Below are 109,807 nucleotides of genomic sequence, written 5' to 3'. Positions count from 1 at the left end.
GCCGTGAACGCGGAGCACGCGCTGCTGCACGCGGTGCCCCGGCTCACCGCGGCCCTGGTGCACGCGGACCCGGCACCGGTGCCGGGCGAGGAGGATCCGCACCTGGCCCTCGCCCACCACACCGCCGCCTGATGCCGCCGTCAGATCCCCAGCCCCTCCAGCACCACCGCGCCCGGCAGCTCGGCGAACGCCTTGCCGGGGACGAGCAGCTTGCCGCGTCGGCGTCCACTGCCCACCAGGACGTAGGGCAGGTCGACGACCCGGGAGTCCACCAGCACCGGCCAGGCCGCGGGGAGTCCGATCGGGGTGATGCCGCCGTACTCCATGCCGGTCTCTCCGACCGCCGTTTCCATCGCGGCGAACGAGGCCTTGCGGGCGCCCAGTTGACGGCGGACGACGCCGTTGACGTCGACCCGGGTGGTGGAGAGGACGACACACGCGGCGAGGCTGGTCTCCCCGCCCCGCTTGCCGGCCACCACGACACAGTTCGCGGACCGCTCCAGCAGCTCGCGCCCGTAGTGCTCGACGAAGACCGCGGTGTCGGCCCACCGCGGGTCGGTGTCGACGTGGATGATCTGCTCCGCGGGCACACTGCCGCTCCAGCCGCGTACGGCGTCGGCGACCGGACGGGTCAGCTCGTCGAGGCAGTCGGGAGCGGGGGTGGCGGTGTCGAAGTCTCCGATGGGTGCGCGCATGCTCCGCACGCTAACAGCAGCCCGGCTGCCCTAGGCCGGCCGCCTCAGGGCACGGGCGGCACCGACACGGTCAGCACCAGCTCCGTCGGGACCTCGCCCCGATTGCCGTAGGTGTGGGCCGCGTTGGCCTCGAAGGTGACGCTCGCGCCGGCCGGGACACGGTACTCCGTGCCCTCCACGGTGAGAGTCAGCTCACCGGCCGTGACATGGGCGATCTCGACCGTGCCGGCCGGGTGCGGGTCGGAGTCGCTGCTTTCGCCCGGCATCAGCCGCCAGTCCCACATCTCCAGCGGACCGGGCGCCTCCGCGCCCGCGAGGAGGCGGCTGTAGCTGCCCGCGTCGGTGTGCCACAGCCTGACCGCCTGGTCGGCCGGGACGATCCGGACCTTCGGGCCCTGTTCGTAGTCGAGCAGGGTGGTGATGCTGATGCCGAGCGCGTCGCCGATCTTGACCACCGTGCCGAGGCTGGGATTGGTGCGGGCCTGCTCGATCTGGATCAGCATGCCGCGGCTGACGCCGGCGCGGGCGGCGAGCGTGTCGAGGGTGAAGCCGCGTTCGGTGCGCCAGCGCCTGACGTTGCGCGCCAGGGACTGGGTCAGCAGGTCGAGGTCCGACACATTCCGTCCAATTTCCGCCCGGACCCGTCCGGGCCCGGAGTCCAACATCATGGATTCCAGGGTTCACTGTCCTGCACTACGGTGGGGTGCACCCGATCGTGCAACGAACTGTACTGCGAGGCACCCCGTGACAGCACTCTTCGCCCTGGCCACCAGTCTGTTGTGGGGCCTGGCCGACTTCGGCGGCGGGCTGCTGACGCGGCGCGCCCCGGCGCTCACGGTGGTCGTGGTGTCGCAGTCGATCGCGGCGGTCGTCCTCGGCGCGATGGCACCCTCAAGCGATCAACGCACCATCCACGGATGATCATGTGATCGTGGAGGCACACAGCGTCAGCTCGCCGCGGGTCCTCGCCGCCCTCGCACGGGGCGTCTGCCTGGGCTTTGCTATGTCATTTCACCGGCGTCCGTGACCATGCGGACGAGGGTGTCGACGAGTTCGTCGGCGGTGGTGTGCCACTTGTCTGTGTCGAGGTGGCCGCTGAGCTCCATGCCCGCGATGCCGTGGGCGCTGGTCAGCAGCAGGGCGCCGTAGTGCCGTGCGTTCCGCTCTCCCGCGAGGGCGGCGACGATGTCCAGGAACTCGTCCTGAAAGCGTTCGGCCGCGCGGTCGGCCACGGCCGGGTCGCCTTCCGGCCCGCATAGCTGACGCCGGATGCGATCCATCCCGTCGCCGAGTTGCCCAGGAAGGTTTGCGCGCCGCCTGAACAACACCTGGTACAGGTGCGGCTGGTTCCGGCCGACTTCGATGAGGGCGCGGAGAGCGCTGCGCAGCTTCTCTGAGGCAGACAGGGCCGGGTCGGCCCGAAGGGCGTGCACCTGGTCGCCGATCCGTTCCCAGCTTTCGGCCGCGACGGCGGTCAGCAGGCTGTCCTTGCCCGTGAAGTGCCGGTACGGCGCTCCCCGGGTCACGCCTGCCCGCGCACCCACCTCGCGCAAGGTAACCGCTTCGGGGCCGCCGAGGTCGAGGAGCTCGGCGGCCGCGTCGAGCAGAGCGCGGCGGGTGGCGGCGGCGGACTCGGCACGGGTGGTCATGACGCCCATCATACAGTTGACAGTGTCATCTGAACCGGTACCGTAGCCAAGGTGACAACGTCATCTGAAACCCAGAAGTTGATCGTCGTAACCGGAGCCTCCACGGGCATGGGCGCGTCAGCCGCCCGCGAACTGGCTCGCCAGGGATTTCACGTCCTGGCCGGCGTGCGACGCGACCGTGACGCCGGCGCCATTCGATCGACCGGCATCGAGCCGGTCATCCTCGACATCACCAAGTCCGAGCAGGTGGAGGCACTCGCCGCGCGGGTCGCCGACGACCCGCGCGCGCTGCACGCACTCGTCAACAACGCCGGCGTCCAGGTGAACGCCCCGGTCGAAGCCCTGCCGATGACGGAGTGGCGGCAGGTGTTCGAAGTCAACCTCTTCGGCCACATCGCCGTCACTCAAGCGCTCCTACCCGCGCTGCTGCGCAGCAAGGGTCGCGTGATCAACATCAGCTCGGTCGGCGGCAAGTTCGCCATGGCCACATACGGCGCGTACGCCGGCGCGAAGTTCGCCCTGGAGGCGGTCAGCGACTCGCTCCGCCGGGAGGTCGCTCCGCTGGGCGTACAGGTGGTCGTGGTCGAGCCCGGCGGCGTCCGCACGGAGATGGCTGCCCGCGGGGTCGAGACGGCGAACCACCTGGCTGCCCAGATGACGCCGGAGCAGGACGAGCGTTACGGCAGCCTGGTCCATGCGAACAACAAGTTGATGACCTCGGGCACTGCTTCAGGCCTGACCGCCGACGCCGCCGCCCGGGTCATCGCGAGGGCCGTGACGACGCGTAGACCGCGCACCCGCTACACCGCCGGCCGGGATGCCGCCCTGATCATGCGCCTGGGCCCGATGCTGTCCGACCGCACGCTCGACCGCGTCCTCGCCGCCAACCTGCGCCGCCACTACCCGAAGAAAGCCGTTGGCCGACGAGGACTCCACGAACGGCTCCGTCCCCTGTGGTGCGGCCACCGGTGAGCTCACAGTCAACGGACGACTTGCCCTCCTGCGGTCCTCGTCGTCCTCGATGGCGTCCGGGTCCCGGAAGGGCCGCAGGCCCTGGCCGGGGCCACTGGCCTTGATGTCGAAGAGGTAGCGGCCCAGGAAGTTGACGTGCCGGTCCTTGAGCGGGGAGAGGCGGGCGACGTCCTCGTCCTTGATGTCGTGGCCCCCGGCGCGGAGCTGGGCGACGGCTGCGTCCAGGTAACGGGTATTCCACAGCACCACGGCGTTGAGGACCAGGCCGAGGGCGGCGAGCTGGTCCTCCTGGCCCTCGCGATACGCCTGACGGATCTGGCCCCGGCCGCCGTGGCAGATCGCGCGGGCCAGACGGTGGCGGGTCTCCTGCACGGTAAGTTGCCGGTCCATCAGCCGGCGGTAGGTGTCGTCGACCAGGGCGAGCAGGTGCATGGTCTTGTCAATGCGGCCGTACTCGGCGAACGCGGCCCCCAGCGGGGTGGGGTGGCCCTCGCGGCCGAACGTCCGCAGCAGGTCGCAGGCGCGGACCTGGTTGAGGCGTTGTCGGTCGCGACCATGCTTCACCCCGCCGTCGAGGTTAAGCAGGGTGTCTAGCGTGTACAGACTATCGCGCGGCGTGCCGCGCACGACCATCGCGCCGATCCCCGCGACCTGGTCGTTGACGGCGTTGAGCCAGGTCACGCCGCGCTTGTAACCGTAGTACTTGAGCGAGGGGACGGTGTCGATGCTCTTGACGGGGACGACGAAGCGCAGGCCGTCGACGGAGGCGAGCAGCCCGCCGCCCCACATCTGGGCCAGCTCGATCCGGGACTGGACGCCGACCAGCGCGGCGTTCGCCGCGGCGATGGTGTCGGCGCGCACGTAGTTCTGGTCGACGTGCGAGAGGCGCGAGCGGGTCAGCGCCTTGTTCTCCGGGTCGATGACCGGGGTCAGGCCGATGTTGCAGCTCTGCGAGACCAGCAGGGCGACCAGGGAGACGAGCAGTCCCTCCATGCGGGTGCGTCGCTCGGAGACGTGGCCGAAGGCGTCGAGGAACCCGGTCCAGGAGTGGACCTCGAACAGCAGGTCCGGCAGCTCGATCCTCGGGAGCATCGCCTCCGTGGTGGTCTTCAGCCAGGTCAGCGACTCCGGCTCGCCCACCGCGCCGAGCTTGTGCCGCACCGGCCTCCTCCAGCCGGTCGGCCATCTGCCGCCAGGCCGCATCCAGCCCCCCGGAAAGCTGGGCCAGGTGCTCGCCCGCGTTCCTCGGTCAGGGGCCAGCCGGTGCGCGTCCGTACGACGCAGCGCGATCAGATCACGGTCGTCATCGTCGAGGAAGAAGAACCGCTCCAGCTCCGGGCGCGTGGGCACCTCGGTGAACGTCCCGTACGCGCTAGCACGACCAAGATCAGTCTCAACGGCACTTTCTGCACCGCAACTACTCACGCCTGTCTTCGTGCAGTGGGTGACCAACGTGGCGGCGGGCGGCGCCGCGCTGTACGCCGCCGTCCGGCGCGGCGCACCGGCGCTCCCCGAGAGCGGCCTCCGGTGGACCGCGCTGCCGGCGTACGGCTTCGTCGGGCTGGCCTCCCTCTACCCGGTGGTGACCGCCCTCGCCGCGCGCGGCGTCCTGCGGGAACGGCTACGAGCGGTCCAGGCGGCGGGCGCCGGACTGGCGCCGGTCGGCACACTGCTGCTCGCGACCGGCTGAGCCCCTGCCGACACCCGGTCAGCCCTCGGGCTCCAGCTGGGCCAGCCGCTCCACCGTCTCCTCGTCCAGACCGGACAGCGCGACCAACTGGTCCGAGGTGACCCCGTCCGGTATCGGCACCGGAGCCGGGGTGCGCAGCGGCGGCTGCCAGCCCTCACCGGGAGTCCACCGTCGTACGACCCTGGCGGGGGCGCCCGCGACGACGGCGTGGTCGGGCACGGTCCCGCGCACCACGGCCCCCGCCGCGACCACGACGTTCCGCCCGATCCGCGCGCCCGGCAGGATCACCGCCCCGGTGCCGATCCAGCACCCGGGGCCGATCTCCACGGGCTCCATCCGCGGCCACTGCTTGCCGATGGGCTCGTGCGGGTCGTCGTAGGAGTGGTTGGTGGACGTGACGTAGACGTACGGCCCGAAGTAGCAGTCGCTGCCGATGGTGACCGTCGTGTCCGCGATGACATGGCTGCCCCGTCCCAGGACGACACCGTCGCCGATGCGCAGGATCGGGTCGGGGCCCAGGTCGAGGTCGGGCATCAGACCTGCCGTGAGGGTGACCTGTTCGCCGACGATGCAGTGGGAGCCGAGGTGGATCCAGGGCTCCCCGAAGACCGTGCCGAGCGGGAAGGCGAGCCGGGTCGCCGGGCCGATCGAGCCGAAGCGGAAGCGTCCGGGGCGCTCGGCGCTGACGGAGCCGGTGCGCTGCACCCAGGCCCAGCCCGCGTGAACGGCACGCTGCGCGAGGCGGCCCCGCCAGGATGAGAACGTGTTCTTGCGCTTCGGCACCCGCTCACCGTACTCAGCCCACGATGACGGGATACGGCCGGAGGCCTGTGATCTTCGCCCCACCGGTTGGCGTACGGTGCGGGGGAACGACCGACCGACACGAGGAGACGGTGAGACGGTGACGACGCACAAGGCGCTGATCGTGGGCATCGGCGGCAGGGAACCGAAGATCGACGAGGAGGCGTTCGTGGCGCCGACGGCCTCGGTCATCGGGGAGGTGACCCTGGAGGCGGGGGCGAGTGTCTGGTACGGGGCGGTCGTCCGCGGCGACGTCGAACGGATCACCGTCCGGCGCGACGCCAACATCCAGGACAACGTGACCCTTCACGCCGACCCCGGTTTCCCCGTCACGATCGGCGAACGGGTGTCCGTGGGCCACAACGCGGTCGTGCACGGGGCGACCGTCGGGGACGACTGTCTGATCGGCATGGGGGCGACGGTGCTCAACGGCGCGGTGATCGGCGCCGGTTCACTGGTCGCGGCGCAGGCGTTGGTACCGCAGGGGATGGAAGTGCCGCCGGGGTCGCTGGTGGCGGGGGTACCGGCGAAGGTGAAGCGGGAGCTGACGGACGAGGAGCGCCAGGGCGTCACCCTGAACGGCACGCTGTACGCGGACCTGGCCAAGGCGCACGCGGACATCCACGAGTAGGGCGACGCCCTCGGGGCGCGGGCCGGACTACTCGGCGGCGACCACGGTCTCCGCCTCCGCCTCCCGCGCGGCACCCGCCTGCTTGGCCTTGCGCTTGACGATCAGGAACGATGTCAGACCGATCAGCGCGGCCACCACGAGCCCCAGATAGGAGAACCGCTTCAGCCAGGACTCCGCGACGACACCCACGTAGTAGATGACGGCCGTCGTCCCGCCCGCCCACACGATGCCGCCCAGCACGTTGGCGATGAGGAACTTCCAGTACGGCATGTGCAGCACGCCGGCGAGCGGGCCGGCGAAGATGCGGAGCAGGGCGATGAAGCGGCCGAAGAACACGGCCCACATGCCCCACTTCTCGAAGGACCGCTCGGCGGTGGCGATGTGCGCCTCCCCGAAGTGCTTGGGGAACTTCTTGCCGAGCCAGGCCAGTAGCGGGCGTCCGCCCTTGCGGCCGATGGCGTAGCCGATGGAGTCGCCGATCACGGCGCCGGCGGAGGCGACCGCGCCGAGGACGACGGGATTGATGCCCCCGTGCTGGGAGGACAGCAGCGCGGCCGACACCAGGATGATCTCGCCCGGCAGCGGGATGCCGAGGCTCTCCAGCCCGATCACCAGTCCGACCACGGCGTAGACCGCGGCCGCGGGCACCGTGTCGAGCCACTCCTGGACGTGCACCGGCGGTCCCTCCCCTTTGACATCCCTTGAACATCGCGTGCTGCCGGGAAGCCTACCGGGTCGGCCGGTACCCGCCCGGGTCCGAGGTGTAGCGGACTACACCACGGATCCGGGGGCGTGGCCCCTCGTGACCGCGTCGCGGCCACGTGATCGTTGTCGGTGAGGACAGCACCGCGAATCCACCAGCGACGAAGGGACCCCTTCCATGGCCGTGAACCGCCGCCGACGACGCCGTACCGCCGTCGTCGCATCCGCCGCCGCAGCCCTCGCACTGACCACCGGCCTGCTCACCGGCTGCGAGTTCGACGACTCCGTCGACTGTCTGTCGAACGCCGACGACATCACGGACAGCATCACGGCGATCAACAAGGCCGGCGCGGACGCGATCGAGGACCCGTCGAAGACGGAGGACTCCATCACCACGATCGAGAAGAACCTCGACAAGATCCACGACCAGTCGGACGACAGCAAGGTCGACAAGGCGGTGAACAACCTCAACCAGGCGATAGAGGACTACAACCAGGACATCCTCAAGGGCGACACACCGGACTCCAGCAGGATCGACAAGGCGGCCGCCGAGCTCAAGGACGTCTGCACCTCGTAGCGGGCCGCCCTCATCCGGGCGGCCCCTGGCCGGGCTCGCGGGCTTTCGCGCTGTTCAGCGACCGAGCGCCGGAGCCACCGGCGACGCCGCCCTTGACCGCATCGGTCGCGGCGGGCGGGGAGCCGAGGACCTCGGTGTTTTTCGACGGCCCGGTCGGCTCGGGCGCTCCGCAGCAGCCCGCCTGGGCGATCCCGCGCTCCGACTCCGAGGCGGGCGGGGCGAGTCGAGGTGCCGCCGGCGCGGAACCGGTGGGTGCCGACCCGCTGTCGCGGGAGAGCGGCGGGGCGGTGCGCGGCGCCGACGGCTTCGCCGGGACCTGTCCTTCGGTGGTCCGGTTCGCTTTCGTGCCGTGGGTCGTGCCGAACAGCCACCGCTGGCCCTCGGAGCCGTCCCGCCCCGTGACGACGACCTTCGCCAGTGCCTGGCCGGTGCCGGGGGCGACGGCCGGATCGCCGCTGCTGCGCAGCGGGAGTTCACCGCCGACGGTGAGGTCGAGGAAGGCCTCGCCGGAGTGCACCACGCACCCGGCTGGCGCGGCCGATGTGCCGCCGGGGCCGACGGCCAGGCAGAGGGTCGGATCGGCGGTGCCGCGCAGGAGGCCGTCGTCCCAGTACGACGACCGCTGGGAGGCGGCCGGGGAGCAGGCCGCCGGGACGGCCGCCGCACCGGACTCGGCCCTGCCGCCCGCGACATCGAGACAGCGCCCCGTCCCCACGCCGCGCAACCGGCCGTGGGCGACCTCGCCGGTGCGGGTGGCGGAGGTGGCCGAGGGGGAACCGGAACGTGTGGGGTCGTCGTCGCGCGGGGTGCCCGCCCCGTCGGCGCCCGGTGTGCCGGTGCCGCCGACCGGCGCGCCCCAGGTGACCCGGGGAGCCGGGACACCTTGGTCGTCGGACCAGCTCCTGGCCACGAGGACGGTGGCGACCAGCGCGACGGAGGTCAGGCCGACCCCCACGAGCACGGCCTTGGGTCGTCTGCCCGGCAGGGCGAGCAGGCCGGACGCCGTGGTGCGGTGACGGCCCGTCGGCCGCCCGGGAGTGGTTGGGGCCGGGCGGTACGGGGATTCGGGGCGTCCGGGGCGCGAGGCGAGATAGCGGTGGGCGCCCCAGCCGAGCACGGTCTCGGCGAGCAGCGCGTCGAGTCCGCCGTCGAAGTGGCTGAGCTGTTCGGCGGCATGCCGGCAGAAGCGGCACTGCGCGAGATGCTGCCGGACATCGGGCAGCAGGGTTCCGCCGCGACGCAGGGGAACGTCGAGGAGGCGGTTGTAGAAGCGGCATTCGGCACTCGGCGCGAGTTCGCGGTGGGCGCGTACGCAGCCGGCCCGGAATTGCTCACGTGCCTGTTCGAGCCCGGCCGCCGCGGTGATGTCGTCCACACCCAGCAGACCGGCGGATACGGACAGGGGTTCCGCCTCCACCTCGGTGTGCCACAACAGACATTGGGAGGCAGCCGGAAGCAACTGGAAAGCGCGCCCGGCGAGTTGCCGTCTTTCGGCGGTGACGGGCCCTGCGGCACGCAGCCCGCGGCCGCCCACGGTTTTGCGCAACTCCGGCAGGAAGTCGGAAAGTCCGTCGGTCCCGGCCCATTCCCGGACCGTGTTCCGTACGGCGACGAGGAGTTGGGGCCGCAGGGCCCCGCCGAAGTGCCCTTCGGCGAGCCGGCCGAACACCGTGCGGAACGCGGCGGCGGTCACGAGCCGCGCCGAGTCCCCGGTGTCGGCCAGACAGACGGCCGCGTAGTCATGGGCGGACCGCCAGTGCCGGGCGAGCAGCAGGGCGACCGCTCGACCGCTTCCGTCACCCTCGGCCAGCCGGGCGGCCAGATGGGGGTCGGAATCCCCGGGGGACCATCCGGGGCGGGGCGGGTAGGGCGGTCGCGGAGGGTTCGGGGAATGCACGGAACCATTTCCTTCCGAGCCGACGGCCCGTACGCGAATAGCGCGTCCGTCGGAAAGCAGGTGCCTGATTGGTGCGTACCTTTGGCCTGACCATGCCGGGGGATCCGGCCCGGCCCTAAGGGAGGCTCACCTTCGCACACGCGCCTCACAGGAAACAAGGAGTTCAATCGACCAAAGTTCAAAGAGCGGGAATTTCAGATAAGTTACCGTCGGTATCCGCACCCGCATTCGAAACCCCGACGGACGACGCGGTTCAACTTGTGTGTACCCAAGGCCGGTTGCCACACCGAATCTCCAACTTCCCGGCACGGCCTCCCCGACTCCGGTGAGCCCCACAGGATTCTCCGATGCGGCTCCCGGGATACTCCCATCCCCCTCGTTCAACATGATCCACATGACTACCCCCCACTCGGCACCCGCGGTTCGCAAGGCGGTCGTCCCGGCCGCCGGCCTCGGCACCCGCTTCCTGCCCGCGACGAAGGCGACCCCGAAGGAGATGCTGCCGGTCGTCGACAAGCCGGCCATCCAGTACGTCGTCGAGGAGGCGGCCGCGGCCGGTCTGGACGACGTCCTGATGGTCACCGGCCGGCACAAGCGGGCCATCGAGGACCACTTCGACCACGCCTTCGAGCTGGAGCAGGCCCTCGCGGCCAAGGGCGACACCGTACGACTGGACGCGGTGCGCGACCCGGCCCTGCTCGCCGACATCCACCACATCCGGCAGGGCGACCCGCTCGGCCTCGGCCACGCGGTCCTGTGCGCCCGCCACCACGTCGGGGGCCAGCCCTTCGCCGTCCTTCTCGGCGACGACCTCATCGACCCGCGCGAGACCCTGCTCAGTCGGATGCTGGACGTTCGCGGCCGGTACGCCGGCAGCGTGGTCGCGCTGATGGAGGTCCCGCCGGAGCAGGTCCACCTCTACGGCTGCGCGGCGGTCGAACCGTCCGGTGAGGACGGCGTCGTACGCGTCACGGGACTGGTGGAGAAGCCGTCACGGGAGGCCGCGCCGAGCCGCTACGCGGTCATCGGGCGCTATGTCCTCGACCCGGCCGTCTTCGACGTCCTGGAGCGCACCGAGCCCGGGCGCGGCGGGGAGATCCAGCTCACCGACGCCCTGCAGGAGCTCGCCGCGGGCGGCACGGTCCACGGCATGCTCTTCTCCGGCCGCCGCTACGACACCGGCGACAAGGCCGACTACCTGCGCACGGTGGTCCGGCTGGCCTGCGAACGGCCCGACCTGGGGCCGGAGTTCATGGCCTGGCTCAAGGAGTTCGTGGCGGCGCGGCAGGAGGGCGACGGCGGGGCCGGACGGGAACGGGCGGCCGCCTGACGGCGTCGACCGGGCGCGCGGTGACGACCCTACGGCGCACACAGTCACCGCGCGCCCGGTCGCCCCGTCACGCGTCGGCTCCGTTCAGCCGTTGGGACGCAGTGTCCACACGACGGTCATCTCACCGGTGACGGCGCCGTCGGCGCGGCGGATCTCGATCGTCACGGGGAACTCGGGACGCTCCCCCGCGTCGAGCTGTGCGACGACCTCGGCGGCCGGGCGGCCGAGGGTCGCGGTGGCGGTGACGGCGCCCATCGCGAGTTTCTTGTAGGTGATCTCGGCGCTGACGGCCAGCGGCACGGCCCGCGCGAGTTGCTCCCCGAACGCGGAAAGGACGATCGCGCCGCTGGCGGACTCGCCGAGCGTGAACATCGCCCCGGCGTGCGGGCCGCCCACGTGGTTGTGGAACTCACTGCGGTCCGGCAGCGCGACCACGGCCCGGTCCGGGGTGGTCTCCAGGAACTCGAGGTTCAGGGTCCGGGCCATGGGCACCGTGGCGGCGAGCATCTCGCCGATGGACATCTGGTCTGCGCTCATGGCGCGATGTTACCCACGAGTAGCCAGCCCTGGCCAGGGCGGTGTCGATGATCGCCGTACGCGCGCCGCCCATGTGGCCGGGCCGGCGACCGCGAACCGGCGGCCACACCCGGCCCGACCACGGACAACCCGGCCGGCCATGGGCACGGTCCGTGTACTCCGGCCGTCCGACACCTCATTTCGGTACGACCCCGACGACGGGCGGTGACCCCACCGTGTCCCGGACGGCACTAGGGTTTCAGGCCATGTGGCCAGGACAGCAGCCGCCCGGGGGAGAGCAGAACCCGCAGGCGCAGAACAATCCGTACCAGCAGCCGGGATACCAGCAGCCGAATCCGTATCAGCAGCCCGGCTTTCAACAGCCCGGCTACCAGCAACCGGGCCAGCAGCAGCCCAACCCCTACGCGCAGCAACCGCAGTGGGGCACCCCGACGGCCATGGGCGCGCCCCAGCCGCCGTCCGGCGGCGGGGGCAACCGGACGAAGGTCGTCGCGATCGTCGCGGCCACGGCCGTGGTCGTGGCCGCCGGCGTCACCGGATTCCTGGTGCTGGGCAGGGACGACGACACGGCCGACGCGGCCAAGGGCGGTGCCAGCCCCTCGGTGTCCGCCTCCGCCTCGGCGTCCTCCTCGACCGGCACGGACGACAATCCGCGCGACGACGACGAGGAGCAGGCGACCGTCTCGGGCTGGAAGGTCGTGGTGAACCCCAAGTGGGGCATCGCCTTCGACGTGCCGGCCGACTGGGAGGTCCAGAAGCCGGGCCTCGGCCAGGGGTTCGAGTGGGAGGACAAGAAGGAGGCCAGCGGCTACGGCTCGATCCTGATGTCGGGCACGGCCGAGTACAAGTCCAAGTGGTGCGGCACGGACAGCGACAAGGACGGCAAGACCGACTACACGCCGCTTGCGGTGGCCGGCACCAAGGGCGCCGAAGGAGCCAAGAACACCGACGAGATCGCCATCAACACCCCGGCGTGGTGGGTCTTCGGCGGCTACACCGAGCCGGACAAGAAGAGCATCAGCTTCGATGAGAAGGCGACCGCCTTCACCACCGCGTCCGGCATCAAGGGCAGCTACGCCTGGGCCCAGTCGACGAACACGCCCCAGAAAGGCAAGTGCGACAGCGACGGCAAGGCGATCACGTTCGGCTTCAAGAACTCCAAGGGCGACTACGTGTCCTGGAACTGGTACGGGGCCAAGGGCGTGAAGGAGGAGGTCCCCAAGGCGACGGTCATGCAGATCCTCAGCACCGTGCGCTGGCACGGGGAGCCCACGGCGAACTGAGCGGGGTCCGCTCGATGGGTAAGCGGTTCGGCACAGGGGGGTGCGGGCGGGGATAGTCGGCCGGTGACCCCATCCGCCGGCACCCCCCACCGCCTGCGCGGCCCCGCCCGGGCGGGCCGCAACAACAGCCTCAAGAGCTCCGAACCGGCCGGCGCGGCCGTGCCCAGTGCCCCCTACGTACTGTGGGGCACGGCTTGTGGCGGGGGATTCGCCTTGCTTCCGCGTCGTCGCGAAAGGGGCCCGTCATCGACGGGCCCCTCGACGTTCCGCGTCACGATTCAGCCGAGCGTCCTCAACCCCGGTTGTCGGCCGCGGGCCGGTTCAGCGCAGGCGGCCCGGCCTCGGCGGCCGTTCCCCATCCGGACGGCTCGGTGCCGACCCTGAACGAGAGTGAACGCAGGTCCCGCAGGGCATCGGTCGTCAGATACGTACGTGCGTACGGGGAGCCGTCGACGCGGGCCGACTGGATGTAGTGGCGGCTGTCGGAGGTGCCGGGCGCCGTCACCGTGAGCGCCCCACGCGGGTAGTAGCGTCGGTCGAGTGTGAGGTCGACCCGTTCGAAGACGGGGGTGGACAGACCCCAGGTGTCATAGCCGGGTTGCACCGGGAAGATGCCGATCGACGACAGCACGTTCCAGGCGGACATCGTGCCGAGGTCGTCGTTGCCCGTCATGCCGGTCGGCGTGTCGGTGAAGAGCGTCAGCGCGGCGTGCACCACATCGGTGGTCTTCCAGGGCTGGCCGGTGGAGAGATAGGTGTACGGGGCGATGAGGTCGGGTTCGTTCTGCGGGTTGTACTTGTCCGCGTTGTAGTAGTCGTACGGGCCGTTCACCCACACCTCGCGCGCGGTTTTCGCGGGATCCCGCACGAGTTGCTCGTAGGCGAAGAAGGCGTCCAGCCGGTCGTTGGCCGCCTGCTTACCGCCGATCAGGTCGACCATGCCGGGCAGGTCCTGCGGCACGAGCCACTGGTACTGCCAGGACGTGCCCTCGTGGAATCCTTCGCTCTGGGCCGGGTCGTCGGGTCCGGTGAAGGCGCCGGAGGCGTCGCGCGCCCGGAAGAAGCCGGTCGAGGCGTCGAAGATCTCACGGTAGTTCTGGGCCCGGGCGGCGTAGCGCGCGGCGTCCGCGTTGTGGCCGAGATCGCGGGCCATGGCCCCGAGCATCGCGTCCGACAGGGCGTACTCCAGTGTCGCGGACGCGCCGTGGTCGTAGTCGGAGTCACCGGGCTTGGCGTGCGGGCGGTCGTGGATGTAGGGCGCGAAGCCGTCGGCGATGTACTCCCTGTTGGCCTCGCGGCCCACGGCCGGCGAGTCGGTGGGCGGCACGCCGTCGGCGTTCTTCTTCAGGGCGCGGTAGGCGCGCTCCTCGTAGCCTTTGAGCAGGCCTTGCTGGTAAGCGTTGGTGAGGAACGGAGTGACCGGGTCACCGGTCATGATGTTCGTCTCCACCGTGCCGTAGCCCCACTTGGGCAGCCAGCCGCTCTCCTCGGCGATCTTGATGACGGATATCGCCATGTCGCGCGCCTCTCGCGGCGCGAGCAGGGACAGGAGCTGTGACTGGGTGCGGTAGGTGTCCCACAGCGACCAGTTCTGGTAGTACGTGAAGCCGCGCGCACGGTGAATCTTCTGGTCCCAGCCGGTGTACCGGCCGTCGACGTCGCTGCCGATGTTGGGCGCGAGGAAGGACCGGTACAGGGAGGAGTAGAAGGTGCGCCGGAGCGCGTCGCTGCCGCCCTTCGCGCGTACGTCGTCGAGCCGGTCCTCCCAGGCCCGCCGGGCGGCGTCGCGGACCTGGTCGAAGGAACGACCGCCCTCGGCACGGAGGTTGACGGCGGCGCCGTGGGCGTCGACGTACGACAGGGCGCTCGTCGCCTCGACGGTCCGGTCCTTGGTCGTGTCGAAGCGAACGTAGGCGCCGTCGCGTCCGCTCTTCGACCCGCCGGTGATCGTGGAGCCGTCCCAGGTGCCGTACGTGGTGAACGGACGGTCGAAGCGGGTGATCGTGTAGACGGTGTACGGCTTGGTGTCCTGGCAGAAGCCGCTGCCGGTGATCGCGGTGCGCACGGTCCGGCTGTCGAGGACCTCGACCTTGGTGGAGACCGTTCGGTGCAGCGACTGGCCGGCGTTGAGCAGGACGTTGGCCTTGTCGGTGGCGGGGAAGGTGTAGCGCTGCACCCCGGTACGCGCGGTCGCGGTCAACTCGGCGCCGATGCCGGTCTTCAGGCCGACCTTGTAGTAACCCGGGCTCGCCTTCTCCGTGTCGTGGCTGAACTCGGCCTGGTACTTGGCGTAATCCGTCTCGGTGACGTCACCGGTGGTCGGCAGCACGGGCAGATCGCCGCCCAAGCCACAGCCGACACCGGAGAGATGGACGAGTGAGAAGCCCCGGATGTGGTTCTGAGAGTAGTCGTAACCGGTGTTGTGACCGGTGTCCGGTGAGAACTGCACCATCCCGAACGGTACGGCCGCGCCGGGGTAGGTGTTGCCTTCGTTCTGGGTCCCGATGAACGGGTTGACAAGGTCGGTGAGGTGGGTGTCCTGCGCAGTGGCCGCCTGGGCCGCGGGGGTGACGAGGGCGGAGCCGAGCAGGGCGGCTGCTGCGACCGCCGTGCCCGCACCGCGTATCCGTTGGGTCCATCTCATGGGCGGAAGCGCCTCCCCGAAAAAATCAGACAACGTTGTCAGATCGAGCGGGCTCAATTCTTTGCGCTGTGCGTGTACTCGTCAAGTGCCGTCACGGACAGGGAAGTTGTGCAAGCCGGGCGGCAGGAGTCCCAGACATGGCTGTCGATCGCCATCGTCAGTTCGCTTGGCGCTGCCCGCACCGCGGGATCTCCGTCACGGGCCAGCCGGTTCGCCGTGCTCGCGCCGTCCAGCACGGCGAACCAGGATGTGCGGCGGCACCTGGTGGTGGACTGCCTCGGCCTGGTCCTGGCCGTCGCGGTGACCGCGGCGAGCGTGCAGGACCGCGACGCCGGCGTCCGCTTGCTGGAGCGGCTGCGCGGGCTGCACTTCTCCATCCCCCTGGTGTGACATCGACCTCTCCTCGCTCAACCTCGGGATCCTCCCCGCCACCGGCGAGGTGGGTGTTGCCCCCGTGCCCGCATTCGACGCGCGACAGCTGCGTCGACTACGAGCTCGTCTCCTGCGGCGTGGATATCCCCGAGCGCCGAAATCGCCCTCCACGACAAGACCTTCGACGTCATCAGCAGTGAGGCCGGTTAAGGAGATTCCGCAAAAGATCTCCAAAGCCCTGTCCTACTGAAGCGAAACAACAATTGAACAATCAAGTATTGCTTAACTACTTCCGGGGCGAGTCCTGACGCGAAGCCGTCCCACCAGAGGGATGCAGCCCCATTCGTTCGGAGGCCCTCCGGACGAACCCACTCCACAGGTGAGGATTGGCATGATCCACCAACTCAGACAGGGCTTCGGGCGCGCAGCCCGCGCCCTGATGGCCCTTACCGTCGCCAGCGTCGCCGCCGTCACCATCTCCGCGACTCCCGCTTCGGCGGACGACCTGGACTGGGTCGTCCCGGTACGCAACGCCCAGACCGGCCTCTACCTCGACACCAACAGCAACGACGTCTACACGCACACACGGGCCAGTGGCGGCCAGCAGTATTGGAGGTGGACGATGACAGTCACCACCACCACGACCCAATACCAGATCAAGAGCTACGCCTACGGCGGGTGCCTGGACAGCAACTACGCCGGCGACGTCTATCTCCTCGGCTGCAACGGCGGCAACTACCAGCGGTGGGCGAAGGTCGACGCCGGGGGGGCCTTTTACATCGTAAACATGCAGACCGGGCGCTGTCTGGACAGTAACTATGCCGGCGAGGTTTACACTCTCAACTGCAACCTCGGCAACTATCAGAAGTGGTACGAGAACTAGACGCCTCGGCCACGGAGTCGAACACGTCGGGGGTGACGGCGTTGCCCACCTCTTCGACAACTGCCTGTTAGGCGGTACCTAGGGTCTGCACGGCAGCGAGCTTGCGCTCGGCGCACCCCGGGTCGTCGAGGCAGGCGGCGAACTGTCGGGCGATGTCGCCCAAACAGCCCTTCCTCGGCCTGCGCGTGCAGGTCGCCGGCGCCCGCGGCGCGAGCCACCCCCGATCCGAACTCGACGGGGGGTCGCTGCGGCATCACCCTGCTTCCGAACATGGCACGGGCGAGCAAGAGCTGTACGTGCAGTTGCGCGGCGAGGGCGTGCCGCCAGTGCCCGGCCTTCTTGGTTCGGCCGCACAGCGCGGCCAGATGGAGGAACTCGACATGGTGAACGCAGAGAGACTCGACACGGGGCAGGCGGAGGGAGTGAAGGTCTCGGTGAAGTCCCATGCTCCGGGGCGTTTTGCTCGTCGTGTGTGGACCGCGGTGCTGGCCATGGCTGTGTCCATGGGGTTCGTGTTCCTGAATGCTGGTTCCGCGTCCGCGCTGAATTATGGCGACCTCATCGGCAGGAACTTCCTGCGCAACTGGGCGACCGGGCTCTGCCTGGACAGCAACGACCTGGGAAACGGAACCGGAGATGTCTACACACGACCCTGCCAGCAGGGGAACAAGTACCAGACATGGGAGGTGTTCTACGTTTTTCACGCGTACTACGACATGGTCTACATACGTAACCAGCAAACAGGGTTCTACTTGAATATGCGAGACGACGGATCTCTCGTAACTCGCATGTACACCTCTCAGGCCTGGGAGGGCGCCGGAACAGGCTGGGACAAGGTCTCCCTCAGGATTTCCGGATCGTGTCTGGACAGCAATACGAGCGGAAGCGCTTATACGCTCGGCTGTAACGATGGTGGTTACCAGAAATGGAAGCTGGGCTACTGAGAAGCCATCGGCTCATCCATCACGGGGGCCGGCTCGGTCGGCCCTGTAGTCCTACCTCGGACACCAGGAATCAAGTAGGCCCTGTCGTTGGCTGATCGGTTGAACCGACAGTTCGACGGACGGCACGTACGAATTCGGCGAATACCGTGCTCCACTACGGCAAGGACGGTGCGCTCACCGGCCCGGACAAGGAACACGCCGAGACCTCGATGCTCGCCCTGCACCTGCTCCAGGCCGCGCTCGTGCACGTCAACACGCTGCTGCTTCAGCAGGTCCTCGCCGAACCGGACTGGCGAAGAAGCTCACCGGCGAGGACCGGCGCGGGCTCACGGCGCTGTTCTGGTCCAACATCAACCCATACGGCACCTTCCGCCTGGAGATGGACAAGCGGCTCGACCTCGCGCCGCTTCTCTCAGTGTCCCGTCCCCGCACGTCGGCGGACGACAACGACCAGGCCCTGGTGGAGCCGAGGTGAGCCCCCGTGACGACGGTCCGGTGCCCATACCGGCCTCGAGCCACCGGGACAGCCGATATCGGCGAGCTTGATCATGAATGGTGAGAGGACCACGCCAAGTCCGTGAGGGGCGGCCGGGTCCCGGCTGCCCCTCCCAGCTGCTCCCGTAGTGGGGCTGGCGTCTGTCAGGTCACTCGGCGGCGGATCCACCAGGCGCAGAACCCGGCCAGGGCCAGGGTGAGGCCGAGATACAGCCCAGTCTCGGCCCATTGAAGGGCCCAGAAGTTTCCGGCGGGCTGGTACGTCACCTGCTGCTTGTAGCCCAGGGCACCGAGGTCGGCGACGCAGCGGTCGACCTGCTGCAGGGGGGGCGGGCCCGACTCGGTGCGCAGGCAGTCGGCGAACGACGACGGCACTGGGGCCGGCCGGCCGGCGGCGTTCAGCGTCTGCTGGGAGGTGACCCAGGCCCCGGGCACTTCTTCGAGATGCGCGACGATCTGCTCGGCGCCGTCCTGGATGCTGATGGGGGCGCCGTCGGGCTCGATCGGCAGGACGGTCCGGTCCCCGGCGGCCAGGTGGGCCCGGATCCACATCGGCACGGCGATCTGGACGGCGGTGTAGAGGGCGAAGGTGGTGGCCATCGCGGGCAGGGTGCGGCGGATGACCAGGCCGAGGGCGACGCCCAGGACGAAGGCGAAGGCGGCATGGGCCATGGGGACGACACCCCGTGCCGCGAAGGCCATGGGGTCGAGTCGTGGGAAGTACGTGTCCGTCGCGCCTCCGCCGTTGACAGCCCGGTCGATGGGACTGCTCCACCAGCTCACCGCGAGGCTGGTCAGTCCGGCAGCGGTCATGGAGGCCGCCGTACCAAAGCCCAGCTTGGTCGCCAGCCAGCGGGTGCGGGTGACACCCTGGTTCCACGCAAGGTAGTGGGTGCCGGTCTCCAGTTCACGGGAGATCAGCGGCGCGCCCCAGAACATCCCGATGACCGCAGGCACGGCGAGCACGGCCAACAGTCCGGTGTAGTAGAGGGTCTGGTCCGAACTGGAGACCTGGTCCACCAGGCTGCTGTCGGCCGTCCGGTAGAGGTTGGCCAACTGCGGGCCGGTGACCGCGAAAGCGGCGGCGAGGGTGGCCACGACGGCGAACATCACGGCGGCCTGGGTGCGGAACTGGCGCCAGGTCAGCCAGATCATCGGAGTACCTCCAGTGCGGGTCGGGTGTCGCGTACCGCATCGGCGGGCCGGGTCATGTAAGCCAGGACGATGTCTTCCAGACCGAGCGGGCTGACGGTCCAGGTCGGATCGTGGACCGCGGTGTCGGTACGCACCAGGAGGGTGGTCTGCCGGTCGGTGTGGCTGGCGGTGATGACGTGCTGGCCGGCCGGGAGCGAGTCCGGGGCCCGGCGTGGTCCGGTGAGCCGGTGGTGGCAGGCGACCAGGTCGTCGATGTCGCCGGCCACCTGCACCCGGGAGTCGACCAGGACGATGATGTAGTCGCACGTTCGTTCCACGTCGGAGACCAGGTGGGAGGAGAGCACGACGCTCAGCTCGTGCTCGGCGACGGCCTCCATCAGGTCCTGCATGAACTCCCGCCGGGCGAGCGGGTCCAGGGCCGCGACCGGCTCGTCCAGGAGGAGCAGTCCCGGGCGCTTGGCGATGCCCAGGGTGAGAGCGAGCTGCGCGCGCTGGCCGCCGGACAGCTTGCCGGCCCGCTGCTTGGGGTCCAGGCCGAGGCGACGGATCCGGTCGCGCGCCACGGCGTCGTCCCAGTTCAAGTTGAGGCGCTTGCCGAGGTCGAGGTGGTCGGCGACGCTCAGCGCGGCGTAGGTCGGGGTGTCCTGGGCGACGAAGCCGACCTTGGCCAGCTGTTCCACACCTTCGGCAGGTCGGCCGCCGCACACCTCGATGGTCCCGGCCGTCGGGGTGAGCATGCCGGAGGCCAGGTTCAATAAGGTCGACTTGCCGGCGCCGTTGGGGCCGACCAGGCCGACCACCCGCCCGGCGGGGATGTCCAGGTCGCAGTTCTGCAGCGCCCAGCGCTGTTTGTACCTCTTGCCCAGGCCCTGGGCTCGCAAGACGGCGCTCACGCTACGTCCTCTCCGGCGGTGTTGCGAAATGTGTTCATGAACAGCGCCTCGATGCTCTCGTCGTCGAGACCGGCCAGGCGGGCCTTGGTCAGCCAGCGCTGCAGGTCCTTGCGGAGCGGTCCGTGCGCGGCGAGCGTGCCGTCGGCCAGCGTCCGGGTCACGAACGTCCCGACGCCGGGACGGGCGGCCACCAGGCCGTCGTGCTCCAGCTCCCGGTACGCCTTGAGCACCGTGTTCGGGTTGACCGCCATCTGCTTCGCCACGTCCTTGACGGTCGGCAGCCGGTCCCCCTCGCTCAGCAAGCCCAGGCGCAGTGCGTGCCTCACCTGCTGGACCAGCTGCTGGTACGGGGACAGGCCGGAGCGGCTGTTCAGGTGGAACTCAATCACCGGTTCCTCCATTTATCTAGTTGCCTAGCACTATAGCTCCCTGCGTCGATCATTCGGCAAGGCGTGCACTGCGGGTGCCGGCCACCGAGGGGAATCAACCGCGCACGGTTGGCGCTCGCCACCGTCTGCCGACACGCGGACCCGTGATCACGAACCTGCAGGTGGACAGTGTCGGCAACTCGAGTCGGGAATCAACGTCGGTGAACGGTGCGGCCGGTAGTTTCCTTGCACATGCTCATCGGCTACGCGCGGGGCCCGACCGCCGACCAGAACCCCGATCATCAGATCGACGCACTGCTGCGGGCCGGCGTCGACCGCGACCACATCCACGTCGACACCGCGAGCGGCGCAAGGCGTCCCGGCCCAAGCTCGACCTCGTCATGCAGTTGCTGCGCGAGGGCGACATGTTGAAGGTCACCAGGCTCGACCGGCTCTCCCGCTCGGTGCTCCACCTGGTGACCCTCGGCGCCGACCTGCGCGAGCACAGCATCGGGCTGCACGTCATCGAGCAGGGCATCGACACAGCCACCATGGAGGGCCGGGCGATGTTCGGCATGCTGTCGGTGCTCGCCGAGCTTCAGCGCGAGCTGATCGCGGCGAACACCAATGACGGGCTCGCCTCCGCCCGGACCCGCGGCCGGGTCGGCGCACGTCGACCGAGACTCACCGAGGACCAGGCCGCACTCGCCCAGCGGCTCTACGACGAGCGGGAGAAGACCGTCCAGCAGATCACCGACATGTCGGCGCGCCCCGCTCCATGTATGGACACCTCGACAAGACCAAGACCGTCCCACGCCAACCGAAGAAGAGCACGATCACGAGGCCGAGACAGCTACCGGCGGATTACTTGTGCCCTAGTAGGACTCCGGCGCCTGGTCGAACAGGGTTCCTGTTCGGGTGATCGCGTGGGAGCCGGCGCATGACAGCAGGGCCTCTCGGTGAGCCGCGCCCGAACACCCTTGCGGGACAAGCCTCTGGCCTCCGGCTTCACGGAGGGGCAGAGCTTCGGCGTAGTCGCCGCGTGACGTCCGTTTCGTGATCATGTGAGTCCGAGGAGGGCGAGTGACCTGCTGGTGTCACGGGCGTTGCGCCGACCGCTGGCGGCGATGTCGGTGCTCTCGCGAGGCGGGGAGCGCCGATGGCGTGGTTCCGCGTGTGATGCCCCCTTCGCAGACTGAGCGGAGGTCACGGAGCGGCTGGTGGGGGCGGAGCCGATGATCAGGGGCCCAGGTCAGCAGGGTGTTGCTGAAGCCGGGGTTGCGGGGTCGAACGCAGGCGGCGGTGTTCGCCTACGAGGCGCGGTTGGTGCGGCCGAACGGCCGGTGATCTGCGCCGGGCGACGAACCGGGGATCGCTCACGAAGGCCAGTCGGAGGGAAGTCCGTCGTTGTCGTTGTAAAAGTCTTCCCCATCTTGGGCGATCGCCGCCACGGCGCTCCGGTAGGCGTAGCCGTATTCGGTGACCGACAGCGACTCGCAGCCGGCCGGCCGGGTCTCCGGCGGGGTCGTCTGCGACCAGTCCCCGGTGTAGAGCGAGGTGATGCCCGTCATACAGGCGCGGATCGCCTCGGCGTCGGCCGGGGGCGCGGTGGTGGCCGTGGCCGCCGTCGAGGAGGAAGCTGTGGCACTGTCCGCCGGGCTGCCGGAGTCCCCTGATCCGTCCGAACAGGCGGCAAGTGTCAGCAGCAGGGCTGCCGTGGATATGAGCGCTGCCGTGGTCCGCATGGCCCTTGCCCCCAGGTGATGTTGAAGAAGACATCACATAGTGGCAGATACGGGCAGGTGATGCACTGGTCTGCGCTGGGCCCTGCCTGCGCTCCGGCGACGGGAGTTCGAGCAGAGGAACGGTGTTCGCGGTGCCTGTCCCCTTCGATGGGGACGGCTTGGGCGGTCGCTCCTACTGGCGTTGCCGTGATCCAAGTGGAAGACCGTGCCTGCCGACGCATCATGTGTGGCGCGATCCTTCCCATCCCGTTTGGCGCTGATCGTCGCGATGACAGCTCCGTCGCTGACTGGGAGCGACATGTCAACGAGCAGCGCCTCTGCCATCGGGCAGGACGTTGCGCGAGATGGTCTGTTTCAGGATGTCTTTTGGTCGGCGGGCTTCTTGATCTCGGTGGTCACCCGTGCCCCTCGGAAGAGCACCGGGAGCCACAGGAGACATGCCAGCAGGGGGACTGCGGCGTAGGTGGCCATGCCCACACTGGAGCCCATCCCGTCCATGAGCGCGCCGAGGACGAGATAGCCGATGCCGATGAGCGCCGACTCCACGAAAGCGATCATCGACAGCAGGCTCGCCCGGTGGCGCGACGGCACGGCCTCGTTGAACACGTTGTCCACGATCACGGCGGTGATCTCGGGAATCCCGACCAGGGCCAGGAACGCGGCGATGGTGACCCAGACAAGGCCGAGGCCGCTCAGGGCGAGTGCCGCGGCGAGCGTCAGGAGAGACACCGGGACCGTGATCCGATACCCGATGCGCCGGTCCGCGCGGTCCGACAGCAGCGGAGTGAGTCCACCGGCGATGAATCCCGCCGATATGACCACGCTGACCAATGCGGTGCCCGCTCCCTGATCGGAGAGGGTCTTCTGCGTAAAAATGATGTACGGCGTCAAAGTCGCATGCATCAATCCGGACACCAGGACAAGCGTCACGAGCGCCGGCGTGGCGACCCGAAGCATCGCCCGCCATGCTGTGACGTCGCCGTGCTCCTCCTCAGCTCCCTCCAGCTCGTCCACCGCGTCCGTGCCGCGGATCTCGGGCACCCCTGACAGCAGCACCACCACGGCCAGGACGAGGCACGCCGCCGAACCGACGTACACGACGCCCCAGGAAATCTGCTGCAGTTGGCCGCCGAGGACGATGGCGGCTCCCGAGGTGACCGTCCCGAGCATGGTGAACCGGGACTTGATCTTGACGTAGCCGGCCGTTGCACCACGACGCACGAGCAGGTCGTACAGCAGGGCGGTGTCCGAACCGGACACACATGCCATGCCTACACCCTGCCCGATGAACAGCACCAGGAACACCCAGTAGGTGGAGAACACCACCTGACCGAGCAGACATCCAGCTATCAGCATCTGGCCGATCACGATGCCGGCACGCCTGCCGATTCGGTCGGCGATGACTCCTGTCGGCAACTCCGCGAGTCCGCTGACCAGGTAGAGCAGCGTCTGCAGTAGGGCCACTTGCGCGGCGGAGAAGCCGCGCTGGTAAAGGAAGATGACGAATACGCCGCGCTGGAACAGCGAGTTGGTGAGCACGGCGTACAGGTAGAAGGGGCGCGTGACACTTGGTGCTGCATCGTCGATCACAGCCGACCCGCCAAGGGCCTCCGTGCTGCCGGTCATGCTGCGGGCTCCCTGGTGACTCGTGATCATTAGTGTTGGGCCTCCGCCGCCGACCGGAACCTCCAGTCCATAGCACGAGGGCATCGACATCGTCGCGGCCCAAGCACCCGATCTGCACGAGGTGTTGGACCGCTGCAGAACGTCCAGTTCCTGTCCGCCCCGCACGGCACCCCGCTGTGGGTCTCCGATGTCGAGCCGGGCTCCACCGCGGACATGACACCGCCTGCCGAACTCGAAGAACGCTGGCGCACGCTCAAGCGCGTCGGCCCCCGGCCCCAGCTGAGAAAACCTGGTGCCACCGAGCCGGGAGTCGCTCAGCCGATGCCGAACGCCCCCTCCGGCGGTACGGGTGACGGTACGGCGTCCCGGTCCCGCACCAGACGCGCGTCGCCGACGAAACGCCGCAGCCCCGCCCCGTGCTCCACCCGGGCGGGAAAGGCGTCCGAGGCGGTACGCCGGGCCAGGGCGGTCACGTCGACGGGCCGGTGCGCGGCCACGAGGACGGCGTTGCCGAAGCGGCGGCCCCGCAGGACGGCCGGCTCGGCGATGAGGACGAGCTCCTCGAACACCGCCGCGAAGGTGGCCAGTTGGGAACGCAGAAAGGCGAAGGGCGCCGCGTCGGCGAGATTCGCCAGGTAGACACCGTCCGCCCTCAGCACCCGCTCGGCCTCCTGGGCATAGGCGAGGGACGTGAGGTGGGCGGGAACCCGGGACCCGCCGAACACATCGGCGACGAGCACGTCGACGGAGTCCCCCGGGGCCCCCTCCAGCCAGGCCCGGGCGTCGGCGGCGTGCAGCGCGACGCCCGAGCCCTCGGGCAGCGGCAGATGCTCGGTGACCAGCTCGAGCAGCCCCCGGTCGGCCTCGACGACGTTCTGCCGGGATCCCCGCCGGGTCACGGCCACGTACCGGGGCAGGGTGAGCGCCCCGCCCCCGAGGTGCAGCACGTCCAGGGGCCGCCCCGCCTCGGCGACGACGTCCAGGACATGCCCGAGGCGTCGCGCGTACTCGAACTCCAGATGCTGTGGCTCGTCGAGGTCGACGTAGGACTGCGGCGCCCCGTCAACCGTCAGCAGCCAGGCCCGCTCCCGATCGACGTCGGGCATCAACTTGGCGGTGCCGTGGTCGACGGCGCGGGTGACGGGTATGGGCTCGTCGTTCACTTCTTCATTGTGCCTGCGGGACTCCTCCCCTGGAGCGTGGGGGACCGCGTGACCAGCCACGACGGCCCCACAGTCCCCCACACACATCAGCGACCCTCACAGAACGGCTGTCACGGTCCCCGCCCCCACGGTCCGCCCGCCCTCACGGACGGCGAACCCGAGACCGGCCTCCAACGGAACCTCCCGTCCCAGCTCGACGGTCATCACCACGCGCTCCCCGGGCCGCGCCACCGCCGTCTCCCCCAGGTCCACATCCCCCACGACGTCCGCGGTACGGATGTAGAACTGCGGCCGGTACCCGGTGGCCACCGGGGTCGTACGGCCCCCCTCCCGGGCGGACAGCACATACACCTGGGCCGTGAACCGACGACTCGGACGGAGACTCCCCGGCGCCGCGACCACCTGCCCCCGCCGCACGGCGTCCCGAGGCACCCCCCGCAGCAGCAGGGCCACGTTGTCCCCGGCCTGCGCCTCCTCCATCGGCTTCCCGAAGGTCTCCAGGCCGGTGACGACGCTCTCCAGCCCGGCACCGAGCACGTCGACCCGGTCGCCCACCCGTACCGTGCCCCGCTCGACCGCGCCGGTGACGACCGTCCCCCGCCCGGTGATGGTGAGCACGTTCTCGACGGGCAGCAGGAACGGCGCGTCGAGATACCGCTCGGGCATCGGCACGTACGTGTCCACCGCGTCGAGCAGCGCGTCGATCGACGCGGTCCAGCGCGGGTCGCCCTCCAGTGCCCTCAGCCCCGAGACGCGTACGACGGGCGCGGCGTCGCCGCCGAAGCCGTGCGCGGTGAGCAGGTCGCGGACCTCCAGCTCGACGAGGTCGGTGAGCTCCTCGTCACCCGCGTCGGCCTTGTTGAGCGCGACCACGATGTGGTCGACACCCACCTGCCGCGCGAGCAGTACGTGTTCGGCGGTCTGCGGCATGATCCCGTCGAGCGCGGAGACGACGAGGATCGCCCCGTCGAGCTGGGCGGCGCCGGTGACCATGTTCTTGACGTAGTCGGCGTGGCCCGGCATGTCGACATGGGCGTAGTGCCGGGTGTCGGTCTCGTACTCGACGTGCGCGATGTTGATGGTGATGCCGCGCGCGGCCTCCTCCGGGGCGCGGTCGATGCGGTCGAACGGCACGAAGGTGCCGGCGCCGCGGTCGGCGAGGACCTTGGTGATGGCGGCGGTCAGGGTGGTCTTGCCGTGGTCGACGTGACCCATGGTCCCGATGTTGAGATGCGGCTTGGTGCGCACGTAGGCGGTCTTGGGCATGGCTGTACCTCGAAGCGTGTTCGCGGAAGATCTCCCGTGGGAGAGGGGACCCCGAGGAACTGGCCGACCCTCCCCCTGCGGGGTCCGCCGGACATTCCGGAGAGGGTCAGCTTCGGGCGCCGTCGACAGCGGCCAGGAACAGCGGGACGGCAGCCTTCGGAGCATCCGCGACTGCGGATGCTGCGACGACGAAGGCGTACCGGAACATGGTGCCGATCATCGCCGACGACTCGTTCGGCGTCGAATGGTTTTTCGGCGCCAGGGCAGGCGGGACTTTCACAACCCGCCCTAGACGGCGGGCCCGATGTTCTTCAGTGCCTCACGCACCGTCAGCGGTGCGAACCGCCCCCGCTCGCGGGCGAGGAAGGCACGGACGGCGTCCGGGTCGGTCTTGGCGTACTCGCGCAGGCACCAGCCGATCGCCTTGCGGACGAAGAAGTCCGGGTGACCGCACTGGCGCAGGCAGTAGGCGAAGAGGCGGTCGGCGTCGGTGCGTTCCTTGTAGCGGAGCTGGTGGAGCAGCGCGGTGCGGGCGACCCATAGGTCGTCGTCGGCGATCCAGGTGTCCATGGTGGCGGCGAGGCGGGGGTCGGCCGCGACGAGGGCGCCGACGACATGCGCGGCGAGCGGGTCGACCGTGTCCCACCATGAGGTCGTGGTGATCAGCCGGTGGACGACCGGGAGGAACGCCGAGGAGCAGCGTCCGGCGTGGCGGCGCAGGTGGTCGACGGCGAAGTAGTGGTACTCGCGCTGCGGCAGCGCCCAGCAGCGCAGGGCGACGGCCGTGCAGTCGGCCTCGTCGGGGCGGGGCAGGCCGGCGAGGACGGTACGGGACAGGGCACGGCGCTCGGTGGTGGGGAGGCCGAGAAAGGGGGCCACGTCCTTCATGTACGCCCGCATGACGGCCGCCTTGGCGGGGTCGGCAGCGCCCGCGTACGCGGTGGTGAGCCGCGTCAGCACGGTGTCGGCGAGTGCGCTGTGCGGGACGTCGGTCGCGCCCGCGCCGGTGACGGTCATGAGACGAACCATACGGCGATCACACATGTCCGTCGGTTACTGTCGCGGGATGCTCGATGCCACCACCCGCTCTGGGGGCACCGCCACGGCCTCTCCCCGGGCCGCCGCCAGGGAGCTCGTCGTTCCTGTGCCCGTCCTCGCCGTGCCCGCCCTCGCCACCTCGCCCTCCGGTCGCCTGGCGCGCTGCGGCAGAGTGCTGTTGTCGCCCTGGTCCCGTTTCTCCCTGCTGGTCGCGCTCCTCGCGGCGGCGGGGGCGAGCGTGCTGCTCTTCGAGCCGCAGAGACTGCTCGCGGACGGCTGGCCACCGCAGTTGGGCGGGGTCTCGGCGGCAGCGGTGTTCGCGGTGGCGTACGGGCTGTGCACGGTGGCCTTCGTGCCCCGGCCGCTGCTGAACCTCGCCGCGGGCGCGCTGTTCGGCTCCGCGCTCGGTGTCACCGCCGCTCTGGCGGGCACGGTGCTGGGCGCCGGCATCGCCTTCGGGCTCGGCCGGATCCTCGGTCAGGACGCGCTGCGGCCGCTGCTGCGCGGGCGGCTGCTGAAGGCGGCGGACGGTCAGCTGAGCCGGCACGGCATGCGGTCGATGCTGGCGGCGCGGCTGTTCCCCGGGCTGCCGTTCTGGGGCGTGAACTACTGCGCCGCCGTCTCGCGGATGGGCTGGGTGTCCTTCCTGGTCGCGACCGCGCTGGGGTCGGTCCCGAACACGGCCGCCTACGTGGTCGCCGGGGCCCGCGCCTCGGCCCCGACCTCGCCGGCCTTCCTGATCGCGCTGGCCGCGATCGCGCTGCCGACGGTGGCCGGTGCGGTGGTGGCGTGGCGCAAGCGCCACCACCTGCGGCGCCGCTGAGCCCCTACACGGCTTCCAGCACCATCGCGTTGGCCAGCCCGCCCGCCTCGCACATCGTCTGCAGGGCGTAGCGGGCGCCACGCTCGCGCATCGCGTGGACGAGGGTCGTCGTCAGCCGGGTGCCGCTCGCCCCGAGGGGGTGGCCGAGCGCGATCGCGCCACCGTGCACGTTGACCTTGGCCAGGTCGGCGCCGGTCTCCTGCCGCCAGGCCAGGACCACGGCGGCGAACGCCTCGTTGACCTCGAACAGGTCGATGTCGTCGAGGTGCAGCCCGGCCGTGCGCAGTACCTTCTCGGTCGCCGGTATGACGCCGGTGAGCATCAGCAGCGGGTCCGAGCCGGTGACGGCGAAGCTGTGCAGCCGGGCGAGCGGGCGCAGACCTAGGCGGGCCGCGGTCTCGCTCGATGTGATGAGCACGGCCGAGGCGCCGTCGTTGAGGGGGCTGGCGTTGCCCGCCGTGACGTTCCACTCGATCTGCGGGAAGCGCTCGGCGAACGTCGGGTCGTAGTAGGCCGGTTTGAGCCCTGCGAGGATCTCCGGGGTACTGCCGGGCCGTACGCACTCGTCGCGCGATACGCCGTCCAGCGGCGCGACCTCGGCGTCGAAGAGGCCCTTCCGCCAGGCCTCGTCGGCCCTGTGGTGCGAGGACACGGCGAAGGCGTCCATCTGCTCGCGCGTGATCGACCACTTGGCGGCTATGAGTTCGGCGCTGATGCCCTGCGGGACGAGTCCGTCCGGGTAGCGCTCGGCGACGCCGGGGCCGAAGGGATCCTTTCCGGGCGGCACGTTCGACCACATCGGCACCCTGCTCATCGACTCGACACCGCAGGCGACCACGATGTCGTAGGCGCCGGACATGACGCCCTGCGCCGCGAAGTGCACGGCCTGCTGGGAGGAACCGCACTGCCGGTCCACGGTGGTCGCGGGGACCGTCTCCGGGAAGCCCGCCGACAGGACGGCGTAGCGGGTGGTGTTCATGGCCTGTTCGCCGACCTGGTCGACGGTGCCGCCGATGACGTCGTCGATCAGCGCGGGGTCGACGCCGGAGCGCTCGACGAGGGTGCGCAGGGTGTGGGCGAGGAGTTCGACGGGGTGGACGTGTGCGAGGGAGCCGTTCGGCCTGCCCTTGCCGATCGGGGTGCGTACGGCTTCGACGATCACTGCGTCACGCATGTGCGGGCCTCCGCGACTACTGGTGAGTAGGAAATCCGAACCCACCATAGCCATGCGAGTTGGAAAATCCAACTCACGTGGGTTTGGTTTTCGAACCCTCCCCTAGACTGATCCGCATGGCCGCCTCCAAGGACCCCAGAGAACCGCGCCCCTGCTCGATCGCCGACACCCTCGCCCTCGTCGGCGAGAAGTACTCCCTGCTCGTCCTGCGCGAGGTGTGCCTGGGCAACGGCCGCTTCGACCAGCTGGTGCGCAACATCGGCGCCCCGCGCGACATCCTGGCCACCCGGCTGCGCCGCCTCGTCGAGGGCGGGATCCTCACCAAACGCGCCTACAGCGAGCGCCCACAGCGCTTCGAGTACCGGCCCACGCAGGCGGGCCTCGAACTGGAGCCGGTCCTGATGACCCTCATGGCCTGGGGCGACCGTCACCTCCGCAAGGAAGACGAACGCCCCATGGTGATCGAGCACGCCTGCGGCAACGAGCTGCTCCCGGTGGTCACCTGCTCCGCCTGCGGCGACCCGGTCCGCCACCACGAGCTCAGCGCCCACCCGCAGACACCGGGCTGGACGGTGACGGGGCCCGCGGTGGCATAGCTTCGCCGAGCGCGCCGGGCCTCAGGCCCGGGCGGCGCTCTCCGCGAGGCCGAACACCGTCCCGCACTCGGAGCAGCTCACCCCGCCGAAGAGGTGGAGCAGCCAGCGAGCCGCCTCGTTCTGCCCCGCCGCGAGAGACATCGCGTGCAGCCGGGCGCCGATCCCGGTCAGCTCGGCGGGGTCGGCGGGGTGCAGTTCGGCCTCGCACTCGTCGAGGTACTCGCCCATCAGGACGAGGGTCAACGCCTCGCACCGGGGACACTCGGCCTCGAACTCCTCCAGCAGGTACTCCAACTCCCGGGACCAGAAGGGCACCCCTTCGAAGGCGAGCAGGAACTGCAGGCAGTAGACGAAGTTTTGCGAGTCCCGGGGCTGCTCCACACACTCCCGGCCCACCGTGAGCAGCTCGGCGATCTCGCGCTCGTACCGGGCGCGCAGCCGTTCGTCGGCCTCGGCGACGATGGAGCCGGCCAGCGCGACCGCCTCGTCGCGGTCGCCGGCCGCCCGCCCGGTGGCGATGTCCGTGAGGACCGGCAGCGCGGCGAAGCTCGCCCCGTACACGTCCCCCTGGTGGCACAGGGCCGACCAGAGCTCGTGCCAGATCTCCTTGTCACCCGGCCCTCCGTCGAGCCGGGCGAAGAGGCCGGGGACGTCGTCCGCGGGCCCGTAGGCGTGACGGAGCTGCGACCAGTCGGTCGGGGGATGCGTCATGACCCGGCATTCTGCCCTGCCGCTCCGGACGGCCGGCGCGCGGGCGGCACGACCGCGCTGACACGCCTACGCGCTCACCAGGGGTGCGCCTCCAGGTACTTGGTGATCTCCTCCCTTTCCCAGGCGCCGTCGGCCACGACCACGCGGTAGCGGCGGGTGAGGGTGTCGCCCGGGGGGAGCGTCAGCTCGTCGAAGAAGGCCCAGGAGGGGGCGATGCCCGCGAAGGGCTCGTTGCGGACGAACCAGTGCGCGGGGTGGGCTCCTCCGGCGCCGGAGTGGTCGTTCTCGGGGGCGTGCGCGAGAACGACGGTGGCGTGGCCGTCGGTGCCGTCGTGCTCGCCGGAGAGGGCGAGCCAGGGACTCTGCGAGGCCATCAGCCCGGGGCCCTCGCCTTCGGGGCCGATGATCCGGCCGTCGCGGAAGGCGCGCGGGCCGCGCCAGAACAGGCCGGTGTATCCGGCCAGTTCACGCCCCGCGGTGGTCGGGCTGCCGAAGCGCAGGGGCTCGTCGCGCCGGTTGGTGATGGAGGTGCTCCAGGTCAGCGCCCAGGAGCCGGAGTGCCGGTCGACGTCGTGCACCTCGATCCGGCGGACCTCCTCGGCCCACAGATCGCCGCCGTACGGATGCCAGGTCAGCCGCTCGGCGATCACGGCCCGCCCGGCGTCGGCGGAGACCTCCTCGAAGCCGAGGTGCGCCATCGAGCCGACCCGCTCGGGGAGGGCGAGGTATCCCTCGCCGTGGACGTACGAGTTGCCGCCCCACAGGTTCGCGCCCGAGAGGTGGGAGGCGGTGAGCGACAGGCCCTTGTGCCAGCGGTGGTCGTTGGGTCGGTAGTCGGTGACGACGTCGCCGGCCAGCGTCCGCAGCGGGTGGATGTACGGCCTCGGCGCCTCCCAGGCCGCCTCCTGCCGGTAGACGTACGTCAGCAGCTCCACGCCGGTGGCCGGGTCGGTCACCGTGATCCGGTCGCCGTGCGCGTGGACGAGACGCAGACCGCCGCTCACGCGGGCACCTCCGCGTCCCCCGTGACCGTGCCCGGCGCCCAGCCGGGGGCGCCGCCGTGCAGGGCCGTGTAGTACGGGTCGCCGGCGCCGATCTCGCCGCGCCCGACCGTCGTGTCGGTGAACGCCGACTTGTACAGCGCGGTGATCAGCTCCAGGCTGGTGCGCCCGTCGGCGCCGCTGCCGCGCGGCCGCTCACCGGCCCGCATGCTGGCGACCAGCTCCCGCAGTTGCGCCAGGTGCGAGCTGGGCACGTCCGCGCCGAAGTCGCGCCAGGCGGCCACCTCCTCGCCGGTGGCGTCGGGGGCAGGGGTGATGCGCCAGTTGGCGTTGGAGTGGCCGTAGAGGTGGGTGAGCTCGACGGTGGCGCGCTCGCAGTCGATGCGGATACGGCTGACCTCGTCGGGGCTCAGGACGCTGTTGACGATCGTCGCCAGCGCGCCGTTCTCGAAGCGGAGCAGGGCGGTGGACACGTCCTCGGTCTCGACGTCGTGGACGAGCCGCCCGGCCATGGCCCGCACCTCGCTCCACGGCCCGAGGAGGTCGAGGAGCAGGTCCATCTGGTGAATACCGTGGCCCATCGCCGGGCCGCCGCCCTCGGTCTGCCAACGGCCTCGCCACGGCACGGCGTAGTAGGCGGTGTCGCGGTACCAGGTCGTCTGGCAGTGCGCGACCAGCGGCCGGCCGAGGGCCTGCCCGGCCAGCAGCCGCCGCACATGGCGGGTGCCGGAGCCGAAGCGGTGCTGGAAGACGATCGAGGCGTACGGCCCGTTCTCCGCCCCCTCCTCCGCCTCGACGGCGTCGTAGTCGGCGAGGGTCGGCACCGGCGGCTTCTCGCACCACACCCAGGCCCCTGCCCGCAGCGCGGCCACGCTCTGCTCGCGGTGCAGGGTCGGCGGGGTGCAGATGGTCACCAGGTCGGGGCGCTGCTCCGCGAGCATCCGCGCCAGGTCGGTGTAGGCGTGCGGAACCCCGCCTTCCGCGCAGAACGCCTCGACCGCCGTGGCATCGATGTCAACGGCCGCGACCACCTCCGTCTCGCCCTCGGCGGCGAGCTGCTGGAGGGCGGGCAGATGGGAGCCGCGCGCGATGGCGCCGGTGCCGATGACGGCGGCCCGGATGGGACGGCCGGCGAACGGAGGGGAAGGGGACATGGGCGCGATCAGCACTCCTCCGACGTACGGCCGAAAGACCGGGTGAGCGGCAAGGGAGCAGCAAGCACGTACAGCAAGCGCTTTCCGCTCGGCAGCAACGTATGTGGCCTGCCTGGGGCCGGTCAACCATGTGAGCGCCTGCTTCCCGACCGCCCGCGAAACCCCTGTGCCAGGGCTGTCTCCCGGGACCGCTACGCTTCCTACGCACACCCTTGATCACCGCGTGGGCGGCCCGTCGCGTCCGTCGCCCCTCTCCGATCGGCACTTGGACTCCTTAACCTCATGTCTTGGTTTGAATCCCTCATCCTCGGACTCGTCCAGGGGCTGACCGAGTTCCTCCCCGTCTCCTCCAGCGCGCATCTGCGGCTGACCGCGGCCTTCTCGGGGTGGGAGGACCCCGGCGCCGCCTTCACGGCGATCACCCAGATCGGCACGGAGGCAGCGGTGCTGATCTACTTCCGCAAGGACATCGGGCGGATCGTCGCCGCGTGGTCGAGGTCACTGTTCGACAAGACGATGCGCAAGGACCACGACGCCCAGATGGGCTGGCTGGTGATCGTCGGCTCGATTCCGATCGGTGTGCTGGGGCTCACGCTCAAGGAGCAGATCGAGGGCCCCTTCCGTGACCTGCGGGTCACCGCGACCATGCTCGTGGTCATCGGCATAGTCATCGGCATAGCCGACCGGCTGGCGGCCCGCGACGAGACGGGTGGGAAGCACCGCGCGCCCAAGCAGCGCAAGACGCTGGACAACCTGGGCGTCAAGGACGGCCTGGTCTTCGGCCTCTGCCAGGCCTGCGCCCTCGTCCCGGGTGTCTCCCGCTCCGGCGCCACCATCAGCGGCGGCCTCTTCATGGGCTACAAGCGCGAGGCCGCGGCCCGCTACTCCTTCCTGCTGGCCGTTCCCGCGGTCCTCGCCTCGGGGACCTTCGAGGTCAAGGACGCGCTGGAGACCGGTCATGTGGCGTGGGGACCGACGCTGTTCGCGACGGCGATCGCGTTCGTGTCCGGATACGCGGTCATCGCCTGGTTCATGAAGTTCATCAGCACCAAGTCCTTCATGCCGTTCGTCTACTACCGCGTCGTCCTCGGCGTCGTGATCATCGCCCTCGTCGCGACGGGCGCGCTCAGCCCGCACGCGGCGGAGTCGGCGGGCTGAGCGCCGCACAGGTCGAGGGCCCGGTGAGGTCGCCCGGGTCGGCCGAGCTCGCAACGCCCTTGGGGGTGCGGCCCTTTGATCGATCATCCGTGACGAAGCCCATACCGGTCCGCGTAGTCGTCCGGTAGCGCGCTGTCAGTCCTTGCGCCTACGCTTCAGCCATGTCCCCGCATTCTGACGTCCCTGGTTCCGTGCGGTCCGCCACCGAGTTGAACGAGCGGATCCGGTCCCTGTGGCTGCGCGCCGGCGGGTCACTGTCCGCCCAGGAGCGGGCGGAGTACGAGCTGCTGGTGGTGGAGTGGGCCGCGGCGATACGCGGCGAGGTGGTCACGGCGGCCTGAGGCTCCGCTCGCGCGCGGACCGATCACGCCCCGCTCACTGGCCGCCCACGGCGACGAGACGAACCCGAATCGATCTCGGGCGCCGAACTCGTGGATCTGCCGCGGCGTCACGGGCCGGCGGGACGGCCGGGCGACCGGCGCCGGCCGACCGGCTGCCCAGTCGGAACCGTCCGGCTTCGACGAAGTCCCGGCGGAGACAGGCCGGTTCGTCCTCGGTGGCCGCCGCCGACCCGCAGCCGACCTCGCCGGTTTCACGGGCGCTTCCATCCGGCTCCGCGATCCGGGCGCCACCGAACAACGCCGAGGGCCACCGATGCCTGGGACTTCGTCATGAGCGGCGAGGGTAGGGCGTGTTGTGAAAGTAGCGTCGTCCTCCCGGAGGGCGGGCCGGAGCGGCTCAGCCCGCGGCCGTGGAGGACCGCGGCTCCTCCGGCTCCCGGTCCTGCGGCGGGTCCCCGAGCTGTTCGCGTACGTAGTTCCAGACCACCGCGATCAGCGCGGCGAGGGGCACGGCGAGCAGGCTGCCCACGATGCCGGCCAGGCTGCCGCCCAGCGTCACCGCGAGCAGGATCACGGCCGCGTGCAGGCCGAGCCCACGACTCTGGATCATGGGCTGGAACACATTGCCCTCGAGCTGCTGCACCACGACGATGATCGCCAGCACGATCAGCGCGTCCGTCAGACCGTTCGACACGAGCGCGATGAGAACCGCGACGAACCCGGCGAACAGGGCGCCCACGATCGGCACGAACGCGGAGACGAAGGTCAGCACCGCCAGCGGAAGCACCAGCGGAACCTGCAGGATCCACAGGCCGAGGCCGATGAACACGGCGTCGAGCAGGCCGACGAGCGCCTGGGACCGTACGAACGCGCCCAGGGTGTCCCAGCCGCGCTCGGCCACCACCGGGACGTCGGTGGCGAGCCGGCCCGGCAACTGGCGGGTGAGCCACGGCAGGAAGCGGGGACCGTCCTTGAGGAAGAAGAACATCAGAAAGATCGCCAGGACGGCCGTCACCAAGCCGTCGAGCACGGTGCCCACCCCGGTGGCGACGGCCCCGACCATGCTGCCGACGCTGTTCTGAGCGCGGTCGACGGCCGTGTCGAAGGCACTGGAGATCTGGTCGTCGCCGATGTTCAACGGCGGCCCCGCAGCCCACTCGCGCCCCCTCTGGATGCCCGCGACCACGCCGTCGCTCAGCTCGCCGGACTGGGAGGCCACCGGCAGCGCGATCAACGCCACGATGCCCAGGACCACCACGAGGAACAACACGGTCACCACCGACGCGGCCAGTGCCGGGCGCCATCCGCGCCGACGCAGGAAACGGGTCGGCGGCCAGGTCAGCGTGGTGAGGAACAGGGCGACGACAAGGGGCCACACGACCGACCACATCCGGCCCAGGGCCCACAGAGCCACCGTGAGCAAGACGAGGACCAGCAGCAACTCACCCGAGACGCGCGCCGACACGCGAAGCGCGGCGCGGGTTCTCGTGGAACTCAACGTGGCGGACATGGGATCACCCTATGGGCAGACGGCCGGGCATCGTTTCCGGACAAGCGGCGGAGCCTGGTCGCCGACGTCGACCTCGCCCACCGCGACGCGCGCACAATCTGCGGGCCGCGAGGCGCAGGCAACCCTGGCCTTCCCACCGAAGCCGCGCACCGGTCCCTGGACGAGGCGGGCATCGCCCGCTGACACGGAGGCAGCGGAAATCGTCCACGGCCTCCTCACCGACCGCCTCGGCACGAAGCAGCCGAATCTCCCCGCCTCGCCCCGCAAGACTTGGTTCCACGGCCCGCATGCCCAACACTCGGCCCATGACGCAGCGTGTGGAACTCGCGGCCGTGATGGACCGGCTGGCCGTCGACGGACTGGTCACCGACTACGCGGTGGCCGTGGACGACGGTGACTGGGCGGCGTACCGGGACCTGTTCACGCCCGACGGGCGGGCGGACTACCGCTCGGCAGGGGGGATCGAGGGGGACGTGGGCGACGTCGCCGTATGGCTCGCGCAGAGCATGGAGGTGTTCTCCATGCGGCAGCACCTCATCGTCAACCGGCGAGTGCGGTTCGGGGTGCTGGAGCAGGACACGGGCGACACCGCCGAGGTCCGGGCCGACTACGTCAACCCGATGCGGCTGGCCGCCGGCGAAGACGGCCCGGGCGCTCCCGACTTCGTCTGCGGTGGCCGGTACTCCTTCGCGCTGCTGCGGACGGACGACGGATGGCGGCTGCGGGAGGTGGTCGTGGAGGAGAAGTGGCGGCGCCTGCCCGGATGAGGCGAAGGGCGCCCCCATGCCGCCGAAAAACGACCTGTTGGAGATCGTCGGGAGCGCGCACACTGGAGGCACCACCGGGTAGGAGGTGCGGCATGAAACCGTCCGGCCACTGGCTCACCTCCCCCAGGCGGCGCTCGGTCCTCGCGGCTCTCGCGGGAGCGCTGCCCGTGCTCGCCTTCCCGGAGCCCGCCCTGTGGTGGTGGGCGTACGTCGCCCTCGTCCCCTGGATGCTCCTCGCCCGCTCCGCGCCGACCGGGCGACGCGCGGCCTACGACGGGTGGATCGGCGGGTTGGGCTTCATGCTGGCGATGCATCACTGGCTGCTGCCGAGCCTTCATGTGTTCACGTTCCTGATAGCCGCGCTGCTCGGTGCCCTGTGGGCCCCCTGGGGTTGGCTGGTCCGCCGCTTCCTGACCGCGGACGGCTCCGGAACGCCCACGCGGGCGCGCGTCTTCGGCGCCCTCCTCGTTCTCCCCTCCGCCTGGCTGGCCGTCGAACTCGTCCGCTCCTGGCAGGGGTTGGGCGGTCCCTGGGGCATGCTCGGGGCCAGTCAGTGGCAGGTGGAGCCCGCGCTGCGGCTCGCCTCCGTCGGCGGGGTGTGGCTGCTCAGCTTCCTGGTGGTGGCGGTCAATGCGGCCGTCGCCGTACTCGTCTCGGTCCCGGCCTCCCGGGTGCCGGCCGTCGCCGGACTCGTCGCCACCGCGGCCACCGCCTCGGCGGCCTGGGTGTGGGCCCCGCGCCCCGACGCCGACGGGCGGGCCCGGATCGCCGTCGTACAGCCGGGTGTCGTCGAGGGTCCCGACGTCCGGTTCGACACCGAGGAGCGGCTGACCCGGCGGCTGATCGGGCAGGACGTCGATCTGATCGTGTGGGGCGAGAGCAGTGTCGGGTACGACCTCGCCGACCGGCCCGACCTGGCGAAGCGGCTCGCGGAACTCTCCCGCGTCACCGGCGCCGACATCCTCGTGAACGTCGACGCCCGCCGCTCCGACCGGCCCGGCATCTACAAGAGTTCGATGCTCGTCGGCCCGGACGGCCCGACCGGTGACCGGTACGACAAGATGCGGCTGGTGCCCTTCGGGGAGTACATCCCGGCCCGCTCCCTGCTCGGCTGGGCCACCTCGGTCGGCAAGGCGGCCGGTGAGGACCGGCGGCGCGGCACCGAGCAGGTGGTGATGCACGCCGGTCCGGGGCTGCGGATCGGGCCGATGGTGTGCTTCGAGACGGCGTTCCCGGACATGAGCCGGCACCTCGCCGAGGACGGTGCCGACGTCGTCGTGGCCCAGTCCTCGACCTCCTCGTTCCAGCGGAGCTGGGCACCCGAGCAGCATGCCTCGCTGGCCGCGCTGCGCGCCGCGGAGACCGGGCGGCCGTTCGTGCACTCCACCCTCACGGGCGTCTCCGCCGTGTACGACGCGAGCGGCCGGCGCATCGGATCCTGGCTCGGCACGGACGCGAGCACCACCGCCGTCTACGAGGTCCCGCTCGCCGACGGCGTCACCCCGTACGTCCGCTACGGCGACTGGCCGGTCCATGGGGCCCTGCTGGTGCTCGTGGCCCTGGGGCTGACGGAGGGGGCGCGGGCGGTCAGGCTGCGCCGGGGCGCTCCCGCACCGCTCGGACCACCCGCTCGCACAGCTCATGGGTCGCCAGCGCGTCCCGGGCGCTGAGCAGCTTGCCCGCCCGTACCGCGTCCAGGAAGGCCAGGACCGCCTGTTCGATGCCGCGCTGCCGGGCCACCGGCACCCAGTCGCCGCGCCGCCGCACGGTCGGCTGGCCCTTGTGGTCGATCACTTCGGCGAGGTTGACGACCTGACGCTTGGTGTCCTGCCCGGACACCTCGAGGATCTCCTCGTTCGAACCGCTGAGCCGGTTCATCACCCCGAGCGCGGTGAAGCCGTACCCGGAGAGCTGGAGCACGACATGGTGCAGCAGCCCGTCCTCGACCCGGGACCGCACGGTCACGTCGTCCACCGGGGCGGGGGCCAGGAACCGCAGGGTGTCGACGACGTGGATGAAGTCGTCGAGGATCATCGTGCGCGGTTCCTCGGGCAGCCCGATCCGGTTCTTCTGCATGAGGATCAGCTCGCGCGGATGGTCGGCGCACTGCGCGTACCCGGGCGCGAAGCGCCGGTTGAAGCCGACGGCGAGAGACACCCCTCGGGTCTCGGCGAGCGTCACCAGCCGCTCGGAGTCGGCGAGCCGGTACGCCAGTGGCTTGTCGACGTACGTCGGGACGCCCGCCTCCAGCAGCCGGGCGACGATCTCGGGGTGGGCGGCGGTGGGCGCGTGCACGAAGGCCGCGTCGAGGCCCGCGGCGAGCAGCGCGTCGAGGTCCCGGTGACGCTGCGCGGGGGGCAGGCGGAGGGAGTCGGCGACCCGTTCGAGGGTGGCGGGGGTGCGGGTCTGCACGTGGAGCTCGATCCCGGGCAGGGCGCCGAGCACCGGCAGATACGCCTTCTGCGCGATGTCGCCGAGTCCGATGCAGCCGACCTTCACGGGCGCTCCCTCACCTCGTACCGCGTGCCTCCACGGCAGCATACGGCCGCTGCGGCGGCCGCCAGTCGGCGATCCCGTCGAAGCTGCGCAGGAACAGCGCTCCTCCCGCCGCCGACAGTGCCGTCAGGTCCGTGTTCCGCACGGCGACGGCGACGGGCTTCGCGGCCAGGCTGAGCCGCCCCACCCGCACCGTTACGAACTCGCGCTGGAGGCCACCCGCCGCCCCGAGCTGCGGGCCTTCTACGACGCGACGGGCGCCGTGTTCCGCGACCGGATCACGGCGATGGTCACCGCGGCCGGCTCGACCGACCCGGCCCGGCATGCGCTGTCGCTCGTCGCCTGGGGGGAGGGGCTGATGTTCTCCTGCGCGGCGGGGTCCTTCGCCACCCCTGGCCCCGAAGACGTGCGCACGAGCGTGAGGGAACTGCTGCGCGGCATGCTCGGCGGATAACCCGTGGAGGCGGCGGGCGAGTTGGGCCATCATGCGGGCATGACGACGCAGCGCGCGGAACCCGCCCAGAACGCCGACGAACGCACCATGCTCGAGGGCTGGCTGGACTATCACCGGCAGACCCTGGCCTGGAAGTGCGAGGGCCTCACCGACGCCCAGCTCCGCACGGCCGCGGTGCCGCCGTCCGAGCTGTCGCTGATGGGGCTGGTGCGGCACATGGCGGAGGTGGAGCGCGGCTGGTTCCGCAAGGTGCTGGCTGGCGACGAGCCCGGCCCGATCTACTACAGCGAGGACGACCCCGACGGCGAGTTCCACCTCACCGAGGAGGACACCTGGGAGGAGGCGTACGCCACCTGGCAGGCGGAGATCGAGGCCGCCCGGCGGCACGCGGCCGAGTTCGCGCTGGACGATCTCTCGAAGGGCAGGAGCAGGCTCACCGAGGAACCGTTCAGCCTGCGCTGGATCTACACGCACATGATCGAGGAGTACGCCCGCCACAACGGCCACGCCGACCTGCTCCGCGAGCGCGCCGACGGCGCGACCGGAGAGTGACGTCAGCCCCAGCCGGCCGGCTCCCTCTCCGAGGTCACTCGTGCGGGGCAACCTGCGCTTGTCAGCTGTCGCGCGTGTGGCCGCAACCGCCAGAGTTGCGCGCGTGCATCGAACGACGACCACCGCGACGCTCCTGGCCACCGTGGCCCTCACGGCCCTCTCCGGATGCGTGACCGTCCAGCGCCCGACCCTGCCCGGCCCGCCCGCTGCCGTACCGTCCCAGGCGTCCGTGCCCCGACCGGACGTCCGGGCCGGGACCGAGGTCGTGCAGGCACCGGCCCGCGAGGCGCTGGAGATGGTCGAGCCGCCCCGGAAGCCCGCGGCCACCACGCTCAGGCGGCGGGAGCGGTCGGACGCGGCCGCCGTCCCGGCCGAGCAGCCGGCTGCCAACCGCTCCCACCCGCAGCACCGGCGTGCGCACCCCGGACCGGCCCGTCCGACCCCTCGACGGCACGAGCGGCCGCACATCGAGGCGCCGGACGTCGAGGCGGAGGTCCGCCGCGACACCGATGTGTGCGCGCTCGGGAGGAAGTACGGCGGCTGGCGCGGCGACAGCCCGGAAGCGGTGATCTGCGAGCAGGCGTACGGCCGTCAGTAGGCCGTCAGGGCAGGTCCGGGTCCCCTTCCCCCAGCCGCCGCTCCATCCTGCTGATGGCCGCCCGCACCCCGTCCCCGTAACTGTCGTCCCCCAGCGCCCCGGCCGCCCCGCGTGCCCTGCGCACATGCGTGCGGGCGGCCTCCGCACGGCCGAGTTTGACGTAGTCCGCCGCCAGGTTCAGGTGCAGTGAGGGGTACAGGGCGCGGACCGCGAGCGAGCCCTCGTGCTCCTCCGCGGCCGTCAGGGCCCGCAGGTCCCAGGCCAGCTCGTCGAACGGGTCGTCCTGGGTGTCGGCCAGGTAGTGCGCCAGGGTGCAGCGGTGCAGTGGATCGCCGTCCTCGGCGACCTCGGCCCACAGATCGAGAAGCCGTCTGCGGGCCTCCTCCCGGTCGCCGCCGTGATGCAGCATCACCGTCTGTCCGATCCGCGTCAGCAGAGCGTCCTGTGCCGTCTGCCCCTGCCGCTCCGCCACCGCGACCTCCTAGCGTCCCTGGGACGACGCTAGTCGCCCCGGCGGCCGATCCCGCTCAGGCGGCACCGGACCGGCCCGGGGCGGTATACCTACGCCAGGTTCGGGATCGTCCAGTCGATCGGCTCGTGGCCCTGCCGGGCGACCGCCTCGTTGATCTGGGTGAACGGGCGGGAGCCGAAGAACTTCCGCGCCGACAGCGGGGAGGGGTGCGCGCCCTTGACCACGATGTGCCGGGTCTCGTCGATCAGCGGGAGCTTCTTCTGCGCGTAGTTGCCCCACAGGACGAAGACGGCCGGGTCGGGCCGGTCGGCCACCGCGCGGATCACCGCGTCCGTGAACTTCTCCCAGCCCTTGCCCTTGTGCGAGTTCGCCTCCCCGGAGCGGACCGTGAGGACCGCGTTGAGCAGCAGCACACCCTGCCGGGCCCACGGCATCAGATAGCCGTTGTCCGGGACGGGCGTGCCCAGCTCCTCGTGCATCTCCTTGTAGATGTTTCGCAGCGACGGGGGGATCCTGACGCCCGGCCGCACCGAGAAGCACAGGCCGTGCCCCTGACCCTCGCCGTGGTACGGGTCCTGGCCGAGGACCAGGACCTTCACCCGCTCGTACGGCGTCGCGTCGAGCGCCGCGTACACCTCCTCGCGCGGAGGGTAGACGGGACCCTTCGCTCGCTCCTCCTCGACGAACTCGGTCAGCTCCTTGAAGTAGGGCTGCTGCAGTTCGTCACCCAGGACCCCGCGCCAGGACTCGGGCAGCATGGCGATGTCGGTCACGTCAACGTCCTCCGTTGTGCGGTCACTTCCAGACCACAGAACCTACAGCCGGCCACTGACAACGCGCCCCACGGACCGTTGATCGACCCGCTACCAGCTGGTCTTCCGCGACAGCTCCCACATCATCATGATCGTGGACGGGTCGAGGGAACGCTCCGCACCGGAGATGTCCTCGTTTCCGGCGAGGTACTGCTTGCCCTGCCACAGCGGCAGCAGCCTGGCGTCGTCGACGAGGATCTGCTGGGCCTCCTCGAACTCCTTCGCCACGTTGGCGCGGTCGCTCTCCTCCCGGGAGCGGGGCAGCAGCACCTGGGTGATCTTCTTCTCCGGGTACGGCGTGCCCAGGGCGTTCTGCTCTCCGACGAAGGGGGCGATGAAGTTGTCGGCGTCCGGGAAGTCGGGGGCCCAGCCACGGCCGAACACGGGGTACTCGCCGTTCTCGTAACCGAGCACGTAGTCGTTCCAGGGGCGGCTCTTGAGCGTGATCTTGAAGAGGCCCGAGGCCTCCAGCTGGCTCTTGAGCTCCTTGAACTCCAGGGCGGTGTCGGAACCGTAGCGGTCGGTGGTGTACCAGAGGGTGAGCGGGACGGGCGAGGTGATGCCGGCGTCGCTGAGGATCTTGGCGGCCTTGTCGGGGTCGGGGTCGCCGAAGTCGTCGAAGAAGCCGGTGGTGTGGCCGGTCAGGCCCGTCGGGACCATGGAGTACAGCGGGTCGACGGTGTCCTGGTAGACCTTGTGTGCGATCGCGCCCCGGTCGACGAGCTGGGCGACGGCCCGGCGCACGGCGAGCTTGTTCGACCACTGGTCCTTGGGGTTGAACACCAGGTAGTTGATGTTGCTGCCGGCGCCCTCGATGAGCTGCAGGCCATCGTTCTCGGCGCTCTTGGTCTCCAGGTCGACGACGTCGTCGGCGGCGAGGCCCTGGTAGGTGAGGTCGATGTCCCCGCCGCGCAGCGCCTTGACCATCGCGCTGGAGTCCTGGAAGTAGCGGATGGTCACCGCGTCGTTCTTGCGGTCGGCGAGGCCCTTGTAGTTGTCGCTGCGGACGAGTTCGGCCCGCTTGCCCTCCTGGTAGGACTGCAGCCGGTACGGGCCGGAGCCGACGATGCTGCCGTCCTTGCGCAGGGACTTCTCGGCGTAGTCGTCGGGGTCGACGATGGACATGCCGGGGGTGGCGAGCACGAACGGGAAGGTGGCGTCGGGCTTGTTGAGGTTGAAGGTCACCTCCCGGTCGCCGTTCACCTGGATGCTGTCCAGGCTGCCGAGCAGTCCGGCGGGGCCGGTGCGGGCGTTGATCGCCAGGATCCGGTCGATCGAGTACTTCACGGCCCGGGCGTCGAGTGTGTCGCCGTTGGAGAACCTCAGGCCCTCGCGCAGTTCACAGCGGTAGGTGCGGCTGGAGTCGTCGGTGAACTTGCAGCTCTTGGCGGCATCCGGCTCGGGCGCGGTCGAGCCGTTCGGGTAGGACAGGAGCGTCTGGTAGACGTTGCGCATCAGTTCCCAGGAACCGTCCCAGGCCCCGGCGGGGTCCAAGGTGCTGGGAGCGCTGGTCGTGCCGACGACGATCGGCCCGGTCTCTTCGGAGCTCTCGTCGCCCAGAAGACCGCATCCGCTCACCAGGGATATGGACACGATCGCCGCCATGTGATGCAAGGATCGGTTCCGGTTGAACACGCGCACGCTCCTCGATAAGCCATGCCAAGGGTGGGCAGACCATACCTCAGCGCCCGGGGAGCTTGAGCACGGCGGGGAGAGCGTTCTTGATCACGTCCGGGATGACGACGTTGTCATGACCGTGTGTGGCGCGGCTCCCTTGACACGGGCGCCGATTCCGTCAAGGAACCGGCGCCCGAAGCGGTGTCGGTGAGACTCAGCCCACACCGGCGTTGAGGAAGATGCCGCCGTCCACGACGAGCGTCTGACCGGTGATCCAGTCCGACTGCTCCGAGGTCAGGAACGCGGCGGTGCCGCCGATGTCGGAGGGCACGCCGAGCCGGCCCAGCGGGTAGGCGGCCGCCGCCTCCGCCTCCCGGCCCTCGTACAGCGCCTCGGCGAACTTGGTCTTCACCACGGCCGGGGCGATGGCGTTGACCCGCGCCCGGGGCGCGAACTCGTGCGCCAGCTGTTGGGTCAGGTTGATCATCGCGGCCTTGCTGATGCCGTACGCGCCGATGAACGGCGAGGCGGACAGGCCCGCGACGGAGGCGATGTTGACGATCGCGCCGCCGTTGTCCTTCTGCCAGGCGTGCCAGGTCTTCTGGGCGAAGCCGAGGGCGGAGACCACGTTGGTCTCGAAGACCTTGCGCGCCACATCGAGGTCGAGGTCGGCGATCGGCCCGAACACCGGGTTGGTGCCGGCGTTGTTGACGAGGTAGTCGACGCGGCCGAAGGCCTCCATCGCGGCCTCGACGGCGGCCGTCTGGTGGGCGAGGTCGTGCGCCTTGCCGGCCACACCGATGACCCGGTCGGCGCCGAGCCGCTCGACGGCCTCCTTCAGCGCGTCCTCGTTGCGGCCGGTGATGCAGACCCGGTCGCCGCGGGCGACGAGGGCCTCGGCGACGCCGTAGCCGATGCCTCGGCTGGCGCCCGTGACGAGCGCGACCTTGCCGGAGAGTTCCACAGTCATGGTCCCGATCCCTAGTTCAGCGGTCCGCCGGCGACGTACAGCACCTGGCCCGAGACGAATCCGGCGGCCTCGCCCGTGAAGAAGGCGATCGCGTTGGCGATGTCGTCGGGCTCGCCGACGCGTGCCACGGGGATCTGGGCGGCGGCCGCCGCCTTGAACTCCTCGAAGCCCATGCCGACGCGCTCGGCGGTGGCGGCGGTCATGTCGGTGGCGATGAAGCCGGGAGCGACGGCGTTGGCGGTGATGCCGAACTTGCCGAGCTCGATGGCGAGGGTCTTGGTGAAGCCCTGCAGACCGGCCTTGGCGGCGGAGTAGTTGGCCTGCCCCCGGTTGCCGAGCGCGGAGGAGGACGACAGGTTGACGATACGGCCGAAGCCGGCGTCCACCATGTGCTTCTGGACGGCCTTGGTCATCAGGAACGAGCCGCGCAGGTGGACGTTCAGGACCGTGTCCCAGTCGGACGCGCTCATCTTGAACAGCAGGTTGTCGCGGAGCACGCCCGCGTTGTTGACGAGGATCGTCGGAGCGCCGAGTTCCTCGACGACCCGCGCGATCGCCGCCTCGACCTGGGCCTCGTCGGAGACGTCGGCGCCGACCGCGACGGCCTTGCCGCCCGCCGCGGTGATCTTCTCCACGGTGTCCTTGCACGCGGCCTCGTCGAGATCGATCACGGCGACGGCGCGGCCCTCGGCGGCCAGCCGTACGGCGGTTGCGGCTCCGATGCCGCGTGCGGCACCGGTGACGACGGCTACCCGCTGCTCAGTGGTGGACATTGCTGCTTCTCCTCGCCCTTGAGAAAGTACGGCCCATCTGGTGAGCGACCGCTTAGTACCTTCGGCAGAGGGTGACGCTAGAAGCCCTGGCACCCGGTGTCAACGCCCCACGGCGCCGGTGTGATCCATTACCTCACCAGGAGCTCCAGCAACCGTCCGGTCTCGGCCGCCGGATCGGTGGTGAGCCCGGTGTGCACGGGTCCCGGCTGCACGACGGTGGAGCGGGGCGCGACCAGCCAGCGGAACCGCCGGCCCGGGTCGTCGCCGGCGGCCTGGCCCGCCGCGGCGCCGCCGCCGCACACGCGCTCGACGGCCGACAGCGCCGCCCTGATCCCCGTCACGTCCGCGTCCGGGTCGAGGGCGAGCAGCCGTGCCTCGTCGAGGTGGGTGCGGGCACCGACGTAGGCCTGGGCGCGGCAGTAGACCAGCACACCCGCGTTGATGCACTCGCCGCGTTCGACCCGGGGGACGACCCGCAGCAGGGCGTACTCGAAGACGTCCCGGTCACCGCCCTGGCCGGCCCGGGTGATGTGGCGCTCGGTCACATGGCCGGCCATGTGGATGTGGTGCTCGCTCACTTGCCCTCCTGGATGCCGGTGATGCGCTCGGCGATGACGGCCGCTCGGGCGAGCAGGGGCCGCGTGTAGGCCCGTCTGAGGTCGTCGGGGGTGTCGAAGCCCGGTTCGTCAGCGAGCCATGCGTCGGGGATCTCGGCGGTGACCTCGGCGAGCAGGTCGGCGGTGACCAGTGGGGCGAGCCGCGCCGCCGCGGCCGCGACGTCCGGCGCGAAGGCCGCGAGGGCGTGGTCCGAGGCGTCGTAGGGGCGGGCCGCGGAGGTGTCGGCGGTGGGCCAGTTGTGCTGCCAGATCATGGTGGCGCCATGGTCGATCAGCCACAGGTCGCCGTGGCGCACCAAGAGGTTGGGGTTGCGCCAGGAGCGGTCGACGTTGTTGACGAGCGCGTCGAACCAGACGATCCGGCCGGCCTCCTCGGAGGTCACCGGGAAGGCGAGCGGGTCGAAGCCGAGCGCTCCGGCCAGGAAGTCCATGCCGAGGTTGGCGCCGCCGCTGGACCTGAGCAGCTCCTGCACCTGTTGCTCGGGTTCGCCGAGGCCGAGCACGGGGTCGAGTGCCACGGTCACCAGGCGGGGCATCCGGAAGCCGAGCCGGCGGGCGAGCTCGCCGCAGACGACCTCGGCGACGAGTGTCTTGCGGCCCTGTCCGGCGCCGGTGAACTTCAGGACGTAGGTCCCGAAGTCGTCGGCCTCGACGAGTCCCGGCAGCGAGCCGCCCTCACGCAGGGGCGTGATGTAGCGGGTCGCGCTGACCATTTTCAACATTTCTCCGGGTCGCCCATCTCTTCAACCTTGCAATCCACGGCCGACTTTGGAGTGCGGTGGAGCAGTGGGAATCACCCATCAACGAGCCTGGGGAGCATCTGGGGAGTTTCGGTTGGCATGCCGATCTCCCCGCTCCCCAAAGCAGTCCGTCGATGGCGGTGGCGCCCCTTGCTTCCGGCCTCCGGCATGAATTGAGCATAGTAACCGAGGGTGATCGCGGGTGGGGAGTGCCCGAGCCACCGCGCCAAGGTCACGACCGACTCTCCAGCCTCCAGCATGATCGCCGCGTCGGACCGGTCCGCACCGGTCGGCGTCGGAGCGGCCCGCTGGTAGAGGTCCGGGATACCGTCGGCGTCCGCGTCGGTGTTCTCCTCCTCGTACAGGCGCCGGTAGATCCGGTTCAGGCGGCGCAGGATCAGCGCGGCCAGGAGGGCGGAGGCCAGCGAGGCGATGAGTACCGCGGCTTTGAACTGCTCGCCCGACGCGGCTTGCGGGAAGGCGAGTTCACCGACGGGCAGGGCGACCGTGAACCCGATCCCCTCCCCTGCCGCTATCTCGGCACCGACCACTTCGCCAAGCGGGACCCCGAACGCGCCATGCGCCGCGTGATCAGGGAAGCGAACAGCCTCGGAATGACCCTCCGCTTCGAACCCATCGCATCGACCTGACCTGCACAGTCGCTTGCGTCTTTCGTGTCGGGGCCACTCACACGAGTACGGGGACAGCGACCGATCCCACGATCACGGCCCTGGCCGCATGCTCGGACGATGGCCGACATGGTCACGCTCGATCGGCGCGACGCAGAGCGCCGGGCCTCGGCGTTCGGATCGTTCATGAGCTGCGGCAACACCGGTTGCCGGTGCTCAGTTGCGGTACGCGGCCGTCGCGATCTCGAGGAAGGATCGGATCAACGGATTGGTGTCACGTTCGTTCCACACCGCCACCACCCGGCTCGGCGCCATGTCGATCAGCGGTACCACGGCCAACTCCGCAGGCAGGCGGTGTCCGAGCGGGGCGAGGCCGACCGTGCCGTTCCACAGCACAGCGTGCAGGCATTCCTGGACGGCGCGAACCACGGGGCCCTCGCGCGGCCTGCCGCCGTTCCAGTACGACTGCCAGTCAGGGTCGGTTCCCTGCGGGAACTGAAACCAGCGGCGGTCGCTCAGGTCGACCAGCCGCAGCCGGTCGCAGCGAGCCAACGGATCATCGACGCGCAGGACCACGCCGACCTGATCGGTCCGCAGCGCCCGCACCGTCAGGGCGGTCTCGTCGAACGGCGCTCGAGTCAAGGCGACGTCGACCAGTCCGGCGCGCAGCCCGCACGTCGGGTCGGTCAGATCGGTGTCGCGGATGCGGATCTCGATGCCGGGGTGGCGCCGACGGTAGGCGGCGGCCAGCCTGGTCATTCCTGGGTCGGTGCCATCACCCAGGATGCCGACGGTGATGGTCGTGATGGCGGCCGCCGCGCTCACGCGTTCACCGACGCGGTCGGCATGTTCGAGCAGGGCTCGCGCCTCGTCGAGCAGCACCGTGCCCGCCGGGGTGAGCATGACGCCAGCAGGCGAGCGGGCGAACAGCAGGGCCCCGACATCAGCCTCCAGCTGCTTGATCGCCCGGCTCAGGGGCGGCTGACTCATGTGCAGTCGGGTGGCGGCCCGGCCAAAGTGGAGTTCCTCGGCGACCGCCACGAAGTAGCGCAAGGTACGAAGCTCCACGCTGCAACGATACCCACCAGGTATCGGCGCCGCGGGACAGGTCTTGGACACTGGCAAGGCCCCGGTGGTGCACTCGTGAGCATGACCGAAGAAGCCGAGACCAGGGAGCCGCAGGCCGCCGACCCCGCCGTATCGGTGGTGGGTCCCAGCGACGGCGAGACGATCGTTCTGGGCACCACACGGATGCGCGTTCTGGAGGACGGCAGCCACACTGGGCACCGCCTGGCAATCGCCGAGTCCGTCCTGGCCCCGCACACCCAGGGACCGCCCCAGCACCGCCACGCCCGCCACGACGAAGGCTTCTACATCCTCTCCGGCACCGTGCGGTTCACCGTCGGCGACGAGGACTACGACGCCACCGCGGGCACGCTCGTGATGGTTCCGCCCGGTGCCCCGCACACCTTCGCCAACCTGAGCGACCAACCTGCCGTCATGCTCAGCACCTTCACCCCTGACCTGTATGTGCAGTACTTCCGAGACCTCCAGGACGTGCTCGCCGACGGTGGGCGGCTGACGCCACAGGCCAACATTGACACGATGAACCGCTACGCGACCGAGCCGGCCACCGAACGTGCCTGAATCCGCCGGGCCGCAGGGCCCGGCGGATTCCTTTCCGACCGGCGGGGCCGTGGCGCTTCCGCCTTTCGGTGTCCGGCCCCTCGGACGACGGACCGGGCCTTCTCCAGGACTCTTTTGGCAATCCACGCAATCGACGGGGCTCCGGGAGCCGGTGGCCCGTGGACGGGAACTATGAACATCGCTTATTGGATCATCGCGACGCTGCTCGCCCTCTTCTACTTCTACTCGGGCGCGATAAAGGTGATCCGCAGTCGCGATCAACTCCGACCGATGATGGCCTGGGTCGACCGTATGCCGTTACCCATCGTAAGAGTGCTGGGGACGGTCGAAGTGCTCGGCGCCACCGGACTGATCCTGCCGCCGCTGACCGGCATCGCTCCCTCGCTGGCGTCAGCCGCGGCCATCGGCTTCGTTCTCCTGCAAATCGGTGCGGTCGCCGTCCACCTGGCCGGCGAAGACCGCCGGATCGCACTCAACCTCGGACTCATCGCCGCCGCAGCCGTGACCATCTGGCTGTGACCCAGCGCAGCCACCCCGATGCGGCTTCACGACACGAGCGTCGACGACCTGGAGGGCGCAGCCGCCTCACTGAGCTGACTACCGGGCACCGTTCATACCGCTTGAAGACGGACCCCCACAAGATCACGGTCTACGGCTGGAACACCGATCCGGTCAAGGGGAGGAGACATCCGGTCTGGCCACTGCCCGTGGAGGCCAGCATGTGAGTTTCGTGTGAGTTGAAGGGGCCGTCGAGTGCTGCCTGCGGGTCTTCCCAGGTCGGTGGCCCAACGCTCCCACATGGCGTTCATGTTCCTTCAAATCTGGCTCACGTCGGCGGCGGACAGTGAGTGATGCACGCGACGGTCGTGTGCATCACCACCGGTCTGGAGTCTCGATGATCGAAGTACATGGCCTCTCGAAACGCTATGGCGAGATCCTGGCCGTGGACGACCTGACATTCGCTGTCCAGCCAGGGGAAGTGACCGGGTTCCTGGGACCCAATGGAGCCGGCAAGTCGACCACGTTGCGCATGATCCTGGGCCTGGACGCCGCCAGTTCCGGGACTGCGACGGTGGGCGGGCGGCCGTACGCCGCGCAGCCCGCGCCACTGAAGGCGGTGGGGGCACTCCTGGATCCGGGTGCGGTGCTGCCCAGCCGCACCGCCTACCACCATTTGCTGGCTTTGGCGGCCGGCAACGGGATCCCGCGCCGCCGGGTGGACGAGGTGCTGGCGGAAGTCGGCTTGGAGAAGGTGAGCCGCCGGCGTGCGGGGACGTTCTCCCTGGGAATGCGTCAGCGCCTGGGAATCGCTGCGGCGCTGTTGGGGGATCCTCCGGTGCTGGTCTTCGACGAGCCACTCAACGGACTGGATCCGGAAGGCATCGTGTGGATCCGTTCGCTGATGCGGAGGATGGCGGCCGAAGGACGCGCGGTGTTGATGTCCAGCCATCTGATGAGCGAGATGGAACTGACCGCCGGCCACCTCATCGTGATCGGCCGTGGAAGGCTGATCGCCGACACCACGATGAAGGACTTCATCGAGGCACATTCCGAGCGCGAGGTCTTCGTCCGTACCCCGCAGGCCGAGGCGCTGCGCAGCATGCTCAGCGCAGCCGTTCAGGTACGGAGCGAAAGCAATGACACCTTGGTGGTGACCGGTTTGGAGGCCGCCGAGATTGGCGCGCTGGCGTCGGCCGGTGGAGTGGAACTCCACGAGCTTGCTCCGCGCCAGGTGTCGCTGGAAAAGGCGTTTATGGTCCTGACCCGGGATGCCGTGGAGTATCAGTCGGACGAGGAGTCGAGCCGATGACACACCCCACCGCGCAAATCCCTGACAGGGCGCCGAAAGCACGCGGGCGTTCGCTCGTGCTGCGTCTTGGGCCACCATCGCGCCGCGCGCGGGGTGGAAGGGTGTCCCTCCGGCACTGCCTGCACGCCGAGTGGATCAAGATTCGTACGATGCGGTCGACGTTGTACGTGATCCTGGGCACCCTGGCGTTCTGCAGCGGACTCGCCGCGCTGAACAGTTCGTCCGCGGGCAGTGAGTTCGCGGACCTGAGCCCCGCGGACCAAGCCTCGTTCGACCCGCTGGCCACCAGTCTGCGTGGCTACCTGCTCGCGCAGATCGCGCTCGGCCTGCTGGGCGGCCTGGTCATCACCTCGGAGTACGGTGCGCGAACGATCGTGCCCACCCTGATTGCCGTTCCGCACCGGGCGCGGGTCCTGGCATCCAAGGCTGTGGTCCTGGTGGGGGTGGCGCTCCCGGTTGGGAGCGTCCTGTCGTTGGCCGGATTCCTCGTCGGTCAGGAGTTGCTGTCTGGGGCGGGCGCTCCGCACCTTGCGCTCTCCGACGGCGTGGCGCTGCGCGGCGTCGTGGGCGGTGGGCTCTATCTGGCACTGGCCGGGCTCTTCGGACTGGCTCTGGGCACGGTGATCCGCTCCACCACGGCGACGGTGACCACACTGTTCGGAGTGATGCTGATCGTCCAGGCCTTCGCCCCGGCCCTGCCCGGAGGACTTGGCGACTGGGTGGCGAAGTACTGGCCGCCGATCGCCGGCGGGCAGATCATCACCAGCTATCAGGACCCCGCGTTGCTGAGTCCCTGGGCAGGCGTGGGCGTCATGGCCGGATGCGTGGCGGCTTTGCTGACGGCGGCGTTCGTCGTCTTCCGCAAGCGTGACGCCTAGCAGGGCGGGACAGTGAAGACAGAGGATCACAGCTCGGGAACGGGTGCCATGACGACGACGCAACGACTGCTGCTGGTGGAGGACGAGCCCACGCTGCGTGAGCTGCTGTCCGCCAGCCTGCGGCTGGCCGGCTTTGAAGTGATTCCGGCAGAGACCGGCGGCCAGGCCTTGGAAGTGGTCCGCGACAAGTGCCCCGATCTGATTGTCCTGGACGTGATGCTGCCCGACTTCGACGGCTTCGAGGTCGCACGCCGCCTGCGCGAGAGCCCCTCCGGTCACGGAGGCGGACACCCGCCGATTCTCTTCCTCACTGCCCGGGACGCTGCCGAGGACCGCATCAGCGGCCTGCGGGCCGGCGGGGACGACTACGTCACGAAGCCCTTCAACCTCGAGGAACTCATCCTGCGCATCCAGGCCGTACTGCGCCGCACCAGCGGCCGCCGGCCCGACGGGCTCCTGGCCGTGGACGACCTGGAACTGGATCCCGACAGTCATCAGGTGACCCGGGGCGGCGAGCCGGTACAGCTGTCTCCGACCGAGTTCAGCGTGCTGCGGGTGCTGATGGAAAACGCCGGACAGGTCCTGTCCAGGGATCAGCTCCTGGACCGGGTCTGGCACTACGACTTCGACGGTGACGACTCCATCGTTGCCTCCTACATCAGCTACCTGCGCCGCAAAATCGACACCGGAGAACCGAAGCTGATCCACACGGTGCGTGGGACGGGCTACGTTCTGCGCAGGCCCCGCGGATGAGTGCCGCTGCCACCCGCCGGCCAATCAGCCGTCTGTCGCTGCGCGGAAGGGTCGTGGCCCTCACGTTGCTGCTGGTCGTCATCGCCCTGCTGGCCAGCAACGCTCTCCTCGTCACCCTGCTGCAACGACAGCTGGTGCAGCAGCTGGACGACCGGCTGCGCACCGCTGCCACGACGGCGGCACAGCTGTCGAGCACGGAAGACACGCCCGGCCAAACGGCACCGGAAATGCGCGGCGCGGTGGAGCGCGACCTGACCGGCGACGTCTACGTCGCCTACCTGGATGCCGACGGGCATCTGCGGCATACGCTGCGTCCTGCCGCCCATGGCGCCCCACGGCTTCCGGCCCTCGACACCGCAGCGGTCGCATCCCGCGACCAGCGCTCCTTCCAGGTCCCGGGCAGTGGTGACGGCGACGGGTGGCGTGTCATCGCCGCACCGTTGGCCCCCGTCCACCACACCGAGGTGGACGAGAGCGGCAGCGTCGTCGTGGCCGGTTCTCTGGATCCGGTCCTTACGACGATCCGGCATCTGGGCGTGTGGATGCTGGTGATCGACTCCCTGGTGCTCGTCTGCCTGGGCGTCATCGCCTGGTTCGCCGTACGGGCGGGCCTGCGGCCGCTGCGGCGCATCGAGACCACGGCAGCGGCCATCGCGGGCGGGGACCTGTCCAGCCGTGTCCCACAGACGGCCCCTACCCGCACCGAACTTGGCCGGCTGTCCGCCACGCTCAACGGCATGCTGGACCGCATCGAAGCCGGCGACGCCGCCCGCGCGGCCACCAACAAGCGCATGCGCACCTTCATCGCGGACGCCAGCCACGAACTGCGCACCCCGCTGTTCGGGATCAAGGGGTACACGGAGCTGCACCGGATGGGCGGTCTGCCCCAGCGCGCCGACGTCGACTCCGCCATGAGCCGCATCGAACGCGAGGCGGCCCGCCTCGTCCACATAGTCGAGGACCTGCTGCTGCTCGCCCGGCTCGACGAAGACGCCGGCGCTGAGGCGCAGCTGTCTCTGCTCCTCACCCCCATGGACCTGCGCACCCTGGCCGCCGACGCCCTGCACGACCTACGGGCCATGGCCCCCGAACGTCCCGTCACCCTGACCGGCCCGGGCGGCGACGGTCCGCCCGGCGGCGCCCCCGTACTGGGCGATGAGTCACGACTGCGACAGGTCACCTCCAACCTCGTCGGCAACGCCATCGCCCACACCCCGCCCGGCACGCCGGTACGCATCGGCGTCGGCACGCTGGAGGACCAGGCGGTCCTCGAACTGAGCGACCAGGGGCCAGGAATGACGCCTGAACAGGTCGCCCACGTCTTCGACCGCTTCTACCGTGCCGACACCGCCCGCGGCCGCACACAGAGCGGCGGAGCCGGCCTCGGCCTCTCCATCGTCCGCTCCCTGGTGACCGCTCACCACGGCCGCGTTGAGGTCCGCTCCCGGCCAGGGGAAGGCGCCACGTTCCGCGTCCTGCTGCCGTTGCATCCCGACAGCTCCGTCAGCAACTCCTGAGGACCACCCGGTAAACCCTCGGCCGGCTGCCGCAGACAGCCGACCGTAGCCGACGCGTACCCGATTCCCAGAACAACCGATGACGTGCCCCTGCCGCGGTGGGTCGCCGTTCCGTTTGCACGTCAACCTGCCGTTCACAGCAGGGGACCACCCGCGGGAGATGAAGCGCCCGCCGAACCCTACTTGTTTTTGAGTACACGGGATTGTCGATACGGCCGACGACATGAAGAGGCCGACCCGCGAGGGTAAAGACGTTCCCGACATCCAGATATGGAGATGTCCTTTCATGGCGACTTTCTTGCATCGGGTGGGCCGCTGGGCCTTCCGAAGGCGCCGCACAGTGGTGCTGACCTGGGTGGCAGTGCTGGCCGCCGTGTTCCTCGGGGCGTCCAGCGCATCCGAGGCACCGGACGACTCGTCTTCCATGCCCGGCATCGAATCCCAGCAGGCATTCGGCCTGATCAATAAGCGATTCCCGGGCGCCGAGGCGGACGGTGCACAGGCCCGCATCGTGTTCGTCGAAACACGGTCAGCATGTCACCGCCCCCAACCGCTCGGCGATCATGAGCACCATGCCCATCTTTTTGGTGGGCATCGTCTTCGGTCTGGCCATGGACTATCAGGTCTTCCTGGTTTCCCGGATCCGCGAGGCGCACATCCACGGAGAGCAGCCCGGCCAGGCCGTCGTGACCGGTTTCCGCCACAGCGCCCAGGTTGTGGGGGCAGCAGCGCTGATCTTGATGGCGGTGTTCGGTGGGTTCATGACGGGCGGCGAATCCATGGTCAAGATGGTCGGTTTCGGATTGGCCAGTGCGGTCTTCTTCGACGCCTTCGTCGTCCGTATGGCATTCGTGCCCGCGGTCCTGGCCCTCCTCGGCAAGCGCGCATGGTGGCTGCCGACATGGCTGGACCGGTTGCTGCCCCGCGTCGACGTTGAGGGTGAAACCCTCACCGAGCAAACCCCCGCACCGCGTGATCCGTCGGACGACGTTGATCGACAGACCTCAGTGGCGGTCGTCTGACGGACGCGCCGACCGGGCCGCTCGTGCACAGTCCATGAGCGGCCCCGGACCGACCGCAATCTCTGTCTACTCCTTTATCCTCCGGTCACGGCACCGCTCGGAGAAACCATGGTCACCCGCCTGCGACGTCTCGCCGACCGGTACACCCGTCCGGTCGAAGCGGCCTTTCTCCTGTTGATCTTCGCAGCCACCAGCAACCAGTACCGGCGGACCACTGCCGATACGATTTTGTGGCCGGGCTTCGCCCTTGCGGCCGTCACCTGCACAAGCTTGCTGGCACGCAGTCGCCGCCCCAGCACCGTCGTCGTCCTCACCACCCTCGGCACCGCCGTCGCGGGCGCCCAGGGCAGCACAACGCGACACAAACATGAAAGGCGCTGAAACGAGCATCGCCGCAGGTCAGAGACATCGGTGGCCGCATAGGCACAGGTCAGCGCCACGAGGTGGACGACTTCATGACGTAGGTCCCGAAGTCGTCGGCCTCGACGAGTCCCGGCAGCGAGCCGCCCTCACGCAAGGGTGTGATGTGGCGGGTGGCGGTGACTTCCTTGAGCAACGCCCCAGGTTACTGGGGTGGGGCGGGCCCTCGGTCGACAGCTCGGCGACAGCTCTGGCTTACGTGGGCCTGATCTCGAACCGGTCAATATCTCGACACTGTCCGGACTTGGCGGGGGCGCTGAACAAGCGGCGTCCACCGCCCGTACCTTTCGGCAGATCCACGCACCCCCTTGGAAGGGAAATCCCAGCATGACCAGCGCATCGATCAACTCCGCTTCGGGACCCGCCCGCCGTACCGTCGTGGCGGCCGTCGGAGCCGCGGGGCTTTCTGTCGCGCTGACCGCGTGCGGAGGGTCCGACGACGACACGTCGAGCTCGTCGGCGTCGTCCGGCGGCACGGGCTCGACCGGTTCGAGCGGCACCGGGTCCGCGAGCACGGGCGGCGGGGACGGCGCGGCCGGTTCCGCGCTCACCACGACGTCCGAGATCCCCGAGGGCGGCGGCAAGGTCTTCGACGCCGAGAAGGTGGTCGTCGTGCAGCCGACGGCGGGCACGTACAAGGCGTTCTCGGCGGTGTGCACGCACGCGGGCTGCGGGGTGAAGAGCATCGCCGACGGCGTGATCAACTGCCCCTGCCACAACAGCAACTTCTCGATCGAGGACGGCAGCGTCAAGAGCGGCCCCGCGACGAAGCCGCTGCCCGAGGTGAAGATCGCCGTCAGCGGCGACTCGATCACGCTGGCCTGAGCTCCCGCCGTCGGAAAGCCGCCAGCACCTCGTCCGTGGTCGCGACCGTGGCGACCAATGCGAGGGTGTGGCGGATCATCGCGGCGGTGTAGTCGGCAGGCACCCCCGCGATGGCGTCCGACGGCACGACCGCCGTGTAGCCCCGGTTGACGGCGTCGAAGACGGTGTTCGGGATCGCGACGTTGGCCGAGACACCGGTCACGACCAGGGTGCGGCAGCCCAGGTTGCGCAGCAGGGCGTCGACGTCGGTGCCCTCGATGGGTGACAGCCCGTGCAGCCGCCGTACGACGAGGTCCTGTTCGGCGACGTCGATCGGGGGCGCGAGGCGGGTCGCGGCGGTGCGGGTGAGCTGCTGGACGGGCAGGCGCTCGGCGGCGCGGAAGAGGCGGGCGTTGCGATTGGCGCCCCGGCCGTCGGGGCGGCGCTCGGCGACAGCGTGGACGATCTGGACGCCGCTCGCCCGGGCGGCGTCCACCAGCCGGGCGATGTTGGCGAGGGCGCCCGACTCCCTTGCCTCCTTGGCCAGTTGGGGCAGGGCGGCACCGGGTCCGACAACGCCCTGCTGGCATTCCACCGTGATCAGGGCGGTGGTGGCGGGGTCGAGGAGTTCACTGAGTTCTAAGGACGACGGCACGGCTCCCCCTGGTGGCCATTGCGCGAAAAAGGAAGAAGACCCATGCTTTCCTGACGGGACGTCAGAAAACCAGTGCAGAAGCGGTACAAGAAAAGAATGAGGGGGCCGGATGACCATCACTCAGCGCCGGGGCCGGAAGATCATGATGACGCCGGGTGAGCTGGACGCTTTCCTCACCACCCAGCGCACCTGCCGGGTGGCCACCGTGTCCGCCGAGGGGGCCCCGCACGTGAGCGCCCTGTGGTTCCTGTGGGACGGCAGCGCGCTGTGGCTGTACTCGGTCGTGCGCAGCAAGCGCTGGACGCAGTTGCGCCGCGATCCTCGGGTCGCGATCGTGGTCGACACGGGCGAGGAGTACGACTCACTGCGCGGCGTCGAGCTGTCCGGCACCGTGGAGTTCGTGGGCGAGATCCCGCGCACCGGGGAGCTGTGCGCCGAACTGGACGCCGTGGAGACGCTGTTCGCCCGCAAGAACTTCGGCCTGGACGCGATGCCGCACGACGGGCGGCACGCGTGGGCGCGCCTGAGGCCGGACAAGATCGTCTCGTGGGACTTCCGCAAGCTGGGCGACCAGTGAGCGGCCGGTAGGTCAACTCATCGCCGCTCCAGCCGACTTGAGTGCCTCGACCGCCGCCCGGATCGACGGACGGCGGTCGGCGTCCGCCCGCCAGACGACGTACACATGCCGACGCACCCGCTGCTTGAGCGGAACCGTGACGACCCCCTCCGGCACCGGATTACGGCCGAGCCGCGGCGCGATGCAGACTCCCAACCCGGCGGCGACCAGGTTCAGTTGGGTATGAGTTTCGGCGGCCCGGTGGCCGACGATCGGCTCGACGCCCCGCGAGCGCAGCGTGAACATCAGCCACTCGTGGCAGAACTCGCCCTCGCCCCAGGTGATCCACTCGTCCTCGGCGAACTCGCCGAGGTCCACCTCGTCCCGGCCCGCGAGCGGATGCCCGGCCGGCATGGCGACATCGGCGGGGTCGTCCAGGATGGGTGCCTTGACCAGGCCGTCCGGCACCGGCATCGGTTTGTTGTACCAGTCCAGGACGACGGCGAGGTCCAGATCACCGCGGACGACTCCCGCCACGCCGTTCTCCGGCTCCAGCTCGCAGGAGCGAAGCCGCAGCCCGGGGTGCGCCTTGCGCAGTTCGGCGAGCGCGGCGGGGAACAGCCCGCGCGCGGCGGTCGGGAACGCGGAGAGCCGCAGCTCCCCCACCACCTGCCCTCGTTGGGCCTCCAAATCGGACTGTGCCAGCTCGACCTGGGACAGGATCCGGGACGCGTGGTCGGCGAGCAGCCGCCCCGCGTCCGTCAGCCGCACCCCCCGCCCGTGCTTGGCGAGGAGCCGCTGTCCGACCTCCCGCTCCAGCTTGGCGAGCTGCTGCGAGACGGCCGAGGTCGTGATGTGCAGCCCTTGGGCCGCCCCACTGACCGAGCCGTGCCGGGCGAGGGCGTCGAGGGTGCGCAGGCGCTCGAGGTTCAACATATAAGCAATGCTACGAGATACCGCGTGCGAATTCTCGCTTGTGCTACGAGGTCAGGTCCCGCATCGTTACGGCCATGACCACCGCCACCGACACCACGACCCGCGTCCCGGCTCCCGTCACCTCCCGCACCCGCCGCACCCTCGACTGGCGTCTGCGCTTCGGCGCGCTCTCGCTGATCTGGGGCTTCAGCTTCCTGCTCATCAAGGTGGGCACCCATGGCTACGCCCCCTTCCAGGTCACCCTGGGCCGGCTGGTGTTCGGTACGGCGGTGCTGGCGGCAGCCATGGCGGTGAAGCGGGAGCGACTGCCGCACGGGGCGCGCACCTGGGCCCACCTCACGGTTGCCGCGTTCCTCCTCAACGCCCTGCCGTTCTCGTTGTTCGCCTACTCCGAGCTGACCATCCCGTCCACGCTGGCCGGCATCTGCAACGCGACCTCGCCGCTGTGGGGCATGGCCCTCTCCCTGGTCGCCCTCTCCGAGGACCGCCCCACCCGGCTCCGGGTCGCGGGCCTGGGCCTGGGCTTCCTCGGCGTCCTGACGGTCCTGGGCGCCTGGCAGGGCTTCGACGGCCTGGACGCCCGGGGCACGACGATGGCCCTGCTGGCCTCACTGAGCTACCCGATCGGCTGGATCTACGTCCGCCGCACGCTGGCCGGGACCGGGAGCTCGGCGCTGTCCATGACGGGTGCGCAACTCCTCCTGGCGAGCATCCAGCTGGCCGTGGTCACCCCGCTGTTCACAAGCCTTCCGACCCACCTCCCGCTGATCCCCCTGCTCGCGATCGCCACCCTGGGCGCCCTCGGCACGGGCCTGGCCCTCCTGATCCAGTACGGCCTGGTCGCCGAGGTCGGCCCGACGACGGCGCAGATGGTCACGTACTTCATTCCGGTCATCGCGACAGGAGCGGGGGTCGCGGTGCTGGGCGAGTCGCTTCGGTGGAGCACACCGGTGGGAGCGGTGATCGTTCTGGCCGGGGCGGCGCTCACTCAGGTCAGGGGGACGCCCAAGGAGTAGGCAAGGGCGCGGCCGCCGGTTCGTCGTGGCTGGTCGCACGGCTCCCCGCGCCCGACGGGTGGGGCACCTCGCCCGGCACTCAGACGTAACTCCGTGCCGGCGCCGGGCCCACCGCCGCCGCCACCGCGTCCGCCAGCGGCCCGACCTCCTGCGCCGCGAGCGTCGAAACGGTGATCCGGATCGCCGGAGGAGACGCCATCCTGAAGCGTGCCCCCGGCGCCACCGCCCACCCGGCGTGCAGCAGGCGGGCAACCGCCCCCGTCTCGTCCGGCACCGGAACCCACACGTTCATCCCGCTCATCCCTCGCGCCGCGACCCCCCGCCCGGCCAGCGCCCCGATCAACGCCTCCCGCCGCTCCCGATAGGCCGCGGCCACCGCTGGGCCGTCCACCGCGCCGTCGGTCCACAACCGCACCACCGCCCGCTGCACCAGCAGACTCACCCACCCGGGGCCCAGCCGCTGCCGTCCACGGACCCGGTCCACGGTCACCTCGTCCCCGGTCAGCAGGGCCAGCCGCAGATCGGGCCCGTACGCCTTGGCGACCGAGCGGACGAAGGCCCAGTGGCGGGTGACGCCCGCCAGGGGGTGCAGGGGGAGGTCGACGATGCCGTGGCCGTGGTCGTCCTCGATCAGCAAGGTCCCGGGGTGGTCGGCGAGGACGTCCCGCAGCGCCCGCGCGCGTGAGGCGCTCACCGACGCGCCCGTGGGGTTCTGCGCCCGGTCGGTGACGAGCAGGGCCCGCGCCCCCGCCTCCAGCGCCGCACGCAGATCCCCGGGCTTCGGCCCCTCGTCGTCGACGCCGACCGGGACCGTGCGCAGTCCGAGCGCGGGGACGAGGTCGAGCGTCCGCCCCCATCCGGGGTCCTCCACCGCCACGCCGTCGCCCGGTCTGAGGTGGGCCGCGAGGACGCGTTCGACGGCGTCCAGGGAGCCGGAGGCCACGGTGAGCGGTCCGGCGGGCACACCGTCGGCGTCGAGCGCGGCCCTGGAGAGCCGGGCCAGCTCGGCGTCCACGGGGTCGGCACCGTAAAGGACGGGCGCCCGGTCGCCCTCCGCCGCGGCCGCGGCGAACGCACCGGCGAGCGGGGGCAGCAGGGCCGGGTCGGGATTGCCGTCCGCCAGGTCGCGGACCCCCGCCGGAACGTCGACGCGCACCTTCTCCCTGCCGGTCGTGGCCGGTTTGGGCCGCACCCGGCTGCCCCGGCGCCCGTGCGTCTCGATGACCCCGCGCTCGCGCAGGGTGCGGTAGGCGGCCGCGACGGTGTTCGGGTTCACCCCGAGGCTGATCGCCAGCTCCCGCATGGGTGGGAGCAGTTGGCCCGGTTCCAGTGCGCCTTCACCCACCGCGCGCTCGATGCTCGCGGAAATGTCTGCTGCGCGGCGACCTTCGATCCGATACTCTCCTAGCACAAAGCCAAGTATGCACTAGTACAATGGAGAACGCCATGCAGGGGACCCACCAACCGACGACGCGACCCGCCGCGTACCCCGCGACCGACCGCACGGTCCCCACCCGTGCCGCACACAAGGCCTCCTACGACAGGGAACCGGTGCACGCGATACTCGACGAGGGATACGTCTGCCATCTCGGCTTCGTCCGTGACGGCGCCCCGGTCGTGCTGCCGACGTTGTACGCCCGGGTCGGCGAGACCCTGTACGTGCACGGTTCGACGGGCTCGCGCCCACTGCGCATGGCGGGGCAGGCAGACCCTGGGCTGCCGGTGTGCCTGACGGTGACCCACGTCGACGGTCTGGTGCTGGCCCGCTCGGCCTTCCACCACTCGATCAACTACCGCTCGGTCGTGGTGCACGGCCTCGCGTACGACGTCACGGACCCGGAGGAGAAGCTCGCCGCGCTCGACGCCCTGGTCGACCACGTCGTCCCCGGCCGCGCGGCCGACTCCCGCCCCGCCAACAAGAAGGAACTGGCGGCGACCGCGGTGATCCGCCTCGACCTGAACGAGGTGTCCGCCAAGACCCGCACCGGTGGCGTGAACGACGAGCCCGAGGACCTGGCGCTCCCCCACTGGGCCGGTGTGATCCCCCTGCGCAAGGGCTACGGCACCCCGCTCCCGGAGACCGACCTCGCCCCGGGCACCGAGCTCCCGGACTACCTGGCGGTGCTGTGATGCCGGCCCGCCCCGCCCCGGTGTGGCCGTCCCCTGGGGCATCCGCCCGGAGGTGACGGACGTACGCGGGGGTGGTCTATGCGGCGGCTTCGTGAGCCGACGGTTCCCTGTCCGGGCCGCCGCCGGCCACCGGGTCCGCAGAGACCTTTGCGGGCGTGGAGGACTGCGCGACGAACGCGCCGAGGAGAACGACGGCACCGCCGACGATCTGCGGCAGCGAGAGGTGCTCGCCCAGCAGGACCCAGGCCAGGACGGTGGCGACGACCGCCTCCAGGCAGGCCACCACGCCGGCGACCTGCGGGGAGAGCCGACGCACCGAGACCACGCCGGTGACATACGCGACGACCGTGGCGATCAACACGATCCAGGCGAGCAGCAGCCAGGCCGGGACCTCGGTGCCGTTCATGCCGGCGGCGTGCCGGAGCACGGACCAGTCCAGGCCCCACGGGCGGGCCACGACGGTCAGCACCAGGGCGCCGACGAGCAGGCCGTGGGCGATCACGCCGAGCGGGTCGGGGGCGTCGTCGCCGGAGTCGCCGCCCTGGTCGGACAGGACGAAGTAGCCGACCTGGCAGCAGGCGGCGGCCAGCGCCAGGGCCACGCCGAGGGGGTCGAAGGCCAGCCCCGACCAGACCTCGACGACACAGGCGAGCCCGCCCACCGCGAGCACCACGCCGACCCCGGCGGCGCGGGTCACCGGCCGCCGCTGCACGAACCGCACCCAGCCCAGCACCAGGGCGGGCGCGAGGTACTCCAGGAGCAGCGCGACGGCCACCGGCATACGCGAGATCGAGGCGAAGTAGAAGGCCTGCACTCCGGCCACGCCGAGCAGACCGAACCCGGCGAGCAGCGCGGGGCGGCGGCGCAGCAGCGCGCGGTGGCGGACGGCGAGCGGCAGCATCACCAGGGCCGCGCCCGTCACCCTCAGCCACACCACGTGCAGCGGGTCGAGCCCCGCCTCGATCAGCGGCTTGGCCGCGACTCCCGAGCCGCCGAAGGCGATCGCCGACCCGACCGCCAGAGAGAGCCCGATGCCCTTTCCGCGGTCGCCCTGACTGCTCACAGACGTACGCACCGGCACATGATGACAGGGGAGGACATGACCGTCACCCCCATTGACACCTGTCTCGGAGCGTGGACGGCGAGTGGCCGAAGGAGAGCCGGTCCATCCGGTCAGTACGCGGTCCCGCCGCCCCCGCTGTACTCCTCCAGGCCGTCCTCGAGCCGCGCGCGCAGCTCGTACACGTCGACGCCGGCGCGAGCGAGGACCTCCACGGCCCGCGCCTCGGGGTCCGCGACGATCGCGGCGAGCAGGTCGGTCCCACGTTGCGGCGCGCGGCCCCTGCGGGCGGCCCGGGCGCAGGCCTGCTCCAGCGCGGCCGCGGCGAGCGGTGAGAACCCCTCCACCACCGTCACCACGGGCAGCGCCCCGGACTCCTCGACACCGCTCTGCCAGCGCAGGCCGTAGCCGATGCTGCGCTGGACGAGATAGCCCAGCAGGCGGGCGAGCTGGGGTCCGCCGTCGAAGGCGGCGCGGACCCGGGGGTCGTGCTCCAGAAGGGAGTGCAGCAGGTGGGCGGTGTCGATCTGGCGGTCCCCGTCGCGCACCGCCCGCCGACGGGCAGCGGCGAGCGCAGCCGCGGACTCGGCGTCGAGTCCGGGGTCGTCGTTCGCCCCGTGCGCCGCCTGGTCTCGCGTCGACTGCCGGGGAATACGGGGTTGCACATCCCCCACCCCATCAGTCCCGGCCGGACGGGTCATCGCCGGAGCGAAGCATTTTCGCGTCCCACGGGGAGCGGACACCGGCGGACGGAATCTCCTCCTTACGGATGAGATCAGGCCATCCCCTCCCCCAGGGGTGCGCGCCGACTCGCTCACGAAGGACTCCTCCGCACTCCCTGACGGTTCATCAGTATTGAATGTTGGAGGCCCTGGGGCTACGTTCCGCGACACCGCAGCCCGAGTTTGCCGGACACGAAGAGGTGGTCGCATGGCCGAAGTCAGCGCGGAGGCACGCATCCAGGCACCGGCCGAGAAGGTGTGGGCCCAGCTCACCGACTGGCCGGCCTACGGGGAGTGGAACGCCACCCACACCAACTTCCCCCAGGGCGGCCCCGAGACCCTCGAAGTGGGCACGACCTTCCAGGAGAACATGAAGCTGATGGGATTCCCGGCCGAGGTCGAGTGGACGGTCGCGGAGCTGGAGCCGGCGCGGGTGCTGGTCATCCGCGGCAAGGGTCCGATGGCGGTGTCCGTCGCCACGCGCTACACCCTCACGCCCGACGGCGACGCCACGACGGTCCGCATCGACGGCGAGTTCACGGGCGCGGCCGTGTCGCTGATGGCGGGCAAGCTGAAGGACTCGGGAACGGCCGCGCTGAACGAGTCGCTGCGCAAGCTGGGCGGTCTGGTGGCCTGACCGCGAGCCGCGCGCGGCAGGCGAAGGCGCCCCGCGGACGACTCCACGGGGCGCCTTCGTCGCCGTACGGCCGTCGCGACGGCCGCGACCGCCGTTCAGTCCTCGTCGGCGAGGATCAGGTACAGCTTCTTGCGGGCGTCGTTGATGACCGCGAGCGCCTTGTCGCGCTGTTCCTTGCTGCCGGTCTTCCAGACCTGCCCGAAGGCCTCCATCAGCCCGAAGCCGGCCTGGCGGATCTCTCCGAGCGCCTCCCAGTCGACTCCGCGCGAGGCCTCCTCCCAGGGGGCGTCAGGGCCTTCCTCGGCAGCCGTGCGGCCCTCGCCGGTGAGCGAGAACAGCTTCTTGCCGCCTTCGCTCTCACTGCTGATCAGGCCCTCGTCCTCCAGCAGCTGGAGGGTCGGGTACACCGAACCGGGGCTGGGCTTCCACGCCCCGCCGCTGCGCTCGGCGATCTCCTGGATCATCTCGTAGCCGTGCATCGGACGGTCCTTGAGCAGCGCCAGGATCGAGGCCCGTACGTCACCGCGCCGCGCCCTCCCCCTGGGTCCGCCGCGCCCTCGTCCGCCCCAGGGGCCGGGACCGAAGCCCGGGCCGCCCGGCCCGAAACCGGGACCACCCGGGCCGAACCCCGGACCACCAGGCCCGAAGGGCCCGAAGGCCGCCCGCCGCCCCTCGAAGCCACCGAAGCCGCCGCGTCCGCGCCGGGGGCCGCCCTGTCCATGTCCACGCTCGAATCCGTGGGTACGCATCGCAAACCACTCCTTCATTCCATCGTTGATCTGTCGCGATGCGTCAACGATATATCGGAATAGTTCGCTTGGCAACAGCTGACCTGCCGCAGCGAATGTCCTCTGAGACCGCGTTTGGGATCCGACATGGGACGATCGGTCGGTGACTCGACTCGTGAACGTGACCGCTCCCTTGAGGAGCTTTGGGCGACCGGTGGTCGGCCCCGTCGGGCGGTGAAACCCGGCTGATGGCGACGGTGCGTGAGCTTCGGCACAAGCCGATCGGCTGCCTGACGGTCGAGGACATGCGGGTATTGCTCAGGCAAGACGTTGGCCTCGCCTATCTCCTGCCCCTGGTGGTGGAGGTCCTCCGGCTCGACCCACTGGCAGAAGGCGACATGTACCAGGGCGATCTGCTGGCCGCTGTGCTCACCAGGAGTGCGGAGGTCTGGAGCGAGTCCCCCCGAACTCGAGCGGGATGTCCGCTTGATCGTCTCGGAGTTGGCTGACGTGCCGCGTGCCCTGAAACGCGCGGTCGAGGGGTTTTTGGCTCTGTAGCTCGCCGACGGCACCTACCGCGTCAAGGGACCGGCAGGCTGCCTACGAGGACGATCTCCAGGTCGCGGCCGAGGATCTCTGCGGCCCACTCGACCAGGCGGCCGGCGAAGCCCTGGTCGGCCCAGACCTTCTTGACGCTGGGGTGGTCGAGCCTGGTCCACAGCAAGGGCCGCTTCTCGCCGTCGCGGTCCTGGATGCCCGCCGCGACGACGTGAACGGCCAAGAGCAGGCCCAGGGTGTCGGTGACGATCAACCGCTTGCGGCCCTTTACCTTCTTGCCCGCGTCGAAGCCTCTGGTGGCCGCAGGGACCGTGCCGACAGTGCGGACGGACTGCGTGTCGATCAGGCCCGCGCTCGGCTCCAGGTCGCGAGCGGTCAGCTTCAGGGACCTTGCCGCGCAGAGCGTCATGGATGCGCTCGACAGTGCCGTCGTCGTGCCACCAGGTGAACTACCAGTACGCCGTCGGCCACGGGGCGAAGTCCTTCGGCAACTGCCGCCAGGCGCAGCCGGTCCGCACAACGTAGAAGATCGCGTCCACGATCCGCCGCCGCGGATGCTTCTCCCGGCGTCCGCCCTTCGGGCCCACCCGTGCCGGCGGGAGCAAGGGCTCCACCAGCGCCCACTGCTCACGAGGAGCTCAAGGAACGCCTCAGCAACGGGACACGGCAGATCTCAAACACAATCTGACACTGAACCTTGACCGATGCCAACGAAGGTTGACCTCTGCGTGAGTGACAGCCCTCGTCTTGCCCCCTTCAGGCCCGCGGATATGCTCGCGCCATGCGACGACAGGGACGAATGATCAAGGCGGCCCGTTGGCTGGTGGTCTGGGCCGTGTTCACCGTCGTCATGCGCTTTGTCACCGGCTTCGCCGACATCTACAGGGGCTGGTTGTCCACTGCGGTGACGTCCGCGTTGGTGGTGGCCTCCTGGTACCTGGTCCCGTGGTTGCGGTCCCGCAGGGAGCGCAAAGCCACAGCGCAGTAGCCAGACGACGCGGGCCAGGAGCGTCGTACCCCCGGATGGGACTCGCTGGTCAAACTTCAGTGGCAACCGGTAAAGGTTCAGTGTCAGAGGACAGCCCTCTGGGGAACACCCTGGAGGCGGGGCGCCTTCGTCGCTCTGGGTACCAGCTTGGTGCTGGATCGAATTTACAAAAAAAGTCGAGAATATGGGATTGCACGTGTAGATCTAAACCAGCTCTGCGCAAATCTTCAATCCATCGGTCTGTGACCGACGACCGCGCGAATCCGGAGCCTGTCACGTTGGCACAAGGCGGCAGTGACGAGGGCATCTTCCTGCCACGAAGGGCTGGGAGAGCTTTCCGGTCTGATCTTTACTCCAGCCGTAGATCGTGATCTCGATGGTGAGGGGCGCCGAGGAGACAGGTGGTCAGTGTCGATCATCTGGACGAGATCGACCACGCCACCGGGGGTGTCCGTTCCTTCTCCGCCTACCCGACTACTCAAGTCCACCGAGACGGAGGGCGTCCCTCAATGCGCTGAGCTTCTCGGTCGTCGCCGGGGTCCACTCGTTCGTCTGTCCAGCGAGTCGGAGGGCATCCTCAATCTCGTTGAGTTTCGCGTAGGGCAGGGCGCCCGCCCGCTCGATCAGGTCGTCCCGGGACACGGTGGTCAGCCACGTGCAAGGGGTAAAGCCCGGACATGGGAACGCGAACCGCAGCACGCCTTCAAAGGGCAGTCCTTCCATGGCGCCTACTGCCACTTCGACGCCCAGACCGCTGATGTCGACGCCCGCCGGAGCCACGACCTGCATCACCCGGATCCCGGACGCGTCGCCTTCCGACAGCAGTACGACCGGCCGCCGCTCGTCGAACTCGACCCACCAGACTTCGCCACGTTGCACATGTCCTCCTGACACAGAACCGCATGCGGACGCTGCGCGACCCTGACGCGCTGTGGAGACGGGTGCGGCCACGTTGATCATCGGTGTGTGAAGACAAACGATCACGCGGTGGCCGCAGATCACAGCGTAGACCCTGCCCGCTGGCAGGAGGCGTTCGATGGCCTGATGAACCGGACAGCCGGGCCGTTCGCGCGGGTCGAACCCCGCCTCCGGGCCAAGCGCTTGGTGCTGGGCCTGCTGTCGGATCTGCCGCGCAAGAACTGCTGGACGATCGCAGAGGGGGCCGGGGAGGCCACCCCGCACGGCATGCCGTGCCGTGCCGGGTCACGGCGGACTGCGGCCAGCAATGCCCGATAGTGCTTGATCACGTTGCTCTGGAAGGGCAGTTGGGCAGCTGCGATGGGAGGTCGCTTCCTGCGGGGTGGCGGCGTGGGCGAGTTCAGCCGTGGCCTCCTTCCTCCACCGACCCGCGGACGCCAACTACCTTCCCACCGACCAGCTGCTGCCTCTCCTGGATCCGCCGCACTACGAAGACCCCCGTCAACACAGTCCTGGAGCCCCTCGCCACCGCAGTCGGTGTTCCGAGCAGCACATTGAGGCTGGCGCTTCCCGAGTCCCTCTATACAGAAGCCCAGGCAGTCACGGAGCCATCAGCCGTCCGCGAAGCACTCTGCCACCGCGATCCAGCCTCCCGCCTGCCGCCGCTGCACCAGAGCCGCAGGCATCGCATCCCCCGTCACCTGCTGGACCACCCACGATCACAACATTTGTCTCCGCCACTCTCTCTGCATCGGCGACGGCATTACCCACATCGACGAGCAAGTCAACATTGCCAGGCTCCCCAACACGCTGAAGGCCCAACGGCACCATCGGCACCTGATCACCCGTCATGGCCGCCGCTGGGCCCGCAACGCCTACCGTCACGCACGCGAGATCTACTTCGACTGGCTGCAGGAGACCGCCGATCCCTTCGGCCCGCTCGATACAGCACGCCGTATCCTCCCCGACGGCACCGGCACACCCCCTGCCCACGACCTGGCGTTCCCCATGGTCTTTCACCGCCAGGTCGTAGCACGGAGGGCTGCCGTTCTCAGCACTTCGCGGCATGCCTCGTGCAGGCAGCAGTGGTGGCCGCAGGTTGAGCCCGCCGACGGCGCATGACAGGCTCATGCCCCATGATCGATGATGTCGCGAAAGAGTACCTGCACAGCGATCTCCGAGAGATACGCGAGGTGATGCTCTGGAAGCTCGACGGGCTCGGCGAGTACGACATCCGCCGCCCCCTGACCTCGACGGGCACCAACTTCTCGGCCTGGTCGTCTCACCCAATCCAGTCCCCTCAGGTCGGCGGCATGCGAACGACTGACTTCATTGAGACAGGACAGGTGCGGACATGACCTCCCGGCGCGGCTCGCACACGTACCTCTCCGATCTGTTCTCCCTGGACGGCCTGGTCGCCGTGGTGACCGGCGGGAGTTCGGGTATCGGCCGGGCGATCGCCGGGGCGCTCGCGCGGGCGGGGGCGAGTGTGGTGATCGTGGCGCGGCGGGAGTCGGAACTGACTGCCACCGTGGAGGAGTTGACGGCTGAGGGCTGCCGGGCGGCCTGGGTGAGCGGGGACCTGAGCGGACGCGACGGGGTGCGCGCGGCGGCGGAAGGGGCGGCCGGGGTGTTCGGCGAGCCCGACATCCTGGTCAACTGCGCCGGTATCAACCTGCGGCCGCCGATGAGTGAGCTGGGCGAGGACGTGTGGGACGCCACGATGGCCGTGAACCTGGAGGCGCCCTACCTGCTGGGCCTGCGGTTCGGGCCCGGCATGGCTGAGCGGGGCTTCGGGCGGATCATCCACATCACCTCCCAGCAGGCGCACCGGGCCTTCGTCCACAGCGGCGCCTACGGCGTCTCCAAGGGCGCGCTGGAGTCGCTGGCCCGCTCCCAGGCCGAGGCGTGGTCACCGCACGGCGTCACCTGCAACACGCTGGTGCCCGGCTTCGTCATGACCCCGCTCAACACGCGGCTGTCGTCGGACCCCGAGAAGGTGGCGGCGCTGGCCGCGCGCACGATGGTCGGGCGCAACGGCCTGGCCGAGGACTTCGCCGGCGCGGCGGTGTTCCTGGCCTCCCGCGCCTCCGGCTATGTCACCGGGCAGGCGATCTTCGTCGACGGCGGGTTCTCCGTCCACTGAGCCGCAGGCCGACGGGCACGGCTATGCCGCCTGCGGAGCGAAGTGGTGCAGTTGGTCGGTGCCCGGCTCCACCACGCCGTAGCTGCTCTCGGGGACCTCGTTCCAGGCGCCGGGCAGGTCGCCCAGGGGCTCGGAGACGACGAGGCGGGTCTCGTCGGAGACCCCGCGCAGGAACGCGGCGTCGGGATGGAGTTGGCGGAGGGTCTCCACCCGGGTGCTGTAGTAGAGGGACCGGGAGGCTCCCTGGCTGGAGTAGCGGAAGCCCCACAGGCGGCTGCCGTCGGTGACGGCGACCGTCATCTGCAGTGGGAACTCCACGCCGTGCTCATGAGCGGTCCGCTCCACCAGGCCCGCCATCCGTTCGACGGCGGTCGGCGGATCCTCCTCCAGGCCGAAGGTGAGCGCCAGGTAGAACATCATCTCGGAGTCCGTCGAACCCTCCATGTCGAGGAAGAGTTCCGGGTCGACGGCCAGGGCGAGGTCGCGCCGTATCCGGTGGAAGTCGGCGATCGCCCCGTTGTGCATCCACATCCAGCGGCCGTACCGGAAGGGGTGGCAGTTGGTCTGCTGGACCGCGGTGCCGGTCGTGGCCCGGATGTGGGCGAAGAACAGCGGGGAGCGGACATGGCGGGCGATCTCCCGCAGGTTGCGGTTGCTCCAGGCCGGGCCGGTGTCCCGGAAGACGGCCGGGGCCTCGTCGTCCGAGTCCGACTCGTACCAGCCGATGCCGAAGCCGTCGCCATTGGTCGTCTCGACGCCCATGCGGGCGTGCAGACTCTGGTCGATCAGCGAGTGCGCCGGTCGGTAGAGGATCGTGTCGAGGAGTACGGGGGTTCCGGAGTAGGCCAGCCATCGGCACATCGTGCTCGCCCCTCCCGATCACACGGACCTGTCGGGCCGCACCACGCACAGGGCCCAGATGACGAACGCGGAGAACGCGATCATCACGACCGACCAGACCGGGTACTGCGGCAGTGACAGGAAGTTGGCGATGATGATCAGGCCGGCGATGGCGATGCCGCCGACGCGCGCCCACATCGCCGTCTGGAACAGGCCCAGGCTGATGACCACCGCGACCGCGCCGAGGATCAGATGGATCCAGCCCCAGCCGGTGAGGTCGTACTCGAAGACGTAGTTGCGCGTCGCGACGAAGATGTCGTCCTCGGCGATCCCCATGATCCCGCGGAAGATGTCGAGCACTCCGGCGATCATGAGGGTGACGGCGGCGAACGCCGTCAGGCCCTCGGCCCAGTGCCGCCGGGTCGCGTGCGTGCGCGTCGGGTTGGTCGTCATGGCCCTGCCTCGATTCGGTGTCATCGGTGTCGTTCGACGGGCTCAGCGGTGTGTCGCGGAGCCGTGGCCGCTCAGGACCAGTTGCTTCGCCCGGTTGAACTCCTCCTCGGTGATGTCCCCACGAGCCTTGATCTCGGACAGCCTGGCGAGCTCCTCCACGCTGCTGGTCGCGCCGCCGGAGCCCTTGGCGGTCTCCCGGATGTAGTCGTCGAACTGCTTCTGCTGGGCCCGCGCCTGCGCGGTCTCGCGGCGGCCCATGTCCTTCCCCCGCGCGACGATGTAGACGAACACGCCGAGGAACGGCAGGCAGACGCAGAACAGCAGCCAGCCGGCCTTGCCCCAGCCGCTGAGTTCGTCGTCGCGGATGATGTCCACGACCACGCGGAACAGCAGGACGAACCACATGATCCACAGGAAGAAGATCAGCATCGTCCAGAAGGCGCTCAGCAGCGGATAGTCGTACGCCAGGTACGTGTCCCCAGTCATGTCACTTCTCCGTTTCCGGGCCCACGCCCGTCGGCCGTTGCCTGCCGTCTTCAGCGTGCGCACGCCGAGCGGCGGGCGCCTCACCCGAGGCGGGTGAGACCGCCATCGCGGTGCCCGAGGCGCCGTGTGTCATTCCGTCCCCTCGGCACCGCGAGCCGCCCTGCGCACCGCGGCCCGCCAGGCGAGGGCGAGCACCACCTCGACCAGGCCGAGCAGCACCAGCCACAGACCGAGCAGCCGGGTCAGGGCCCGGGCCGACTCGGCGGGCAGGGCCAGCACCACGACGCCCGCGACGATGCCGAGCAGCGCGGAGGCCAGCACGAAGCCACGGTGGGGCAGATCCCGGGCGGCGAGGGCCGTGAAGAGGGTGAGGATGCCCGACACCAGCCAGACGACCCCGACGATCAGCGACAACGCGGCGATGGTCTGCAGGGGGTTGCGCAGGCACAGCACGCCGGCCAGGACGTACAGCACGGCCACGAGGAGCCCGGGCAGCCGTTCGCCGTGGTCCTCGCGGGCGAACGCGGCGACGAACCGGAACATCCCGGTCACGAGCAGGTACAGGCCGATGAGGACCGCCAGCACGTGCAGGGTCTCGTCGGGCCAGACCAGGACGATGACGCCGGGTACGAGCATGGCGACGGCCGAACCGAGGATCCAGGTCCACGAGCGGCCGAGGGCGGACAGCACGTCGGCGGGATCGGTACCGAACGGCCCGGAGGCCGCCCCGCCGGACCCCTGCTCCGGTCCGGTGTGCGGCGTCGGGCCACGCGACTGGGTCATGGCTCCTCCTGACGGGGTTCAGTCCGGCAGTTGCCGCATCTCCAGGACGTGCAGGCCCAGCGACTGGCAGCGGGCCAGCAGCCCATACAGATGCGCCTCGTCGACGACGTGTCCGAACAGGACGGTCTGGCCGGACATCACCACGTGGTCCAGCTCGGGAAAGACTTTGGTCAACGTCTCCGACATCTGTCCGTCGACACGGATCTCGTAGCGCATGAGCCTTCCTTGTGGTCTCCGTGCGATCCTCCGTCGCGGCGCTCCGCCCGGCCTCACCCGGTACAGGTGATACGCCGCCCGGCCGCACGGCCGACCCGTGGCGGCGCCTGCGTCCTCAGTGGGTGACGACCAGCTTGAACGCGATGATCAGCAGACCGAGCAGCAGGTTCACCGAGGCGCTGACGGCCACCAGCGGCCAGGGGGCCCCGGCCCGTCGTGCCGCGGCCGCCGACCAGCCCATCTGGCCGGCGACGGCGACCAGGAGAGCGAGCCACAGCGCGCCCTGCAGACCGAGGCCGAACAGGGGGCTGACGGCCACCGCCAGGGCGGGCGGGACGGCGGCGCCGGCGATCGGCCACTCCTCGCGGCACACTTCCAGCACGACCGCCGGGCCCCACCGTCGCTGGGCCAGCCGCGCCCCGAACAACTGCGCGTGCACGTGCGCGAGCCAGAACACCAGGCCCGTGAGCAACAGCAGCAGCACCAGTTCCAGGCGGGGAGACGACCCCGGCGTGCCGACGCCGACGATCACCGAGACGGCGAGCATGGAGCCGTAGACGCCACCGGTGTAGTCGCCCTGGGCCCGGGGCTCGGTGGCGCGCTCCCTCGGCGTGAGGTGCTGGCTGTCGGGCATGGCCGGGCTCCTCCACGGGTCAGGCCGCGCGGACGCGCGACGGCTCGGCCCCGGCCGGCCGGCCCGGCAGATGCGAGGTCACCAGGAAACTGGCCAGGGTGATCCCTCCGGCCGCCAGGATCGCCGCCTTCAGACCGTCGAGCTGCGCCGACGCGTAGGACTCCGTGAGCGCGTCGACCTCCGGCGGCGGCAGACCGGCGCGCTCGGCCGCCGAACGCACCTGATCCGTGGGGACGAAGCTGATCCCGGCTTCCAAGGCCAGGCTCGTCTGCTGCCTGGCCTCCTCCGACAGCCTCGGATCGTCCTCCACCTGGGTGGTGAAGGCCTGGGCGAGGGCGCCGACGAGCAGCGACCCGATGAGCGCGGTGCCCAGCGCGGACCCCAGGTTCTGGGCGGTGAACTGCAGCCCGCCGACCTCGCTGCGTTCCTCCTCGCCCACGCTGGACTGCACGACGTTGCCGAGCTGCGAGGCGAGCAGGCCCATCCCGACGCCGAGCAGCGCCATGGCGCAGGCGAACTGCGCGTCGTCGATCACCGGGTCGATGGTGGCCAGCAGCCACACGATGGCGGCGACCAGGGTCAGCAGCGCCAGCCGCACCACCCGGCGCGGTCCCGCCGCACGTCCCAGCCGCGCGGCGAGCATCGAGGCCGCGAGCATGGTGACGGACACGGGCAGCAGGCGCAGACCGGTCTCGAAGGCGTCGAAGCCCTGGACGACCTGCAGATAGAGGGGGATGGTGAAGAACAGGCCCAGCAGGATGAGGTTCTGGCTCAGCAGGCACAACAGGCCGGAGCGCAGCGCGGGGATGCGCAGCAGCGAAAGATCCACCAGGGGATCGGCGTGCCGGTCCTCCCTGTGCCTCTCCCAGCGCACGAAGACGGCCAGCACGGCCACGCCGGCGCCGATCACGAACAGGGTCGGCGCGAATCCCAGGACGGTGAAGGGCGGGTTGCGCGGTCGCACCCAGCCCCAGGTACCGCTCTGCAGCACGCCGAGCACACCCAACCCCAGGCCGGCCGCCGACAGCGCGGCGCCGACACCGTCCAGGTGGGGCCGCGGACCGGTCCGCGGGGCCTCGGTGATCACCCGGCGGAAGGCGAGCACCGCCAGCACGACCACCACCTCACCGGCGAAGACGAGCCGCCAGGTGAGGTACGTCGTCACCCAGCCGCCCAGCAGCGGTCCGACCGCGATGCCCGCACCTGCGAGCCCGCCGATGACGCCGTAGGCGACGGCTCGGTCCCGCCCGTGGTAGGACTCGGCGACCAGGGCGGCCATGGCCGGCAGCACCATCGCGGCGCCGAGGCCTTCGATCACGGACCAGCCCAGGGCGAGGACCCACAGGGTGGGCGCCACGGCGGTCAGGGCCGAGCCGGTGCCGTACACGACGAGCCCGAGGAGGAACAGTCGGCGCCGTCCGAGGATGTCGCCGCACCGGCCTCCCAGAATCATGAAGGCCGCCATGACCAGCGCGTACAGGGTGATGACGGCCTGGATGGCGGTCACTTCGGTGTCGAAGTCCTCGACCAGTTGGCTGATGGAGACGTTCATGACGGACGTGTCCAGAACCATCAGGAACTGGGCGGTACCCAGGACGATCAGAGCCCGCCAGCGTGTCACGTCATCCACCTCGCCGAGTCGGGGGCCGCCCGGGACACCGGCGGAGCCGGCCGGGCAGCGGCCGACAGGAGACCGGCCGCCACCCCGATCCCATCCGAGGAACCGGTGCCGCGCCTCACCCGCCGGGGGCGAATCGGGTCCTGCCGATCACGCGGGTCACATCAGCCCGAGCTCGCGCGCACGGCGTACCGCGTCGTGGCGGCGGTTGACCCCCAGCTTCCGGTAGGCGCTCTTGAGGTGGGTCTTGACCGTGTTCACCGACACGTACAGATCCGCGGCGATCTCCTCCGTGGGCATCATCAGGGCCAGCCGTCGCAGCACATCGCGCTCGCGTCCGCTCAGCTCCTCCACCACCACCGGAAGCTCGTGATCCGTCTCGGGCGGGGGCGGGTCGGGGGTGAGCCAGCCCCGGGCCAGATCCCGCAGGGGCGCCGTGCCGAGGAGGGGCCGGAGCCACGGTCCGGCTTCGAGGAAGGGCCGGCGCAGCTGCTCGCGCCGCGCCTCGCGCAGGGCCCTGGCGAGGAGCCGGCGCGCGGCGGCCCGATCGCCCGTCTCGTCGGCGGCCCGGGCCCTCATCAGCGTGGCCCGAACGGTCACCGCGGGACCGAAGCGGCCTTCGGGACGCACTCGGTCGAGCAGTTCGACCGCCGCCCCGGGCTCACCCGCCGCCAGCCGGGCCCGCGCCGCCTCCACGGCACAGGCCACCTGCTCGTCGGGCACCTCCCGCAGCAGCCGGGCCCCGGCCTCGGGTCGCCCTTCGGCGAGGTGTACGGCGCAGGCCACCAGCGCCGCCTGTCCGTCGGCCCAGGGGGACCTGGTCTCGGCGGGAACAGTCGGCTCCACCGCTGCGAGCGCGGCCCGTGTGTCGCCGAGCGCCAGGTGCAGCCGTGCGGTGGCGAGGACACGGCCGGCCTCCCTCACCGGGTCACGCAGCGCGGGGTGTGATTCGGCCGCCGCGTCGAGGAGGGCCCGTGCCTCGTCCAGTTCGTCGCGGTCGACGGCCAGGGCGGCCAGGACGAGCCACGCCATGCCGGAGCCGGCCGACCGGGGCAGCCCGAACCTCTCGGTCTCCTTCACCGCCTCCCGGGCCTTGCGCTCCGCCCTGCCGGGCCAGCCGTTCAAACAGTCGATCAGGGCCAGCCGGCCCAGGGCGTCCTCGCGCACCAGTGCCGTCGAGGCTCCGCCGGCGCAGTCGGCGGCCAGGGTCAGGGCGGCCCCCGCCTCCTCGAGCCGCCCGGCCCACAGCCGCGTCGAGCCCACATGGGTCAGCAGCAGGGCGATGACCTCGGGGTGCTTGTCCAGCAGATGCGCGGGGACCCGGCCCCGCACCTGCTCGGCCTCCTCCAGGGCCGCCTCCGCCCGCGCGGGCGAGCCGGCCAGCCGTGCCACCGAGGCCTCCAGCAGGGCGTGACTCAGCCGAGCGGCTGCCAGGCCCGGAGCGGGCGCCCCGGGCACCTCCGCCAACCCCTCCTCGGCCCGGTGCAGATGGGCCAGAGCGTGTTCGAGGTCGCACCGGGACAGCTCGCGGGCCGCCCGGACGAGATCCGTCGCCGGGCCGGTGGCCTCGGGCCCCATCCGGGAGAACAGCTCGGCCAGGCCGTCGGAGCTCAGCCCGGTGAAGAGCCGGCCGACGGCGAGGTCGTCGACGAGGGCACCGGCCGTGAACTGCCAGTCGCCCGCGGCGGCGCCGTGTCCGAGCGTCTCCCTGAGGAATCCGGAGCGCCCGAGCCACCGCGCGGCCCGCCGGTGGAGTTCGGGTTCCAGACCGGGGGCGCGCACCCGCAGATGGGCCCGCAGGATCTCGCCGAACAGCGGGTGGAGCCGGTACCAGGAGTGTCCGAGGTCCTCGACGAAGGCGTTCTCCCGGTGCAGCCCGGTCAGGATGGGTTCGGAGTCGGTGCGCCCGGTCAGCGCGTCGGCCAGCTCGGGACAGAAGCGTTCGAGAACGCTGACCCGCAGCAGGAGGTCCTGGACCTCGGGGGTCTGCTGCTTGAGCACCTCCGCCAGCAGGAAGTCGGCGACGGTACTGCGGTCGGCCTCGAACTCCTTGAGATACGTCTCCGGATCCGGGCTCTCCTGCGCGGCCAGGGCGCACAGTCTGAGGCCGGCGGCCCAGCCCCGGGTGCGTTCCACCAGGGCGCCCGCCGCGTGCAGGGGGAGGTGCAGCCCGTGCAGGGTGAGCAGTTCCGCGGTCTCCTCCGGGGTGAAGGCCAGCTCGGCGCCCCGGATCTCGGTCAGCTCGCCCGCGGCACGGTAGCGGTGCAGCGGCAGCAGCGGTTCCGTGCGCGTGACGAGGATCAGGCGCAGGCCCCCTCCCGCGTGGTGGAGCACGAACTCCAGCTGTTCCGCGATCTCCGGGTCGCGGACCTGGTCGTACTCGTCGAGGACCACGGTGACGGGCCGCTCGCGTGCGCTGAGTTCGGCGGCGAGCCGGGCCAGCAGCGTCCGGGGCACCCGGCTGGCGTCCGCGGGGCTGCCGACCCCGGCGGGCGGCGGTACCCCGGAGGCCCGCAGCGCCTGGAGCAGATACGCCCAGAACATCCCGGGGCCCTGGTCGGCGGCTTCGGTGGTGAACCAGGCGACGGCCGGCTCCCGCTCGGCCGCCCACCCGGCGACCAGCAGGGTCTTTCCCGCACCGGCGGGGCCGTTCACCATGGTCAGCGGGGTGTGCGAGGCCTGGTCGAGGTGTCTGACCAGACGCTCCCGGCGCAGGAACGTCGCCGGACGCGCCGGCAGCGCGAACCGCGTGCGCAGATACGGGTCTCCTCGGGGATCGGCCTCCGAAGCCGCCGGCTCCGCACCCTCTTCCTCGAGCCCAACCAATGCGCTCACCGCCCCGGGTCACCGTTCGATCATGGGTAGCGCTCGCCATCTCCAGCATCCCAGGGTTCCGGCTCCCCCGCGCAGCGGGAGGATTCAAGCTCCCACGGGCAGCCCCAGGTGGGTCCGGTACCAGGCCGCCGAGTCCACGAGGCGGCTCAGCGGGCCGGGGCCCGGGGGACAGCCGGTCAGCTTCCAGAGGTCGTCGGCGAGGTACCAGTGGTCCTCGGCGGCCAGCCTGAACTGCCGCTCCGATGCCCGCCCCGGTGTCGTCCGCAGCCGCTCCAGGCACACCGGAAGCGGCCAGTCGGCGTCCGGCCGTGGCGGCAGCACACCCTGCGCGGCCAGCCCTGCCAGCAGGTCGCCGATGCGCACGGGCTCCGGATGCCCCGCGTGGTGGACGCCGGGCGGCACCGGGGGCTCGGCCACGGCGACGGCGGCGATCAGCCGGGCGAGGTCACCGGCGTCCACCACGGTCAGCAGCGCCCGCCCGCCGTCCCACTCGGCCGGCACCCGCTGCACCAGCTCACGCAACGCGGGTACGACCCACCGGTCACCGGCTCCGAGCACGATTCCCGGGCGCAGTACGACGGCCCCCGCCCGGCGCGCGTGCCCCTCCCCCGCCAGCCGTGTCCTGCTCACGGCGGAGGCCGGTTCGGCGGGGATCCCGTCGACCGCGACACCCCGGTGCGGTCCGCTGCCGTAGACGGCGGCGGTCGACAGATGCACCACCCGGCCCACGCCGGCCCGCGCCGCCTCCTCCAGCAGCAGGCGGGTCCCCTCGACGTTGACCGCCTCGCACAGCCCCTCGTCCCCGCCGATGTACGAGGCCAGATGGACGACGGCGCGGGCACCCTCGCAGAGGCCGCGCACCGAGCCCGGATCGGTGAGATCACCGCGCACCCACTCGACGGACTCGAGGGAAGGGCCGCCCTCGGGAACCCTTCGCACCAGGGCGCGCACCCGCGGCGCCGGCCCGCCGTCGCTCCGTACTCGCGGGTCCAGCAGCGCCCGGAGCGCGTGCGATCCGATGAAACCGGACGCCCCCGTCACGACCACCGTGCCGTCGTCCCGCAGCACCGTTTCCTCCTCACGAGGGGCGCCCTGCCCCACCCGACGCCTTCGTGCCCCCGTCAACGACCCGCAACCATACGGTACTTGGCGCACGGCTCCGGGCGATGGCCTGTGGTCGCGCCGAGGCCGCCGGCCCGGGGGACCCGCGCTCTCCGGAGAGGGCCCCCCGGGGCTCCCACCGCACGCCCCACCCAGGTGGCTCGGCAAAAACGGTCCAGTATTCCCGGATTGGCCTTGGCCGAGCCCTGCGCCCACCCCTACCGTCAGCGGCATGCGGATTCGAATCGTCGACGCCTTCACCGACCGCCCCTTCGCCGGCAACCCGGCCGGGGTCCTGCTGCTCGACTCGTTCCCCGGCGAGGACCGGCTCCAGAGCGTGGCCCTGGAGGTGAACCACGCCGAGACGGCCTTCGCCCACCCGCTCCCGGCGGGCGGCGAGGCCGACTGGGCGCTGCGCTGGTTCACGCCCGTCACCGAGGTCGACATGTGCGGCCACGCCACTCTCGCCACCGCCCACGTCCTGCACACCACGGGCGCCCACGAGGGCCCCGTGCGCTTCGCCACCCGCAGCGGTGTCCTGGTCGCCACCCCCTCCGGGGACGGCTCGATCACCCTGGACTTCCCGACCGCCCCGCTCACCCCGGCCGAACTGCCGGACGGGATCGCCGAGGCTCTGGGCGCCGAGCCGGTCACCGCCGTCGACACCGGTCCGCACGTGGGCGATCTGCTGGTGGAGCTGGCCGACGAGAAGACCGTCCACGCGTTGCGCCCGGACCACAAGGCCCTCGGCGCCTACTCCCGGCGCGGCATCATCGCGACCGCCCGCGCCGAGAACCCCGCCCTGGGCTACGACTTCGTCTCCCGCTACTTCTTCCCGAACGTCGGCATCGACGAGGACCCGGTCACCGGCAGCGCCCACACCGCCCTGGCCCCGTACTGGACCGAACGCCTCGGCCGTAGCCTCCTCACCGGCCTGCAGGCCTCCGCCCGCTGCGGCCGGGTAGGCACCGAACTGCGCGGCGACCGCACCCTGCTGACCGGCCGCGCGGTGACGGTCATCGAGGGCGAGCTGCTCGCATAGCGGAAGCGACCGGGGTGGCTCAGGCCGTGGGAAGCCACCCCACCTTCCCCGCCAGCAGCGCGTACCCCACGAACGCCCCGATGTCGAGCAGCGAGTGCGCCACCACCAGCGGCCCCACCCGCCCCCAGCGGCGGTAGAGGTAGACGAACACCACGCCCATCACCATGTTGCCGATGAACCCGCCGACGCCCTGGTAGAGGTGGTACGAGCCGCGCAGCACGGCACTGGCGACCAGCGCGGTGCCCGGGGTCCAGCCCAGCTGCCCGAGGCGGCGCAGCAGATAGCCGACCACGATGACCTCTTCGAGGATCGCGTTCTGCACGGCGGACAGGATCAGCACGGGGTACTTCCACCACACCTCGGGCAGTGCCTCCGGGACCACGGTGAGGTTGAAGCCGAGTCCCCGGGCGACCAGGTAGAAGGCGATGCCGGTGCTGCCGATCACCGCCGCGATCGCCGCCCCGCGGCCCAGGTCCGGCCAGGGGCGGGTGCGGTCGAAGCCCAGTGTCCGCAGGCTGCGCCCCTCGCGCAGCAGGAAGTGCGCGACGAGCGCCACCGGGATGAGCGCCGTGGCGATCCCGAACAGCTGCCAGGCGAGGTCCAGCCACGGGCGGCCCGGAGCGGCGGAGGCGTTGAGTGTCGCCGCCTGGTCCTTCAGCCCTCCCGGCTTGGTGACGGATCCCACAAAGCTGATGAGAGCAGACACACCACTCGCACCGAGCGAAAGCCCGAGCACGAGCAGCGTCTCGTCCCGAAGAATCCGCCGCGAGGGCCGCTCGTCAAGAGAACCGGCCACCGACCCCGCCTCCGCCACCTGCACACCCGCTTCCAGTCATGGGACGTCACAGCTTGCCCCATGACCACGGCGCGAACGGCGGCACCCCCTGAACCGATGACCAGCGCGGGACGAGCCGACCCGGGGACGCGGGAAACTGCGCGAGCAGCCCCCTCCCCTCACCCGCACCCCGCGAACAACCGAACGCGGCCGGATCTCACCCGACGGACACGGCCTCCGGCAACCCCACGGACCACGTGTGCACCGGCTCCCCCACGCGTGAGAGCTCGGCATAGCGTCGTGTCGTGGCAGCCAGTGCCGCGTCCCGCGACAACCCCGCCTCCACCGCCCGCCGAAACGTCGCCACCTGCCACGTCGCCCCATTGGCCCGCCGCCGGCACCGCTCCTCGATGACCCCCAGGTAGTAGTCCCGGTCGGCCGGCTCCACCCCCCACGCGTCCAGCCCGGCCTCGGCCAACGGCAACAGCTCGTCCCGCACGAGACTCACCGCGTCGACCTCGCCCACGCCCCCCAGCCGCCCCCGCCGCGGCCACTGCAACCGGGCGTCGATGCCGTACCGGCACGCCGCTTCGAAGTTCGCCCCGGCCGCCTCGAACGGCAGCCGGGACCACACGGGGCGGGCGTCCTCGGCCAGGGCGCGGACGACGCCGTAGTAGAAGGCCGCGTTGGCGATCACGTCGGTCACGGTGGGTCCGGCGGGCAGCACGCGGTTCTCCACGCGCAGATGCGGGACGCCGTCGGCGATGCCGTACACGGGCCGGTTCCAGCGGTAGATCGTCCCGTTGTGCAGGACCAGCTCGGCGAGCGACGGGATGCCCCCGGCCTCCAGCACCTTCAGCGGGTCCTCGTCCTCGCAGATGGGCAGCAGTGCCGGAAAGTAGCGCAGGTTCTCCTCGAACAGCTCGTACGCGGAGCTGATCCACCGCTCACCGAACCAGGTGCGCGGCCGCACGCCCTGTGCCTGGAGCTCGGGCGGACGGGTGTCGGTGGCCTGCTGGAACAGCGGCGGCCGGGACTCGCGCCACAGCTCGCGGCCGAAGAGGAACGGCGAGTTGGCGCCCACGGCGATCTGCGCGGCGCTGACGGCCTGCGCCGCGTTCCACACGTCGGCGAAGCGGGCCGGGGTGACCTGGAGGTGCAGCTGCACGGAGGTGCAGGCCGCCTCGGGCACGATCGACTTGGAGGTGCAGGAGAGCCGTTCCACCCCGTCGATGTCGAGGGCGAAGTCCTCGCCGCGGGCGGCCACGATCTGGTCGTTGAGAAGGGTGTAGCGGTCGACGTCCGAAAGATTGGACGAGACCAGATCGTCACGGTCGAGAGTCGGCAGAATACCGATCATCACGATTCCCGCGTCGACCTCGCCGGCCTTTCGATGGGCATATGCCAGTGACGTACGGAGTTCCTCGGCAAGCCGGTCGAATACTCTGCCGCCCAAGGGATGTGGAGCTATGTTGACTTCCAGGTTGAACATGGCGAGTTCTGTTTGGAAATCGCGGCTCGCGATCCTCTCGAGCACTTCACCATTCAGCATTTTCGGCAGGCCGTCGGCGCCCGCGAGATTCAGCTCGATCTCAAGCCCCATGAGGTTCCTGGGCCGGTCGAAGCGCTTCTGGGCCAGAAGCCGCTCCAGCCCCGTCAGACACCGCCGGAGCTTGTCGCGGTACTGCTGCCGATCGGACAGGTCGAACGCGCCTGCCACGACCTTCTCCCCCATCGAAGCGTCCTTCCTCGCATGGGCGGACCGAGGATCCGGCCGCCGGTCTCCCGGGTCAGGTGGGATGATGCCCAGCCGGACCGATCGATAACGTCCCCGCCGGTCGCGTCACCCGCTAGTCTGACCGGAAGTACCCCGGAGGTGTCCGGAGGCACATTCACGGGGCAAGCGGCAGAGGCTCTTTCACGAACTCGGGAACTCACACCCGGAACTCGTGAAAAAGTCCGACGAGAATGGGCCGACCGTTACGCGCACATATCCCGAGGTCAACGCGGCAGGGGCCGATCTGAATCGGGATGATTCACACGTATCGCCGACCGAATGAACCCTTGCCGAGTGTCCCGGAGTCGACTAGACGAAACACAGCCTGAACACGCGTCGTATAAACTCCTCGCACAAGGCGGAGAAGGTGGGCACCCGCGGTCGAAGGAGCCTGTCGTCCAAGTGACGGCGGGCCGCTCGCGCACCCGGCTGTCCCGAGACCCCGGCCCTCGCCTCTCCGACCTGACGAGAGCTAGCTGACAGCGCCGTCCGCCCCCGCCCTCGCGCCACCGCCTGTGAATGAGAGGCGACCCACCATGCCGCTGCATGTCCCTCCGGCACCCGCGCCCGCCCTTCGCTCCGTCCTCATGGCCCTCGGTTCCCCCACCGCGGTCCGCGAGGCCCACACCCCCTCCCTGCGCACCGCGCAGGAGGAGGCCACCCCCGAACTCCCGCTGCCGCTGTTCGTCCTGGACCGGGTCACGCCCGAGGGCGTGTCCGCGACCCGGCTGGCCGGCTGGCGCTTCCTGATCCGCTGCGGGGACCGGGCCGTCGCGGCGGCCGAGACCCGACTCACCCCCGACGGCTGGGCGTTCTCCCATTTCTTCGAGGGCCCCTACATCGCCTCCACCGAACGCGCCCTGCGGCAGGCGGAATCGGCGACCCAGGCCTACCAGGCGCGCCTGCTGTCGGTGCCCGGGCTCTACATGCTCACGCTCTGGCTGCACGGCGACACCGACACCGACGGCACCACCGGTCACCCCGCCGCGACCGACCTGCTGGTGCCGCTGGCCCCGGCACCGCCCGGGATCGCCGCCCACCGGGCCCACCGGGTCGCCGAGCTGCTCCCGGTGCTGACCCTCCGGGTGACCCCGTCGGCGCCACCCCTGCTCGGCTCGCCCGCCTGACGCCGACCCCGCGAACGCCCGTACCCCGCCACCGCGGCCCCGGTGGCGGGGTACGGTGCTTTCGGAGGTGTTCGCGGCTGTTCGCCGGTGTTCGTGGATGTTCGTCCCCGCGCCCCCGCCCGGACTAGCCCCATCCGGCCACCGGAAACCACCCGAAGTGACAGTGCAGTTGAGATGAACCGCCCGCGCGGGTGATGCGTCATCAACCTGTGAGGAGCGGTGCCGCGAAATCCCTGCGGATCGACGTCCGGAGGGCAACACTGGGGTTCCGACCGACTTATCACAACGGGGGGCGGCCATGAACGACGTAGACGACGCTTCACGCCGCGGGACACACACGACATCATCCATCACACACATCACGCCAGAGCGGAAGAACCCAGCCATGTGCCAGCACCAGCCGCCGTGCCCGACAGCAACCTCCGCCGACCGGGAGTCCGCCCGACTCGTGGCGCACCACCCCGAACAGGGCTGGAGCCTGCTGTGCAACGGCGTCCTGCTTTTCGAGGACACCGGTGAGCTCCTGCCGGACGGCCAGGTCATCGCCCCGCACCGGGTCGTGACCGCAGCCTGAGCACCACCCGGACGGCGCGGGACCGCCGTCCGGGGACTTCGAGGGGCCGGACCGCAGCCGCACCGCCTGCGCACCGGCCCCGACGCATGTCCGAGCCCGCTCACTCCCCGTGTCCCCCGCCTTCCCTTCCGTACACGCCCCTTCGACCACCCATCACTGCCGGTTGCCCCGCCTTCCGTTCCGTACGCACCTCTTCCACCGCCACGCCCTGCGCGTACCCCCCGCCCTTCTTTCCCCACCCGTGTCTTCCACGGCCGTCCGCTTTCCGGAAGACTCCTGGAAGTTTCGGCGGCCGTGCCGGAACGCGGCGACGGAGGTGGGCAAGTGGCGGTGGACGAGACGGCACCGGCGGCGCACGGCAGGGTCACGATCACGGAGATCGCCCGCCGGGCCGGCGTCTCGGTGCCGACGGTGTCCCGGGTCGTCAACGGCCGCTCCGACGTCTCGCCGCAGACCCGGGCCCGCATCGAGGAGTTGCTCCGGCAGCACGGCTACCGCAAGCGCCCCGCCGCCTCCTCACCCGCCCGTGCCGCCCTGCTCGACCTGGTCTTCAACGACCTCGACAGCCCCTGGGCGGTGGAGATCATCCGGGGCGTCGAGGAGGTCGCCCACGCGGCCGGCGTAGGGACGGTGGTGTCAGCCATCCACGGCCGCTCCGGCGACGCCCGCGAGTGGATGCGCAACCTGCGCGCCCGCGCCTCCGACGGCGTCATCCTGGTCACCTCGGCCCTCGAGCCCACGCTGCACGACCAGTTGCGCATCCTGGGCGTCCCGCTGGTCGTCGTCGACCCGATGGGCTCGCCCGCCGTCGACACCCCGACGATCGGCGCCGCCAACTGGTCCGGCGGCCTGGCCGCCACCGCGCACCTGCTGGCACTCGGCCACCGCCGCGTCGGCCTGATCGCGGGCCCGCCCCGGCTGCTGTGCTCCCGCGCCCGCTACGACGGCTACCGCGCCGCCCTGGAAGCGGCCGGTGTCGCCGTCGACGACACCCTCGTCGTCCCCGGCGACTTCCACCCCGAGTCGGGCTTCACCGGCTGCACCGCCCTCCTCGACCTGCCCGAACCGCCCACCGCTCTCTTCGCGGCCAGCGACCAGATGGCGCTGGGCGCGATCGAGGCGCTGCGCCGGCGCGGTCTGCGCGTCCCGGAGGACATGAGCGTCGTCGGTTTCGACGATCTTCCGGAAGTCCGCTGGTCGTCCCCTCCCCTGACCACCGTCCGCCAGCCGCTGGCCGACATGGGCAAGCTGGCCGTCCGCACGGTCCTGCGCCTGGCCCGCGGCGAGCATCCCGGCTCGCCGCGGGTGGAACTGGGCACGGAGTTGGTGATCCGCTCCAGCACCGCGCCCCCTCGCGACAGAGCTAGCTGAGCGCGTCCCGGATCGCGTGGTAGGCAGGCTTCGGCGCGAGCTGCTCGTCCCACGGCAGGGCGGCTCCCTGACCGGGGAAGAAGGCCGGGATCCAGGAGTACTTGTCGGTGTAGTCCCACACCGTGATCCCCACACACCGCCGCACCGCCAGGCACGCCTGGGTCAGATCCCCGTACCACTCGGCCTGCTGCGCCAGCTTCTCCTCGGTCGCGGGCAGCAGCATCCGTACGTCGACCTCGGTGAGCGCGGTGTCCAGGCCGAGGCGGGCGAAGCGCCGGAGGTTGTCCTCCAGGGTCGTCGGATAGCCGTACTGCAGGGCGAGATGGGCCTGCAGCCCGATGCCGTCGAGCGGGACGCCCCGCGCCCTCAGCTCCTTGGCCAGGGTGTAGTAGGCGTCGCTCTTCGGGCCGACCGCCTCGATGTTGTAGTCGTTGAGGTAGAGCTTCGCCCTGGGGTCGGCCTCGTGGGCCCAGCGCAGGGCATCGGCGATGTAGCCGGGGCCGAGGGTCTTGTAGAAGACCGTCTCACGGTAGGTGCCGTCCTCGTTGAACGCCTCGTTGACGACGTCCCAGGAGTAGACCTTGCCCCGGTAGTGGCGCACCTCGGTCTGGATGTGCTTCTTCAGTACGGCCCGCAGCTCGTCGGCCGTCCACTCCTTGCCGGTCAGCCAGCCGGGCAGCTGGCTGTGCCAGACGAGGGTGTGGGCGCGGACCTTCTGGTGGTGGTCGCGCGCGAGATCGACGATCTCGTCGCCGGCCGTCCAGTCGAAGACACCCTGCTGGGGCTCGGTGGCGTACCACTTCATGCCGTTGCCGGGGGTGATCATGTCGAACTCGCCGCCGAGGATCTTCGTGTAGGCGGTGTCGGTGAGTTCGGGGTTGTCCGTGGCGCTGCCGAAGTAGCGGCCGTGGCGCTCGGCGAGGTCGGCGAGGGTTCTCTGCGGCTTCTCGTGCGCCTGGGCGGCCGGGCCGCCCGCGATCCCGGCGGCGACCAGGACGGCGGCGAGGGCTCCGGCGAGTCTGAACCGGGTGCGGGAGGTGCTGGACATGGAGCGACTCCTCACGGTTGGTCGAGCGTGGGCGGCGCGGGTCATCCCTTCGTGGCGCCGGCGGCGAGCCCGCCGACGAGCTGGCGCTCGGCGACGGAGTAGAAGGCCAGGGCGGGAACCATGGCGAGGACGAGATAGGCGAAGATCCGCGCGTACTCGGCGGAGTACTGGCCCTGGAACTGCTGCACCCCGATCGGCAGGGTCCACCAGGTGGGCTCGTTGAACACCAGCAGCGGCAGGAAGAAGTTGTTCCAGCTGGCGACCACCGCGAGCACGGAGACAGTGCCGAGCGCGGGCCGGGCCATCGGCAGCAGGATCCGCCAGAAGAAGCCGAACGGCCCGCAGCCGTCGAGGGTGGCCGCCTCCTCCAGCTCGGCCGGGATCTCCCGGAAGAAGCCGCGCAGGATGACGATGGTCATCGGCAGCCCGAACGCGGCCTGCGGCAGGATCACCCCGAGCGGGTTGTCCAGCAGGTCCATCGACCGCAGCAGCAGGAACAGCGGCAGAGCCGCCACCGCGAACGGGAACATCAACCCCATCGTGAACAGCGTGAACAGCAGCTCCCGGCCCCGGAAGGCGAACCGCGCGAAGGAGAACGCGGCCAGCGCGGACACCGCGACCACCACCACCGTCGTACCGGCCGCGATGAGGCTGCTGCTGCCGACCAGCTGCCAGAAGGAACGGGAGCCGAGGATGTCCGTGTAGTTGGACGTGACCCAGGGATCGGGCAGCCCTATCGGGTTCCGGGAGAGCTGGTCGGTCGACTTGAACCCGGACAGCACCGCGTACACCAGGGGTACGGCCATCACCGCGCCGACGACGGCGAGGACGAGGTGCACGGGCAGGGTCCGGCCCGTACGGCTGGTCTTGCGGGCGCTCACGAGCCCCCTCCTCGCATGGTCGTGGTGGCGCCCTCCAGGTCACGGCGGAGCACGAACCGCTGGTAGGCGAGGGCGAAGACGAGGCTGATGCCGAACATGACCACACTGATCGCGCTGGCGTAGCCGACCTGGTAGCGCTTGAAGCCGTACTGGAACATGGTCACGGCCATCGTCTCGGAGTGATGGTCGGGGCCGCCCGCGGTGACGATCCACACGAGGTCGAAGAGCTGGATGGAACCGATCACCGACAGGAACACACTGATCCGCAGGGTCGGCGCCAGCAGCGGCAGCGTGACGTTGCGGAACCGCTGCCAGGGCCCGGCCCCGTCGATCAGCGCGGCCTCGGTCAACTCGGCCGGGATGGACTGCAGTCCGGCCAGGTAGAGCATCATGTGGAAGCCGAAGTACTTCCATGTCATGACCAGGAAGAGAGTGGCCATGACGGTGGACGGATCGGCGAACCACTCGCCCCCGAGCCCGTCCAGGCCCACGGCTCCCAGCAGATGGTCGGCGAGACCGTCGTCCGGGGCGAAGATCATGCTGAACAGCACGCCGGTGATCGCCTCGGAGAGGATGTACGGCGCGAAGAACAGCATCCGGTACACGGCCCGGCCGCGGATCTTCTGGTTGAGCGCGACCGCCAGGGCGAGCGCGAACGGCAGTTGCAGCAGCAGCGAGAGCCCGACCAGGACCAGACAGCGCCACAGGTCGCCCAGGAACACCGGGTCCTTGAAGAGACGGGTGAAGTTGTCGCCGCCGATGAAGTCCTCGGGCATTCCGAAGCCGCCCCAGCGGAAGAAGGCGGTGTACAGCGCGAACAGCATCGGCAGCAGCACCAGCGTGCCGAACAGCACCAGGGCTGGCACCTGGAAGCCGACGGCGGTGAGCCAGTGCAGCACCCGCCGCCGCGCCCGTCCGCGGTCCGCCCCGGTGGCCACCGGCCGGTGATCGACGTCCGGGCCGCTGCGCTTGTCCGGGAGGAAGGTGGAGGTCATCGCCTCCGGTCCCCCTTCCTTGAGAAGGTCGAGGTCATCGCCGGTTACTGCTCTTCCTTCGCGACCTTGGTGATCGACTCGGCGACCTGCTGAGGGGACTTGGACCCGGCGATGAGGCCGGCGACGCTGTCGTTGATCTCCTGGCCGACGGCGGGCGCGTACGCCTGGTCGAGATAGAGCTGGAAGCCGGTCGCCGCCTTCAACTGCGCCTGTACGGCGGACAGGTTGGGGTCGGTGAGAGCGCTCTCGGCGGCCGGTACGACGGGCAGCACGCCGGTCTTCTTGACGAGCTCGGTGTCGGTCGTGGCCGAGGCGAAGAACTTCAGGAAGTCGACGGCCTCCCGCGGAGCACCCTTGCGCAGCGCGTGCCCGCCGCCTCCGCCGAACACCTCGGTGAGCGCGCCCTCGCCGCCCTCGACCGCGGGGAACGGGAAGAACCCGAGGTCGGCACCGAGCCCCTTGCCCGCGTCCGACTCGACCACCGGCGCCCACTGGCCCATCAGCTCCATGGCCGCCTTGCCGTTGCCGACGGTGGCCGCCTGCCCGGTGGGGCTGTTGTACGCCGCGCCGAGGAAACCTTTCTGGAACGGCTGGAGATCGACCAGCTCCTGCAGATGCTGACCGGCCCGCACGAAACCGTCCCCGGTGAAGTCCTTGTCGTCCTCGGCCTTCCGGAGCGCGTCCAGTCCGGCGGTGCGCATGGCGAGGTAGGCCCAGTAGTACATGCCCGGCCATTTCTCCTTGCCGGCCAGGGCGAGCGGGGTGATCCCGGCGGACTTCAGCTTCCGTACGGCGTCCAGGAAGCCGCTCCAGGTGGTGGGGGGCTCGCTGAGGCCGGCCCGCTTGAAGAGCGCCTTGTTGTACCAGAAGCCGATCATGCCGATGTCGAACGGGATCCCGTAGACCTTCTCGTCGAAGAGATACGGCTCCCGGGCGACCTTCAGCAACCCGTTGCCCCAGCCCTTGGTGCTGTCGGTCAGGTCCTCGACGAGCCCGGCGTCGATCTGCTGCTTCAGGACACCGCCGCCCCAGGTGTGGAAGATGTCGGGGAGCTTCCCGGAGGCGGTCAGCGCCGTCATCTTCGACTTGTAGGGGTCGTTCTCCAGTTGGACGATCTTGATCTTCACGTGGGGGTTCTGGGCCTCGAACCGCTTGGCGAGACCGGCCCATACGTCCTTGGTGGGCTGGGTGGTGGAGATGTTCCACCACTCGACCGTGGTCGTCCCCGACGACCCTCCGTCCGAGTCGCCGCCGCAGCCGCTCAGTGCCGTCATACTCACACCGGCCGCGGCGGAGGCCGCCAGGAAGCCGCGGCGGGACAGTGCCGGGTCGCCCATCATGCGCTCCTTGGGTAGATCGAAGACTGATCGAAAGTTTCGAACCAGATCCAGAAAGCTTCGCTGCTGCCGCACCCTAGAGACACCCTCCGACAGGTGGCAACCCCTTGAACACAGGCAATCCACGCGCCTGTTCAAGGAGGCGGCCTCGCAAGGCCCTCCGGGGCGGCCGAAACATTCGGAGTATCGAACGAACGTTACGGAGCCTGCCGTCGCCAAGGAGAAGCGGCCGGAAACCGCGCCTCGTCTCATCACGCTCAGTGTCCGGCCCTCCACCCCCCGACCAGTCTTAACGGAAGCTTGACGCCGTCCGGCCCTTCATCCGTGGGCCCGTGCGTCACGCTCCGCTTACGCTGATTCCGCTGTCCGTGTGATGGCCGAAACCGCCCCGTGAGCCGCACACCGGCCCCGCCCCATATGCCGCACATCAGGAGCACCCCGATGGCCACGACCGAGCAACCTCCCCCCAGTCGCCTGCGCGCCTGGATGCTGGAGGGCCTGTCCGACATGGGCAAGGGTCATGGTCCGCAGGCCCCGGCCGCCCGAACGGAGCCCGAGCCGGAGCACAAGGGCCAGCGCTGGTACCGGGTGATGTGCCTGACCGGTGTCGACTACTTCTCGACCCTCGGCTACCAGCCGGGCATCGCCGCGCTCGCGGCCGGACTGCTCTCTCCGATCGCGACCGTCGTGCTGGTGATCGTCACCCTGGCCGGCGCCCTGCCGGTCTACCGGCGCGTGGCCGAGGAGAGCCCGCACGGTGAGGGCTCGATCGCGATGCTGGAGCGGCTGCTGTCCTTCTGGCAGGGCAAGCTGTTCGTCCTGACCCTGCTGGGCTTCGCCGCCACCGACTTCCTGATCACCATCACGCTCTCGGCGGCCGACGCCTCGACCCACCTGATCGAGAACCCGCATCTGAACAGCGCCCTGCACGACCAGCAGATGATCATCACACTCGCGCTGATAGCCCTGCTCGGGGCGGTGTTCCTCAAGGGCTTCCTGGAGGCCATCGGCGTCGCGGTCGCCCTGGTGGTCGCCTACCTCGGCCTGAACGCCGTGGTCGTGGCCGTCGGCCTGTGGCACGTGCTCACCGAGGGCCACGTGGTCACCGACTGGTCGAGCGCCCTGACCGCCGAACACGGCAACGTCTTCGCGATGATCGGCCTCTCCCTGCTGGTCTTCCCCAAGCTGGCCCTGGGTCTGTCCGGGTTCGAGACCGGCGTCGCGGTCATGCCCCACGTGCAGGGCGATCCCGGCGACACCGAGCAGAACCCCAAGGGCCGCATCCGGGACACGAAGAAGCTGCTCACGGCCGCCGCCCTGATCATGAGCGTCTTCCTGATCGCCACGAGCTTCATCACCACCTGGCTGATCCCGGAGAAGGAGTTCGAGGACGGCGGCCAGGCCAACGGCCGCGCCCTCGCCTACCTGGCCCACGAATACCTGGGCAACGCCTTCGGCACGGTGTACGACGTCTCGACCATCGCGATCCTCTGGTTCGCCGGCGCCTCCGCCATGGCCGGCCTGCTCAACCTGATGCCCCGCTACCTCCCCCGCTACGGCATGGCCCCCCACTGGGCCCGCGCCGTGCGCCCCATGGTCATCGTCTTCATCCTGATCGCCTTCCTGGTCACCTGGATCTTCGACGCGGACGTCGACGCCCAGGGCGGCGCCTACGCCACCGGCGTCCTGGTCCTGATGTCCTCCGCCGCGATCGCGGTCACCATCGCCGCCCGCCGCGCCCAGCAGCGCGGCTGGACCATCGGCTTCACGACCGTCTCGGCCGTCCTGCTCTACGTCACCGGCGCGAACGTCGTCGAACGCCCCGACGGCGTGAAGATCGGCGCCTGCTTCATCGCGGGCATCATCCTCGTCTCCCTCCTCTCCCGACTGGCCCGCGCCTTCGAGCTGCGGGTGACCAGCGTGACGCTGGACCCCATGGCGGAACGATTCATCCGGGACATGGCCAGCCGCAAGATGCGGTTCATCGCCAACGAGCCCGACCGGCGCGACAAGGCCGAGTACCGCGACAAGATCGAGCAGATCCGCGAGGACAACGACATCCCCGGCGAGGACTTCGTCTTCGTCGAAGTGACCGTCCTGGATCCCTCCGAGTTCGAGGCGGGCCTGACGGTCCACGGCGAGGTCCTGCACAACCGCTACCGCGTCCTGACCCTGGAGTCCTCCTCCATTCCGAACGCCCTGGCCGCCCTGCTCCTGCACGTCCGTGACGCCACCGGCTGCACCCCGCACATATACTTCGAGTGGACCGAGGGCAACCCCTTCGCCAACTTCCTGCGCTTCTTCCTCTTCGGCCAGGGCGAGGTCGCCCCGGTCACCCGCGAGGTCCTTCGCGAGGCCGAAGCGAACCGGGTGCGCCGGCCCCGCGTCCACACGGGCTGACGGGACCGACGGCTCCCGGCCCTATCGTGACCTCATGCAGAGCTACACAATCGGCCAGGCGGCGCGGCTGCTCGGCGTGAGCCCCGACACCGCGCGCCGCTGGGCCGACGCCGGCCGGGTGGCGACCCATCGTGACGAGGCCGGACGGCGACTCATCGACGGCAAGGACCTGGCCGCGTTCTCGGTGGAACTCGCCCGTGGGGACAGCCCCGACGAGGACACGCCGTACACCTCGGCCCGCAACGCCTTCCCCGGCATCGTCACCGCGATCAAGCTGGGCGATGTCGCCGCCCAGGTCGAGATCCAGGCCGGTCCGCACCGCCTCGTCTCCCTGCTGACCCGGGAGGCCGTCGAGGAACTGGGCTTGGAGGTCGGCGTGGAGGCCACGGCCCGCGTGAAGTCGACGAACGTGCACATCGACCGCGTGTGAACCTCGCCCCGGCCTCCACGCAAACGCATCTGCGCATCCAGGTTCCAAAAATCCCTCGATTATGCGGACCCCGCCCACATCTGTGCCTTGCATATGCGGCATCATCGTCACTGGGCCCTTCGAGGGACCGCAGACCGAGGAGCACACAGTGACGACCCGTACCGAGTGCCGTACCCACCGCATCGTCCAGGTGACCGGCGCGAGTGTCGCCGTGCTGCTGCTGGCCCTGAGCGCCTGCTCCTCCCAGGACCCCGGCGGCACCTCCGCGAAGTCGGGCTCCTCGGCCTCCCCGAAGCTCTCCGGCCCGGTCACCGTCTTCGCGGCCGCCTCCCTCGAGGAGAGCTTCACGACCCTGGGCCAGAAGTTCGAGAAGGACCACCCGGGCACGAAGGTCACCTTCAACTTCAGCGGCAGCGACACCCTGGCCGCGAGCATCACGGGCGGCGCCCCGGCCGACGTCTTCGCCTCCGCCAGCCCCAAGACCATGGCGATCGTGACCGACAGGAAGGACAACGCCACCGAGCCGGTCACCTTCGTCCGCAACCAACTGGAGATCGCCACCCTGCCGGGCAACCCGGACAAGGTGTCCTCCTTGAAGGACCTCACCAAGTCCGGCCTGAAGGTGGTCCTGTGCGACAAGACGGTGCCGTGCGGCGCCGCCGCCCAAAAGGCCCTGGAGGCAGGCGGCCTCAAGCTCACCCCGGTCTCCTACGAACAGGACGTCAAGAGCGCCCTGACCAAGGTCGAGCTGAAGGAGGCCGATGCGGCGGTCGTGTACAGGACGGACGTGCGCGCGGCCGGTGACAAGGTGGAGGGCGTGGAGTTCCCCGAGTCGGCCGACGCCGTCAACGACTACCCGATCGCCCTGCTGAAGGACGCCCCGAACGCCGAGGCGGCCAAGGCCTTCATCGCCCTGGTCCGTTCCGCCGAGGGCCAGAAGGTCCTGGCCGACGCCGGGTTCCTCAAGCCGTGACCCCACCCGTGCGGCCGGCCGCCGCGGACCCCCTGGAAGGCGGCCCGCGGCGCGTCCGCGTCCGCACGGGCGTCCCGCTCCCCCTGCTGCTGCCCGCCCTGCTCGGCCTCGCGTTCCTGCTGCTCCCGGTGATCGCGCTCCTCGTCCGGGCCCCCTGGCACAGCATGCCCGAGCAGCTGACCAGTGACGAGGTCTGGCAGGCGCTGCGGCTCTCCCTGGTCTGTGCCACGGCGGCGACGGCGGTGAGCCTGGTGATCGGGGTTCCGCTGGCCTGGGTCCTCGCCCGGACGGAGTTCCCCGGCCGGGGCCTGGTCCGCGCCCTGGTGACCCTTCCGCTGGTCCTGCCCCCGGTGGTGGGAGGCGTGGCCCTTCTCCTCGCCCTGGGCCGCAACGGTGTCGTGGGTCAGTGGCTGGACTCCTGGTTCGGGATCACGCTCCCGTTCACCACGGCCGGCGTGGTGGTCGCGGAGACGTTCGTGGCGATGCCGTTTCTCGTCATCAGCGTGGAGGGCACGCTGCGGGCCGCCGACCCGCGCTACGAGGAGGCGGCCACCACCCTCGGCGCCTCCCGCTTCACCGCCTTCCGCCGTGTCACGCTCCCCCTGATCGCTCCGGGCATCGCGGCGGGCGCCGTCCTGGCCTGGGCCCGCGCCCTGGGCGAGTTCGGCGCGACGATCACCTTCGCTGGCAACTTCCCGGGCCGTACGCAGACCATGCCGCTGGCCGTCTACCTCGCTCTGCAAAGCGAACCGGAGGCCGCGATCGCCCTCAGCCTGGTCCTGCTGGCCGTCTCGATCGCCGTTCTCGCCGGACTGCGGGACCGCTGGACGACGGCGTCATGAGCACCGTGCGGAAAGGTGTCCTCGGGACCGGGATCGCGCGCCAGGGCCTGGACGCCCGTCTTCTCGTCGACCGCGGCGCCTTCCGCCTCGACGTCTCCCTCACCGCCGCCCCCGGCGACGTCCTCGCCCTGCTCGGCCCCAACGGCGCGGGCAAGACCACCGCCCTGCGCGCCCTCGCCGGACTCGTTCCCCTCACCGGCGGTCACCTCCGCCTGGACGGTAGGGCCCTGGAGCGTACGCCGCCCGAGTCCCGCCCGGTCGGCGTGGTCTTCCAGGACTACCTGCTGTTCCCCCACCTCACCGCCCTGGACAACGTCGCGTTCGGCCCGCGCTGCCGCGGTGCCGGCAAGGCGCAGGCCCGCGCCCGGGCGGCCGAGTGGCTGGACCGCATGGGCCTCGCCGCGCTCGCCGGCGCCAAGCCCCGCCGGCTCTCCGGCGGCCAGGCCCAGCGCGTCGCCCTCGCCCGCGCCCTCGCCACCCACCCCCGGCTGCTGCTCTTGGACGAGCCCCTCGCCGCCCTGGACGCCCGTACCCGGCTGGAGGTACGCGCCCAGCTCCGCCGCCATCTGGCCGAGTTCGAGGCGGTCGCCGTCCTCGTCACCCACGACCCGCTGGACGCGATGGTCCTCGCCGACCGCCTGGTCGTCGTGGAGGACGGCCGGGTCGTCCAGGAGGGCACCCCGTCCGACATCGCCCGCCACCCGCGCACCGACTACATCGCCCAACTGGTCGGCCTGAACCTCTACCGAGGCCGCTCGGACGGCCACACGGTCCGCCTGGAGACCGGCCCGGCCATCACCACCACGGAAGTCCTGTCCGGCCCCGCCTTCGTCGCCTTCCCGCCGAGCGCGGTCACCCTCCACCGCGAACGCCCTACGGGCTCCAGCGCCCGCAACCTGTGGCGCTGCGAGGTCGTCGGCCTGGAGACCCACGGCGACCAGATCCGCGCCGACCTCACCGGCGAACTCCCGCTCGCCGCAGACCTCACCACCGTCGCCGCGGCGGAACTCGATCTGCACCCGGGCACCGCGGTCTGGGCGACGGTCAAGGCGACGCAGACCCACGCATACCCGGCATGAGCCGCTCGGGGCCCTACCGTGGGTTCCCATGACCCTGAGCATCCGCAACCAGCTGCCCGGCACCGTCACCGCCGTCCACCCCGGCGAGGTCATGGCCACCGTCAAGATCCGCCTGGACGGCGGTCAGGAACTCACCGCGGCCATCACCCTGGAGTCCGTGGAGCACCTCGCCCTCACCCCGGGAAGCGCCGTCCGGGCTCTGCTGAAGGCGACGGAGGTCTCGCTGGCCACCGGCCGGGTCGACGGCCTCTCGATCCGCAACCAGCTGCCCGGCACGCTCACCGGCCTCACCGCGGTGATCACCAAGGAGGCGGCCACCGACCTCGGCCTCTTCGTCGGCTCCGACGTGGTCGCACTGATCAAGTCGACGGAGGTCTCCCTGGCCGTCTAGACGGACACAGAGCCCCGTCCACGAGGGACGGGGCTCTGCTCTGTGTCCGTGCCCGCTCAGTCCTCGTACGTGTCCAGCGGCGGGCACGAGCAGACCAGGTTCCGGTCGCCGAAGGCCTGGTCGATCCGGCGCACCGGCGGCCAGTACTTGTCGGCGGCGGACACCCCGGCCGGGAAGACGGCCTCCTCACGCGTGTACGCGTGCTCCCACTCGCCACCGAGCGCGGCCGCGGTGTGCGGGGCCTGGCGGAGCGGGTTGTCCTCGGCCGGCCACTCGCCCGAACCGACCTTCTCGATCTCCGCGCGAATCGCGATCATCGCCTCGCAGAACCGGTCCAGCTCGATGATGTCCTCCGACTCGGTCGGCTCGATCATCAGCGTCCCGGCCACCGGGAACGACATCGTCGGCGCGTGGAAACCGTAGTCGATCAGCCGCTTGGCGACGTCGTCGACGCTCACCCCGGTGGCCTTGGTCAGCGGTCGCAGGTCGATGATGCACTCGTGCGCGACCAGCCCGCCCGGGCCGGTGTAGAGCACCGGGTAGTGCGGCTCGAGCCGCTTGGCGATGTAGTTGGCGCTGAGCACCGCCACCTGCGTGGCCCGCGTCAGCCCCTCTCCGCCCATCAGCCGCACATAGGCCCAGGAGATCGGCAGGATCCCCGCGGAACCCCAGGGCGCCGCCGAGATCGGCCCCACACCCGTCTCGGGCCCGGCGGCGGGCTGCAGCGGGTGGTTCGGCAGATACGGCGCGAGGTGCGACCGTACGGCCACCGGCCCGACCCCCGGACCACCGCCGCCGTGCGGGATGCAGAACGTCTTGTGCAGGTTCAGGTGCGAGACGTCACCGCCGAAGTGCCCCGGCCTGGCCAGCCCCACCAGCGCGTTGAGGTTGGCGCCGTCGACGTACACCTGCCCGCCCGCCTCGTGCACCTGGGCGCAGATGTCGGCGACGTGCTCCTCGAACACCCCGTGCGTCGACGGGTACGTGATCATCAGCACCGCCAGCTCGTCCCGGTGCCGTTCGATCTTCGTCCGCAGGTCCTCGACGTCGATCTCACCGTCCTCGGCGGTCTTCACGACGACGACCTTCATGCCGGCCATGACGGCGCTCGCGGCGTTCGTCCCGTGCGCGGAGGACGGGATCAGACACACGGTCCGCTGCTCGTCGCCGTTGGCCCGGTGGTATCCGCGCACGGCCAGCAGCCCGGCCAGCTCGCCCTGCGACCCGGCGTTCGGCTGCAGCGACACCTTGTCGTATCCGGTGACCTCGGCGAGCCGCTCCTCGAGCTCACCGATGATCGTGAGGTAGCCCTCCGCCTGCTCGGCGGGCGCGAAGGGGTGCAGCTGCCCGAACTCGGGCCAGGTGACCGGCTCCATCTCGGTGGTCGCGTTGAGCTTCATGGTGCAGGAGCCCAGCGGGATCATGCCCCGGTCGAGCGCGTAGTCCCGGTCGGCGAGCCGGCGCAGATAGCGCAGCATCGCGGTCTCGGAACGGTGCTGGTGGAACACGGGGTGCGTCAGGATCGCGTCGGAACGCAGCAGCCCGGCCGGCAGCGCCTCCGCGGCGACCGCGTCGAGCGCCTCGATGTCCCCGTCCACCCCGAAGGCGGCCCATACGGCGGCCACCTGGGCCCTCGCCGTCGTCTCGTCGCAGGCGACCGACACCTGGTCGGCGTCGACGAGGCGCAGGTTGACCCCGTGCTCCCGGGCGGCGGCGACGACCTCGACGGCCTTCCCGGGCACCCGCACGGTCAGCGTGTCGAAGTAGGAGCCGTGCACGACCTCGACTCCGCCGGCCGCGAGCCCGGCGGCCAGGATCGAGGCGTACCGGTGCGTCCGTCGCGCGATCGCCCGCAGCCCGTCGGGCCCGTGGTAGACGGCGTACATCCCGGCCATCACCGCGAGCAGCACCTGCGCCGTGCAGATGTTGCTGGTGGCCTTCTCCCGCCGGATGTGCTGCTCACGCGTCTGCAGCGCGAGCCGGTAGGCCTTGTGCCCGTCGGCGTCGACGGACACCCCGACGAGCCGCCCGGGCAGGCTGCGCGCGAACTTCTCGTGCACGGCCATGTAGCCCGCGTGCGGTCCACCGAATCCCATCGGCACGCCGAAGCGCTGAGTCGTCCCCACCGCGATGTCCGCCCCCAGCTCACCGGGCGACTTCAGCAGCGTCAGCGCGAGCAGGTCGGCGGCGACGGTGACGAGCGCGCCGAGCTCGTGCGCCTGGTCGATCACGGCCTTGATGTCGCGTACCGCCCCGGAGGCGCCCGGATACTGCAGCAGCACGCCGTTGATCTCCCGCGCGGCGATGTCTGCCGGAATTCCTTCGGCGAGGTCGGCGACCACGACCTCCACGCCCGCCGGCTCGGCGCGGGTCTCGATCACCGCGATGGTCTGCGGCAGCACATCCGCGTCGACCAGGAAGAGGCCCTTCTTGTTCTTCCCCATCCGCCGGGACAGGGCCACCGCCTCGGCGGCGGCCGTGCCCTCGTCGAGCAGCGAGGCACCGGAGGTGGGCAGCCCGGTCAGGTCGGCGACCATGGTCTGGAAGTTCAGCAGCGCCTCGAGCCGGCCCTGCGAGATCTCCGGCTGGTAGGGCGTGTAGGCCGTGTACCAGGCCGGGTTCTCCATGACGTTGCGCAGGATCACCGGCGGCGTGAAGGTCCCGTAGTACCCGAGCCCGATCATCGAGTCGAGGACCTGGTTGCGGTCGGCCAGCGACCGCAGCTCCGCCAGGACCTCGGCCTCGGTGCGCGCGTTGGGCAGGTCCAGCGCGTCGGCGTTCTTGATCACGTCCGGGACCGCGGCGGTGGTGAGTTCGTCGAGCGAGCCGTATCCGACGTGCGCGAGCATCTTGGCCCGCGCCTCCTGGTCGGGCCCGATGTGGCGCTGCTCGAAGGGGATGCCCTGTTCGAGCTCGGTGAGCGGAATGCGATCGGCGGTCATTGCTGAGGCCTCCTGGTCTGACGCGACCTTCGAGGGGCACCACGGCGCGGGTGCCCGGACGGCCTCCCCCTCTGTCATCTCAACCTGAGAGCTTCACCGACCGCCACTGGGGCGGCCGGCTTTCACCGTCGGTGAGGACGGAAGCCGTCGACGCCGTCGACATCCGCCCTGCTTTCCAGAGTGACCTCGTCCGCGCGGTACGTGGGCCTGAGAGATTCCGGGGAGGATTTGCTCCTTCGGCGCCTCCGACGGTCTTCGGAGGACTCTCCCGCACGGGGTCAGCAGCCGTTGTCAGACTATCAGCGAGGTCAACGGGGCCTCCTCGAGTGGCCGCTCGTCCCAATGTGCTCTTTTGTAGTGCTTACGGATGAGTTGCGACCAAGTGGAGGGCCCGTGCAGACCGACATCGATCCGCGCAACCTGATCGGCCGCAAGGCGTTCGACCGCAACGGCACCAAGATCGGCACCATCGACGAGGTCTACCTCGACGACGCTACGGGTGTGCCGGAGTGGGCGGCCATACGCACCGGCCTGTTCTCCCGGGACGCCTTCGTCCCCCTGGAGCCCAGCGAACTGGTGGACGGCACTCTGCGCGTCCCCTTCGACCGGGCCCTGATCAGGGACGCCCCCGACTTCGGTGTGGGCCGCCACCTCTCCCCGGAGCAGGAGCTCCAGCTCTACCACCACTACGGCCTGGACGTGGCCGCTCCTTCCCCTCTCCCCGACCACGACTTCGGCAGGCTGGCGGGCACCGACGAGACCTGACCGCTTCAGGCACAGGCCCGTATGAGAGCGGCGAGTACCCCGCACGGGTCGTGCAGCACACGGGCGCCATCCGTGACGACCCGACAGGTACCGGCGTCGACGGGATCGGTTCGCGCCCAGTCCGCGGACGTGACCCCCAACTCGACCTCCAGTCCGGAGCCCGTGACGTGCCGCACCTCGGTGACGGGCCCCCACGCCCGCACCCGGACCACTTCCCCCAGGTCCAGCTCCCGGACGCAGCCGCCGTCGGCGGTGTACAGGTCCGGTTCCTCCACGAGCAGCACGAGATCGACGTCCGAATCAGGGCGCGCCGAGCCCCGCGCACAGGACCCGACGAGCAGCAACCCGACGACATCCGCCCGCCGTACGGCCCATCGGGTGACCCGATCGACCACGCCCCGCATCTCGGCCTCCCGCCCCCCGGACACCTCACCGGCTTTCACGAACGCCCCGCCATACGCTTCCGGTCCCATGCCACTCCCCCGTCGTCAACGACCCCATCGGGTCCGAACCTCCCGAGCCATTCACTCTGCGTAACGAATCATGCTCACTCCGTGTTCCCGAATCCAGCCCTGGTTCCTGAGAAGTCGGCTCCAGGCCCCCGGGGCCCTCCCCCGGTCTTCGCCGCACCAGCGGCAAGGGGTCCGCAGACGCCAGCTCAGGATCGTCCACCCGGAACGTCCGCACCCGCCCCGGCTCCGACTCAGGCGTCTCGAACCGCACGGTGACCCGGCCCAGCCCGCTGCCCTGCACCCAGCCGTGACCCAGCTCGGTGTGGACCACGTCATGCCCGGGGCGCCACTGATGCTCGACCGGCACCGGCTCCGCAACGGCCGGCTTCTCGGGAAGCTGCTCCTCGGCCGCTCCGTCCGCCCGCTCCTCCTCCGCCGCCTGGGCGAACAGGTCCTCCTGCGTGAAGTCCGCCAGACCGCTGACGCCGACCCCGAGCAGCCGCACCCCGCCCGTGGTGTCGACGGAGTCCAGCAGCCGGGCGGCCGCCTCCCGTATCACCACCGGATCGTCCGTGGGCCCGCGCAGGGTCTCTGACCGGGTGAGCGTGGAGAAGTCGTACCGCCGCACCTTCAGCACGATGGTCCGCCCCGACAGACCGGACCCCCGCAGCCTGCGCACACACCGCTCCGCCAGCCGCCGCACCTCCAGCTCCACCCGGATCCGGTCGTGGATGTCGATGTCGTACGTGTCCTCGACCGACACCGACTTGGCCTCGCGCTCCGCCACCACGGGCCGGTCGTCGCGCGCCAGCGCCATCGCGTACAGCCCGTGCCCGTGCGCCTTGCCCACCAGGCGCACGAGCTCGTCCTCACCGGCCTCGGCCAGCTCGTCGACCGTGGTGATCCCGGCCCGCCGCAGATGGTCGCCGGTGGCCGGGCCGACCCCCGGCAGGGTCCGCACCGACATCGGCCCGAGGAGGGCCCGCTCCGTCCCCGGTTCGATGAGCACCAGACCGTCGGGTTTGGCCTGCTCGGAGGCGATCTTCGCGAGCATCTTCGAGGCGGCCAGCCCCACCGACCCCGTGAGCCCCGTGAAGGCCCGGATGTCCGCTCGCAGCCGGATCCCGGCCAACCGCGCCGACTCGCTGTCCCAGGCCGCTCCCCCGGCCTCCAGGTCCACGAAGGCCTCGTCGAGGCTCAGCGGCTCCACCAGCGGCGACAGGGCCCGCAGCAGCCCCATCACCTGATCGCTGATCGACCGGTAGAAGGTGAAGCGCGGCACGAGATACGCGGCGTTCGGAGCCAGCCGGCGCGCCTGGGCCATGGGCATCGCCGAGTGGACGCCGAAGGCCCGCGCCTCGTAGGAGGCGGTGGCCACCACGCCACGCGGCCCGAGACCGCCCACGATCACGGCTTTCCCGCGCAGACTCGGCTTGGATGCCTGCTCCGCCTGGGCGTAGAAGGCATCCATGTCGAGATGCAGGATGGTGGGCGCGTTTCTCACATCTCCGATGCTGCACCACGCCACTGACAATGACGCCGCGCGGCCCCCCACCGTGCCCGGGGGGCCTCAGACCGCCCGGTTGCGCCGCCGTGCCAGCTCGTCCGCCGGGTTGTGCCCGACGAGCGTCTCACCGGTGTCGACACGCTCTCCGTGCAGCTGTGACAGCGCGCTCTCCACGTCCCGCCAGACCACGCCCACCGCGATCCCGAAGACGCCCTGGCCGCCCTGCAGCAGCGCGTGGACCTCGTCCGGCGAGGTGCACTCGTAGACCGTGGCGCCGTCGCTCATCAGCGTCATGCGTTCCAGATCGCGGAAGCCTCGCTCCCGCAGGTGCTGGACGGCGGTGCGGATGTTCTGCAGCGACACCCCGGTGTCGAGGAACCGCTTGACGATCTTCAGAATGACGACGTCCCGGAAGCTGTACAGACGCTGCGTCCCGGATCCGTGCGCGGGCCGCACGCTCGGCTCGACGAGACCGGTACGGGCCCAGTAGTCGAGTTGCCGGTAGGTGATGCCGGCGGCCGCGCAGGCCGTCGGTCCGCGGTAGCCGATCTGCTCGGACGCCATGGACGTCGCCCCTCCGCTGCTCGGCACGGCCGCGGGTCGCTGCGGGGCGTGATCGGCCGCGCTGCCCTGATGGGGGTACCCCATGCTCGAGCGCAGCCGAGAGCTCGGGGGAGGGTACGGACCGCTCCCCCCGACACCGAGTCCGGGGGCACCCCCAGCCGTACCGTCGCCGCTGCTTCTCACGCCGACCTCCGTCCTTGACCTGCCTTCTCGACGGTAGGCAGTCACCAGGGGTGCGTCAACGATCGCCACACTCGCCACGCCGAGTGATAATCACCCTAAGAGTGGTTTCCCGAACCTCACCGCGGGGAAAGGCTAGCCGAATGCGCTGAGGAGAAGCCGTAGGACGCTCTCACGCGCCGCTGGCACGTGCCGGACCCAGAGCGGTCACGCCGGTGCCGCCCCGCCCTGTTCCAGCCCGTGCCGGCTACTGGCGTGCCGGCTACTGGTTGCTGGTGCCGAAGTCCTCGGGCGAGATCTGGTCGAGGAACTCGCGGAACTTCTCCACCTCGTCCTCCTGCTCGTCCGGAATGGCGATGCCCGCGTCGTCGAGCACCGTGTCGCTGCCGTAGATCGGCGTCCCGGTGCGCAGCGCCAGAGCTATGGCGTCCGATGGGCGTGCGCTCACCTCGACGCCGCTGGCGAAGACCAGCTCCGCGTAGAAGACGCCCTCCCGCAGATCCGTGATGCGCACTTCGGTGAGCTCCTGGCCGACGGCTTCCAGCACGTCCTTGAACAGGTCGTGGGTCAGCGGTCGCGCGGGGGCCATGCCCTGCTGGGCGAAGGCGATCGCCGTCGCCTCCCCCGGTCCGATCCAGATGGGGAGGTAACGGTCGCCTCCCACTTCACGCAGCAGCACGATCGGTTGGTTGGAGGGCATTTCGACCCGGACACCTACGACATCGAGCTCGTTCACACAGCAACCCTAGGCCGTGCTCGGGACGTTTGGGTAGTCGGGCCGGGAACGGGTGACCGATCCGCCCAGGGCGAAACCGGCGGCTCAGGGCAGTCGGACCCCGAGCGCGGTCTGCACGAGCGCCGCGTGCAGCCGCATCGTGAGACCCGCCAGCTCCTTCGTACGGGCCTCGGCATGAGCCCGGGTCTGCGGATTGCGGTGCCGCCTGAGCGGGGCGACCACCTGGTCCACCAGACCGGCCTCACGGTCCGCGGCGGCCTTCATCACCCGCAGATGGCGCGGCTCGATCCCGAACCGCCCCAGCTCGGCGACGAGCGAGGCCACGGTGGCGGCCTCGGCGTCGTAGACCCCGTCCTCCAGCGGCACGAGGAGCCCGTAGGACTCCCACTCCGCCAGCTCGGGCTCGTCGATCCCGGCGGCGGCCATCAGTTCCGCCCGCCCGATCCGGGCCGCCGTGGGCCCCTCGGAGGGCTCCAGGACGGACTCCCCGTCCCGCTGCCGGCCCACCGTCGGCAGGGGCAGGGCCTCGCCCCGCTCCATCGCGTCCAGGTGCTCTCGGATCACCTTGAGCGGCAGATAGTGGTCCCGCTGCATTCTCAGTACGTGGCCGAGGCGCTCGACGTCCTCCCCGCTGAACTTGCGGTACCCCGACGGCGTCCGCTGCGGATCGATCAGCCCCTCCGCCTCCAGGAAACGGATCTTGGAGATGGTGACTTCGGGAAACTCGTCACGCAGCGCGTTCAGCACGGTGCCGATGCTCATCAGACCACCGTCCGCGGCGGCGGTGCCGTGGCCGGCACCGCCCCTCGGTGTTTGAAGCATGGACCTTCCCTGGGTTCCCCCCGGATGGAATCCGGGGGAGGGTCAGTAGCCCCGCTGGCTCGCGTAGAAGACCAGCCGGTACTTGCCGATCTGCACCTCGTCACCGTTCGACAGAGCGACCTCGTCGATCCGCTCCCGGTTGACATACGTGCCGTTCAGACTTCCGACGTCCGCGACCATGAACGTGCCGTCCGGGTTGCGACGGAACTCCACGTGCCGACGCGACACCGTCACGTCGTCCAGGAAGATGTCGCTCTGCGGGTGACGCCCGGCCGTGGTCAGGTCGCCGTCCAGCAGGAAACGGCTGCCCGAGTTCGGACCGCGGCGCACGACCAGCAGCGCGGAGCCCAGCGGCAGCGCGTCGACCGCGGCCTGCGCCTCCGGGGAGAGCGCCGGCAGCTGAGTCTGGCCGGTGGCCTCGGAGTCGTAGGCCTCGAGACCGGAGATGGAGATGGTGGAGGTCGTCTCGGACGCGCGCTCGGGCGTCAGACCGGGACGCAGCGGCGCGCCGCAATTGGAACAGAAGCGGCTGTTCTCCGCGTTGCGGTTACCGCACCTCGTACACACCAGGGCCGACATGGGAGAAAACCCTCCACCCGCACTTGAGGTTGACGGTTGGCCGAAACCTATGCCGCCGGCCTGGGCGGGGTCAACAGACGCCGCGCCCTGACCTCCGGAAATGTCACCACCCGGACCAGCGACCTGGTCCCGGAACAGCGGCCGCTGGCCCTCTGCGTCGGGCTGTGCGCGATGACGGGCGGTCGCGTTGTCGCTGCCCTCTCGCGCGCTCTTGCCGAACAACTTCGCAAACAACTTCACGGGCGATTCCCCTTGACCGAAACAGACCCGCCCGTGGGGCAGGACGAACCCTGACTGAATACACCGGCCGACCCGGACACCTTCACAACGTCCGTATCCACCAGACAGTTTCCACCACGCACCACCCGATCGGTGCGCCGACCCCCCGCAACCTCTTGCCCCTGCCGGACGACCCCCATGCACCCCCGGTTCACTGTGAGGACGACCGAGCGTAGTCAGGCTGCTTCGCCGCTCGCAAGGCGTCCACGACGATCTTGTCCGATCGCTCGACGGTCACGGTGGCCTGCTCCTTCTCGAGAGTCTGCACCACGCCTCCAGGGATGTTCAGCGCCGGTTCGAGGTCCTGCGGGTTGCCGATGACCTTGAAACGAAAGGGCGCGTTGATCTTGTTCCCGTCGACGCTCACGCTGTTGCCCGAATCCGTCAGGTAGGTGCCGGCGACGACCCGCACGCCGTTCACCTGGATCGCCTCCGCCCCCGCGGCGCGCAGTTCCTGGATCGTGTCGAGCAGCATGTCCGCCTCGACAGTCCCCTTCGTGTCCTCGATGGTCATCGTGATACCGGGCCCCTGTGCGGCCACCGTGCCCGCCAGGATGCCCAGTTGCTTCTCCTTCTCGACCGTCTGCTTGCGGGCCTCCTCGGCCTGGTCGGAGCTGTTCTCCAGCTCCTCGCGCTGCTTCTCGAGCCCTTGCTTCTCGTCTTCAAGACGCTGACTGCGGTCGTCGAGTTCATCGAGGATGCGGACAAGATCCTCCTGGCGCGCGCCCCGCAGGGCGTTTCCGCTGTCGCTGTTGGAGGCCACCTGGACGGCCAGGCCGAAGCCGAGGCCGAACAGCAGCAGGGCGACGATGAGTTGGGCCCGGCTGAACCGCGGCGGCCACAGCCCGTTCACCAGCCGCTCCCGACCGGTCAGCACCGGCTCGGCCGACTCCTGGGACGTACCCTCCGCAGGAGCAGCCACCGGCACCTCCTCCGGCAGTTCCTTGCGCAGTCTGTTCTCGGGCACCTGGTCCTGGTCGCTCATCGGCCTCACGCCCGGAAAACGTGCCGGCGGATCGCCGCGGCATTGGAGAAGATCCGGATGCCGAGCACGACCACGACCCCGGTGGAGAGCTGGGCACCCACGCCCAACTTGTCGCCCAGGAACACGATCAGCGCGGCCACGACCACGTTCGACAGGAACGACACCACGAAGACCTTGTCGTCGAAGATGCCGTCGAGCATGGCCCGCAGACCTCCGAACACGGCGTCCAGCGCCGCCACGACGGCGATCGGCAGATAAGGCTCCACAACCGCCGGAACCTCAGGCCGGACCAACAGGCCGGCCACCACTCCCACGACGAGGCCCAGTACGGCGATCACGATGTGCCCTTCTCAGTTCTCGGCTGTGCTGTACGGACGATCACACTCGGTGCGGCGGGCAGCTGGACGTCGTCCTCCACGGAAATGGCCGTCCGGATGCCGTAGTTCTCCTGCAGCACGTTCAGATAGACGCCGTCGGCGCTGTTCTGGAACCTGGTGCTGAGGTTTTTCCCGTCCCCCACCGCGAGCACCGTGTACGGCGGCACCAGCGGCTTGTTGTCGACCAGTATCGCGTCCCCAGCTGCCCTGATCGCCGACAGCGCCGTCAGCCGCTGCCCGTTGATCGATACGGCTTCGGCGCCCGACGCCCAGAGCCCGTTGACCACCCGCTGCATGTCCCGGTCACGGACCCGGCCGGTGTCGGAGAACCCGGAGGTCTCGCGCGGGTCGCCGTCGCCGCCCGTGGTGGCTTCCTTGGCGTCGTTCACGACCAGCTTGACCCCGGGCCCGTGCACCTCGACGGCACCCGACAGGATGCTCGCCAGATCCGCCCGCCCACTGCTGCCGCCGCCCTGCTTGAGCGCCTCCTGCTGCCGTGCGCTCACATCGTCGCGCAGTTCGTCGACGGTGCTCTCCAGCTTGTCGGCCGCCCTGGTCTCACTGTCGATGCGGTCGATCAGCTCCTCGCGCTCCTTGGCCACCACCGGTGCCGCGATACGCGCCTGTGCCGCGCCGACGGTGACCACGAGAGCCGCGAGCACCAGGCCGGCGGCGAGACCGAGCTTCGCCCGCAGCGTCCTGGGCAGACCACCGGCGCCCTCGGCCTGCTTCCGGGCGGCGGCCTCGGCGTAGCCGTCGTCGAGGCTGTGGTCCATGACGTTGGTGAGCAGCGACATGGACGCGTCCGGGCGCGACGTGCGCGCGGGTGTGCTCCGAACGGGGGGCTGCTGCGGCATGCCGCACATCGTCGCATGTCGCGACCACTACCTCCGAATGGCCCCACCGACGTGCCGGACAGGCCCCCTCAGGGACGCCTGTCCGGCACGCGCGCGTGGTGTGCGGATCAGCGCCCGGCGCTGTCCACGACCGACGACCACTCGTCGAGCAGTGCCTGCGCGGAGGCGTCGTCGGGCCCCTCCGCCCACAGATGGGTGACGGCCTCGGCCGGGTCGGGCAGCACCATCACCCAGCGCCCGTCCGTCTCGACCACCCGCACGCCGTCGGTGGTGTCCACGAAGCGGTCTCCGGCCGCCTCGACGACCCGCCGCATCACCAGCCCCTTGACGGCCCACGGCGTCGCCAGATCCCGCTTCAGGACGTGCGCCCGCGGGATCCGCGCGTCGATCTGGCTGAGCGTGAGCTGCGTGCGCGCCACCAGCCCGATCAGCCGTACGAAGGCGGCCGTACCGTCGAAGACACTGCTGAACTCCGGGACGATGAACCCGCCCTTGCCGTCACCGCCGAAGATGGTCGACTCGTCCCGCCCGACCCGGGTCAGGTCGTCGGGCGAGGTCGTCGTCCACTCCACCTGCGTGCCGTGATAGGCCGCCACCTGCTCGGCGATCCTCGTCGTGGTCACCGGCAGCGCCACCCGCCCGCTGCGCCGCTCCGCGGCCACCAGGTCGAGCAGGACGAGCAGGGCCCGGTCGTCCTCGATGATCCGGCCCTTCTCGTCGACGAGGGAGAGCCGCTCACCCACGGGGTCGAACCGCACCCCGAACGCCGCCCGGGACGAGGCCACGATCTCCCCGAGCCGCACGAGCCCCGAGCGTCGCTGGTCACCGGTCTCCGTCGGCCTGGACTCGTTCAGACCGGGATTGATGGTCAACGAGTCCACCCCGAGCTTCCCGAGGAGACTCGGGAGCACCAGCCCGGCGCTGCCGTTCGAGGCGTCCACCACGACCTTCAGCCCGGACTCGGCAATCCCTGTCGTGTCCACGTTCCGGAGCAACGACCCGGTGTACGAGTCGAACACGCTGGCCGGAAAGTGCAGGTCCCCGATCTCTCCCGGGAACGCCCGCCGGTACTCCTGCCGGGCGAACACCCGGTCCAGCTTCCGCTGACTGCCCTGCGACAGATCGGCACCCCGCCCGTCGAAGAACATGATGTCGACGGAATCCGGAACCCCGGGCGAGGTCCGGATCATGATCCCGCCGGCCGATCCACGCGCCGTCTGCTGCCGCGCCACGGGCAGCGGTACGTTCTCCAGGTCCCGTACGTCGATGGCGCTGGCCTGCAGCGCGGAGATCACCGCCCGCTTCAGCGCCCGGGCGCCACGGGAGTGGTCACGGGCCGTGGTGACCGTGGAGCCCTTCTTGAGCGTCGTCGCGTATGCGCCGGCGAGACGCACCGCCAACTCTGGCGTGATCTCGACGTTGAGGATGCCGGACACCCCTCGGGCACCGAAGAGATGGGCCTGTCCCCGGGACTCCCAGATGACCGAGGTGTTGACGAACGCGCCGGCTTCGATGGTCTTGAACGGGTAGACCCGCACATTCCCCTGGACAATGGACTCTTCGCCGATCAGGCATTCGTCGCCGATGACGGCGCCGTCCTCGATGCGGGCGGCTCTCATGATGTCGGTGTTCTTTCCGACGACACAGCCACGCAGATTGCTGTGCTGCCCGACATACACGTTGTCGTGCACCACGGCCTTGTGCAGGAAGGCCCCGCTCTTCACGACGACATTGGAACCGACGACCGTGTGCTCACGGATTTCCGCGCCGGCCTCGACCTTCGCGTAGTCCCCGATGTACAGCGGCCCGCGCAGAACGGCGTCGGGATGCACTTCGGCACCTTCCGCCACCCACACGCCGGGGGAGATCTCGAAGCCGTCGATCTCCACGTCGACCTTGCCCTCGAGCACGTCGGCCTGGGCCTTCACATAGCTCTCGTGCGTGCCGACGTCCTCCCAGTAGCCCTCGGCCACGAAGCCGTAGACCGGCTTGCCCTCCTTCATCAACTGCGGGAAGACATCGCCGGACCAGTCAACGGGCACATCGGCCTCGACGTAGTCGAAGACCTCCGGCTCCATGACGTAGATGCCCGTGTTGACCGTGTCCGAGAAGACCTGGCCCCACGTCGGTTTCTCGAGGAAACGCTCGACCTTGCCCTCTTCGTCGACGATGGTGATGCCGAATTCCAGCGGATTGGGCACCCGCGTGAGACAGACGGTGACCAGCGCGCCCTTTTCCTTGTGGAAGTTGATCAGCTCGGTGAGGTCGAAGTCCGTGAGGGCATCGCCGGAGATGACGAGGAAGGCGTCGTCCTTCAACGCCTCCTCGGCGTTCTTCACACTTCCGGCGGTTCCGAGTGGCTTCTCCTCATTGGCATAGCTGAGCTCCATACCGAGCTCTTCACCGTCCCCGAAGTAGTTCTTGACCAGTGAGGCCAAGAACTGCACGGTTACGACGGTCTCGTTGAGCCCATGCCTTTTGAGCAGCCTCAGTACGTGCTCCATGATCGGCCGGTTGACCACCGGCAGGAGCGGCTTGGGCATGCTTGAGGTCATGGGGCGAAGGCGTGTGCCTTCGCCTCCGGCCATCACAACGGCCTTCATGTCGGAAGCGTCCTCCTAGAAGAGACGACGGTCTAGCCGACTTCACCCATCCAGATTGTCCCGCACTTTTCCGCAGCGGGCCATCGAGCCACTACTGCTACCGCCAATCGGCGAGCTCAGTCGGCCATGGTGTCCGCACGAACCAGGCGGCGGACCTGTACCACGTAGAGGACTCCTGCCCACCAGTAGAGCGTTGTACCCCACCCTGCGAACGCCCATCCGAAAATAGCAGCGAGTGACGCCAGCCATCCACTTCCGTCACTGAGCAGGAGCAGCGGGAAGGCGTACATGAGGTTGAAGGTCGCCGCCTTGCCCAGAAAGTTCACCTGGGGCGGCGGATAACCGTGCCGCCTGAGGACGCCCACCATCACCAGCAGCACCAGTTCCCGCGCAAGAAGTACGGCCGTCAACCAGACAGGGAGAATCTCCCGCCAGGTGAGGCCGACCAGCGTCGAGAGAATGTAGAGGCGGTCCGCGGCCGGGTCCAGGAGCCGGCCCAGACTGCTGACCTGGTTCCAGCGTCGCGCGAGCTTGCCGTCCAGGTAGTCGCTGACACCGCTCAGCGCCAGCACCAGGAGCGCCCAGCCGTCGCTCTGCGGACCTCCGAACTCGGGCCTGAGGATCAGCCACAGGAAGAGGGGCACGCCGACGAGACGCGCCATGCTGAGGATGTTGGGGATGGTGAGGACCCGGTCGGTCTGTACACGGGTCTCCTGGACCTCCACCCGGGGGCCTCCAGTAGAAAACGAGCCAACGATGCCCCCTGACCCTACCTCAACGCAAAAAAGCTCTGGCTCTTGGGCTGTGTGCCCAAGAGCCAGAGCTCTAAAGGGAGTTCGGCGGTGTCCTACTCTCCCACAGGGTCCCCCCTGCAGTACCATCGGCGCTGTAAGGCTTAGCTTCCGGGTTCGGAATGTAACCGGGCGTTT

The 109,807-nt window shown here is 70.2% G+C and carries 115 protein-coding genes, 1 rRNA gene, 6 pseudogenes and 1 riboswitch (1 of these 123 cut by a window edge); of the genes and pseudogenes, 52 read left to right on the top strand and 70 right to left on the bottom strand.

Features of this window, described 5'->3' with window-relative positions; all coding sequences use genetic code 11:
* Positions 1-132: the 3' end of a cation diffusion facilitator family transporter gene (locus ACIBVL_RS30660; protein WP_399102055.1), read on the top strand. The gene continues 978 nt to the left of window position 1, outside the view; the window shows 132 of its 1,110 coding nt (coding positions 979-1,110); the start codon falls outside the window, past its left edge; it ends in the stop codon at positions 130-132.
* An 8-nt stretch (positions 133-140) separates the two neighbouring features.
* On the opposite strand, the gene ACIBVL_RS30655 is transcribed toward ACIBVL_RS30660, so the two are convergent.
* The gene (locus ACIBVL_RS30655) at positions 141-695 is read right to left on the bottom strand and encodes a YbaK/EbsC family protein (protein ID WP_399102053.1); all 555 of its coding nucleotides are present in this window, start codon (positions 693-695) and stop codon (positions 141-143) included.
* A 44-nt stretch (positions 696-739) separates the two neighbouring features.
* Entirely contained in the window at positions 740-1,312 is a 573-nt protein-coding gene (locus ACIBVL_RS30650; RefSeq protein WP_399102051.1) for a helix-turn-helix domain-containing protein, read from the bottom strand.
* 127 nt (positions 1,313-1,439) lie between these two features.
* On the opposite strand from ACIBVL_RS30650, the gene ACIBVL_RS30645 reads away from it, so the two are divergent.
* On the top strand, positions 1,440-1,616 hold the full coding sequence (locus ACIBVL_RS30645) for a hypothetical protein (RefSeq protein ID WP_399102401.1): 177 nt from the start codon (positions 1,440-1,442) through the stop codon (positions 1,614-1,616).
* Between the two features lie 80 nt (positions 1,617-1,696).
* On the opposite strand, the gene ACIBVL_RS30640 is transcribed toward ACIBVL_RS30645, so the two are convergent.
* Complete coding sequence (locus ACIBVL_RS30640) at positions 1,697-2,344, bottom strand: TetR/AcrR family transcriptional regulator (protein ID WP_399102049.1); 648 nt, start codon at positions 2,342-2,344, stop codon at positions 1,697-1,699.
* Positions 2,345-2,395: 51 nt separating this feature from the next.
* Here ACIBVL_RS30640 and ACIBVL_RS30635 point away from each other — a divergent pair, with 51 nt between their 5' ends.
* Complete coding sequence (locus ACIBVL_RS30635) at positions 2,396-3,316, top strand: SDR family NAD(P)-dependent oxidoreductase (RefSeq protein WP_399102047.1); 921 nt, start codon at positions 2,396-2,398, stop codon at positions 3,314-3,316.
* A 51-nt stretch (positions 3,317-3,367) separates the two neighbouring features.
* Here the strand turns inward: ACIBVL_RS30635 and ACIBVL_RS30630 are convergent.
* Positions 3,368-4,498: pseudogene (locus ACIBVL_RS30630) on the bottom strand (Tn3 family transposase); the annotation flags it as partial.
* 235 nt (positions 4,499-4,733) lie between these two features.
* Here ACIBVL_RS30630 and ACIBVL_RS30625 point away from each other — a divergent pair.
* Positions 4,734-5,006: pseudogene (locus ACIBVL_RS30625) on the top strand (hypothetical protein); the annotation flags it as partial.
* A gap of 18 nt (positions 5,007-5,024) precedes the next feature.
* On the opposite strand, the gene ACIBVL_RS30620 reads toward ACIBVL_RS30625, so the two are convergent.
* A complete protein-coding gene (locus ACIBVL_RS30620; protein WP_399102045.1) occupies positions 5,025-5,789 on the bottom strand; it encodes an acyltransferase in 765 nt (254 codons plus the stop codon).
* Positions 5,790-5,907: 118 nt separating this feature from the next.
* Between ACIBVL_RS30620 and ACIBVL_RS30615 the strand changes: the two genes are divergently transcribed.
* Positions 5,908-6,438 (top strand): gamma carbonic anhydrase family protein, encoded by a 531-nt coding sequence (locus tag ACIBVL_RS30615; RefSeq protein ID WP_399102043.1) that lies wholly within the window; start codon positions 5,908-5,910, stop codon positions 6,436-6,438.
* Positions 6,439-6,465: 27 nt separating this feature from the next.
* On the opposite strand, the gene ACIBVL_RS30610 is transcribed toward ACIBVL_RS30615, so the two are convergent.
* Positions 6,466-7,113 (bottom strand): DedA family protein, encoded by a 648-nt coding sequence (locus tag ACIBVL_RS30610; protein WP_399102041.1) that lies wholly within the window; start codon positions 7,111-7,113, stop codon positions 6,466-6,468.
* Positions 7,114-7,318: 205 nt separating this feature from the next.
* On the opposite strand from ACIBVL_RS30610, the gene ACIBVL_RS30605 reads away from it, so the two are divergent.
* Positions 7,319-7,717, top strand: coding sequence for a hypothetical protein (locus tag ACIBVL_RS30605; RefSeq protein ID WP_399102039.1), 399 nt, complete (start codon positions 7,319-7,321; stop codon positions 7,715-7,717).
* A 10-nt stretch (positions 7,718-7,727) separates the two neighbouring features.
* Here ACIBVL_RS30605 and ACIBVL_RS30600 read toward each other — a convergent pair whose 3' ends face one another.
* Complete coding sequence (locus ACIBVL_RS30600) at positions 7,728-9,614, bottom strand: ricin-type beta-trefoil lectin domain protein (RefSeq protein ID WP_399102037.1); 1,887 nt, start codon at positions 9,612-9,614, stop codon at positions 7,728-7,730.
* A 394-nt stretch (positions 9,615-10,008) separates the two neighbouring features.
* Between ACIBVL_RS30600 and galU the strand changes: the two genes are divergently transcribed.
* Positions 10,009-10,944: a UTP--glucose-1-phosphate uridylyltransferase GalU gene (gene galU / locus ACIBVL_RS30595; protein ID WP_399102035.1), complete on the top strand. Its 936-nt coding sequence runs from the start codon at positions 10,009-10,011 to the stop codon at positions 10,942-10,944.
* Positions 10,945-11,028: 84 nt separating this feature from the next.
* Here the strand turns inward: galU and ACIBVL_RS30590 are convergent, their stop codons facing one another.
* A complete protein-coding gene (locus ACIBVL_RS30590) occupies positions 11,029-11,466 on the bottom strand; it encodes a DUF4442 domain-containing protein (RefSeq protein ID WP_399102378.1) in 438 nt (145 codons plus the stop codon).
* Between the two features lie 260 nt (positions 11,467-11,726).
* Here ACIBVL_RS30590 and ACIBVL_RS30585 point away from each other — a divergent pair, with 260 nt between their 5' ends.
* Complete coding sequence (locus ACIBVL_RS30585; protein WP_399102033.1) at positions 11,727-12,764, top strand: hypothetical protein; 1,038 nt, start codon at positions 11,727-11,729, stop codon at positions 12,762-12,764.
* A gap of 292 nt (positions 12,765-13,056) precedes the next feature.
* On the opposite strand, the gene ACIBVL_RS30580 is transcribed toward ACIBVL_RS30585, so the two are convergent.
* The gene (locus tag ACIBVL_RS30580; protein WP_399102031.1) at positions 13,057-15,408 is read right to left on the bottom strand and encodes a GH92 family glycosyl hydrolase; all 2,352 of its coding nucleotides are present in this window, start codon (positions 15,406-15,408) and stop codon (positions 13,057-13,059) included.
* Positions 15,409-15,624: 216 nt separating this feature from the next.
* Here ACIBVL_RS30580 and ACIBVL_RS30575 point away from each other — a divergent pair, with 216 nt between their 5' ends.
* The 4 genes from ACIBVL_RS30575 to ACIBVL_RS30560 all read left to right on the top strand — a co-directional run bounded on the left by ACIBVL_RS30575 (position 15,625) and on the right by ACIBVL_RS30560 (position 18,092).
* Positions 15,625-15,798 carry a hypothetical protein gene (locus ACIBVL_RS30575; RefSeq protein WP_399102029.1) on the top strand — a complete coding sequence of 58 codons (174 nt, stop codon included), beginning with the start codon at positions 15,625-15,627 and terminating at the stop codon, positions 15,796-15,798.
* Positions 15,799-16,171: 373 nt separating this feature from the next.
* Positions 16,172-16,663 carry an RICIN domain-containing protein gene (locus ACIBVL_RS30570; RefSeq protein ID WP_399102027.1) on the top strand — a complete coding sequence of 164 codons (492 nt, stop codon included), beginning with the start codon at positions 16,172-16,174 and terminating at the stop codon, positions 16,661-16,663.
* Between the two features lie 152 nt (positions 16,664-16,815).
* Positions 16,816-17,607, top strand: a complete 792-nt coding sequence (locus tag ACIBVL_RS30565; RefSeq protein WP_399102025.1) for an RICIN domain-containing protein — start codon at positions 16,816-16,818, stop codon at positions 17,605-17,607.
* 146 nt (positions 17,608-17,753) lie between these two features.
* Positions 17,754-18,092, top strand: a complete 339-nt coding sequence (locus ACIBVL_RS30560) for a Tn3 family transposase (RefSeq protein WP_399102023.1) — start codon at positions 17,754-17,756, stop codon at positions 18,090-18,092.
* Positions 18,093-18,246: 154 nt separating this feature from the next.
* On the opposite strand, the gene ACIBVL_RS30555 is transcribed toward ACIBVL_RS30560, so the two are convergent.
* Genes ACIBVL_RS30555 through ACIBVL_RS30545 form a run of 3 tightly spaced genes read right to left on the bottom strand, consistent with a single transcriptional unit; the run spans position 18,247 to position 20,551 of the window.
* Positions 18,247-19,257, bottom strand: coding sequence for a transporter (locus tag ACIBVL_RS30555; protein WP_399102021.1), 1,011 nt, complete (start codon positions 19,255-19,257; stop codon positions 18,247-18,249).
* Positions 19,254-20,150 carry an ABC transporter ATP-binding protein gene (locus ACIBVL_RS30550; protein ID WP_399102019.1) on the bottom strand — a complete coding sequence of 299 codons (897 nt, stop codon included), beginning with the start codon at positions 20,148-20,150 and terminating at the stop codon, positions 19,254-19,256. Before ACIBVL_RS30550 ends, ACIBVL_RS30555 begins: the two co-directional genes overlap by 4 nt.
* Entirely contained in the window at positions 20,147-20,551 is a 405-nt protein-coding gene (locus tag ACIBVL_RS30545; RefSeq protein WP_399102017.1) for a GntR family transcriptional regulator, read from the bottom strand. The genes ACIBVL_RS30550 and ACIBVL_RS30545 overlap by 4 nt, the downstream gene beginning before the upstream one ends.
* Before the next feature lie 368 nt (positions 20,552-20,919).
* Here ACIBVL_RS30545 and ACIBVL_RS30540 point away from each other — a divergent pair, with 368 nt between their 5' ends.
* Both ACIBVL_RS30540 and ACIBVL_RS30535 read left to right on the top strand, forming a co-directional pair.
* Positions 20,920-21,462: a recombinase family protein gene (locus ACIBVL_RS30540; RefSeq protein ID WP_399102015.1), complete on the top strand. Its 543-nt coding sequence runs from the start codon at positions 20,920-20,922 to the stop codon at positions 21,460-21,462.
* A gap of 255 nt (positions 21,463-21,717) precedes the next feature.
* A pseudogene (locus ACIBVL_RS30535) lies at positions 21,718-21,865 on the top strand (DNA-binding response regulator); the annotation flags it as partial.
* Between the two features lie 29 nt (positions 21,866-21,894).
* On the opposite strand, the gene ACIBVL_RS30530 reads toward ACIBVL_RS30535, so the two are convergent.
* The 5 genes from ACIBVL_RS30530 to ACIBVL_RS30510 all read right to left on the bottom strand — a co-directional run bounded on the left by ACIBVL_RS30530 (position 21,895) and on the right by ACIBVL_RS30510 (position 27,335).
* The gene (locus tag ACIBVL_RS30530; RefSeq protein ID WP_399102013.1) at positions 21,895-22,263 is read right to left on the bottom strand and encodes a hypothetical protein; all 369 of its coding nucleotides are present in this window, start codon (positions 22,261-22,263) and stop codon (positions 21,895-21,897) included.
* A 354-nt stretch (positions 22,264-22,617) separates the two neighbouring features.
* Positions 22,618-23,889 carry an MFS transporter gene (locus tag ACIBVL_RS30525; RefSeq protein WP_399102011.1) on the bottom strand — a complete coding sequence of 424 codons (1,272 nt, stop codon included), beginning with the start codon at positions 23,887-23,889 and terminating at the stop codon, positions 22,618-22,620.
* A 314-nt stretch (positions 23,890-24,203) separates the two neighbouring features.
* Complete coding sequence (locus ACIBVL_RS30520) at positions 24,204-24,995, bottom strand: spermidine synthase (RefSeq protein WP_399102376.1); 792 nt, start codon at positions 24,993-24,995, stop codon at positions 24,204-24,206.
* Positions 24,996-25,148: 153 nt separating this feature from the next.
* A complete protein-coding gene (gene tuf, locus ACIBVL_RS30515) occupies positions 25,149-26,318 on the bottom strand; it encodes an elongation factor Tu (protein ID WP_399102009.1) in 1,170 nt (389 codons plus the stop codon).
* Positions 26,319-26,606: 288 nt separating this feature from the next.
* Entirely contained in the window at positions 26,607-27,335 is a 729-nt protein-coding gene (locus tag ACIBVL_RS30510) for a DNA alkylation repair protein (protein WP_399102007.1), read from the bottom strand.
* Positions 27,336-27,384: 49 nt separating this feature from the next.
* Here ACIBVL_RS30510 and ACIBVL_RS30505 point away from each other — a divergent pair, with 49 nt between their 5' ends.
* A complete protein-coding gene (locus ACIBVL_RS30505; RefSeq protein ID WP_399102005.1) occupies positions 27,385-28,179 on the top strand; it encodes a TVP38/TMEM64 family protein in 795 nt (264 codons plus the stop codon).
* 4 nt (positions 28,180-28,183) lie between these two features.
* On the opposite strand, the gene ACIBVL_RS30500 is transcribed toward ACIBVL_RS30505, so the two are convergent.
* Positions 28,184-29,353 carry a thiolase family protein gene (locus ACIBVL_RS30500; protein WP_399102003.1) on the bottom strand — a complete coding sequence of 390 codons (1,170 nt, stop codon included), beginning with the start codon at positions 29,351-29,353 and terminating at the stop codon, positions 28,184-28,186.
* Between the two features lie 116 nt (positions 29,354-29,469).
* Here ACIBVL_RS30500 and ACIBVL_RS30495 point away from each other — a divergent pair, with 116 nt between their 5' ends.
* A complete protein-coding gene (locus tag ACIBVL_RS30495) occupies positions 29,470-29,949 on the top strand; it encodes a winged helix-turn-helix transcriptional regulator (RefSeq protein WP_399102001.1) in 480 nt (159 codons plus the stop codon).
* 21 nt (positions 29,950-29,970) lie between these two features.
* Here ACIBVL_RS30495 and ACIBVL_RS30490 read toward each other — a convergent pair whose 3' ends face one another.
* From ACIBVL_RS30490 to ACIBVL_RS30480, 3 genes are all read right to left on the bottom strand, one after another.
* A complete protein-coding gene (locus ACIBVL_RS30490) occupies positions 29,971-30,660 on the bottom strand; it encodes a hypothetical protein (RefSeq protein WP_399101999.1) in 690 nt (229 codons plus the stop codon).
* A gap of 74 nt (positions 30,661-30,734) precedes the next feature.
* Positions 30,735-31,664, bottom strand: a complete 930-nt coding sequence (locus ACIBVL_RS30485) for a PmoA family protein (protein WP_399101997.1) — start codon at positions 31,662-31,664, stop codon at positions 30,735-30,737.
* Entirely contained in the window at positions 31,661-32,815 is a 1,155-nt protein-coding gene (locus ACIBVL_RS30480; RefSeq protein WP_399101995.1) for a Gfo/Idh/MocA family protein, read from the bottom strand. Before ACIBVL_RS30480 ends, ACIBVL_RS30485 begins: the two co-directional genes overlap by 4 nt.
* Positions 32,816-33,097: 282 nt before the next feature.
* Here ACIBVL_RS30480 and ACIBVL_RS30475 point away from each other — a divergent pair, with 282 nt between their 5' ends.
* Together ACIBVL_RS30475 and ACIBVL_RS30470 are read left to right on the top strand one after the other, a co-directional pair.
* The gene (locus ACIBVL_RS30475; RefSeq protein WP_399101993.1) at positions 33,098-33,973 is read left to right on the top strand and encodes an undecaprenyl-diphosphate phosphatase; all 876 of its coding nucleotides are present in this window, start codon (positions 33,098-33,100) and stop codon (positions 33,971-33,973) included.
* Between the two features lie 161 nt (positions 33,974-34,134).
* Positions 34,135-34,314: a hypothetical protein gene (locus tag ACIBVL_RS30470; protein WP_399101991.1), complete on the top strand. Its 180-nt coding sequence runs from the start codon at positions 34,135-34,137 to the stop codon at positions 34,312-34,314.
* Positions 34,315-34,711: 397 nt separating this feature from the next.
* Here the strand turns inward: ACIBVL_RS30470 and ACIBVL_RS30465 are convergent, their stop codons facing one another.
* Entirely contained in the window at positions 34,712-35,824 is a 1,113-nt protein-coding gene (locus ACIBVL_RS30465; RefSeq protein WP_399101989.1) for an AI-2E family transporter, read from the bottom strand.
* Between the two features lie 305 nt (positions 35,825-36,129).
* Between ACIBVL_RS30465 and ACIBVL_RS30460 the strand changes: the two genes are divergently transcribed.
* The gene (locus ACIBVL_RS30460) at positions 36,130-36,591 is read left to right on the top strand and encodes a nuclear transport factor 2 family protein (RefSeq protein WP_399101987.1); all 462 of its coding nucleotides are present in this window, start codon (positions 36,130-36,132) and stop codon (positions 36,589-36,591) included.
* Positions 36,592-36,683: 92 nt separating this feature from the next.
* A complete protein-coding gene (lnt, locus tag ACIBVL_RS30455) occupies positions 36,684-38,261 on the top strand; it encodes an apolipoprotein N-acyltransferase (RefSeq protein WP_399101985.1) in 1,578 nt (525 codons plus the stop codon).
* Here lnt and ACIBVL_RS30450 read toward each other — a convergent pair.
* Positions 38,179-39,090, bottom strand: a complete 912-nt coding sequence (locus tag ACIBVL_RS30450; protein ID WP_399101984.1) for a Gfo/Idh/MocA family protein — start codon at positions 39,088-39,090, stop codon at positions 38,179-38,181. The genes lnt and ACIBVL_RS30450 overlap by 83 nt on opposite strands.
* On the opposite strand from ACIBVL_RS30450, the gene ACIBVL_RS30445 reads away from it, so the two are divergent.
* The 3 genes from ACIBVL_RS30445 (at position 39,074) to ACIBVL_RS30435 (ending at position 40,691) form a co-directional block, all read left to right on the top strand.
* Complete coding sequence (locus ACIBVL_RS30445) at positions 39,074-39,541, top strand: hypothetical protein (RefSeq protein ID WP_399101983.1); 468 nt, start codon at positions 39,074-39,076, stop codon at positions 39,539-39,541. The genes ACIBVL_RS30450 and ACIBVL_RS30445 overlap by 17 nt on opposite strands.
* Before the next feature lie 39 nt (positions 39,542-39,580).
* The gene (locus ACIBVL_RS30440; protein ID WP_399101982.1) at positions 39,581-40,093 is read left to right on the top strand and encodes a DinB family protein; all 513 of its coding nucleotides are present in this window, start codon (positions 39,581-39,583) and stop codon (positions 40,091-40,093) included.
* 103 nt (positions 40,094-40,196) lie between these two features.
* Positions 40,197-40,691: a hypothetical protein gene (locus ACIBVL_RS30435; protein WP_399101981.1), complete on the top strand. Its 495-nt coding sequence runs from the start codon at positions 40,197-40,199 to the stop codon at positions 40,689-40,691.
* A gap of 4 nt (positions 40,692-40,695) precedes the next feature.
* Here the strand turns inward: ACIBVL_RS30435 and ACIBVL_RS30430 are convergent, their stop codons facing one another.
* From ACIBVL_RS30430 to ACIBVL_RS30390, 9 genes are all read right to left on the bottom strand, one after another.
* Complete coding sequence (locus tag ACIBVL_RS30430; RefSeq protein WP_399101980.1) at positions 40,696-41,163, bottom strand: hypothetical protein; 468 nt, start codon at positions 41,161-41,163, stop codon at positions 40,696-40,698.
* Between the two features lie 89 nt (positions 41,164-41,252).
* Positions 41,253-41,936 carry a uracil-DNA glycosylase gene (gene ung / locus ACIBVL_RS30425; protein WP_399101979.1) on the bottom strand — a complete coding sequence of 228 codons (684 nt, stop codon included), beginning with the start codon at positions 41,934-41,936 and terminating at the stop codon, positions 41,253-41,255.
* A gap of 90 nt (positions 41,937-42,026) precedes the next feature.
* A complete protein-coding gene (locus ACIBVL_RS30420) occupies positions 42,027-43,580 on the bottom strand; it encodes an ABC transporter substrate-binding protein (protein ID WP_399101977.1) in 1,554 nt (517 codons plus the stop codon).
* A 226-nt stretch (positions 43,581-43,806) separates the two neighbouring features.
* Positions 43,807-44,562 carry an SDR family oxidoreductase gene (locus ACIBVL_RS30415; protein ID WP_399101975.1) on the bottom strand — a complete coding sequence of 252 codons (756 nt, stop codon included), beginning with the start codon at positions 44,560-44,562 and terminating at the stop codon, positions 43,807-43,809.
* 11 nt (positions 44,563-44,573) lie between these two features.
* The gene (gene fabG, locus ACIBVL_RS30410) at positions 44,574-45,335 is read right to left on the bottom strand and encodes a 3-oxoacyl-ACP reductase FabG (RefSeq protein ID WP_399101973.1); all 762 of its coding nucleotides are present in this window, start codon (positions 45,333-45,335) and stop codon (positions 44,574-44,576) included.
* Positions 45,336-45,463: 128 nt separating this feature from the next.
* Positions 45,464-45,913: a DUF3037 domain-containing protein gene (locus ACIBVL_RS30405; RefSeq protein ID WP_399101972.1), complete on the bottom strand. Its 450-nt coding sequence runs from the start codon at positions 45,911-45,913 to the stop codon at positions 45,464-45,466.
* Positions 45,910-46,674 carry a HipA family kinase gene (locus ACIBVL_RS30400; RefSeq protein WP_399101970.1) on the bottom strand — a complete coding sequence of 255 codons (765 nt, stop codon included), beginning with the start codon at positions 46,672-46,674 and terminating at the stop codon, positions 45,910-45,912. The genes ACIBVL_RS30405 and ACIBVL_RS30400 overlap by 4 nt, the downstream gene beginning before the upstream one ends.
* A 71-nt stretch (positions 46,675-46,745) precedes the next feature.
* Positions 46,746-47,243 (bottom strand): Na+/H+ antiporter NhaA, encoded by a 498-nt coding sequence (locus tag ACIBVL_RS30395; RefSeq protein ID WP_399101968.1) that lies wholly within the window; start codon positions 47,241-47,243, stop codon positions 46,746-46,748.
* A gap of 294 nt (positions 47,244-47,537) precedes the next feature.
* Complete coding sequence (locus ACIBVL_RS30390; protein WP_399101966.1) at positions 47,538-48,389, bottom strand: LysR family transcriptional regulator; 852 nt, start codon at positions 48,387-48,389, stop codon at positions 47,538-47,540.
* An 81-nt stretch (positions 48,390-48,470) separates the two neighbouring features.
* Here ACIBVL_RS30390 and ACIBVL_RS30385 point away from each other — a divergent pair, with 81 nt between their 5' ends.
* The 8 genes and pseudogenes from ACIBVL_RS30385 to ACIBVL_RS30350 all read left to right on the top strand — a co-directional run bounded on the left by ACIBVL_RS30385 (position 48,471) and on the right by ACIBVL_RS30350 (position 55,329).
* Positions 48,471-48,968, top strand: coding sequence for a cupin domain-containing protein (locus ACIBVL_RS30385; protein ID WP_399101964.1), 498 nt, complete (start codon positions 48,471-48,473; stop codon positions 48,966-48,968).
* 171 nt (positions 48,969-49,139) lie between these two features.
* On the top strand, positions 49,140-49,487 hold the full coding sequence (locus tag ACIBVL_RS30380) for a DoxX family protein (protein WP_399101962.1): 348 nt from the start codon (positions 49,140-49,142) through the stop codon (positions 49,485-49,487).
* Between the two features lie 376 nt (positions 49,488-49,863).
* The gene (locus tag ACIBVL_RS30375; RefSeq protein WP_399101960.1) at positions 49,864-50,778 is read left to right on the top strand and encodes an ABC transporter ATP-binding protein; all 915 of its coding nucleotides are present in this window, start codon (positions 49,864-49,866) and stop codon (positions 50,776-50,778) included.
* A gap of 149 nt (positions 50,779-50,927) precedes the next feature.
* A complete protein-coding gene (locus ACIBVL_RS30370; protein ID WP_399101958.1) occupies positions 50,928-51,656 on the top strand; it encodes an ABC transporter permease in 729 nt (242 codons plus the stop codon).
* 48 nt (positions 51,657-51,704) lie between these two features.
* Complete coding sequence (locus ACIBVL_RS30365; RefSeq protein ID WP_399101956.1) at positions 51,705-52,409, top strand: response regulator transcription factor; 705 nt, start codon at positions 51,705-51,707, stop codon at positions 52,407-52,409.
* Complete coding sequence (locus tag ACIBVL_RS30360; protein WP_399101954.1) at positions 52,406-53,926, top strand: sensor histidine kinase; 1,521 nt, start codon at positions 52,406-52,408, stop codon at positions 53,924-53,926. Before ACIBVL_RS30365 ends, ACIBVL_RS30360 begins: the two co-directional genes overlap by 4 nt.
* A 560-nt stretch (positions 53,927-54,486) precedes the next feature.
* A pseudogene (locus ACIBVL_RS30355) lies at positions 54,487-54,948 on the top strand (MMPL family transporter); the annotation flags it as partial.
* 108 nt (positions 54,949-55,056) lie between these two features.
* The gene (locus ACIBVL_RS30350) at positions 55,057-55,329 is read left to right on the top strand and encodes a hypothetical protein (RefSeq protein WP_399101952.1); all 273 of its coding nucleotides are present in this window, start codon (positions 55,057-55,059) and stop codon (positions 55,327-55,329) included.
* Between the two features lie 49 nt (positions 55,330-55,378).
* On the opposite strand, the gene ACIBVL_RS30345 is transcribed toward ACIBVL_RS30350, so the two are convergent.
* Positions 55,379-55,504 carry a hypothetical protein gene (locus ACIBVL_RS30345; protein WP_399102399.1) on the bottom strand — a complete coding sequence of 42 codons (126 nt, stop codon included), beginning with the start codon at positions 55,502-55,504 and terminating at the stop codon, positions 55,379-55,381.
* A gap of 191 nt (positions 55,505-55,695) precedes the next feature.
* Between ACIBVL_RS30345 and ACIBVL_RS30340 the strand changes: the two genes are divergently transcribed.
* Positions 55,696-56,193 (top strand): Rieske (2Fe-2S) protein, encoded by a 498-nt coding sequence (locus ACIBVL_RS30340; RefSeq protein WP_399101950.1) that lies wholly within the window; start codon positions 55,696-55,698, stop codon positions 56,191-56,193.
* Here ACIBVL_RS30340 and ACIBVL_RS30335 read toward each other — a convergent pair.
* Positions 56,180-56,827, bottom strand: coding sequence for a cysteine hydrolase (locus tag ACIBVL_RS30335; RefSeq protein WP_399101948.1), 648 nt, complete (start codon positions 56,825-56,827; stop codon positions 56,180-56,182). The genes ACIBVL_RS30340 and ACIBVL_RS30335 overlap by 14 nt on opposite strands.
* Before the next feature lie 109 nt (positions 56,828-56,936).
* Here ACIBVL_RS30335 and ACIBVL_RS30330 point away from each other — a divergent pair, with 109 nt between their 5' ends.
* Complete coding sequence (locus ACIBVL_RS30330; RefSeq protein ID WP_399101946.1) at positions 56,937-57,404, top strand: pyridoxamine 5'-phosphate oxidase family protein; 468 nt, start codon at positions 56,937-56,939, stop codon at positions 57,402-57,404.
* A gap of 12 nt (positions 57,405-57,416) precedes the next feature.
* Here the strand turns inward: ACIBVL_RS30330 and ACIBVL_RS30325 are convergent, their stop codons facing one another.
* Entirely contained in the window at positions 57,417-58,319 is a 903-nt protein-coding gene (locus tag ACIBVL_RS30325; protein ID WP_399101944.1) for a LysR family transcriptional regulator, read from the bottom strand.
* Positions 58,320-58,393: 74 nt separating this feature from the next.
* Here ACIBVL_RS30325 and ACIBVL_RS30320 point away from each other — a divergent pair, with 74 nt between their 5' ends.
* Entirely contained in the window at positions 58,394-59,335 is a 942-nt protein-coding gene (locus ACIBVL_RS30320; RefSeq protein WP_399101941.1) for a DMT family transporter, read from the top strand.
* Between the two features lie 79 nt (positions 59,336-59,414).
* On the opposite strand, the gene ACIBVL_RS30315 is transcribed toward ACIBVL_RS30320, so the two are convergent.
* Entirely contained in the window at positions 59,415-60,746 is a 1,332-nt protein-coding gene (locus ACIBVL_RS30315) for an aminotransferase class I/II-fold pyridoxal phosphate-dependent enzyme (protein ID WP_399101939.1), read from the bottom strand.
* Positions 60,747-60,781: 35 nt separating this feature from the next.
* Here ACIBVL_RS30315 and ACIBVL_RS30310 point away from each other — a divergent pair, with 35 nt between their 5' ends.
* Positions 60,782-61,465, top strand: a complete 684-nt coding sequence (locus ACIBVL_RS30310; protein WP_399101937.1) for a pyridoxamine 5'-phosphate oxidase family protein — start codon at positions 60,782-60,784, stop codon at positions 61,463-61,465.
* 76 nt (positions 61,466-61,541) lie between these two features.
* Here the strand turns inward: ACIBVL_RS30310 and ACIBVL_RS30305 are convergent, their stop codons facing one another.
* Positions 61,542-62,546: an EamA family transporter gene (locus ACIBVL_RS30305; protein ID WP_399101935.1), complete on the bottom strand. Its 1,005-nt coding sequence runs from the start codon at positions 62,544-62,546 to the stop codon at positions 61,542-61,544.
* Positions 62,547-62,638: 92 nt separating this feature from the next.
* The gene (locus ACIBVL_RS30300) at positions 62,639-63,190 is read right to left on the bottom strand and encodes a Clp protease N-terminal domain-containing protein (protein ID WP_399101933.1); all 552 of its coding nucleotides are present in this window, start codon (positions 63,188-63,190) and stop codon (positions 62,639-62,641) included.
* A gap of 265 nt (positions 63,191-63,455) precedes the next feature.
* Here ACIBVL_RS30300 and ACIBVL_RS30295 point away from each other — a divergent pair, with 265 nt between their 5' ends.
* Positions 63,456-63,884: an SRPBCC family protein gene (locus ACIBVL_RS30295; protein ID WP_399101931.1), complete on the top strand. Its 429-nt coding sequence runs from the start codon at positions 63,456-63,458 to the stop codon at positions 63,882-63,884.
* A gap of 95 nt (positions 63,885-63,979) precedes the next feature.
* On the opposite strand, the gene ACIBVL_RS30290 is transcribed toward ACIBVL_RS30295, so the two are convergent.
* Entirely contained in the window at positions 63,980-64,633 is a 654-nt protein-coding gene (locus tag ACIBVL_RS30290) for a PadR family transcriptional regulator (protein ID WP_399101928.1), read from the bottom strand.
* A gap of 227 nt (positions 64,634-64,860) precedes the next feature.
* On the opposite strand from ACIBVL_RS30290, the gene ACIBVL_RS30285 reads away from it, so the two are divergent.
* On the top strand, positions 64,861-65,121 hold the full coding sequence (locus ACIBVL_RS30285; RefSeq protein ID WP_399101926.1) for a contact-dependent growth inhibition system immunity protein: 261 nt from the start codon (positions 64,861-64,863) through the stop codon (positions 65,119-65,121).
* 71 nt (positions 65,122-65,192) lie between these two features.
* Here ACIBVL_RS30285 and ACIBVL_RS30280 read toward each other — a convergent pair whose 3' ends face one another.
* Positions 65,193-65,579, bottom strand: a complete 387-nt coding sequence (locus tag ACIBVL_RS30280; protein ID WP_399101924.1) for a transposase — start codon at positions 65,577-65,579, stop codon at positions 65,193-65,195.
* 40 nt (positions 65,580-65,619) lie between these two features.
* Positions 65,620-65,757, bottom strand: coding sequence for a transposase (locus ACIBVL_RS30275; RefSeq protein ID WP_399102374.1), 138 nt, complete (start codon positions 65,755-65,757; stop codon positions 65,620-65,622).
* Between the two features lie 194 nt (positions 65,758-65,951).
* On the opposite strand from ACIBVL_RS30275, the gene ACIBVL_RS30270 reads away from it, so the two are divergent.
* A complete protein-coding gene (locus ACIBVL_RS30270; RefSeq protein WP_399101922.1) occupies positions 65,952-66,158 on the top strand; it encodes a hypothetical protein in 207 nt (68 codons plus the stop codon).
* Positions 66,159-66,632: 474 nt separating this feature from the next.
* Here the strand turns inward: ACIBVL_RS30270 and ACIBVL_RS30265 are convergent, their stop codons facing one another.
* Positions 66,633-67,037 carry a type II toxin-antitoxin system PemK/MazF family toxin gene (locus tag ACIBVL_RS30265; protein ID WP_399101920.1) on the bottom strand — a complete coding sequence of 135 codons (405 nt, stop codon included), beginning with the start codon at positions 67,035-67,037 and terminating at the stop codon, positions 66,633-66,635.
* 165 nt (positions 67,038-67,202) lie between these two features.
* On the opposite strand from ACIBVL_RS30265, the pseudogene ACIBVL_RS30260 reads away from it, so the two are divergent.
* From ACIBVL_RS30260 to ACIBVL_RS30250, 3 genes and pseudogenes are all read left to right on the top strand, one after another.
* Positions 67,203-67,346, top strand: a pseudogene (locus ACIBVL_RS30260) (IS701 family transposase); the annotation flags it as partial.
* Between the two features lie 866 nt (positions 67,347-68,212).
* Positions 68,213-68,362, top strand: a pseudogene (locus ACIBVL_RS30255) (type I restriction endonuclease subunit M); the annotation flags it as partial.
* 68 nt (positions 68,363-68,430) lie between these two features.
* Entirely contained in the window at positions 68,431-69,222 is a 792-nt protein-coding gene (locus ACIBVL_RS30250) for an SDR family NAD(P)-dependent oxidoreductase (protein ID WP_399101918.1), read from the top strand.
* Positions 69,223-69,243: 21 nt separating this feature from the next.
* Here ACIBVL_RS30250 and ACIBVL_RS30245 read toward each other — a convergent pair whose 3' ends face one another.
* The 9 genes from ACIBVL_RS30245 to ACIBVL_RS30205 all read right to left on the bottom strand — a co-directional run bounded on the left by ACIBVL_RS30245 (position 69,244) and on the right by ACIBVL_RS30205 (position 78,155).
* The gene (locus tag ACIBVL_RS30245; protein ID WP_399101916.1) at positions 69,244-70,083 is read right to left on the bottom strand and encodes a class II glutamine amidotransferase; all 840 of its coding nucleotides are present in this window, start codon (positions 70,081-70,083) and stop codon (positions 69,244-69,246) included.
* Between the two features lie 18 nt (positions 70,084-70,101).
* Positions 70,102-70,515 carry a hypothetical protein gene (locus ACIBVL_RS30240; protein WP_399101914.1) on the bottom strand — a complete coding sequence of 138 codons (414 nt, stop codon included), beginning with the start codon at positions 70,513-70,515 and terminating at the stop codon, positions 70,102-70,104.
* 42 nt (positions 70,516-70,557) lie between these two features.
* On the bottom strand, positions 70,558-71,001 hold the full coding sequence (locus ACIBVL_RS30235) for an SHOCT domain-containing protein (protein ID WP_399101912.1): 444 nt from the start codon (positions 70,999-71,001) through the stop codon (positions 70,558-70,560).
* Positions 71,002-71,130: 129 nt separating this feature from the next.
* Positions 71,131-71,784 (bottom strand): HdeD family acid-resistance protein, encoded by a 654-nt coding sequence (locus ACIBVL_RS30230; protein WP_399101910.1) that lies wholly within the window; start codon positions 71,782-71,784, stop codon positions 71,131-71,133.
* A gap of 18 nt (positions 71,785-71,802) precedes the next feature.
* Positions 71,803-72,000 (bottom strand): hypothetical protein, encoded by a 198-nt coding sequence (locus ACIBVL_RS30225; RefSeq protein ID WP_399101908.1) that lies wholly within the window; start codon positions 71,998-72,000, stop codon positions 71,803-71,805.
* Between the two features lie 115 nt (positions 72,001-72,115).
* Positions 72,116-72,634, bottom strand: coding sequence for a hypothetical protein (locus ACIBVL_RS30220; RefSeq protein WP_399101906.1), 519 nt, complete (start codon positions 72,632-72,634; stop codon positions 72,116-72,118).
* A 19-nt stretch (positions 72,635-72,653) separates the two neighbouring features.
* A complete protein-coding gene (locus ACIBVL_RS30215; RefSeq protein WP_399102372.1) occupies positions 72,654-74,207 on the bottom strand; it encodes an MFS transporter in 1,554 nt (517 codons plus the stop codon).
* A gap of 204 nt (positions 74,208-74,411) precedes the next feature.
* Entirely contained in the window at positions 74,412-77,087 is a 2,676-nt protein-coding gene (locus tag ACIBVL_RS30210) for a LuxR C-terminal-related transcriptional regulator (RefSeq protein ID WP_399101904.1), read from the bottom strand.
* A gap of 84 nt (positions 77,088-77,171) precedes the next feature.
* Positions 77,172-78,155: an NAD-dependent epimerase/dehydratase family protein gene (locus ACIBVL_RS30205; RefSeq protein ID WP_399101902.1), complete on the bottom strand. Its 984-nt coding sequence runs from the start codon at positions 78,153-78,155 to the stop codon at positions 77,172-77,174.
* Positions 78,156-78,420: 265 nt separating this feature from the next.
* Here ACIBVL_RS30205 and ACIBVL_RS30200 point away from each other — a divergent pair, with 265 nt between their 5' ends.
* Positions 78,421-79,230, top strand: coding sequence for a PhzF family phenazine biosynthesis protein (locus ACIBVL_RS30200; RefSeq protein WP_399101900.1), 810 nt, complete (start codon positions 78,421-78,423; stop codon positions 79,228-79,230).
* Between the two features lie 19 nt (positions 79,231-79,249).
* Here the strand turns inward: ACIBVL_RS30200 and ACIBVL_RS30195 are convergent, their stop codons facing one another.
* Both ACIBVL_RS30195 and ACIBVL_RS30190 read right to left on the bottom strand, forming a co-directional pair.
* The gene (locus tag ACIBVL_RS30195; protein WP_399102370.1) at positions 79,250-80,044 is read right to left on the bottom strand and encodes a CPBP family intramembrane glutamic endopeptidase; all 795 of its coding nucleotides are present in this window, start codon (positions 80,042-80,044) and stop codon (positions 79,250-79,252) included.
* Between the two features lie 178 nt (positions 80,045-80,222).
* Positions 80,223-81,740, bottom strand: a complete 1,518-nt coding sequence (locus ACIBVL_RS30190) for a glutamate--cysteine ligase (protein ID WP_399101898.1) — start codon at positions 81,738-81,740, stop codon at positions 80,223-80,225.
* Between the two features lie 578 nt (positions 81,741-82,318).
* Between ACIBVL_RS30190 and ACIBVL_RS30185 the strand changes: the two genes are divergently transcribed.
* The 3 genes from ACIBVL_RS30185 to ACIBVL_RS30175 all read left to right on the top strand — a co-directional run bounded on the left by ACIBVL_RS30185 (position 82,319) and on the right by ACIBVL_RS30175 (position 84,854).
* Positions 82,319-82,909, top strand: coding sequence for a hypothetical protein (locus ACIBVL_RS30185; RefSeq protein ID WP_399101896.1), 591 nt, complete (start codon positions 82,319-82,321; stop codon positions 82,907-82,909).
* A 385-nt stretch (positions 82,910-83,294) separates the two neighbouring features.
* Positions 83,295-83,483 carry a DUF5999 family protein gene (locus ACIBVL_RS30180; protein WP_055632223.1) on the top strand — a complete coding sequence of 63 codons (189 nt, stop codon included), beginning with the start codon at positions 83,295-83,297 and terminating at the stop codon, positions 83,481-83,483.
* A gap of 324 nt (positions 83,484-83,807) precedes the next feature.
* Positions 83,808-84,854, top strand: a complete 1,047-nt coding sequence (locus tag ACIBVL_RS30175) for a LacI family DNA-binding transcriptional regulator (protein ID WP_399101894.1) — start codon at positions 83,808-83,810, stop codon at positions 84,852-84,854.
* On the opposite strand, the gene ACIBVL_RS30170 is transcribed toward ACIBVL_RS30175, so the two are convergent.
* The 4 genes from ACIBVL_RS30170 to ACIBVL_RS30155 all read right to left on the bottom strand — a co-directional run bounded on the left by ACIBVL_RS30170 (position 84,847) and on the right by ACIBVL_RS30155 (position 89,115).
* Complete coding sequence (locus ACIBVL_RS30170) at positions 84,847-85,902, bottom strand: endo-1,4-beta-xylanase (RefSeq protein WP_399101892.1); 1,056 nt, start codon at positions 85,900-85,902, stop codon at positions 84,847-84,849. The genes ACIBVL_RS30175 and ACIBVL_RS30170 overlap by 8 nt on opposite strands.
* A gap of 41 nt (positions 85,903-85,943) precedes the next feature.
* The gene (locus ACIBVL_RS30165) at positions 85,944-86,708 is read right to left on the bottom strand and encodes a carbohydrate ABC transporter permease (RefSeq protein WP_399102368.1); all 765 of its coding nucleotides are present in this window, start codon (positions 86,706-86,708) and stop codon (positions 85,944-85,946) included.
* A 71-nt stretch (positions 86,709-86,779) separates the two neighbouring features.
* Complete coding sequence (locus ACIBVL_RS30160) at positions 86,780-87,778, bottom strand: carbohydrate ABC transporter permease (protein WP_399101890.1); 999 nt, start codon at positions 87,776-87,778, stop codon at positions 86,780-86,782.
* 44 nt (positions 87,779-87,822) lie between these two features.
* Positions 87,823-89,115 carry an extracellular solute-binding protein gene (locus ACIBVL_RS30155; protein WP_399101888.1) on the bottom strand — a complete coding sequence of 431 codons (1,293 nt, stop codon included), beginning with the start codon at positions 89,113-89,115 and terminating at the stop codon, positions 87,823-87,825.
* Between the two features lie 441 nt (positions 89,116-89,556).
* On the opposite strand from ACIBVL_RS30155, the gene ACIBVL_RS30150 reads away from it, so the two are divergent.
* The 6 genes from ACIBVL_RS30150 to ACIBVL_RS30125 all read left to right on the top strand — a co-directional run bounded on the left by ACIBVL_RS30150 (position 89,557) and on the right by ACIBVL_RS30125 (position 95,230).
* Positions 89,557-91,515 carry an amino acid transporter gene (locus tag ACIBVL_RS30150; RefSeq protein ID WP_399101886.1) on the top strand — a complete coding sequence of 653 codons (1,959 nt, stop codon included), beginning with the start codon at positions 89,557-89,559 and terminating at the stop codon, positions 91,513-91,515.
* Between the two features lie 34 nt (positions 91,516-91,549).
* Positions 91,550-91,945, top strand: a complete 396-nt coding sequence (locus tag ACIBVL_RS30145) for a molybdopterin-binding protein (RefSeq protein ID WP_399101884.1) — start codon at positions 91,550-91,552, stop codon at positions 91,943-91,945.
* Positions 91,946-92,093: 148 nt separating this feature from the next.
* Entirely contained in the window at positions 92,094-92,918 is an 825-nt protein-coding gene (modA, locus tag ACIBVL_RS30140) for a molybdate ABC transporter substrate-binding protein (RefSeq protein ID WP_399101882.1), read from the top strand.
* Positions 92,915-93,760, top strand: a complete 846-nt coding sequence (locus ACIBVL_RS30135) for an ABC transporter permease (RefSeq protein ID WP_399101880.1) — start codon at positions 92,915-92,917, stop codon at positions 93,758-93,760. Before modA ends, ACIBVL_RS30135 begins: the two co-directional genes overlap by 4 nt.
* Positions 93,757-94,839, top strand: a complete 1,083-nt coding sequence (locus ACIBVL_RS30130) for an ABC transporter ATP-binding protein (RefSeq protein ID WP_399101877.1) — start codon at positions 93,757-93,759, stop codon at positions 94,837-94,839. The genes ACIBVL_RS30135 and ACIBVL_RS30130 overlap by 4 nt, the downstream gene beginning before the upstream one ends.
* A gap of 28 nt (positions 94,840-94,867) precedes the next feature.
* A complete protein-coding gene (locus ACIBVL_RS30125) occupies positions 94,868-95,230 on the top strand; it encodes a molybdopterin-binding protein (RefSeq protein WP_399101875.1) in 363 nt (120 codons plus the stop codon).
* 56 nt (positions 95,231-95,286) lie between these two features.
* Here ACIBVL_RS30125 and gcvP read toward each other — a convergent pair whose 3' ends face one another.
* Entirely contained in the window at positions 95,287-98,172 is a 2,886-nt protein-coding gene (gcvP, locus tag ACIBVL_RS30120) for an aminomethyl-transferring glycine dehydrogenase (RefSeq protein WP_399101873.1), read from the bottom strand.
* A gap of 185 nt (positions 98,173-98,357) precedes the next feature.
* A riboswitch (glycine riboswitch) is annotated at positions 98,358-98,453 on the bottom strand.
* A gap of 112 nt (positions 98,454-98,565) precedes the next feature.
* On the opposite strand from gcvP, the gene ACIBVL_RS30115 reads away from it, so the two are divergent.
* Entirely contained in the window at positions 98,566-98,937 is a 372-nt protein-coding gene (locus tag ACIBVL_RS30115; RefSeq protein ID WP_399101871.1) for a PRC-barrel domain-containing protein, read from the top strand.
* Positions 98,938-98,942: 5 nt separating this feature from the next.
* Here the strand turns inward: ACIBVL_RS30115 and ACIBVL_RS30110 are convergent, their stop codons facing one another.
* The 12 genes from ACIBVL_RS30110 to rrf all read right to left on the bottom strand — a co-directional run.
* Positions 98,943-99,380, bottom strand: coding sequence for a nucleotidyltransferase domain-containing protein (locus ACIBVL_RS30110; RefSeq protein WP_399101869.1), 438 nt, complete (start codon positions 99,378-99,380; stop codon positions 98,943-98,945).
* The gene (locus tag ACIBVL_RS30105) at positions 99,367-100,893 is read right to left on the bottom strand and encodes a DNA polymerase IV (protein ID WP_399101867.1); all 1,527 of its coding nucleotides are present in this window, start codon (positions 100,891-100,893) and stop codon (positions 99,367-99,369) included. Before ACIBVL_RS30105 ends, ACIBVL_RS30110 begins: the two co-directional genes overlap by 14 nt.
* A gap of 66 nt (positions 100,894-100,959) precedes the next feature.
* Positions 100,960-101,643, bottom strand: coding sequence for a MerR family transcriptional regulator (locus tag ACIBVL_RS30100; RefSeq protein ID WP_399101864.1), 684 nt, complete (start codon positions 101,641-101,643; stop codon positions 100,960-100,962).
* Positions 101,644-101,902: 259 nt separating this feature from the next.
* On the bottom strand, positions 101,903-102,376 hold the full coding sequence (locus tag ACIBVL_RS30095; RefSeq protein WP_004934251.1) for a bifunctional nuclease family protein: 474 nt from the start codon (positions 102,374-102,376) through the stop codon (positions 101,903-101,905).
* Positions 102,377-102,460: 84 nt separating this feature from the next.
* The gene (locus ACIBVL_RS30090; protein ID WP_399101862.1) at positions 102,461-103,198 is read right to left on the bottom strand and encodes a MerR family transcriptional regulator; all 738 of its coding nucleotides are present in this window, start codon (positions 103,196-103,198) and stop codon (positions 102,461-102,463) included.
* 42 nt (positions 103,199-103,240) lie between these two features.
* Positions 103,241-104,125, bottom strand: coding sequence for an FHA domain-containing protein (locus ACIBVL_RS30085; protein ID WP_399102366.1), 885 nt, complete (start codon positions 104,123-104,125; stop codon positions 103,241-103,243).
* A gap of 82 nt (positions 104,126-104,207) precedes the next feature.
* The gene (locus ACIBVL_RS30080) at positions 104,208-105,041 is read right to left on the bottom strand and encodes a DUF881 domain-containing protein (RefSeq protein ID WP_399101860.1); all 834 of its coding nucleotides are present in this window, start codon (positions 105,039-105,041) and stop codon (positions 104,208-104,210) included.
* A 5-nt stretch (positions 105,042-105,046) separates the two neighbouring features.
* Positions 105,047-105,379 (bottom strand): small basic family protein, encoded by a 333-nt coding sequence (locus ACIBVL_RS30075; protein ID WP_003988855.1) that lies wholly within the window; start codon positions 105,377-105,379, stop codon positions 105,047-105,049.
* Positions 105,376-106,284, bottom strand: a complete 909-nt coding sequence (locus tag ACIBVL_RS30070; protein WP_399101858.1) for a DUF881 domain-containing protein — start codon at positions 106,282-106,284, stop codon at positions 105,376-105,378. Before ACIBVL_RS30070 ends, ACIBVL_RS30075 begins: the two co-directional genes overlap by 4 nt.
* 98 nt (positions 106,285-106,382) lie before the next feature.
* Positions 106,383-108,878 carry a sugar phosphate nucleotidyltransferase gene (locus ACIBVL_RS30065; protein WP_399101856.1) on the bottom strand — a complete coding sequence of 832 codons (2,496 nt, stop codon included), beginning with the start codon at positions 108,876-108,878 and terminating at the stop codon, positions 106,383-106,385.
* 116 nt (positions 108,879-108,994) lie between these two features.
* Positions 108,995-109,603, bottom strand: coding sequence for a CDP-alcohol phosphatidyltransferase family protein (locus ACIBVL_RS30060; protein WP_399101853.1), 609 nt, complete (start codon positions 109,601-109,603; stop codon positions 108,995-108,997).
* Positions 109,604-109,712: 109 nt separating this feature from the next.
* Positions 109,713-109,807 (bottom strand): 5S ribosomal RNA (gene rrf, locus ACIBVL_RS30055); the annotation flags it as partial.

This window comes from Streptomyces sp. NPDC049687 (genome assembly GCF_044465285.1).
GTDB lineage: Bacteria > Actinomycetota > Actinomycetes > Streptomycetales > Streptomycetaceae > Streptomyces.
Note: the sequence above shows the minus strand (reverse complement) of the source record. Positions and strands in the feature narration are given on the sequence as shown.

Excerpts from the sequence above, each read along its gene's own strand:
- ACIBVL_RS30440 (WP_399101982.1), top strand. The coding sequence starts at position 39,581 with ATGACGACGCAGCGCGCGGAACCCGCCCAGAACGCCGACGAACGCACC.
- ACIBVL_RS30370 (WP_399101958.1), top strand. The coding sequence starts at position 50,928 with ATGCGGTCGACGTTGTACGTGATCCTGGGCACCCTGGCGTTCTGCAGC.
- ACIBVL_RS30385 (WP_399101964.1), top strand. The coding sequence starts at position 48,471 with ATGACCGAAGAAGCCGAGACCAGGGAGCCGCAGGCCGCCGACCCCGCC.
- ACIBVL_RS30155 (WP_399101888.1), bottom strand. The coding sequence starts at position 89,115 with ATGGGCGACCCGGCACTGTCCCGCCGCGGCTTCCTGGCGGCCTCCGCC.
- ACIBVL_RS30165 (WP_399102368.1), bottom strand. The coding sequence starts at position 86,708 with ATGGCCGTACCCCTGGTGTACGCGGTGCTGTCCGGGTTCAAGTCGACC.
- ACIBVL_RS30125 (WP_399101875.1), top strand. The coding sequence starts at position 94,868 with ATGACCCTGAGCATCCGCAACCAGCTGCCCGGCACCGTCACCGCCGTC.
- ACIBVL_RS30350 (WP_399101952.1), top strand. The coding sequence starts at position 55,057 with ATGGTCACCCGCCTGCGACGTCTCGCCGACCGGTACACCCGTCCGGTC.
- ACIBVL_RS30360 (WP_399101954.1), top strand. The coding sequence starts at position 52,406 with ATGAGTGCCGCTGCCACCCGCCGGCCAATCAGCCGTCTGTCGCTGCGC.
- ACIBVL_RS30495 (WP_399102001.1), top strand. The coding sequence starts at position 29,470 with ATGGCCGCCTCCAAGGACCCCAGAGAACCGCGCCCCTGCTCGATCGCC.
- ACIBVL_RS30460 (WP_399101987.1), top strand. The coding sequence starts at position 36,130 with ATGACGCAGCGTGTGGAACTCGCGGCCGTGATGGACCGGCTGGCCGTC.
- ACIBVL_RS30545 (WP_399102017.1), bottom strand. The coding sequence starts at position 20,551 with ATGGAGGAACCGGTGATTGAGTTCCACCTGAACAGCCGCTCCGGCCTG.
- ACIBVL_RS30280 (WP_399101924.1), bottom strand. The coding sequence starts at position 65,579 with ATGACGCTCTGCGCGGCAAGGTCCCTGAAGCTGACCGCTCGCGACCTG.
- ACIBVL_RS30375 (WP_399101960.1), top strand. The coding sequence starts at position 49,864 with ATGATCGAAGTACATGGCCTCTCGAAACGCTATGGCGAGATCCTGGCC.
- ACIBVL_RS30130 (WP_399101877.1), top strand. The coding sequence starts at position 93,757 with ATGAGCACCGTGCGGAAAGGTGTCCTCGGGACCGGGATCGCGCGCCAG.
- ACIBVL_RS30235 (WP_399101912.1), bottom strand. The coding sequence starts at position 71,001 with ATGACTGGGGACACGTACCTGGCGTACGACTATCCGCTGCTGAGCGCC.
- ACIBVL_RS30640 (WP_399102049.1), bottom strand. The coding sequence starts at position 2,344 with ATGACCACCCGTGCCGAGTCCGCCGCCGCCACCCGCCGCGCTCTGCTC.
- ACIBVL_RS30365 (WP_399101956.1), top strand. The coding sequence starts at position 51,705 with ATGACGACGACGCAACGACTGCTGCTGGTGGAGGACGAGCCCACGCTG.
- ACIBVL_RS30220 (WP_399101906.1), bottom strand. The coding sequence starts at position 72,634 with ATGCCCGACAGCCAGCACCTCACGCCGAGGGAGCGCGCCACCGAGCCC.
- ACIBVL_RS30185 (WP_399101896.1), top strand. The coding sequence starts at position 82,319 with ATGCCGCTGCATGTCCCTCCGGCACCCGCGCCCGCCCTTCGCTCCGTC.
- gcvP (WP_399101873.1), bottom strand. The coding sequence starts at position 98,172 with ATGACCGCCGATCGCATTCCGCTCACCGAGCTCGAACAGGGCATCCCC.
- ACIBVL_RS30150 (WP_399101886.1), top strand. The coding sequence starts at position 89,557 with ATGGCCACGACCGAGCAACCTCCCCCCAGTCGCCTGCGCGCCTGGATG.
- ACIBVL_RS30505 (WP_399102005.1), top strand. The coding sequence starts at position 27,385 with ATGCTCGATGCCACCACCCGCTCTGGGGGCACCGCCACGGCCTCTCCC.
- ACIBVL_RS30555 (WP_399102021.1), bottom strand. The coding sequence starts at position 19,257 with ATGATCTGGCTGACCTGGCGCCAGTTCCGCACCCAGGCCGCCGTGATG.
- ACIBVL_RS30290 (WP_399101928.1), bottom strand. The coding sequence starts at position 64,633 with ATGCGTACCCACGGATTCGAGCGTGGACATGGACAGGGCGGCCCCCGG.
- ACIBVL_RS30540 (WP_399102015.1), top strand. The coding sequence starts at position 20,920 with ATGCAGTTGCTGCGCGAGGGCGACATGTTGAAGGTCACCAGGCTCGAC.
- ACIBVL_RS30230 (WP_399101910.1), bottom strand. The coding sequence starts at position 71,784 with ATGACCCAGTCGCGTGGCCCGACGCCGCACACCGGACCGGAGCAGGGG.
- ACIBVL_RS30480 (WP_399101995.1), bottom strand. The coding sequence starts at position 32,815 with ATGTCCCCTTCCCCTCCGTTCGCCGGCCGTCCCATCCGGGCCGCCGTC.
- lnt (WP_399101985.1), top strand. The coding sequence starts at position 36,684 with ATGAAACCGTCCGGCCACTGGCTCACCTCCCCCAGGCGGCGCTCGGTC.
- ACIBVL_RS30200 (WP_399101900.1), top strand. The coding sequence starts at position 78,421 with ATGCGGATTCGAATCGTCGACGCCTTCACCGACCGCCCCTTCGCCGGC.
- ACIBVL_RS30190 (WP_399101898.1), bottom strand. The coding sequence starts at position 81,740 with ATGGGGGAGAAGGTCGTGGCAGGCGCGTTCGACCTGTCCGATCGGCAG.
- ACIBVL_RS30510 (WP_399102007.1), bottom strand. The coding sequence starts at position 27,335 with ATGACCGTCACCGGCGCGGGCGCGACCGACGTCCCGCACAGCGCACTC.
- ACIBVL_RS30170 (WP_399101892.1), bottom strand. The coding sequence starts at position 85,902 with ATGTCCAGCACCTCCCGCACCCGGTTCAGACTCGCCGGAGCCCTCGCC.
- ACIBVL_RS30070 (WP_399101858.1), bottom strand. The coding sequence starts at position 106,284 with ATGTGCGGCATGCCGCAGCAGCCCCCCGTTCGGAGCACACCCGCGCGC.
- ACIBVL_RS30580 (WP_399102031.1), bottom strand. The coding sequence starts at position 15,408 with ATGAGATGGACCCAACGGATACGCGGTGCGGGCACGGCGGTCGCAGCA.
- ACIBVL_RS30240 (WP_399101914.1), bottom strand. The coding sequence starts at position 70,515 with ATGACGACCAACCCGACGCGCACGCACGCGACCCGGCGGCACTGGGCC.
- ACIBVL_RS30465 (WP_399101989.1), bottom strand. The coding sequence starts at position 35,824 with ATGTCCGCCACGTTGAGTTCCACGAGAACCCGCGCCGCGCTTCGCGTG.
- ACIBVL_RS30415 (WP_399101975.1), bottom strand. The coding sequence starts at position 44,562 with ATGACTGTGGAACTCTCCGGCAAGGTCGCGCTCGTCACGGGCGCCAGC.
- ACIBVL_RS30470 (WP_399101991.1), top strand. The coding sequence starts at position 34,135 with ATGTCCCCGCATTCTGACGTCCCTGGTTCCGTGCGGTCCGCCACCGAG.
- ACIBVL_RS30325 (WP_399101944.1), bottom strand. The coding sequence starts at position 58,319 with ATGTTGAACCTCGAGCGCCTGCGCACCCTCGACGCCCTCGCCCGGCAC.
- ACIBVL_RS30475 (WP_399101993.1), top strand. The coding sequence starts at position 33,098 with ATGTCTTGGTTTGAATCCCTCATCCTCGGACTCGTCCAGGGGCTGACC.
- ACIBVL_RS30605 (WP_399102039.1), top strand. The coding sequence starts at position 7,319 with ATGGCCGTGAACCGCCGCCGACGACGCCGTACCGCCGTCGTCGCATCC.
- ACIBVL_RS30585 (WP_399102033.1), top strand. The coding sequence starts at position 11,727 with ATGTGGCCAGGACAGCAGCCGCCCGGGGGAGAGCAGAACCCGCAGGCG.
- fabG (WP_399101973.1), bottom strand. The coding sequence starts at position 45,335 with ATGTCCACCACTGAGCAGCGGGTAGCCGTCGTCACCGGTGCCGCACGC.
- ACIBVL_RS30295 (WP_399101931.1), top strand. The coding sequence starts at position 63,456 with ATGGCCGAAGTCAGCGCGGAGGCACGCATCCAGGCACCGGCCGAGAAG.
- ACIBVL_RS30655 (WP_399102053.1), bottom strand. The coding sequence starts at position 695 with ATGCGCGCACCCATCGGAGACTTCGACACCGCCACCCCCGCTCCCGAC.
- ACIBVL_RS30380 (WP_399101962.1), top strand. The coding sequence starts at position 49,140 with ATGAACATCGCTTATTGGATCATCGCGACGCTGCTCGCCCTCTTCTAC.
- ACIBVL_RS30145 (WP_399101884.1), top strand. The coding sequence starts at position 91,550 with ATGCAGAGCTACACAATCGGCCAGGCGGCGCGGCTGCTCGGCGTGAGC.
- ACIBVL_RS30340 (WP_399101950.1), top strand. The coding sequence starts at position 55,696 with ATGACCAGCGCATCGATCAACTCCGCTTCGGGACCCGCCCGCCGTACC.
- ACIBVL_RS30570 (WP_399102027.1), top strand. The coding sequence starts at position 16,172 with ATGATCCACCAACTCAGACAGGGCTTCGGGCGCGCAGCCCGCGCCCTG.
- galU (WP_399102035.1), top strand. The coding sequence starts at position 10,009 with ATGACTACCCCCCACTCGGCACCCGCGGTTCGCAAGGCGGTCGTCCCG.
- ACIBVL_RS30270 (WP_399101922.1), top strand. The coding sequence starts at position 65,952 with ATGCGACGACAGGGACGAATGATCAAGGCGGCCCGTTGGCTGGTGGTC.
- ACIBVL_RS30530 (WP_399102013.1), bottom strand. The coding sequence starts at position 22,263 with ATGCGGACCACGGCAGCGCTCATATCCACGGCAGCCCTGCTGCTGACA.
- ACIBVL_RS30245 (WP_399101916.1), bottom strand. The coding sequence starts at position 70,083 with ATGTGCCGATGGCTGGCCTACTCCGGAACCCCCGTACTCCTCGACACG.
- ACIBVL_RS30215 (WP_399102372.1), bottom strand. The coding sequence starts at position 74,207 with ATGGTTCTGGACACGTCCGTCATGAACGTCTCCATCAGCCAACTGGTC.
- ACIBVL_RS30330 (WP_399101946.1), top strand. The coding sequence starts at position 56,937 with ATGACCATCACTCAGCGCCGGGGCCGGAAGATCATGATGACGCCGGGT.
- ACIBVL_RS30520 (WP_399102376.1), bottom strand. The coding sequence starts at position 24,995 with ATGCCCGACGTCGATCGGGAGCGGGCCTGGCTGCTGACGGTTGACGGG.
- ACIBVL_RS30160 (WP_399101890.1), bottom strand. The coding sequence starts at position 87,778 with ATGACCTCCACCTTCCTCCCGGACAAGCGCAGCGGCCCGGACGTCGAT.
- ACIBVL_RS30320 (WP_399101941.1), top strand. The coding sequence starts at position 58,394 with ATGACCACCGCCACCGACACCACGACCCGCGTCCCGGCTCCCGTCACC.
- ACIBVL_RS30490 (WP_399101999.1), bottom strand. The coding sequence starts at position 30,660 with ATGACGCATCCCCCGACCGACTGGTCGCAGCTCCGTCACGCCTACGGG.
- ACIBVL_RS30420 (WP_399101977.1), bottom strand. The coding sequence starts at position 43,580 with ATGGCGGCGATCGTGTCCATATCCCTGGTGAGCGGATGCGGTCTTCTG.
- ACIBVL_RS30445 (WP_399101983.1), top strand. The coding sequence starts at position 39,074 with ATGCAGCCGACCTTCACGGGCGCTCCCTCACCTCGTACCGCGTGCCTC.
- ACIBVL_RS30525 (WP_399102011.1), bottom strand. The coding sequence starts at position 23,889 with ATGACCGGCAGCACGGAGGCCCTTGGCGGGTCGGCTGTGATCGACGAT.
- ACIBVL_RS30225 (WP_399101908.1), bottom strand. The coding sequence starts at position 72,000 with ATGCGCTACGAGATCCGTGTCGACGGACAGATGTCGGAGACGTTGACC.
- ACIBVL_RS30180 (WP_055632223.1), top strand. The coding sequence starts at position 83,295 with ATGTGCCAGCACCAGCCGCCGTGCCCGACAGCAACCTCCGCCGACCGG.
- ACIBVL_RS30090 (WP_399101862.1), bottom strand. The coding sequence starts at position 103,198 with ATGCTTCAAACACCGAGGGGCGGTGCCGGCCACGGCACCGCCGCCGCG.
- ACIBVL_RS30065 (WP_399101856.1), bottom strand. The coding sequence starts at position 108,878 with ATGAAGGCCGTTGTGATGGCCGGAGGCGAAGGCACACGCCTTCGCCCC.
- ACIBVL_RS30565 (WP_399102025.1), top strand. The coding sequence starts at position 16,816 with ATGTCGCCCAAACAGCCCTTCCTCGGCCTGCGCGTGCAGGTCGCCGGC.
- ACIBVL_RS30250 (WP_399101918.1), top strand. The coding sequence starts at position 68,431 with ATGACCTCCCGGCGCGGCTCGCACACGTACCTCTCCGATCTGTTCTCC.
- ACIBVL_RS30285 (WP_399101926.1), top strand. The coding sequence starts at position 64,861 with ATGGCGACGGTGCGTGAGCTTCGGCACAAGCCGATCGGCTGCCTGACG.
- ACIBVL_RS30310 (WP_399101937.1), top strand. The coding sequence starts at position 60,782 with ATGCAGGGGACCCACCAACCGACGACGCGACCCGCCGCGTACCCCGCG.
- tuf (WP_399102009.1), bottom strand. The coding sequence starts at position 26,318 with ATGCCCAAGACCGCCTACGTGCGCACCAAGCCGCATCTCAACATCGGG.
- ACIBVL_RS30080 (WP_399101860.1), bottom strand. The coding sequence starts at position 105,041 with ATGAGCGACCAGGACCAGGTGCCCGAGAACAGACTGCGCAAGGAACTG.
- ACIBVL_RS30400 (WP_399101970.1), bottom strand. The coding sequence starts at position 46,674 with ATGTTGAAAATGGTCAGCGCGACCCGCTACATCACGCCCCTGCGTGAG.
- ACIBVL_RS30500 (WP_399102003.1), bottom strand. The coding sequence starts at position 29,353 with ATGCGTGACGCAGTGATCGTCGAAGCCGTACGCACCCCGATCGGCAAG.
- ACIBVL_RS30590 (WP_399102378.1), bottom strand. The coding sequence starts at position 11,466 with ATGTCCATCGGCGAGATGCTCGCCGCCACGGTGCCCATGGCCCGGACC.